At 61.3% G+C, this 82,495-nt stretch carries 68 protein-coding genes and 13 pseudogenes (1 of these 81 cut by a window edge); 27 read left to right on the forward strand and 54 right to left on the reverse strand.

From position 1 onward, the window contains the following. The 9 genes from bpln_RS38540 to bpln_RS33060 form a co-directional block, all read right to left on the reverse strand. Positions 1 to 192 carry the 5' portion of a hypothetical protein gene (locus bpln_RS38540; protein ID WP_148654292.1) on the reverse strand. The gene continues 15 nt to the left of window position 1, outside the view, so the window shows 192 of its 207 coding nt (coding positions 1-192); its start codon is at positions 190 to 192; the stop codon falls past the left edge of the window. Positions 193 to 272: 80 nt separating this feature from the next. Continuing rightward, positions 273 to 482, reverse strand: a complete 210-nt coding sequence (locus bpln_RS33025; protein ID WP_055141382.1) for a hypothetical protein — start codon at positions 480 to 482, stop codon at positions 273 to 275. Positions 483 to 522: 40 nt separating this feature from the next. Beyond that, positions 523 to 2,346 (reverse strand): site-specific integrase, encoded by a 1,824-nt coding sequence (locus bpln_RS33030; protein WP_055141383.1) that lies wholly within the window; start codon positions 2,344 to 2,346, stop codon positions 523 to 525. Continuing rightward, positions 2,343 to 2,723 (reverse strand): hypothetical protein, encoded by a 381-nt coding sequence (locus bpln_RS33035; protein ID WP_082465566.1) that lies wholly within the window; start codon positions 2,721 to 2,723, stop codon positions 2,343 to 2,345. The genes bpln_RS33030 and bpln_RS33035 overlap by 4 nt, the downstream gene beginning before the upstream one ends. A 2-nt stretch (positions 2,724 to 2,725) precedes the next feature. Beyond that, on the reverse strand, positions 2,726 to 3,043 hold the full coding sequence (locus bpln_RS33040) for a hypothetical protein (RefSeq protein ID WP_055141384.1): 318 nt from the start codon (positions 3,041 to 3,043) through the stop codon (positions 2,726 to 2,728). Positions 3,044 to 3,093: 50 nt separating this feature from the next. Beyond that, on the reverse strand, positions 3,094 to 4,182 hold the full coding sequence (locus bpln_RS33045) for a hypothetical protein (RefSeq protein WP_055141385.1): 1,089 nt from the start codon (positions 4,180 to 4,182) through the stop codon (positions 3,094 to 3,096). Between the two features lie 11 nt (positions 4,183 to 4,193). After that, positions 4,194 to 4,856, reverse strand: a complete 663-nt coding sequence (locus tag bpln_RS33050; protein ID WP_055141386.1) for a helix-turn-helix domain-containing protein — start codon at positions 4,854 to 4,856, stop codon at positions 4,194 to 4,196. Positions 4,857 to 5,233: 377 nt separating this feature from the next. Beyond that, positions 5,234 to 5,557 (reverse strand): hypothetical protein, encoded by a 324-nt coding sequence (locus bpln_RS33055; protein ID WP_055141387.1) that lies wholly within the window; start codon positions 5,555 to 5,557, stop codon positions 5,234 to 5,236. Positions 5,558 to 5,570: 13 nt separating this feature from the next. Further along, positions 5,571 to 5,843: a hypothetical protein gene (locus bpln_RS33060; RefSeq protein ID WP_055141388.1), complete on the reverse strand. Its 273-nt coding sequence runs from the start codon at positions 5,841 to 5,843 to the stop codon at positions 5,571 to 5,573. A gap of 330 nt (positions 5,844 to 6,173) precedes the next feature. On the opposite strand from bpln_RS33060, the pseudogene bpln_RS34875 reads away from it, so the two are divergent. Further along, a pseudogene (locus bpln_RS34875) lies at positions 6,174 to 6,483 on the forward strand (IS110 family transposase); the annotation flags it as partial. Positions 6,484 to 6,781: 298 nt separating this feature from the next. Then, a complete protein-coding gene (locus bpln_RS33070; protein WP_055141390.1) occupies positions 6,782 to 7,549 on the forward strand; it encodes a GH12 family glycosyl hydrolase domain-containing protein in 768 nt (255 codons plus the stop codon). Positions 7,550 to 7,920: 371 nt separating this feature from the next. Here the strand turns inward: bpln_RS33070 and bpln_RS34880 are convergent, their stop codons facing one another. Next, positions 7,921 to 8,826, reverse strand: a complete 906-nt coding sequence (locus bpln_RS34880; protein WP_082465567.1) for a LysR family transcriptional regulator — start codon at positions 8,824 to 8,826, stop codon at positions 7,921 to 7,923. 164 nt (positions 8,827 to 8,990) lie between these two features. Between bpln_RS34880 and bpln_RS33075 the strand changes: the two genes are divergently transcribed. The 3 genes and pseudogenes from bpln_RS33075 to bpln_RS34885 form a co-directional block, all read left to right on the forward strand. Then, positions 8,991 to 9,833 (forward strand): NAD(P)H-dependent oxidoreductase, encoded by an 843-nt coding sequence (locus tag bpln_RS33075; protein WP_055141391.1) that lies wholly within the window; start codon positions 8,991 to 8,993, stop codon positions 9,831 to 9,833. A gap of 16 nt (positions 9,834 to 9,849) precedes the next feature. Continuing rightward, positions 9,850 to 10,857 (forward strand): zinc-dependent alcohol dehydrogenase family protein, encoded by a 1,008-nt coding sequence (locus tag bpln_RS33080; RefSeq protein ID WP_055141392.1) that lies wholly within the window; start codon positions 9,850 to 9,852, stop codon positions 10,855 to 10,857. Positions 10,858 to 11,026: 169 nt separating this feature from the next. After that, positions 11,027 to 11,281: pseudogene (locus tag bpln_RS34885) on the forward strand (transposase); the annotation flags it as partial. A 60-nt stretch (positions 11,282 to 11,341) separates the two neighbouring features. Here bpln_RS34885 and bpln_RS33085 read toward each other — a convergent pair. Further along, entirely contained in the window at positions 11,342 to 12,070 is a 729-nt protein-coding gene (locus bpln_RS33085) for an IS6 family transposase (protein WP_055141393.1), read from the reverse strand. A gap of 43 nt (positions 12,071 to 12,113) precedes the next feature. Between bpln_RS33085 and bpln_RS38545 the strand changes: the two are divergent. Next, positions 12,114 to 12,251: pseudogene (locus tag bpln_RS38545) on the forward strand (IS6 family transposase); the annotation flags it as partial. 146 nt (positions 12,252 to 12,397) lie between these two features. Here bpln_RS38545 and bpln_RS33090 read toward each other — a convergent pair. Both bpln_RS33090 and bpln_RS33095 read right to left on the reverse strand, forming a co-directional pair. Next, positions 12,398 to 13,972: a methyl-accepting chemotaxis protein gene (locus bpln_RS33090; protein WP_055141394.1), complete on the reverse strand. Its 1,575-nt coding sequence runs from the start codon at positions 13,970 to 13,972 to the stop codon at positions 12,398 to 12,400. A 161-nt stretch (positions 13,973 to 14,133) separates the two neighbouring features. Then, positions 14,134 to 14,772 (reverse strand): response regulator transcription factor, encoded by a 639-nt coding sequence (locus tag bpln_RS33095; protein WP_055141395.1) that lies wholly within the window; start codon positions 14,770 to 14,772, stop codon positions 14,134 to 14,136. 482 nt (positions 14,773 to 15,254) lie between these two features. Here bpln_RS33095 and bpln_RS33100 point away from each other — a divergent pair, with 482 nt between their 5' ends. The 4 genes from bpln_RS33100 (at position 15,255) to istB (ending at position 20,152) form a co-directional block, all read left to right on the forward strand. Beyond that, positions 15,255 to 16,400, forward strand: a complete 1,146-nt coding sequence (locus bpln_RS33100) for an EAL and HDOD domain-containing protein (RefSeq protein WP_055141440.1) — start codon at positions 15,255 to 15,257, stop codon at positions 16,398 to 16,400. 126 nt (positions 16,401 to 16,526) lie between these two features. Beyond that, entirely contained in the window at positions 16,527 to 17,645 is a 1,119-nt protein-coding gene (locus tag bpln_RS33105; protein WP_055141396.1) for a GAF domain-containing protein, read from the forward strand. A gap of 241 nt (positions 17,646 to 17,886) precedes the next feature. Beyond that, on the forward strand, positions 17,887 to 19,362 hold the full coding sequence (gene istA, locus bpln_RS33110) for an IS21 family transposase (RefSeq protein ID WP_420807395.1): 1,476 nt from the start codon (positions 17,887 to 17,889) through the stop codon (positions 19,360 to 19,362). Next, entirely contained in the window at positions 19,355 to 20,152 is a 798-nt protein-coding gene (istB, locus tag bpln_RS33115; RefSeq protein ID WP_055141397.1) for an IS21-like element helper ATPase IstB, read from the forward strand. Before istA ends, istB begins: the two co-directional genes overlap by 8 nt. Positions 20,153 to 20,199: 47 nt before the next feature. Here istB and bpln_RS34895 read toward each other — a convergent pair. Beyond that, positions 20,200 to 20,958, reverse strand: a pseudogene (locus tag bpln_RS34895) (ISKra4-like element ISBugl3 family transposase); the annotation flags it as partial. A gap of 444 nt (positions 20,959 to 21,402) precedes the next feature. Between bpln_RS34895 and bpln_RS33120 the strand changes: the two are divergent. From bpln_RS33120 to bpln_RS34900, 5 genes and pseudogenes are all read left to right on the forward strand, one after another. Next, the gene (locus bpln_RS33120) at positions 21,403 to 22,290 is read left to right on the forward strand and encodes a manganese catalase family protein (protein WP_055141398.1); all 888 of its coding nucleotides are present in this window, start codon (positions 21,403 to 21,405) and stop codon (positions 22,288 to 22,290) included. Between the two features lie 566 nt (positions 22,291 to 22,856). After that, complete coding sequence (locus tag bpln_RS33125; RefSeq protein WP_055141399.1) at positions 22,857 to 23,759, forward strand: SDR family oxidoreductase; 903 nt, start codon at positions 22,857 to 22,859, stop codon at positions 23,757 to 23,759. Between the two features lie 11 nt (positions 23,760 to 23,770). After that, the gene (locus bpln_RS33130; protein ID WP_244131993.1) at positions 23,771 to 24,550 is read left to right on the forward strand and encodes a PIG-L deacetylase family protein; all 780 of its coding nucleotides are present in this window, start codon (positions 23,771 to 23,773) and stop codon (positions 24,548 to 24,550) included. 14 nt (positions 24,551 to 24,564) lie between these two features. Beyond that, a complete protein-coding gene (locus tag bpln_RS33135) occupies positions 24,565 to 25,548 on the forward strand; it encodes a glycosyltransferase family 2 protein (protein ID WP_055141400.1) in 984 nt (327 codons plus the stop codon). 421 nt (positions 25,549 to 25,969) lie between these two features. Continuing rightward, positions 25,970 to 27,367, forward strand: a pseudogene (locus tag bpln_RS34900) (IS30 family transposase). Positions 27,368 to 27,592: 225 nt separating this feature from the next. Here bpln_RS34900 and bpln_RS38120 read toward each other — a convergent pair. The 5 genes and pseudogenes from bpln_RS38120 to bpln_RS34910 all read right to left on the reverse strand — a co-directional run bounded on the left by bpln_RS38120 (position 27,593) and on the right by bpln_RS34910 (position 31,349). Beyond that, the gene (locus bpln_RS38120) at positions 27,593 to 27,913 is read right to left on the reverse strand and encodes a GNAT family N-acetyltransferase (protein ID WP_257127220.1); all 321 of its coding nucleotides are present in this window, start codon (positions 27,911 to 27,913) and stop codon (positions 27,593 to 27,595) included. Positions 27,914 to 28,007: 94 nt separating this feature from the next. Further along, positions 28,008 to 29,588 carry an IS66 family transposase gene (tnpC, locus tag bpln_RS33140; RefSeq protein ID WP_055141401.1) on the reverse strand — a complete coding sequence of 527 codons (1,581 nt, stop codon included), beginning with the start codon at positions 29,586 to 29,588 and terminating at the stop codon, positions 28,008 to 28,010. A 31-nt stretch (positions 29,589 to 29,619) separates the two neighbouring features. Next, positions 29,620 to 29,970 carry an IS66 family insertion sequence element accessory protein TnpB gene (tnpB, locus tag bpln_RS33145; protein WP_055141402.1) on the reverse strand — a complete coding sequence of 117 codons (351 nt, stop codon included), beginning with the start codon at positions 29,968 to 29,970 and terminating at the stop codon, positions 29,620 to 29,622. Next, positions 29,946 to 30,452: an IS66-like element accessory protein TnpA gene (gene tnpA, locus bpln_RS33150; RefSeq protein ID WP_055141403.1), complete on the reverse strand. Its 507-nt coding sequence runs from the start codon at positions 30,450 to 30,452 to the stop codon at positions 29,946 to 29,948. Before tnpA ends, tnpB begins: the two co-directional genes overlap by 25 nt. A 65-nt stretch (positions 30,453 to 30,517) precedes the next feature. Further along, positions 30,518 to 31,349, reverse strand: a pseudogene (locus tag bpln_RS34910) (IS5 family transposase). A 294-nt stretch (positions 31,350 to 31,643) separates the two neighbouring features. Here bpln_RS34910 and bpln_RS33155 point away from each other — a divergent pair. Together bpln_RS33155 and bpln_RS33160 are read left to right on the forward strand one after the other, a co-directional pair. Further along, a complete protein-coding gene (locus bpln_RS33155) occupies positions 31,644 to 32,729 on the forward strand; it encodes an oxygenase MpaB family protein (RefSeq protein ID WP_208459502.1) in 1,086 nt (361 codons plus the stop codon). A gap of 187 nt (positions 32,730 to 32,916) precedes the next feature. Then, entirely contained in the window at positions 32,917 to 33,942 is a 1,026-nt protein-coding gene (locus bpln_RS33160; protein ID WP_055141405.1) for a PDR/VanB family oxidoreductase, read from the forward strand. A gap of 515 nt (positions 33,943 to 34,457) precedes the next feature. Here the strand turns inward: bpln_RS33160 and bpln_RS38550 are convergent. From bpln_RS38550 to bpln_RS33190, 9 genes and pseudogenes are all read right to left on the reverse strand, one after another. Then, positions 34,458 to 34,547 (reverse strand): annotated as a pseudogene (locus bpln_RS38550) (site-specific integrase); the annotation flags it as partial. Between the two features lie 22 nt (positions 34,548 to 34,569). Next, positions 34,570 to 34,878, reverse strand: a pseudogene (locus bpln_RS34915) (integrase core domain-containing protein); the annotation flags it as partial. A 7-nt stretch (positions 34,879 to 34,885) separates the two neighbouring features. Next, positions 34,886 to 36,283: pseudogene (locus tag bpln_RS34920) on the reverse strand (IS30 family transposase). Positions 36,284 to 36,343: 60 nt separating this feature from the next. Beyond that, a complete protein-coding gene (locus bpln_RS33165) occupies positions 36,344 to 37,546 on the reverse strand; it encodes a porin (protein ID WP_055141406.1) in 1,203 nt (400 codons plus the stop codon). Positions 37,547 to 37,742: 196 nt separating this feature from the next. Next, positions 37,743 to 39,077, reverse strand: a complete 1,335-nt coding sequence (locus bpln_RS33170) for an MFS transporter (protein ID WP_055141407.1) — start codon at positions 39,075 to 39,077, stop codon at positions 37,743 to 37,745. A gap of 80 nt (positions 39,078 to 39,157) precedes the next feature. Continuing rightward, the gene (locus bpln_RS33175; protein ID WP_082465570.1) at positions 39,158 to 40,615 is read right to left on the reverse strand and encodes an aldehyde dehydrogenase family protein; all 1,458 of its coding nucleotides are present in this window, start codon (positions 40,613 to 40,615) and stop codon (positions 39,158 to 39,160) included. Positions 40,616 to 40,643: 28 nt separating this feature from the next. Continuing rightward, entirely contained in the window at positions 40,644 to 41,705 is a 1,062-nt protein-coding gene (locus bpln_RS33180) for an alcohol dehydrogenase (RefSeq protein WP_063891387.1), read from the reverse strand. Positions 41,706 to 41,713: 8 nt separating this feature from the next. Next, on the reverse strand, positions 41,714 to 42,766 hold the full coding sequence (locus tag bpln_RS33185; protein WP_063891388.1) for an aromatic ring-hydroxylating dioxygenase subunit alpha: 1,053 nt from the start codon (positions 42,764 to 42,766) through the stop codon (positions 41,714 to 41,716). Between the two features lie 140 nt (positions 42,767 to 42,906). Further along, a complete protein-coding gene (locus tag bpln_RS33190; protein ID WP_082465571.1) occupies positions 42,907 to 43,719 on the reverse strand; it encodes a helix-turn-helix transcriptional regulator in 813 nt (270 codons plus the stop codon). A 235-nt stretch (positions 43,720 to 43,954) separates the two neighbouring features. Here bpln_RS33190 and bpln_RS33195 point away from each other — a divergent pair. Beyond that, positions 43,955 to 45,187 (forward strand): annotated as a pseudogene (locus tag bpln_RS33195) (porin). A gap of 23 nt (positions 45,188 to 45,210) precedes the next feature. Here bpln_RS33195 and bpln_RS33200 read toward each other — a convergent pair. From bpln_RS33200 to bpln_RS33225, 6 genes are all read right to left on the reverse strand, one after another. Further along, the gene (locus bpln_RS33200) at positions 45,211 to 45,993 is read right to left on the reverse strand and encodes a FadR/GntR family transcriptional regulator (protein ID WP_055141410.1); all 783 of its coding nucleotides are present in this window, start codon (positions 45,991 to 45,993) and stop codon (positions 45,211 to 45,213) included. Positions 45,994 to 46,064: 71 nt separating this feature from the next. After that, positions 46,065 to 46,508 (reverse strand): Zn-ribbon domain-containing OB-fold protein, encoded by a 444-nt coding sequence (locus bpln_RS33205; RefSeq protein ID WP_082465572.1) that lies wholly within the window; start codon positions 46,506 to 46,508, stop codon positions 46,065 to 46,067. Then, positions 46,505 to 47,689, reverse strand: coding sequence for a thiolase C-terminal domain-containing protein (locus bpln_RS33210; protein ID WP_055141411.1), 1,185 nt, complete (start codon positions 47,687 to 47,689; stop codon positions 46,505 to 46,507). The genes bpln_RS33205 and bpln_RS33210 overlap by 4 nt, the downstream gene beginning before the upstream one ends. Further along, positions 47,686 to 48,996, reverse strand: coding sequence for a CaiB/BaiF CoA transferase family protein (locus bpln_RS33215; protein ID WP_055141412.1), 1,311 nt, complete (start codon positions 48,994 to 48,996; stop codon positions 47,686 to 47,688). Before bpln_RS33215 ends, bpln_RS33210 begins: the two co-directional genes overlap by 4 nt. 59 nt (positions 48,997 to 49,055) lie before the next feature. Further along, positions 49,056 to 50,018 carry a PDR/VanB family oxidoreductase gene (locus bpln_RS33220; RefSeq protein ID WP_055141413.1) on the reverse strand — a complete coding sequence of 321 codons (963 nt, stop codon included), beginning with the start codon at positions 50,016 to 50,018 and terminating at the stop codon, positions 49,056 to 49,058. 27 nt (positions 50,019 to 50,045) lie between these two features. Continuing rightward, positions 50,046 to 51,368, reverse strand: coding sequence for a Rieske 2Fe-2S domain-containing protein (locus bpln_RS33225; RefSeq protein WP_055141414.1), 1,323 nt, complete (start codon positions 51,366 to 51,368; stop codon positions 50,046 to 50,048). A 453-nt stretch (positions 51,369 to 51,821) separates the two neighbouring features. Between bpln_RS33225 and bpln_RS38130 the strand changes: the two genes are divergently transcribed. The 3 genes and pseudogenes from bpln_RS38130 to bpln_RS33240 all read left to right on the forward strand — a co-directional run. Further along, complete coding sequence (locus bpln_RS38130; protein ID WP_055141415.1) at positions 51,822 to 52,361, forward strand: MFS transporter; 540 nt, start codon at positions 51,822 to 51,824, stop codon at positions 52,359 to 52,361. 190 nt (positions 52,362 to 52,551) lie between these two features. Continuing rightward, complete coding sequence (locus tag bpln_RS33235; protein ID WP_148654294.1) at positions 52,552 to 53,634, forward strand: CaiB/BaiF CoA transferase family protein; 1,083 nt, start codon at positions 52,552 to 52,554, stop codon at positions 53,632 to 53,634. A gap of 173 nt (positions 53,635 to 53,807) precedes the next feature. After that, a pseudogene (locus bpln_RS33240) lies at positions 53,808 to 53,993 on the forward strand (IS6 family transposase); the annotation flags it as partial. Positions 53,994 to 54,148: 155 nt separating this feature from the next. Here the strand turns inward: bpln_RS33240 and bpln_RS33245 are convergent. From bpln_RS33245 to bpln_RS37555, 7 genes and pseudogenes are all read right to left on the reverse strand, one after another. Then, the gene (locus bpln_RS33245) at positions 54,149 to 55,192 is read right to left on the reverse strand and encodes a DUF2891 domain-containing protein (protein ID WP_055141418.1); all 1,044 of its coding nucleotides are present in this window, start codon (positions 55,190 to 55,192) and stop codon (positions 54,149 to 54,151) included. Between the two features lie 19 nt (positions 55,193 to 55,211). Then, entirely contained in the window at positions 55,212 to 55,676 is a 465-nt protein-coding gene (locus bpln_RS33250) for a hypothetical protein (protein WP_055139847.1), read from the reverse strand. Between the two features lie 2 nt (positions 55,677 to 55,678). Next, positions 55,679 to 56,449 (reverse strand): annotated as a pseudogene (locus tag bpln_RS33255) (TldD/PmbA family protein); the annotation flags it as partial. Positions 56,450 to 56,533: 84 nt separating this feature from the next. Then, positions 56,534 to 57,256 (reverse strand): IS6 family transposase, encoded by a 723-nt coding sequence (locus bpln_RS33260; RefSeq protein WP_055141419.1) that lies wholly within the window; start codon positions 57,254 to 57,256, stop codon positions 56,534 to 56,536. Between the two features lie 25 nt (positions 57,257 to 57,281). Then, complete coding sequence (locus bpln_RS36960) at positions 57,282 to 57,425, reverse strand: hypothetical protein (RefSeq protein WP_158512108.1); 144 nt, start codon at positions 57,423 to 57,425, stop codon at positions 57,282 to 57,284. Between the two features lie 449 nt (positions 57,426 to 57,874). Further along, positions 57,875 to 61,696 carry a hypothetical protein gene (locus tag bpln_RS33265; RefSeq protein WP_063891390.1) on the reverse strand — a complete coding sequence of 1,274 codons (3,822 nt, stop codon included), beginning with the start codon at positions 61,694 to 61,696 and terminating at the stop codon, positions 57,875 to 57,877. A 529-nt stretch (positions 61,697 to 62,225) separates the two neighbouring features. Continuing rightward, on the reverse strand, positions 62,226 to 65,417 hold the full coding sequence (locus bpln_RS37555; protein ID WP_208459469.1) for a hypothetical protein: 3,192 nt from the start codon (positions 65,415 to 65,417) through the stop codon (positions 62,226 to 62,228). Positions 65,418 to 66,089: 672 nt separating this feature from the next. On the opposite strand from bpln_RS37555, the gene bpln_RS34935 reads away from it, so the two are divergent. The 3 genes from bpln_RS34935 to bpln_RS33280 all read left to right on the forward strand — a co-directional run bounded on the left by bpln_RS34935 (position 66,090) and on the right by bpln_RS33280 (position 70,224). Further along, entirely contained in the window at positions 66,090 to 66,404 is a 315-nt protein-coding gene (locus bpln_RS34935) for a helix-turn-helix domain-containing protein (RefSeq protein WP_082465573.1), read from the forward strand. A 121-nt stretch (positions 66,405 to 66,525) separates the two neighbouring features. Next, positions 66,526 to 67,536: an AAA family ATPase gene (locus bpln_RS33275; protein ID WP_055141420.1), complete on the forward strand. Its 1,011-nt coding sequence runs from the start codon at positions 66,526 to 66,528 to the stop codon at positions 67,534 to 67,536. A 3-nt stretch (positions 67,537 to 67,539) separates the two neighbouring features. Further along, positions 67,540 to 70,224 (forward strand): S8 family peptidase, encoded by a 2,685-nt coding sequence (locus bpln_RS33280; RefSeq protein ID WP_063891391.1) that lies wholly within the window; start codon positions 67,540 to 67,542, stop codon positions 70,222 to 70,224. A 70-nt stretch (positions 70,225 to 70,294) separates the two neighbouring features. Here the strand turns inward: bpln_RS33280 and bpln_RS36535 are convergent, their stop codons facing one another. The 11 genes from bpln_RS36535 to bpln_RS38135 form a co-directional block, all read right to left on the reverse strand. After that, positions 70,295 to 71,020 carry a hypothetical protein gene (locus tag bpln_RS36535; protein ID WP_148654295.1) on the reverse strand — a complete coding sequence of 242 codons (726 nt, stop codon included), beginning with the start codon at positions 71,018 to 71,020 and terminating at the stop codon, positions 70,295 to 70,297. 351 nt (positions 71,021 to 71,371) lie between these two features. Then, positions 71,372 to 73,207 (reverse strand): site-specific integrase, encoded by a 1,836-nt coding sequence (locus tag bpln_RS33290; RefSeq protein ID WP_055141422.1) that lies wholly within the window; start codon positions 73,205 to 73,207, stop codon positions 71,372 to 71,374. A 2-nt stretch (positions 73,208 to 73,209) separates the two neighbouring features. After that, positions 73,210 to 73,551 carry a hypothetical protein gene (locus bpln_RS33295; protein WP_055141423.1) on the reverse strand — a complete coding sequence of 114 codons (342 nt, stop codon included), beginning with the start codon at positions 73,549 to 73,551 and terminating at the stop codon, positions 73,210 to 73,212. After that, entirely contained in the window at positions 73,548 to 73,883 is a 336-nt protein-coding gene (locus bpln_RS36540) for a hypothetical protein (protein WP_148654296.1), read from the reverse strand. The genes bpln_RS33295 and bpln_RS36540 overlap by 4 nt, the downstream gene beginning before the upstream one ends. Then, positions 73,880 to 74,077 (reverse strand): hypothetical protein, encoded by a 198-nt coding sequence (locus tag bpln_RS36545; protein WP_148654297.1) that lies wholly within the window; start codon positions 74,075 to 74,077, stop codon positions 73,880 to 73,882. The genes bpln_RS36540 and bpln_RS36545 overlap by 4 nt, the downstream gene beginning before the upstream one ends. A 13-nt stretch (positions 74,078 to 74,090) precedes the next feature. Continuing rightward, complete coding sequence (locus bpln_RS33300; RefSeq protein ID WP_055141424.1) at positions 74,091 to 74,375, reverse strand: hypothetical protein; 285 nt, start codon at positions 74,373 to 74,375, stop codon at positions 74,091 to 74,093. Between the two features lie 278 nt (positions 74,376 to 74,653). Then, on the reverse strand, positions 74,654 to 75,169 hold the full coding sequence (locus bpln_RS34940; RefSeq protein WP_244486993.1) for an RES domain-containing protein: 516 nt from the start codon (positions 75,167 to 75,169) through the stop codon (positions 74,654 to 74,656). A 204-nt stretch (positions 75,170 to 75,373) separates the two neighbouring features. Next, on the reverse strand, positions 75,374 to 76,051 hold the full coding sequence (locus tag bpln_RS33305) for a hypothetical protein (RefSeq protein WP_055141425.1): 678 nt from the start codon (positions 76,049 to 76,051) through the stop codon (positions 75,374 to 75,376). Positions 76,052 to 76,063: 12 nt separating this feature from the next. Then, a complete protein-coding gene (locus bpln_RS34945; protein WP_082465575.1) occupies positions 76,064 to 76,855 on the reverse strand; it encodes a hypothetical protein in 792 nt (263 codons plus the stop codon). Between the two features lie 153 nt (positions 76,856 to 77,008). Beyond that, positions 77,009 to 77,194 carry a hypothetical protein gene (locus bpln_RS33315; protein WP_055141427.1) on the reverse strand — a complete coding sequence of 62 codons (186 nt, stop codon included), beginning with the start codon at positions 77,192 to 77,194 and terminating at the stop codon, positions 77,009 to 77,011. A gap of 529 nt (positions 77,195 to 77,723) precedes the next feature. Then, the gene (locus bpln_RS38135) at positions 77,724 to 77,867 is read right to left on the reverse strand and encodes a hypothetical protein (RefSeq protein WP_244132002.1); all 144 of its coding nucleotides are present in this window, start codon (positions 77,865 to 77,867) and stop codon (positions 77,724 to 77,726) included. 522 nt (positions 77,868 to 78,389) lie between these two features. Between bpln_RS38135 and bpln_RS36550 the strand changes: the two genes are divergently transcribed. Continuing rightward, on the forward strand, positions 78,390 to 79,355 hold the full coding sequence (locus tag bpln_RS36550) for a hypothetical protein (RefSeq protein WP_148654298.1): 966 nt from the start codon (positions 78,390 to 78,392) through the stop codon (positions 79,353 to 79,355). A gap of 809 nt (positions 79,356 to 80,164) precedes the next feature. Here the strand turns inward: bpln_RS36550 and bpln_RS33325 are convergent. Next, a pseudogene (locus bpln_RS33325) lies at positions 80,165 to 80,680 on the reverse strand (RES family NAD+ phosphorylase); the annotation flags it as partial. After that, complete coding sequence (locus bpln_RS33330) at positions 80,677 to 81,108, reverse strand: DUF2384 domain-containing protein (protein WP_420807394.1); 432 nt, start codon at positions 81,106 to 81,108, stop codon at positions 80,677 to 80,679. The pseudogene bpln_RS33325 and the gene bpln_RS33330, both read right to left, overlap by 4 nt. A 486-nt stretch (positions 81,109 to 81,594) precedes the next feature. Here bpln_RS33330 and bpln_RS36555 point away from each other — a divergent pair, with 486 nt between their 5' ends. Further along, complete coding sequence (locus tag bpln_RS36555) at positions 81,595 to 81,888, forward strand: hypothetical protein (protein WP_148654299.1); 294 nt, start codon at positions 81,595 to 81,597, stop codon at positions 81,886 to 81,888. Positions 81,889 to 81,938: 50 nt separating this feature from the next. Next, positions 81,939 to 82,172, forward strand: a complete 234-nt coding sequence (locus tag bpln_RS36560) for a hypothetical protein (protein WP_148654300.1) — start codon at positions 81,939 to 81,941, stop codon at positions 82,170 to 82,172. The last annotated feature ends 323 nt before the right edge of the window (positions 82,173 to 82,495 follow it).

The raw sequence follows: 82,495 nt of genomic DNA on the forward strand, positions 1-82,495 counted from the left end.
CACGACCCCGGTTTGGAGGATTTTCAGTTTGCGCAAACCGCGGCCGGCCAGCACGAGGCTACCGCCATCCAAAAGTTTGAATTCTGGAATGCCGTAGACCGGCGGAGGACCCGGAGATAGCTCTCGTCTTTTCACGATGACATCGTAGGAGTTCCCGGCCGCGTCGACTGCCTTGAAGTGCTCTGTTTTCATGGGCAATTCAGTGGTTGATCAACGGCTGAAAGCATTCAATACATGGATGTCCGAATTAATAGCGTGTCGCTACCCGCACCTCAAGTCGTGACGACGACCCGCATCGGCGGCTCTCCTGGCAGAACGAATTCGTCCTGGCGGCCCAACCGCACATCGCGCAGCATCTGCTCCAGTTCCGCAATACGGACGGTCGGTACCGGCGGCACAGTCTCGCCGTCCGGGGCGAGCGAGTCTAGGCGCTTGAGAATCAAGGCCACGGCGGTTTGACGCGAGAGAAAGTATGTAGCCATAGGCGAGTCAGGAAAAGCCGATCCGTTGCGAGGGAGCCCTCTACCGCTCGCGAGCGATCCCGGCGTGAAACTTCGCCGCCTCGATGCGTTGCCGGCGCTGCTCGGCCGTGACGTAGACGGACGTGGTTTGCAGCGACGCGTGGCCGAGCAGCTGCTGGACGACGTCGAGCGTCATGCCGCTGGCCACCGACTGCGTGCCGAACGTGTGGCGAAGACTATGTGGGCTCGTGCGCGCCAGCTGGCGGCGCTCGGGCTCGCTCAGATCGCCCATCGTCACCTGCAGGCGCTTGAGTACCCACGCGACCAGGGTCGCCGCGCCGCGCACCGAATAGCCTGCCGCGTCGGCGCCCGCCGCGCCAGACTCAAACTTCGTTTGTGCCCGCAGTGTCTGCGGGATCACCAGCGGGGCGAGCAAGGCGCCGGCCGCCTGGTCACTGTCGAACTGGCGGCCACGGTCGACCCAATGCGCGCGCAGCGCGGCCACGCACGCGTCCGAGACCGCGACGAATCGCTCCTTCCTGCCCTTGCCGATCACCTGCAGCCACCACGTCGCCGGCACCTCGCCGTCGCCGGCCAGCCAGGCCAGCTGCCCGCGGCTCGCCGCGGCCGCTTCCGACACGCGCAGGCCGGAGTCGCCCATCAGGAGCAACAGCGCCCGGGCCGCGCGCCAGCGGGCGGCCTCGGGTGACGGGCTCTCGCTCCAGCTGGCGATCTCGGCGCGGACCCGCGTCCACAGGTCGAGCGGCAGCGCGCGGTCGACGCGCAGCAGCGCCGCGCGCTTGACGGGGCGCGGATCGGTCACGGCCGCCCAGGGGTTGCCCGCCAGGTAGCGAATGCGCACCAGCCAGTCGAACGCGGCCCGGATCGTGCGGATCGCGTACCGCTGACTGTCGAGCGACATCGGCTCGTCGCTGAACGGGCGCCAGCGGCGCGAGCCGCGCGCGGCACGTGGCCCGCAGAACGCGGCCGACGGGCTCGCGAGAAACGCCTTGAAGGCATCGCAGTCCTCCACTCTGAGCGACGACAGCGCGGTGCCGCGCTCGACCACGCACCAGAGCAGCAGGCGTTCAAGTTCGCGCCGGTAGCTGCGCAGCGTGTTGGGCGCGTCCGTGTAGCGGTTCAGGTAGGCCGCGATCGCATCCAGATCGTGGTTCGCCCGCACGAACGAAAACTCGGTGTGGCGGTTCAAGCCCCGCTGCCCCGACATCTCGGGCGGGATGGCGATGCGCTCGAGCGGCACCAGCTGCGCGCGCGAGGGCGCCAGCACCTCGGCGGCCGGCGCGAGCGGGTCCGCGGCCTCGACGTCACGGTCAACTGTGGCGCCGATCGTCTCAGCATGGCGGCGCAGCCACGCCACGAGCACGCGGGCGCGCGTGAGACCGATCCGGGGCACCGATCGCCACCAGCTCCCGCCGCGGCGATTGCAGTAGGCGACCAGCTCGGCGAGGGTCCGGATACCCTCCCCTGCCAGGCGCTCGGCCACGAGCGGCCGAAACCAGCGGCCGATCTCGTGCTCGCCGACGGGCTTGGCCGCAGCCCAGGCGCCGGCCGCTTGTTCGATCATGTGCAGCGACACGGGCGTCAGACGCGGCTCGCCGTGCTTGCGGATGCTCTCCTGCAGGTGCTGTTTCAGCACGCTCGAGCCCTCGCGCAGCGCGAGCGAGACCAGGTCGTCGCGCATCGTGCGCAGCAGCGCGTCCAGCTCGTGCGGGGCATCCGCGTAGGGCGTCGTCTCGCGGTCGAAATAGAGCCGCGCGATGGTCGCCGTCGGCACCCCTTTTACACGCGCACGCAGGGCCGTGAACTCGGTTCGGCTGTAGGTGCGGGGCGCCGGCAGCTCGAGTTGCTGAACGCGGTTCGTCATGATCGCTTGGCCATCTCTCGAAACTTGCGCTGCCACTCGGCGGGCGTCAGGCGCCCGAAGGCCTCGAGCGCGACGGCGCGCGCCTGGTCGATCGTCTCGCCGCGAAGCCCGGCAATCGACCAGCCCGTGGCGGCGTCCGCGACGTCGTAGCGCGACGCCTGCATCACGCCGAGCAGCGGCGCGCGGTGGATCGCGAACACGCGGCCGCGAAACTCGAACGGGATACCGATGTGTTCCACGCGATGGCCGCCAGCCAGGCGCAGATGGAAGACGATGCCGCCCGCCTCGATGCGGGGCGCGTACAGGTCCGCTTGCTGGGAATCCGTAGCGCCGACCGGCTGAGCGTTCGCCGGCGACGACAGGCTGCTCGATGTCATGGTCATGCCTCGTGGATGGGTGTGTCGACGAGCAAACTACGGCGTGCCACCGGGCGCCGATGCGCTGCGCTTCGAATTCGTGCTGCCGCGGCTCTGGCCGAGTCGGTCACACTCGACCACTCCTGATGCCACCAGTCGATGACGGCCGCCGCGCTCCCAATGGACGGCGCCACCACGACATCCGCCAGCTCGTCGGCGACACCTGACCACCAGCCGTCGCCTTCAGCGTCCGAGGCGCGCGCGTCGATCGCCGCGCGGTAGATGGCTTTCGCGGCGTCCAGACGCGTCAGCGCTTCATCACTGCTTTGGTCCGGCTTCATGCGCGCTCACTTCGGTTGTTTCGTTGCAATCTCGGTTGCGGCCGGATCGATCAAAATCCATAGCTGTCCTCGGCCCAGCGCTTCAGCACGCGGTAGTCGTGTTCCGGAAGCACGATCTGGCCGTCTTCGGCCGCCTCGAGCACGCGCTCCATTTGCCCACTGAGCACGAGGTTGCCGTGCAGTCCATAGAAGTACCACCCAAAGGGCGTGCCGACCTGCTCATCGAGTTTCGTGAGCTTCCCGTACAGGCCGTAGCAATCGAGCCGATGCGTGTCCCGCAACGCCGCTATTTTCTGCGTATGCGTCCACGCGGGAATGTAGTCCACATCCCGGCGCCCGTTCGGTGCGGTGTAGTCGGACGTCTTGAAGACCCAACGTGTGCAGATCCGCTCGCCTGCCAGGCCGGCGCTCGAGGCGGACCAGTCGTCGAAGAACCGGCGGCCGCGCCATTGCTGACGGTCGTAGCCGGGCGTCATCTCGCGAATGGACTGCACGCGTTCATCGCGTGTCCTCATGTTGGTGGTGCGGACCTGGCGATCGCCCTGCCGGCCGTGGTTCTCACTCCACACTGCCTCGCCTTGCTCGACAAACATCGCGATGTCGATGATCTGATCGAGCCGGTACCGCGGCTCGCCGAGGGGCGCCCGCTCGAATCGGTTGCCCTCCGTGTGGCCATGACGCAGCTCGTGCGCATCGGGCCGATACCACGCGCCGGCGCGCGGAAAAATCTCGCGCTCAACATACTCGTCCTCTTCCCACACCGTGATCTGGATGAAGTCGCTTTGCCGGTCGGTCGAGGTCGGGCTCCTGTCGTACATCAGATAGTGCAGCACGGGTTCCCGCTCGGCCATCCGATACCCGCTCTCCGCGAACTCGTCGCAGACGGCCGCAGCCGTGCCGAACCGATCCAGCTGCAGGTCGATCCACGCTCGATAGTCGGCCGCCACTTCCTGGTTGTGCGCGTCGAGCACGCGACTCGGTTGCGACGAAAACTCGTCGCGCGTCTTGACGTGGCGGACCGAGCGGAACTCGGTTCGCGCCGCAAACATCGCGATCAGCGCGGTGTGCTTCTTCTGTACCTCGGTGCTAGCGACCAAGGTGGCCAGCACGTCGGTCTGCAATTCGTAGTCGTGGCGCATCGTGGTGGCTCTCAGCGCGTGGGGTTGGCCAACGGCGCCGGCGACGGAGCGCGCTGCTCGAGGTGGATCACGTTCGCGCGCCCGAACTGGATGCGCTCGCCGAGGCAGTAGCCGTCGAACTCGTCGCCGACGTCGCCGGCGCGAACGAACTCCGTGACCAGCGCTTGGTAAATGTCGTCGCGCGGCTCCACGTAGCTGACGCTCGCGCGCAGGCGCGGCCCCGTTTTGGGCTGCAGCTCGACCAGGTCGCCGCGCTCGATCGTGTCGCGTTCGGCGTCGCGCAGCGTATCCCAGCCGCGCGTGAGGTGGGCCACGCGCTCCAGGTCCGTCGAGCTGCGGAACCCCCACACGCGACGCAGCAGCTGCCAGGCAGCGGCCGGCATCTTCGCATCGCCGGCCTCCCAGCGCTGCACCTGGCGCGGTTGCACGCCCAGGCGCTCGGCGACGTCAGCCTGCGTGCGACCGTTAATCACGCGCATGTGCTTGATCTCAGCCGGGGTGGGCGCGTGACGTTCGCCGGCGACTTCGAACGTCACGCCCCCGTCCCACTCCAGCGCGACCGGCTCGTAGCACGCCTCGCAGGTGGCCGCGGCGCCGTCGTAGCTGTCATCGGCGTGATGGATCTGACCGCGGTGGCCGCAAGCCCGGCAGCGATACACGTACAAGACCGACATGAAACCTCCTAGACAGAACCCGTCTTAAAGACGTTTATGTCAGCCTAGCACGTCCTAAAGACGTGTCAAGGAATTCCGATCCGGGGCCGCGACTCGTGCCAGGTAACCCGCCACACGCGGCTTAACCACGCGAGGGGTTGTCTCCTGGCCAGCGGCGAACTGGCCCCGGTCGTTCGTCCATCGGCGGCATGTCGCGCTCGGCGCGACTGAGGTTGGTCCACCGAGCATGCCCGCATGCCGCGCAGCGAATCCACGCGCGACGGGGGATGCTATTGGCCGGCCAGCGATGGGGCGGCAGATCTCGCGACGCCTCGTCGCCGGTCGCGGGCGTCGCGACGGCATGGTCGGCGTGCGCCCGGCACCGCGGGCAGTGTCGATCAACTTTCACGCGCGCCTCCGCGCAGATCGGTTCGGGCATCGGGCGGTGCGACGTTCCAGCGCTCGGGTCGCAGCAACTCGAACAGCCGGCGCGAGTCGGCGGCCACCGTCGCGGCCAGTACGGTAACGGCGCCGTCTGGCGACGCGTCGGCGAGGCTCCGCGCAAGCCGGACATAGAGCGCGTAGGCGCCGATGGCTTGCGAGCGCAGGGCTTCGCGCTGTGCCGGCATGACCCCGAGCGCGGCCGTGCGCGCCAGCTCGAGGATGGCCGTCTCGGTGTCCTGAACGAGGTCCGCGTAGGTCAGCGACGTGGCGGGCGTCACGCAGGCTCCCCGTTTAGTCGCGCGGCGGGCGAACGCCAGCGTCGTCGGGATCGCGAACCCGCTCGCGCAGGCGGGCGAGATCCTGGCGGAACGTCGCGCAGGCGGCCGGATCGAGCGCCAAGAAGGCTTCGTCGCCCATTGCTTCGAACAGGGCGATCACGCCGAGCGCCATCGGTTGGCTGGCCTCGCCCGTCGCGAGGGCGGTGCGCCCGCCGAGGATGCCCTGCAGGAGCAGGTCGGTGTTGCGCAGGAGGGTGGCGTAGCTCAGGCAGGGTTGGTCGGTCATGGTCGCCGGCGGGTCGGTTGGACGAGGCGGGGTGGCCGGCGGGCCGCGCCGGGCGAGGTGTAATCGGTACCATAGGCGTTTTTGGGCATTAAACGCAATGCCGATAATACGAGTTATTAGCATCGCGAAACCTTTGTCAATACTTAAATAAAAATGGATTTTAATAAAACTCAACTAATTCGCGATATTCCAGATACGCCAATGGCACTCTTATTTTGCTAAAAAAAACGGAGACATCAATCCGAGGGGTGTTGTCACCGGGCCTGGTGGGTGGCTGGTGATCGCTGATAGGGGTTTGACCGGGATATCCCGACGCCGTCCGTAACGTGGATGCCGAGACTTGCCTCCGTTGTTGCAGGCCAATCCGTTCACTCTGCATAAACTTCGACGCAAGACAACGTGACGCCATCGATGTTTTTGTCGGCGTCGATGTCGGTAAATGCCATCATCACGCGGTGGCACCCGATCGGAACGGTAAGCGCCTTTACAACACGCCTCCACCCAACGACGAGGCCAAGCTGCGCGCCCTCATCGCCGAACTCAAGACTCACGGTCGACTGCTGTTCGCGTCGGTCAGCCGTCCACCATCGGTGCGCTTCCTGTAGCCGTCGCCCGCGCTGAAGGCGTACTCGTGGCCTATTGTGAACACCGATATAGCATCGTATATTTAGCGCGGAAAGCGGATTTTTCATCCATGGCGGTTGCACGTTATTGAATAATCGATAACAAAGAAGACCAAAATAAACTCGACACCTAACGAGGCACACCGCGCCTCGATCGAATCCAATGATGGCGCATGAGATCCAGCACGAACCGGACAGCACGACCCGCCAATGTGACAGCGAACCGGCGCCATCGAATACATTTTTAGGGACGTCTGGTCTGCTTGCCGGCTCGCCAACCGAATCCGCCATAAACCATTCTTGTGGAGATCGTCCATGCTACTGAATCCGTCGCCCCGCATCCTGTGGTTGCTGCCCCTGTCGATCCTGTTCGGCGGCACCGCCTCGGCGCAAAGCTGCATCTCGACGCAATACGGTTCACTCGCACAAGGCAGCTACACGATCCAGAACGACGAATGGGGCCTGGCCAATGACCCCGGCGGTTGGCAGCAGGCCTGCACCGGCAGCGCCGCGAGCAACAGTTGGTCGTCCACCTGGTGGTGGGCCACCGGCAGCGGCGGGATCAAGTCCTACCCGAGCATTTACCGCGGCTGGCAGATGGGGGCCTGGTCGCCCGACACTGGCGGCTTCCCGGTCCAAGTGTCAGCCCAGGCGCCCCTACCCACCCATGTCAGCTACAGCATGAGCGGAAACAACCAGTATGACGCCGCCTACGACCTGTTCTTCTCGCCCTCGAACAACCCCGGCTCGCCCTCGGGCGAGATGATGGTCTGGCTTGCTTACTCGGGCAACCAGCCGGCCGGCAACCGGGTGGCGTCAGGCGTGACGCTAGGCGGCATAGACGGCACCTGGGACGTCTACCAGGGCAGCAACGGCTGGCCGGTATGGAGCTTCGTGCGCACCGCGCAGACCACCGACTTCAGCGGCAACCTCCAGCCCTTTGTCTATTACCTCGCCTATACCAAGGGCTGGCTTAACCCAAACTGGTACACGCTGAACACCCAGTTCGGCGTCGAGGTGATCCAGAGCAACGGCGCAAACGGCTCCGTGAACGTCAGCAGTTTCAGTGCCTCGGCACGCTAGTCGATGCACCGGCGCGCGGCCGGCAGCGTGCGCGAAGTGTCATCGGCTCGGCCAGGAAGTCGGCGCGGTGGCCGCCGACACCGGGCCGCCAGGATGACGACATCCGCACTGACTTTGGCCGCAGCGCCTGCCGTCAGCCCAAACGCCGAGATGGCCGTCCTCAAGCGTGCCGCCTGCTCATCGAGCGAGGCAGCGGCCGCGGAGGACTGCTCTACCAGCGCGGCATTCTGCTGGGTGACCTCGTCCAGTATTGTCAGGTTGTTCGGATGACGGGAGAACCGAGACAGTGGGAGCCGGTTATCGATCGATTTACGCCGCCAAGCGGGCGCAGGACAACGGAACCTTTCTCAGTCGTCACCTCTCCGCACCTGCTAATCGTCCCCCTTAATGCTCGAGCCGATAAGCTCCCGTAACCATTGATGCGAAAGGTCGCGATGTGACCGCTCGTGCCACAGCATTACCATTTCGTACCCGGGAACCTCGACCGGTGGCGCGATCGATCGCAATCTGGATTCGCCGTTGAGCAATCGCGATGGGAGCATCGCAACCAAGTCCGTACGCGACAACACGTCTTGTACGAAGGTGAAATGTGGCACTGAAAGTACAACTCGCCTCTTCAAACCAAGCTGTGCCAAAGTCATATCAGTGATGCCGACAAATCCCCCTCCATCCGGTGACACGATTACATGATCCAGTTTGCAAAACTGCGACACGGTAATTCTCCGCTTGAGACGCGGATGATCAGGCCGTCCGACCAAGACATACTTTTCCTGAAACAAGGTCTTCCGGCGTAACCCCTCAGGCGCTTCGTCCGCAGTATGGAATGCCAGGTCAACTTCACCTATTTCGCACTGTCTGGCGATGAGACGCGACGCTATCTGCGTAACGCTAATGCGGGTATTCGGCGCAAATTTACGCAGCCTTGGAAGCATGGGTAGGAGTACTGTAGTTTCACTATAATCCGTCGCTGCAATCTTCCAAGTTAGGGCTGCGGTGTACGGGTCAAACGGCTGTAACGGTGACATGACTTCGTTCAAGGCCGCCAAGGCCATGGAAAGCGACTCCCGCAGCGAGTCGGCCCTCGCCGTTGGTCGCATACCGCGGGGTCCGGGCAAAAGCAGAGGATCCTTGAAGACTCTTCTAAGCTTCGATAGGTGGACGCTGACAGACGGCTGAGACAGATTGAGACGCTCGGCCGCCCGGCTCACGTTGTGCTCCTCAAGCAATACATTGAGCGTGCGCAAAAGGTTCAGGTCGAGGCTACGCAAATTATCCATGGCAATACCAGGTATCTATGAAATTCATTTCCAATATACCTGATCACCATTTACGCTGCGTGCGTCACCATCAACGAGATGAACGGTGAAAATCCTCAGGGCCGTCTAGCTCTGAGGAGAACGGTCGAAAGCCGCCTCCTCCCTTCATTATTCAGGATCACCACATGAGCAACGTTCTTATCGTCCACGCCCATCCAGAGGCCCAGTCACTGACCGGCTCTTTGAAGAACCTCGCGGTCGAGACGCTGACCGCGCAGGGCCATCAGGTTCAAGTATCCGACCTCTACGCCATGCACTGGAAGGCCGTCGCCGATGCAGCCGACTTTCCGCAGCGTAAGAACGCCGATCGGCTACGCTATGCATCGGAATCGGGCAACGCCTTCGCCACGGGCACCCAACCCGCCGATATCGTGGCCGAGCAGCAAAAGCTGCTGTGGGCCGATGCGGTCATCCTCACCTTCCCGTTGTGGTGGTTCAGCGCACCGGCGATCCTGAAGGGTTGGGTCGAGCGCGTCTACGCGCATGGTTTCGCTTACGGTGTCGGCCTGCATGGTGGTGAACGCTGGGGCGATCGGTATGGTGAAGGAACGCTAGCCGGTCGCCGGGCAATGGTTGTCGTCAGCATCGGCGGCCGCGAGCCGCACTATAGCGAGCGCGGCGTCAATGGGCGACTCGACGAAATCTTGTGGCCCATCCAGCATGGACAACTCTTCTACCCAGGCATGGATGTTATGCCGCCCTTCCCCATCTTCCAGAGCGACCGCCTGTCTGAAGAGCGCTGGGTAGAAGTCGCGGCTGCCTTCAAGGTCCGGATGGAGAATCTCTTCACCGACACGCCAGTCCCGTATCGCACTCAGAATGGCGGACACTATGATGGACAGCAGGTGCTCAAGCCCGGTCTCGGTTCCGGAGAAACCGGCCTCCGCATCCACCTGGCGCAACATGGCGATCCTGTCGAGAAGCTGGGCTCAGCCGAATCACAGTCCGCGGCACTTGCCCGCTCCTGATCAGGATTGCCAAATTATGCGCGCGTTCCGCTCCAATGGTCAGGTCGGCCTCGAAGCCCTCACGATGGTCGACTTGCCCGATCCGGGTATACCGGGCCCGGGAGAAATCCGGGTCCACCTGCATGCGACCTCGCTCAATTATCACGATCTGGGCGTCGTGATGGGGCGCCTTCCAGCCGCTCCGGGACGCATCCCCATGGCGGACGGAGCAGGCGTGGTCGAGGCGGTCGGGCCGGACGTAGAGGCTTTCTCGGTCGGCGACCATGTCGTGTCGACCTTCTTTCCGACGTGGCTTGATGGCGAGCCGCAGATCGCCGATTTCGCGACGACCCCGGGCGACGGTGTCGACGGTTACGCACGCGAAGTGGTTGTGGCGCCAGTACACGCCTTCACACACGCACCGAAGGGTTACACCCATGCCGAAGCAGCAACGCTGACGACGGCAGGGCTAACGGCTTGGCGCGCTCTCGTCGTCGATGGTGGATTGAAGGCCGGTGCAACTGTGCTGGTGCTGGGCACGGGCGGGGTGTCGATCTTCGCGCTTCAATTCGCCAAAGCGATGGGGGCGTCGGTGATCGTGACATCTTCATCCGACGACAAGCTGGAACGTGCCCGCGCGCTCGGCGCCGATCACACCGTCAATTATCGCGAGATCCCAGAATGGGGCAGGCATGTCCGCGATATTACCGGCGGACGCGGCGTCGACCATGTCGTCGAGGTCGGGGGACCCGGCACACTGGCCCAGTCAATCCAGGCTGGGCGGGTCGGCGGGCATCTGGCGCTGATCGGCGTTCTCACTGGACGCGGCGGCGATGTGCCCACGGGTTTGCTGATGGCGCGCCAACAGCGACTCCAGGGCGTCGTGGTCGGTAACCGCCAGCATCAACTCGAAATGGTACGGGCGCTCGTCATCGTCGGCGTCAGGCCCATCATCGACCACGCCTTCACGTTCCCCAAACTGGCCGACGCCTTCCGTCTGCAGCAAACAGCCAGCCACTTCGGCAAGATCGTCGTGGAATATTGAAAGGGACGATGGGGCGCCTCCATCAACTCTACCTCGGCGGAGCCGTCTTGTTACGGGTTTATCCTGTCGAGACGGCGTAGTGTTTGAGGTCTTCGTGAGGAGCCGACGTCCCCCCGCCCTTGAGTAGCACGACGCTTTAGAGTCCAATCACGTAGTCAGGAGATTGGGCATGAAGAAGCGATTCACCGAAGAGCAGATCATTGGTTTCCTGCGCGAGGCGGAGGCCGGCTTGCCGATCAAGGAGCTTTATCGGCAGCATGGCTTTTCCGAAGCAAGCTACTACCTGTGGCGCAGCAAGTTCGGCGGCATGAGCGTGTCCGACGCGAAGCGCCTGAAAGAACTGGCGGCCGAAAACAACCGGCTGAAGAAGTTGCTCGCGGAATCGATGCTGGAGAACGAAGTCACTCGCGAGGCGCGACGAAAAAAGGGCGCTGTCACGTTAGCGGAGTATGTTCACAACGGGCGCAAGCTCGACCCGCATGTTTCATGCGGCAGACGGATTCTGGGTGACCTCGGTCAATTCACGCCACGTCGAGAAGCGTACGGCAAGGTGTTTGCGATAAAGCGAAGCACGCAGCCGATGCCGCTTCAGGGCGAAGTGCCGACGGATCAGCCCGAAGCGCTCGAGGAAAGCCTGAGTGCGTGTCGGGTCGCGAAATCCCCGCATGCGTCGCTCGCGTTCGCGGCTCGGCTGATGACTGTTCTCGGCGCGGTTGTTCACGCGGGCAGCGGCCTTCACGAACACGTGCTTGACGTGGGCGAGTTCGGGAATATCGGCCATGGCCGCCGGGTAACTGCGCAATTGGCCGGTGACGATCTTTCGCGGTACCGGGCAGGTACGCAGCACTCGCTGGAAGAACCGTTTGGCCGCAGCCTTGTCGCGCCGCTTCTGTAACAGCACATCAAGTTCGACACCGTGCTCGTCGACGGCGCGCCACAGCAGATAAGCTTCGCCGCGCAGGGTCACCGCCATTTCGTCGAGATGCCAGGTGCTGCACGGCTTGCGCCGGGCAACCTTGACGCGACAGGCGAAGGCCGGACCGAACTTGTCGCACCAGCGGCGGATCGTTTCATGGCTGACGATCACGCCGCGCTCGAATAGCAGCTCTTCAATGTCGCGTAGGCTCAGCTGGAAGCGGAAATACCAGCGCACCGCCTGGCTGATGATCGCTGCGGGGAATCGATGGCCGTGGTAGAGCGCTTTCGGTTTCATCGCCCCATCTTACGCGACCACAGCCGTCAACGTGACAGCGCCATTCGCGTCCGTGCACGGCCAAGTTTCCAATCTGTTCGTGGGCTGCCGCTATCATCGGGATGCGAAACGCAGGCGCGTAGCCCGAGCCCAAGCGAAGGCGGCTTGGGAACGAGCGTCGTGCGCCCGCTTGGCCACGTAAGCGAATCGCTGGCGGGCTCACCTTGCCCTTCCTCGTACGGCTACCGAACACCCTGATAGTACCGGTGACCGAATTGCAGGCATGCCGTTCTCGCTGCGGTTTGCTTCGGTCCGTCCCCGGGGCCGAGATGATCGTCGCGATGGTTTCTAGGCCGCCGTCACGCGGAAGAACGAAATCGCCTCCGCCAGTTGGCGCCCCTGGCCTTCCAGCGATGCCGACGCGGCCGCCGCTTCCTCCACGAGCGCGGCGTTCTGCTGGGTCACCTCGTCCATCTGCACGATGGCCCTGTTCACTTCCTCGATGCCGCCGCTCTGTTCGCCCGAGGCCGTCGCAATTTCTCCCATGATGCCGGTCACGCGTGCCACCGCCCGCGTGACCTCGGAGATAGTGGTACCCGCCTCCTCGGCCAGTCGCGCGCCCGCCTGAATCTTCTGTACCGATTCGGTGATCAGATCCTTGATGTCTTTCGCCGCACTGGACGAGCGCTGCGCCAGACTGCGCACTTCACTCGCGACCACGGCGAAGCCGCGCCCTTGCTCACCGGCGCGTGCCGCCTCGACTGCAGCGTTCAACGCCAGGATATTGGTCTGGAACGCGATGCCCTCGATGATGCCGGTAATGTCGGCGACCTTCGCCGAGCTCTGATTGATGTCGCTCATCGTCTCCACGACCTGCCCCACGACCGCGCTGCCCTTTTGCGCGATCTCCGATGCCGAGTTCGCAAGCACGCACGCCTGCTGCGCGTTCTGCGCGTTCTGCTTCACCGTGGAGGTCAATTCGTCCATGCTCGAGGCGGTCTGCTGGAGCGCCGATGCCTGCTGCTCGGTACGCGACGACAGATCCTGGTTGCCGGCCGCAATCTGGCTCGTACCGGTGGCGATGTTGTCCACCGATGCCCTCACGCGCTCGATCAATTGCACGAGGCTCGCTTGCATCGTGCCCATCGAGGCCAGCACACTGCCACTCGCGGCCAGTTCCACGCCACGCACCGGACCGATATCGCCGCTCGCCACCCGCGTGGACGCTTCCTTCAGCGCGGCCGGCTCCGCACCGAGCGAGCGGACCAGCCCGCGAGTGATCAGCACGCCGGCCAGTAAGGCCATCGCGATTGCCAACACGCTAAGCCCGACCAGCAAATTGCGCTGGCTGACGAATCTTTCTCGCGACTGCCGGATCATTTCTGCGGAACGCTGGTTACTGTAATCCACGTAATCGTTGACGGCCTTGATCAGGGCGGTGAGCAACGGCCTGCATTTGACGTCGATCTCCGCGATCGCGGCATCGCGCTGATTGGCGAGAGCGAGCCGGTCGATGTCGAGGGCGACCGGACGATACTGCGTCTCGACGCGCGAAATCTCGGCCGCCAGGCTGCGGCCTTGATCGGTCACGTCGCTTGCGCCGGCCACCATTGCATTGAACCGCTCGAGATTGGCTTCTACGCGCCGTTCGGCGTCCTCCACGGCGGCTTTCTCGATCGCGACGTCGGCGGGGGTGGTGACCAGCACCAGATTGCGCACTGCCATGGCACGATCGTCGACGGCGGCCCGGATCGCCTGCGCCAGCTGCGCGCGAGCGGCCACGCCGGCGACGAAGCCTGAGAAGCGCTCGTCGGCCTGGTTCAAGGCGTGCAGCGCAAAGGCGGATACGACCAGCACCAACCCGGCGAGCAGGCCGAAAGTGCCAAGCAGCTTCGACCGTATGGTCAGATGTTCGAAATTCATGCCCTTCCCCGTCTATGGATGGCGATCTGGTGCTGCGTGCATGTATCACGCGCCGACTGCCCATCCGTTGTCATGCGGCCGTTCCCAACCGTTCGCTTCGATGCATCCATTCCAATGGATAACTAAATAATTCATACGAAACTGATGTCGTGCCGGCCTGTTTATCTCGCCACATCGGCAATCAGCTCGTTGGCCACCGCGTAGCGCGTGAGATCTGCGTTGGATTTGAAATCGAGCTTTTCCAGCAATCTCGCGCGGTAGCTGCTGACCGTTTTCACGGACAGACACAGCTCGCTGGCGATGTCCTTCACCCTTTGCCCGTCGGCAAGACGAACCAGCATCTGCAATTCACGATTCGACAGGTCTTCGTGCCTCTGACGCCGCCCCAACAGCAGACGATCCGACAGGCCTGCCGCCACGTCCGCGCCGAGGAACCGTTGCCCGCGACAGGTCGCATCGATCGCGACCAGCATGTCGGCAATATTGGCCGAGAGCCGGACATAGCTAGTAGCGCCGGCCCGCAGCACCCGAATAGCGTTGTCGTCGTCGGCACCCGACGCGAGTACGAGCAGCGGCACGTCCGGCGCATGGCACTTGATTTCCCTCACGCGCCCCGGTGCGCATTGGAGCCGCCCGCTGACGACCAGCACGACGAGCCGAGCTGCGCCGACATTCCGGATACCTTCGCCCGGCTCGATCTCCCCGGTTCTCGCTCCGTTCTTGCTTCGCGCCAGCAACGCGCAGACACCGATCCGAAGAATTGGATCGCCGTCGACGACGATAAAATCGTATGAATTCACGGGTATCCATCCATAAACCGCGAGGTCCGCGCCCGGACGCCGGGCGCCCTCACGCGTTGCGCGCATGATGCAGCTGGCCGCCGTCCGAACAGGTCCGGCGTGCCGAAGTGATGGCGTCCCGCCGTTGGAGGAAGATTACGGCATTGGCATTCCGGCAAGTATCAAATTTTGCAATTTTTTTTGAGAAACACCCTTTTAGTAGGGGAAAACACTGAGCATTTCATGGGGAATATGCGAAAAAATACCAATTAAGTATCAATTTAATCTTTTCCTGATATTCTTTGATCGACCTTTTCGTATGACCCGGGCGGGTTGCCCGGCGCGAGGCCGGGCTTTCCGGCCTTGCCATCGAGACAGGCGGTGTGGGCTCGCGGGTGGCGTGCGCAAATCGTGACCGGACGGGAGACGTTGTCGCCGCACGATGGTGATGCGCAGGCCCGCCCGCCTCGCAAGGCTTACGTTGGGGTAGCACGATGACGCAGATGCAAAGCAGCGATACCTCTCATGGCGATGGTCTAGCCATCTTCGCCAAGCAGTCGATCATCCACCGTGACGGGAAACTGTACGGGCACGAGCTGCTATTCCGTGATCAGACGGGCGTCGTGACCGCCATCACTGACGACGTGAGAGCGACCACATGCGTGCTTGAAGCGGCGGTCGGCCATGTCGGCCTCGATCAAGTATCGCCGGTCGGCGTGTTTTTCCTGAATTGCTCCGACGGTTTCCTGATGTCGCCGACGATCCATGTGTTGCCGGCACATCGCTTCGTGCTGGAGGTACTCGAAACTAGCACGGTGGACCTACGGCTGCTGCGACGTTGCGAGCAGTTGAAGGCCATGGGTTTTCGCATCGCGCTTGACGATGTCCGCGTGGTTTCGCCGAAGATAATGGACGCGTTGCCGCTGATAGACATCGTGAAGGTGGACTGGCCGTTCATTGAAGAGCGCGAGCGCGATCTGCTGGTCGATATCCTGGTGAGCGCCGGCAAGATCGCGCTCGCCGAGAAAATCGAAACCGATGCCGATCGTGACCGCGCGCTGCAGGCCGGCTGCGATTTGATGCAGGGGTTCTTTTTCAGCAAGCCTCGCATCGTCGCGAGCAAGAAGCTACCGCCCGATTTCAAGGTCATCGCGCAGGTGTTGCAGGCAATCCTCGACGAGGAAAACCTCGCGGACCTGTCGATCAAGATCGAGCGGTGTCCGAAGCTTTGCATTCAGCTGCTTCATCTTGCGAACAACTGCGCCGCGACCAAGCAATCTCGGGCGAGGATATCCTCGGTCTCGCAGGCCGCTTCGCTGGCCGGCACTAACATGCTTTTGACCTGGTGCGCACTGCAGATCTACCAAGGCGGAGCGGATGTGCTGACCGATCCGCTCGCGGATCTTGCACGGCTACGCGCCGAGCAGATGAGCGACATGCAAACGGCCGGGGGAGGCACGGCATGCGCAGTCACCAAGGCTCGCCTGGTCGGGCTGCTGTCCCTGCTGCATATCAGCCAGGGCGTGTCGGCTCTGGAGCTTTGGCGGCCGATCGCGCTCGACGCGGAGATCAAGCGTGCGCTGATCCTGCAGGAAGGGCCGCTCGGCGCCGCACTGGCTAAGGTAATCGAGCTTGAACGCGCTTTTTAGAAGCGACGATCCCAGGGCCATGCGAAGGGGACGTTTTATGACGGGTTGCAAAAAAAACCATGTTGCAAGGATTCGATACGTCTGGATAGTATTCCAGCCCGATATCCCATTGTTGAGACTGAGTTCATGAGCATTTCCGAGGAGGATCGTGTACTGACATCGCGGGACGTTGCCCATCGGCTCGGCGTGTCTATCAAGACAGCGCAAGGCTGGATTGAAACCAACGTGCCGCAGTCCTGGAAAACTCCCGGGGGGCATCGCCGTGCCCACGAGCGTGACGTGCTTGCCGCGCAGATGCGCATGGCCTCGTCGCAGGACTACGACCTCGCTCCGGTGCCCGTTGCCTTCCTGACCAGCGAGCCGATCTGGTGTCGCTTTCGCGAACGCCTGGCCGACGTGGATGCCAGGATTGAGCACGTTGCCGACGCCCTGACGGCCTTGTCCACCTTCGGCCGGGTCCAGCCCGCCGTGGTGGTGGTTGATATCTCGGCGACCGACTGGGACCGGGGCCTCGTGGTTAATCACCTTCTGTCCGACTCGCACCTCGCCCACGTGGTCGTGATTGCGCTGTGCGACGAGCGCGGCCGCGCGCATCTTGCGGCGGTCGCCTCGGCGCGTCTCATCGTGCTTGCCCGCGACGCCGAGGCGGCCGCCGTCGAGGCCGTCCGCGCAGCGCTGGCGCCTTTCCTTGATGGTGCTTCCGGCGATGCGGAAGCACCCCAGGCCTTACCCTATCCCGTTGCACGCAATGAGGCCAAACGCTTGCTTGCCTTGCAGCGCTCCGGCTTGGTGGATAGCCCCTATGAAGACATCTTCGACGATACGGCCAGATTGGCGGCCCGCATGTTTTCGGCGCCGATTGCGCTGATCAGCCTCGTGACCGCCGACCGGCAGTGGTTCAAAGCCCACCATGGGCTGGCTGCGAGGGAGACGCCGCGGATCTGGGCGTTCTGCAATTACACCATCTTGGGCGATCCGTTCGTGGTGGAAGATGCCTTGCAGGATTCACGCTTCAAAGACAATGTCCTGGTCACCCGCGCGCCGCAGATACGGTTTTATGCGGGCGCGCCCTTGCGCGATAGCAACGGCTATGCGCTCGGATCGCTCTGCGTCATCGATCAGGTTCCTCGTAAGGCCAGTGACACGGAGATGGATGAGCTCCGGCTACTGGCGGATCTGATCTCGTCTCGTATCTGCCTGGCACAGAAACTCCGGGAACAACTACAGCGCCATACTTCCGCGTAGGGCGGGTTCGGCGGCAAGCACAACGGCACCGGCGGTGCGGACCACACGCTTCGCCCTGAAGCGGCATCTGCTGCGGGCGCTGTCACGTTGACGGCTGTGGTGTTGATGTCCGCACAGAACTGACCCACTAGAGCTGAAAATTTTCATCGAATTTTGACCCACGTGATTGAATGCCCTGCTCATTCTTTGAGCAGGGGATACAAAGGTGATCACGGTGGGCATATTGGCCAAGATCAGGCGGATGTATTTCCGCGAGAAGGTCCCGCTGCGCGAGATTGCGCGGCGTACGGGCCTGTCCCGAAACACGGTGCGCCGCTGGCTGCGGCAGACTGATGCCGTCGAGCCGAAGTATCCGAAGCGCGTCAGCCCGAGCGTCATCGACGACTGGGCCGCACAGCTGACAGGTTGGCTGCGTGCCGACAGTCATCGCCCGAAGCGTGACCGGCGCACCGCCCGGTTCATGTTCGAGGCGATCCGCGCCGAGGGTTACGCCGGCAGCTACGGCCGCGTGAGCGCGTTCGTGAGGCGTTGGCACGAGGAGCAGGCTGAGGCGCCTCGCAGGAAGGCCTTCGTGCCGCTCGCCTTCGAACCCGGCGAAGCCTTCCAGTTTGACCGGAGCTGCGAATACGCGTTTGTTGGCGGGCTACGGCGACGCCTGGAGGTCGCCCACGTCAAACTTAACTCCAGCCGCGCGTTCTGGCTCGTCGCCTATCACACCCAGAGTCACGAGATGCTGTTCGACGCACACGCCCGCGCATTCGCCGCGTTCGGCGGCGTGCCCCGGAGCGGCATCTACGACAACATGAAGACCGCCGTGGACAAGGTCGGCCGCGGCAAGGAGCGCGCGGTCAACGCGCGCTTCGAAGCAGTGTGCAGTCACTACCTGTTCGAGCCAGAGTTCTGCAACCGGGCCGCCGGCTGGGAGAAAGGCATCGTCGAGAAGAACGTTCAGGACCGGCGACGTCAGATCTGGCACGAAGCAGCGCTACGGCGCTGGGAAACGCTGGAGATCCTAAACGAATGGGTCGCTGGTCAGTGTCGTGAGGCCTGGCAGATGCGGCACCCGCAGTGGCCCGAGCTGACAGTCAAGGACGTGCTGCAGGACGAGCGCACCAGGCTGATGCCCAATCCACGGCCGTTCGACGGCTACATCGAGCAGACCCTGCGAGTCTCGTCGACCAGCCTGATTCACTTCCAACGCAACCGCTACAGCGTGCCCACCGAGTACACGAACCAGTTGGTGAGCGTGCGCTGCTATCCGGCATATCTCAGCGTCGTCGCCAACGCCCAGGAGATCGCACGCCACGAACGCAGCTTCGAGCGGCACATGACCTTCTACGATTGGCGCCACTACGTCACGCTGGTCGAGCGCCAACCCGCACTGCGCAACGGCGCACCGTTCATCACGATGCCGCAGCCGCTGCAACTGCTGCAGCGGCATCTGCTGAAACACCCGGGCGGCGATCGCGTCATGACGCAGGTGCTCGCTGCGGTGCGCGAACACGGGCTCGATGCGGTGCTGCTCGCCGTACAGGCTGCGCTGGATTCAGGACGCCCCAGCGCAGAGCACGTCCTGAACGTGCTGAGCCGGCTGAAGGCGCCTGTCACGAATGGCAGCCTCGCCACGACGAAACTCCAGCTCACGGAAGAGCCCGCGGCCGACGTGAGCCGTTACGAGACGCTGCGCGTCAACCCACCGGAGGACCGTCATGTCTAACGACATCGCCGCCCAACTCAAGGGGCTCAAACTGCATGGCATGGCGAGCACGTGGCCGGAGCTGCTCGCACAGTCGCGTCACACTGACTTCGAGCCGGAGCGCTTCATGAAGCAGCTGCTGATGGCTGAAACCGCCGAACGGCAGGTGCGCTCGATCGCCTACCAGATGACCGCCGCTCGCTTCCCGGCACACCGCGACCTGAAGGGCTTCGACTTCGCGCAGGCACACGTCGACGAAGCGCTGGTGCGCGAACTGAGCGAGCTGTCGTTCCTCGCAAGCGCGCACAACGTCGTGTTCATCGGTGGTCCGGGCACCGGCAAGACGCACCTCGCCTCAGCGATCGGAATCGAAGCCGTACAGCGCCACGGCAAGCGCGTGCGCTACTTCTCGACTGTCGAGCTGACCAACGCCCTGGAGCAGGAGAAGTCCATCGGCAAACAAGGCCAGATCGCCCACAAGCTGATGTACGTCGACCTGGTGATCCTCGACGAACTGGGCTATCTGCCGTTCAGCCAGACCGGCGGTGCATTGCTGTTCCATCTGCTCTCAAAGCTATACGAGCACACGAGCGTCGCGATCACGACCAATCTCAGCTTCGGCGAGTGGGCGAGCGTGTTCGGGGACGCAAAGATGACGACGGCGCTGCTGGACCGCGTCACCCATCACTGCCACATCGTCGAAACGGGCAATGAATCGTGGCGCTTCAGGACCAGTTCTGCCAAGGCAAAGACAACAAGAAAAAGAGCGGCAAAACCAGCGGGTAACGAAGAGTTATCCACACCGGAATAGATGTACTACGCTGTCTCGGGGTGGGTCAGATTTAGATGAAATCGGTGGGTTAAGACTCGGTGGAAATCAACACGTCGACCGCAGTGTCCGTCTCGAATGATGCGCCCGGCAACGACTTCGATCTTGGTGGTTTCCTCGAACGCATTGCCTGTCACGACCGTCCTGTCTATCGCCAACCCCAATCGGTCGGCTCTGCGAGAGGTATGGGTGGCCGCAAGCCACCCTGCTTCGACCTCCCGGTCTTCGATATCCTGACCCACACCAATCGTCTGCCGCCGAACGCACATGTGCGACAGCTTGGGTATGCCACACAACTCGCCAATGTGCTTTGCAGCTGAACGATAGGGCATCTGGGCGCCATCACGCGCGCACAGGTACGAGACCTCAGGCGTAACCCGCGCCGGCAAAGATTTTGCGATCGGGCGGACCGACTCGCGGAATGGCGCGATATCGCCGTTTTCGTCCAGAGGCTCTGGCAAGCACATGCAAGCGACTACGCGCGGAACTCGTACGTGGACCACGCCCAATGCTGTAGCAAACATGCGGGAACGCCAGTCCTTGATTCGGCGAAAACGTCCGCAGTGAGGGCACCTGCGTTTGGCTGCGTCATACGCGAGAACCTGCTGTTGAGTCACCGCCTGCTGCAGCACACCCAGCAATGCGCGGGCCTCTGCAAGCGAGATACCAAAGTCGGAGACTGTCGCGCGGGACGCGTCAGGCCGCCTCAACCTGCCGAGGCTAACGACCTGGCATTCGCCGCCGCCATCAACTCTGCGTAGCTCAACCTCCCATTGAATAGGCGACATTCTTGCCCCCAATTTGTTGCTTCGACGAGGCCAGCGTATCAGACTGCAGAGCACTCCCCCAGTGTTGTTCCACTCCCAGAATTAACGGACTTCAACAGACGGCGCATCGTGCGCTCGTACGGCGGCGCCGCCCCCTTGCCCATGCATCGGGCATGCCCGGACGATGACAGCGAAAAGTGACTACCGGGATCGACCCGGCTCCATCGCTAGGGACTCGCGCCGGCAGACGCGGCCCGGCCCGGGGGACAACATCGACGCGCACGAGGCACGCAGCGTGCTCGATAGGTCGGTCGGCTATGGCACTTCCGCGCCGTATCGCTCCCAACCACGGGAGGCCCATGCCTCGGCGCACCGGGCGGCCTGCATTGGTGCATGCGGTGGCGAAGCCGGACATTTCGACAATCTTTGCAAAAACTACGTGCAACCCGTCATTAAGGAGCGCTCATGTTTTCCCATAATTCAAGACTGCAATACACCGTGCGCGTGGCGACGCCGAACCCCGGCCTCGCCAACCTTTTGCTCGAGCAGTTCGGCGGACCGCAGGGCGAGCTTGCCGCGGCGATGCGTTACTTCACGCAGGCAATCACCGAGGAGGATCCGGGCCGCAAGGACATGCTGCTCGACATCGCCACCGAGGAACTGAGCCACTTGGAGGTGATTGGTTCGCTGGTCGCGATGCTTAACCGAGGCGCCAAGGGCGAACTGGCCGAAGCGGTCGACGGCCAGGCCGAGCTGTACCGCAAGCTGCAGAGTGCGGGCAACGACAGCCATGTCACGCAGGTGCTGTACGGCGCCGGCACGCCGCTGATCAATTCGGGCGCGGTGCCATGGAGCGCCGCCTACATCGACACGATTGGCGAACCGACCGCCGACTTGCGCTCGAACATCGCCGCGGAAGCGCGCGCGAAGATCATCTACGAGCGTCTGATCAACGTCTGCGACGATCCCGGGGTGCGCGACGCGCTCGGCTTCCTGATGACGCGCGAGGTCTCGCATCAGATCTCGTTCGAGAAGGCGCTGTACGCGATTACGGCGAACTTCCCGCCGGGCAAGCTGCCGCCTGTGCCGCCGTTCGACCGGGTGTACTTCGACATGTCGCCCGACTCAGAGCCGATCCCGGGGCCGTGGAACCACGGCGACGGCTTGCAGGTGCGCACCGGCGAGGCGGCCGTGGACGGCGGCGACGGCATGGCCGACGTGACGCTCGACGACGAGCAGGCGGCCGCCGTCGAGGCGATGGCCAAGCGGCTCGAATCAGACCCGGCCGTTGACCCGACCACCGGCACGGATCTCGGTCGCGGTGCGCCAGTGCCGCGCGACGATGTGCTATGAGACAGGCCGCGCGCCGCAAGTAGCTGCCGGCGAGTCCTCAGGGCGGCCCGCCGGCAGCCGATGCCAGTCGGCGGGCAGGGACACGTAGCCTGCCGGACCCTCCTCCCCGGCTTTTGGCACGACTGCGCGCAGCGCGTGGCGCGGGCGCGGCCCGGTCGGCCTCGGGGCAGTAACGCGAGAAGGGAGCGGACGAGTTCGGGATCTCGGCACCCGAGCCACCCGTCGTACTACTCCGGAAGGACGATCACGACACCGCACTTCCGCTGGAGCGCCCCTCAAGGGCTACCAGCACTTCGACCCTCGTGACGACGGCTGGACCAAAATAGGTCGAAGGCGCCGCCTAGCGGTTTAGGGACGCGCGGTGCCGTCCGTCCGCTCGCGTGACCTCGTGAACGATCGCGCCGCAAGCACGACACCGCCGGAATGTCTCGGGAGGAGCCGGTTGCCGGGCGCGGCACTGGTTATGCAGACGCGCCCCGCCGGCCGATGCGCGGCACGGTCATTGCGGCTGATGGATATTAGCCGGCCTCCGATGCCGGTAATCTCGTTCCTCTAGGAGTCTGTTCATGGCCGATGCGCCCGATCAAACCACGATGCGTGATCCGCTCACGCAATACCCGCGTCCCGACTTCGAGAAGCAGCCGCAGCCCGCGCCGGGCCTCGCCCGCGAGATGCACCCGAAGCCCGACCACGGCGAAACCAGCTATCGCGGCATGGGTCGCCTGAAGGGCCGCCGCGCGCTGATTACCGGCGCCGATAGCGGCATCGGCCGCGCCGTCGCGATCGCCTTCGCGCGCGAAGGCGCCAACCTCGCCCTGAACTATTTACACAGCGAGGAAGCCGATGCCCGCGAGGTCGTGAAGCTCGTCGAGGACGCCGGCCGTCAGGCGCTCGCGCTGCCCGGCGACATCGCCGACGAGGCCTTCTGCCGGCAACTCGTGACCGACGCGGTCAACGGCCTCGGCGGCCTCGACATCCTCGTCAACGTGGCCGGCAAGCAGGTCTACGTCGAGCAGATCGCCGATCTCTCCACCGAGCAGCTGGAGGCGACGTTCCGCACCAACGTGTTCGCGATGTTCTGGCTCTGCAAGGCGGCGCTGCCGCACCTGCCGCCCGGCGCGAGCATCATCAACACCACCTCGATCCAGAGCTACCAGCCCAGCCCCGGCCTGCTCGACTATGCCTCCACCAAGGCCGCCATCACCGCGTTCACGCATGCGTTCGCCAAGCAGGTGGTCGGGCGCGGCGTGCGCGTGAACGCCGTGGCGCCGGGGCCGATCTGGACGCCGCTGCAGCCGAGCGGCGGCCAGCCTCAGGAAAAGGTCCAGGTGTTCGGCTCCGAGGCGCCGATGAAGCGCCCCGGCCAGCCGGCCGAACTCGCCCCCGTCTACGTGCTGCTCGCCTCGCAGGAGTCGAGCTACGTGACGGGCGAGATCTACGGCGTGACGGGCGGCCATCACCTACCATGAGCCGAATCCCGATGGCAGGCCGCCTGCTCGTCGTCTCCCCGCATCTCGACGACGCGGTGCTCAGTTGCGGCCACGTCCTGGCGCGGCATCCCGGGGCTGTCGTCTGCACGGTACTGAGCGCGCCGCCGGAACGGAACATGTCGACGGCATGGGACCGGGCGTCGGGATTCGCCGACGCGTTCGAGGCGATGCGCGCGCGCAGGGAAGAGGACCGGCAGGCGCTCGCGCTGCTGGGCGCGTCGGCCGTGCATCTGCCGTTTTGCGACGCCCAGTACGAGTCGCCGCCGGCGCCCGACCGGCTGCAGACGGTGCTGCGCCACGCTCTCGCCACCGTCCGCCCTGACTCGCTGCTGACGCCGCTCGGACTGTTCCATTCGGATCACACGCTGGTGGCTGACGCGGTGCTCGCCTGCCTCGCCGCGCTGCGACAGGCAGCACCCGGCGAGACGCCGCCGGCCTCGCCGGCCATTTACGCCTACGAGGACGTGCCGTACCGGATGATGGACGGCCGCGTCGAGGCGCGCCAGCGCCTGCTTGCGGCGAACGGCTGGTCGATGGAGCGGGTCGAGCTCGCGAGCGCCAGCGACGACACCCGGCTCGGCAGACTGAAACCGGCCGCCATCGCGGCCTATCGCAGCCAGTTACGCGCGTTCGGCCCCGACGGACAGGCCAACCTGCATATCGCGGAGCGCCATTGGCACGTGCGCGGGACGGCCGGCGCCGCCACGAACGGCGATTTAGGTGCCTCGCGCCGCGAATCGGAAGCCCGCGCGCCATCCTCATTACGCTAGGGAAGATCGAACGGATGGAACACGCATCGATTTCGCAGCGCATCTCCGTGGTGGTGTTGACTTGGAACCGCGTCGACGAACTGGCGGCCACGCTCGGCCATCTGCTCGCGCTGCCCGAGAGCCCGCCGCTCTTCGTGGCGGACAACGGCTCCGATGACAATACGGTCGCGCTCGTGAAGGCGCGTTTTCCGACCGTATGCGTGGTGGAATGCGGCGAGAACCGCGGCGCCGCCGGACGCAATCTCGCGGCGGCCTGCGTGGCGACCGACTATGTCGCGTTCTGCGACGACGACACCTGGTGGGAGCCGGGCGCGCTCGCGCGCGCGGTGCAGGTACTCGACGCCTGGCCGAACGTCGGCGTGTTGAGCGCGCGCGTGGTGGTAGGCGAGGACGCCGCCACCGATCCAACCTGCGCGGCGATGAGCCTGAGCCCGCTCGGCAGCGAAGGCCTGCCCGGCCCGGCGCTGGTGGGCTACATGGCCGGCGCCTGCGTGTTCCGCACCGCGCTGTTCCGCGACGTCGGCGGCTACGAGCCGAGGCTGTTCATCGGCGGCGAAGAGGAACTGGTCGCGCTCGACGTGCTCGCCCTCGGCCACTCGATCGTCTACTGCGACCAGCTGACGGTGCATCATCATCCGTCGGTGCAGCGCGACAGCGGCCTGCGCCGGCGGATGCTGGCGCGCAACGCCGCCTGGGTCGGCTGGCTGCGCCTGCCCTGGCCCGAAGCGGGGCGCGCCACGCTGCGCGCACTCGGCACGTTCGCGCGGGAGGGCCACCTGCTGCGCGACGGGCTCGCGCTGCTGCGCGGGCTCGCGTGGATCCTGCCGCGCCGCAGGGTGGTGCCGCCGAACCTGACGGCCATGCGCCGGCGCGTGGCGCTCGCCGGGCGACGCCCCCAGGCGCCCGCGCCCGCCACGGCGGTGGCCATGGCGAAGGCCGCGGTCGAGGCCGAAGCCGCTGCGCGGCATCCGGCCGGCAAGGTGGACGTCAGTTCCTGAGACGATCATCGCCGGCGCCTGTGAGCTTGGCCCGGCAAGCGGGCTGGCTCCGGAGCGCCCCGACGACGACGTCGGGCCGCTGATGTGGGCCGGGTTTGCAGGCGGCATGCGCGGGTGGCCGGTGCAGGCTTGGTTCGCCGACGGCGACCGTTCGGCCCGACGCGGCGTCCCGCCGCCGGCCGCGCACGCCGGCCGGCACGCCTCTCATGAAGCCCGCGCATCCCGGCCACGGGCGGGCGCGCATCAGCCGCCCGCAGCCGCCTCGCCACCTTGCGCGAGCGCCCCGATTTCCGTGATCAGGCGCCCCGGCTCGACCGGCTTGCTCAAGTGGACGTCGAACCCCGCCTGTTGCGAGCGTGCGCGGCTTTCCTCATGGCGGATTCAATCGGTCGTTGCAACATCTCCATATAGGAGGTGTTAAATGGGACGACCATTGGGATGGGGCTCGGAACAAACGGGAAGACCAGTAATGCGATCACCTGGCAGACCGGGTGTCAATCAACTGGATTCCAAGCGGGCATTCTGGAGGTGTATCGCACAAGGAATGGAGACGGAGGCCGCAGCGCATGCGTGTAACGTGTCGCAACCTTTGGGGCCGCGATGGTTTCGTGAGGCGGGCGGCATGCCGCCAATCGACCTCGCGCCGCATTCTGGACGTTACCTGTCATTGCCGGAGCGCGAGGAGATCGCGTTGCTGTGGGCACAGGAGTGCAGCGTTCGTGAGATTTCGCGAAGGCTGCAGCGATCGCCGTCAACGATTTCACGCGAGCTACGTCGTAACGCGGCGACCCGCGGTGGTACTCTGGCGTATCGGGCAACGGTCGCCCAGTGGAAGGCTGAACGCGCGGCACAACGTCCGAAGCCCTCGAAACTGGCAGCGAACGACCAGTTGAAGACGTACGTGCAGGATCGTCTGGCTGGAAAAGATCACCGACTTTCGAGGCAAGCCGATTCCCGGGCCTAACGTTCCGTGGAAGGGACGAAGACAAGGACGCCGCGCGGACCGTCGCTGGGGCACCTGCTGGAGTCCGGAACAAATCAGTCGGCGACTTCAGATTGACTATCCCGATGATCAATCTATGCGGATCTCTCACGAAGCCATCTATCAGGCGCTCTATATTCAAGGCCGGGGCGCTTTGCGGTGAGAACTTACTGCTTGCCTTCGCTCGGGCCGTGCGCTGCGCGTACCTCGGGCCAGGACGCAACAGCGTGGAAAGCACTTCGTCACTGCGGAGGTTATGATCAGTGAACGCCCGGCTGAAATTGCTGAGCGTGCCGTTCCAGGACATTGGGAAGGCGACCTGATCATTGGCCTTAACCGATCGGCGATTGGCACTCTGGTTGAACGCACTACACGGTTCACGATGCTACTGCATCTTCCGCCAATGGAGGGTCATGGAGTCGGGGCGCGCCTCAAGAACGGCCCCGCACTGGCAGGTCACGGGGCAGAGGCGGTTCGCAATGCTATCGCAGCAAAGATCGCTCTATTACCCGAGCATTTGCGGCGGTCGCTGACATGGGATCAAGGCGCAGAGATGGCCCAGCATGTGCAGCTACGACTCGATACGGCTCTGGATATCTACTTCTGTGATCCTCAAAGTCCATGGCAACGCGGGACGAATGAAAACACGAACGGCCTGCTACGGCAGTACTTTCCGAAAGGCACAGATATGAGTCGATACACCGAGCGTGAACTCGACGCAGTCGCAAACACACTGAACTGTCGACCACGTAAAACCCTTGGGTGGAAGACACCAACGGAAGTACTCCAGGAACTACTATCTGCAACATAATGATTGGTGTTGCGACGACTCCTTGAACCTAAGGTCTCTACAGTGCTCCGTGTGATGCAGGGCGCTTTCAGCAGGCAACCAGGGGGACGGTACCGTGCTCTGCGCCGTCTCCTGGTTGTTCGATTTGGCTAGGGGTACCTCTTTGATCGGCAAGCCGGCCTCCGCCTCGCGCAGTAAACCGATGATCCGCGCTTCGGTGAATCGTTTCTTCATGCCCAATCTCGGTAAGCGGTCAGGTAATGACACCCCTCCTATGAATGGGGCTTCTTGGAGAGTCGCTGGCCGTCCCTCAGGAAACCATGGCGCTCGTAGAAGTGGTGAGCAGCCTGTCGGTGGTCTCCGCTCGTCACTTCCAACTTTACACATCCGACCTGCCTAAACCAGTGTTCTGCAGCGTCAATCAGCGCGCTACCAACTCTGTTTCCCCGATATCGCTCGTCGACGACCATGCTAGTTATGCGTCCGAGACTGCCCGCCACGTGGAACAACGGTAGGGCGTGAAGGCTGATACTCCCGATGACTTGTTCTCGCATGGATGCAACAATGATTTTGTCCATCGGGCTCGGACGCATCGCTCCAATCTTCTCGAGGATTAACGCCGAAGTTGTCTGGTAGCCGAGTTGCTGCAGCAAGAGCGCGATTGTTGCGTGATCCGATGATCGCGCTTCACGGATGAGAATGTCCGATGACTTCAGCACGTACAGTCCTCCAAGGTAAAAGATCTTCGTAGTCGCTGAGAGTCGCGGCTTCCGGTAATGCCCTAAACAGCGAGACCAGATAGCGATACGGATCGATGCCGTTCGCCTTGCACGTTTCGACGAGGGAGTACAGGTTGGCACTGGCCTGCGCGCCCGCGACAGTGTCGGAGAACAACCAGCCCTTGCGGCCGACGACGAACGGCCGGATCGCGTTCTCGCACAGGTTGTTCGAGATCGGCCAGTTGCCGTTATCGACGTAGCGGACCAGCTTGGGCCACTGTCCGCTCATGTACTGCAATGCCTTGCCGAGCAGACTCGACGGCACGATGTCCGGCAGATGCTCGACCAGCATGCGCTCGATGAAGGCGATCACGCGGGCGCTGTATCGGGCGCGCAGTCGCTGTCGGCGTTCGGGCGCCCACTTCGCACTGCGCGCCTCGGCCGCGAACAGCTTGCCAATCAGCACGACGAAGCGCGTGGTTAGCAGATCCGCAGAGCGTGCGGCCTTCGGCACCGACTCCTCAGCCTTGATAAAGCCGCGGCGCACGTGTGCCCAGCACCCGAGATGCACGAGTTGGTGATCGTGGGCGATGCCGTTGTAGAGTTCATATCCATCTGTCATCAGCACTGTGCCAGGCTGCACGCCGGCATAGAGCTTCTGCGCATGTTGGGCACCGCGCCCTGGCGAGTACGAGAACATCCGCACTGGCGACCCCGAACCATTGACCTGCGCCCATAGGTAACTCTTCGCCTGTGGCCTTCGTCCTGGTTCCTTCAGCACCTGGAACGTTGTTTCGTCGCCGTAGATCAGGTCCGATTCGAGCAGCGTGTCGCGCATCAGGTTGATCACCGGCTGCGTGGCCAGTCCCACCCGCACGACGCTGGCGGCCAGCGTGTTCGACGAGATGTCGCCGCCGAAGCGACGCAGCATCGTGGCCTGGCGATACAGCGGCATGCCGTATTGATACTTGCCGGTGATGATCCACGCCAGCGCGGATTCCGTGAGCAGCCCGCGCGGAATGATGCGTGCCGGCGCTGGCGTGACCTTGATGCCGAGGTCGCAGCACGGGCACGCGTACTTGACCCGCTGGTGCTGAACGACGCGCACCTGCTCGGGAATCACGTCGAGCTGCTCGCTCGTCTCGACGCCGATCTCCACGAGGGCATGGCCGTCGTGCGCGCAGAATCGTTCAGACTCGGGTAGTTCGTGCCGCACGACCTCGCGTGGCAAGTTCGGATCGAGCGGTTTGCGCCCACGCTTGCCGCGCGCGTGAGCGGCGACCGATTTGCCGGGCACGTCCTCGCGCGCGGGTGCATCGGTAGCCGTCGCAAGTGCCTCGGCTTCGTTGAACAGGCCGAGCTGGTCGGCATGGCGCGCTTCGCTCGAGGCGCCGAACAGTTCGTGCGTGTAGGCCCGCAGTTTCTCTTCGGCCAGATCGCGCTGAGCCGTCACGAGCCGAAGCTCACCGCGCAGTGCATCGCGTTCGGCGCTCGCGGCAATCAGCGCCTCGTAATGCTCGGCGCTCAACATGACGGGATTGTTCGGCATGGCCGATTAGACCATATAGTCCTCGTCGTGTTCAGCTCATCCGCGAGTAATGTCGCTGGGGATGCTTCTGGATCACGGCCAGGTCGATTCCGTCGAGCAGCCAATGCAACTGCTCGGTGCTGAGCGTGATCGTGTCACCGCCGGTCGGCCAGACGAAGCGGTCGGCTTCGAGTCGCTTGAGCAGCAACCAGAAGCCGTTGCCGCCCCAGCCGAGAATCTTGATGCGATCGTGACGGCGGTTGCCGAAGACAAATAGCGCCGAGGTCATCGGGTTCAGGCGCATCGCCTGTTCGACCAGGATCGACAGGCCGTTGATGCCCATGCGGAAGTCGACCGGATCGCGATGCAGGTAGACCTTCAGCCCTTCGTCGAACCGGAACACGGCAGCCTCCCGAGCATCTGGATCACCGTGGCCAACTCATCGGCACTCGCTTCGCCGAGATCGAATTCGACTCCATTGGGCAAGCGCACATGGAGCGCAACTGCCATCGTCATAGCAGGCCGAGCTTCGTTCTGTACGCTCATAGTCACCGGCGTCTTTGATGCGGCCACGACTGGAATGAACGCCGGCTCGGGCGGCACCACCTGATTACGCGCTGGCATGTCTATCGACACGCCTTCGATCATATCGATCGTACGCACTTCCTGCGGAACCACTGCCGGAGCTTCGCGCTGCATCAGATGCTTTGTAATCCACTTGCGCAACAGGTTGGCGTTGACCCCATGCTCTTGCGCCAGTCTCGCTACCGATACGCCCGGACTCAACGCTCGCTCGACCAGCGCGCGCTTCGCGCCCTCGTCGTACCGGCGACGACCATCCCGCGTCAGCCTCACTACTCCTAACTCTGAGTTTTTCTCTGCCATAGGTGTCCACCAATAGTAGGTGGACACCTTTTCCCATATTCACGATATCTATGGCAGGGCGTGGTTTATTGAGCGCTTACCAATCTCGTGACTACGTGATTGGACTCTAAGAACCGCCAACACAAGTCATCCACAAATCTCGAGCAGATGATGGCGGCAGCCAGGGCGAGCAAAGCGGTATGAATATCGAAGCGGCGCTCGAAGCAAATCCGGAGCTTTCCGAATCCGGCGAACCAGGCAAGCGTGCGTTCGACCACCCAACGATGCCGCCCAAGGCGATCGCGACTTTCGACGCCACGACGCGCGATATGGGCCTTGATGCCGCGCTGTCTCAGATAACGTCGACAGCGTGCAGTTTGGTCGGCCGCTTGCGGGGCTGACCAGTCAGGCCAGCCACGGCAGGGATGGCATCAAGCATGAACTCGAATGCCATCGAATCGTGCCGGTTGGCTCCTGTGATCGTGACAGCCAGCGGGATGCCACGTGCATCTACGACGATGTGTCGTTTCGATCCGAGCTTGCCGCGGTCCGTCGGGTTGGGGCCGGTTTCCTGGCCCCCCGGGGGCTGGAGACGCTGGCTCCATCGAGGCTGGCGCGCTCCCAATCGATCTGGTCGTGCTCACGCAGCCGACGCAGCATCGCCAGATGCAGCCGATGCCATACACCGGCCGCTTGCCAGTCTCGCAGACGCCGCCAGCACGTCATGCCGCTGCCAAAACCCAGCCCCTGCGGAAGGTCTTCCCACGGGATGCCTGCTTGCAGCACATACAGGATGCCGTTGAGCGCAGTTCGGTCGTCGATCGTGCGCCGCCGTCCGCCCTTGGGCGATGGGGTGAATTCCGGAATCAGAGGTTCCAGCACCACCCACAACTCGTTGCCGATTTTGCGTCTTGCCATGTCGCAGACGATACGAATTCTGCTACGTCATGTCTAGGTTGCGTTAGCGATTCTCAAGCGTCCTGCTACTCAAGGGTGGGGGACGTCGAGCGAAAGCGAGCCGCGCTCCGTTGCGCGCTTGACGACATGCACCATCTATGCGACATTCCCGATCGGGAATATTGCGGCTCAAGGGGGGCTGTCATGATCGGACGATGACCTCGGCGGGGCAAGATCGGTCGAGCTAGGCTTCGTCGGGGGACCGCGCGCCCGCGTGCGTTCGATTTGTAGATACTCTGGTCAAAGGATCGTGAAATGTCCGAACAAGTTGCAGTGAGTTCATCGGAAGACTTTGCCCTTTCCGTCGAAAAACTGATGGGAAGTCCGGCCCGATGGCGGCGGCTAGGGGTGCCGGTGGCAGCCGGGCGGTCCCGCCATGACGATGGCACGACGGACTTCGGCATCTTCGGCCCATCCAGTGTTGTGTGGAAGGTCCTTTTGCATCCCGCCTCGGTCACCTACCAGACGGTGGCGCAATTCAGTATGCAACTGATGTACAAGCCGGTGGTAGCAGGCGTCCGCGATGCGGATCCGCTTGCTACGAAGGTTCGCGCCGGCACGTTGACCGCGTTTGACTTCTTCGAGCGCTTTCAGCGCAATTCGGGCCTCCACGCGCCGATGTGGTTCGGTGATACGCGCACTGCCGAAACCATGTGGGCGCACCTGCATGCTCTTCATGCCCATGTGAAAGGCGGCATCATCGATGTCGGACATCCGGAACTGGGCGAGTACCACGCCGATGGCCCTCGTGACGTGATGTGGGCTGCCCTTACCGAGATGATGGGTATGCTTTGGGTGTACGAACATTTCGCCTGGCATGGCGATTCCCCCCCGCAGCGGCTGCCGGATCATGAACGCGACCAGTATGTTGCGGAGTCAGCGGCATATCTGCGTCTCGTGGGCGCGCGGGAAGAGGAAATCCCTCAAACGATCGCGGAGGTTGATGCCCTCTTCGATCGATATCAGGAGCTATTCAAGAAGAGCGAAACGGTGGCTGTCATGCCTGAATCCGGCAAGGACTTCAACGTACTCGCTCAGGAGCAGATCAAGAAGAACTGGCATCCCACCCAACAGATGGCCGTTGATGTCCTGGACGAGTTCTTCTACAAGCCGACGAACCTGGTCATCGCCTCTTACCCGACCTATCTTCAGATATGGGGAGCTGGCTGGGACGAAGCGAAAAGAGCCGAGGAAGCAGAGAATTTGAAGGCGGCGCTGCCAGAAATCCGGACCCGGCAGGAATCGGCGGATGTCGAGCGGCGAGCGATAGATTTTTTCTGGGGACCAGATGGTCATGCGCTGATTTCGTCAGCTCGTGCGCTCATGAAGGGATTGGGCTGATTACCCAAATCAGTAGCATGAAGATCAGGCAGCATCGGCTACGGCGATAGATCGTTCCACGGCGTTATCGCCCATCTTTCATGAAAACGAGCGTTTGACGTGCTGACTTTTTTCCATAGTTGGTCGCAAATGACAATTGCGAGTGGTGAATCGAAGTGCTCCTCGGGCACGGCATAGGAAAATCACGATGTCTGAAATGACAATGTCCAGCAGAAACATGGCGCTCACCCGTATCCCAGCAAAGATAACAAGGCGCGACGAAATCGCCAACGACATCCTCCTGATCGAGTTCAGCGCCGAGTATCTTCCCTCCTGGACTGCCGGATCGCATATCGACGTGAATATTCCCGACTACGGATTACGATCGTATTCGTTGGTGGATGGGGATTACCAGAAGAAATACCGGATCGCGGTAAAGATCATCCAGCATCCGGGATCGGCCTCCTTATACATTCGCGACCATTTCCATGTAGGCACCGACGTCGTCATCTATCCGGCGATCAACAGGTTTCCGATCAAGCAAGCGTCACGGTATACCTTCTTGGCAGCCGGTATTGGCGTTACGCCGATCATCTCGATGCTTCGCCAACTCGATGGCAGCGACGCTGTCTGGAAATGCCACTATTTCGTCAGAAACAGGGATCGGATACCCTTCATCGATGATTTGCGGGCCTTGGCAGTCAGGGCAAATGCTGAGTTGAACGTATATGTCAGCGCAGAAAGTGGCCGCCAGCCACTTGCCGAGCTTTTCGCGCATGAAGAGAATTTGGATGCCGTATATGCATGCGGTCCCACCGGCTTCATGAAAGAGGCCGAGGTCATCGTCTCGACGCGAGGGGGAGCTCGGTTCTACATGGAGGATTTCGATGAGCAGAGGACGGAGGTCATCGGAGAGCATCCTGCACCCATCTGTCAGGGCAAAACCGCGGAAAGAATCAGTTCGAATTCGCCTTTTGAAGTCGAATGTCGCGCCAGTGGGCGTAGCTTCACCGTGGCGCCGCATGAGACGATCCTGGACTATGTGAAGCAAATCCTTCCCGATCAACCCTATTCCTGCGAGGAGGGCGTGTGCGGAACCTGCGAGGTGTCGGTCCTTGAGGGAATAGCTGCACATCGTGATCAATGGTACAGCGATGAAGCGCGTGCAAATGGCGGACGGATGATGATCTGCGTGAGCCGGTCGAAAACTAAGAAGATCGTTCTCGATCTTTGACTGCCACGTGAGCCGCTCCATTTGTGCGTGGCCATCGATTGACGAAGGGCGGGATCGCTTGTGGCGCCGCCTCAAGTAACGGCGGTTGCGTTGATGGTGACGTGTGGTGGTGACCTGCCCCCGGTTTTAGTCCGAACTGCAGTTAGAGCCCGAGGTTAAAAGCTGCTGTTGTTGCGTCGTGCGCCCGAGCGAACTGAGCAGGCGTCAGATAGCGGCTTATCCACCGCCGTCATTTTTATTGAACCATCAATACGACAAGGATATCGAAATGAGCACGAATCTGTACGACATTCCGGTTAACCATGCGGCAGACGAATGCTGTCCAACGAACTAAAGTTGGTACGAATTTGCTACTAAAGTTGAGACTTTTTCGATTCTGGAGGGAAGTCGCAATGGTCGACCTTAAGGGGCAAGGGTTTGCGCTCGATTGACGAAAAGTTGCAACCCCTACGTGAATTGCAAAATCGTCTGTCCGGCTGACAACACCGCACTAACACACGCCACGCCCGGGTGTATCAGTCAGCGAAGGCGTCACGGATTTGCCTGGCCCGCTTCACGTCATCGCTGTGCAGATAGATCGATGTCGTTGCAATTGAACCGCACCGGGAATCGTGGAGGCTGGTTGGTTTAAGTTAATGCGGACACGTCAGCGGCATTTCTGAGTTGCCTGTAGTAGTTTGCCTCAGTTTCAGCAGGCGGGATATAGCCGAGCGGTTCCATCAGCCGATGACGGTTGTACCAGGCGACCCATTCCAGCGTTGCCAGTTCGACGGATTCCCTCGTTTTCCAAGGGGCGCGCCGATGAATCAGTTCCGTCTTGTACAGGCCGTTGATCGTCTCGGCCAGCGCATTGTCGTAGCTGTCGCCCCGGCTGCCGACCGACGGCTCGATGCCGGCCTCAGCCAGCCGTTCGCTGTAGCGGATGCTGACGTATTGCTTAGGTTCAAGGAGTCGTCGCAACACCAATCATTATGTTGCAGATAGTAGTTCCTGGAGTACTTCCGTTGGTGTCTTCCACCCAAGGGTTTTACGTGGTCGACAGTTCAGTGTGTTTGCGACTGCGTCGAGTTCACGCTCGGTGTATCGACTCATATCTGTGCCTTTCGGAAAGTACTGCCGTAGCAGGCCGTTCGTGTTTTCATTCGTCCCGCGTTGCCATGGACTTTGAGGATCACAGAAGTAGATATCCAGAGCCGTATCGAGTCGTAGCTGCACATGCTGGGCCATCTCTGCGCCTTGATCCCATGTCAGCGACCGCCGCAAATGCTCGGGTAATAGAGCGATCTTTGCTGCGATAGCATTGCGAACCGCCTCTGCCCCGTGACCTGCCAGTGCGGGGCCGTTCTTGAGGCGCGCCCCGACTCCATGACCCTCCATTGGCGGAAGATGCAGTAGCATCGTGAACCGTGTAGTGCGTTCAACCAGAGTGCCAATCGCCGATCGGTTAAGGCCAATGATCAGGTCGCCTTCCCAATGTCCTGGAACGGCACGCTCAGCAATTTCAGCCGGGCGTTCACTGATCATAACCTCCGCAGTGACGAAGTGCTTTCCACGCTGTTGCGTCCTGGCCCGAGGTACGCGCAGCGCACGGCCCGAGCGAAGGCAAGCAGTAAGTTCTCACCGCAAAGCGCCCCGGCCTTGAATATAGAGCGCCTGATAGATGGCTTCGTGAGAGATCCGCATAGATTGATCATCGGGATAGTCAATCTGAAGTCGCCGACTGATTTGTTCCGGACTCCAGCAGGTGCCCCAGCGACGGTCCGCGCGGCGTCCTTGTCTTCGTCCCTTCCACGGAACGTTAGGCCCGGGAATCGGCTTGCCTCGAAAGTCGGTGATCTTTTCCAGCCAGACGATCCTGCACGTACGTCTTCAACTGGTCGTTCGCTGCCAGTTTCGAGGGCTTCGGACGTTGTGCCGCGCGTTCAGCCTTCCACTGGGCGACCGTTGCCCGATACGCCAGAGTACCACCGCGGGTCGCCGCGTTACGACGTAGCTCGCGTGAAATCGTTGACGGCGATCGCTGCAGCCTTCGCGAAATCTCACGAACGCTGCACTCCTGTGCCCACAGCAACGCGATCTCCTCGCGCTCCGGCAATGACAGGTAACGTCCAGAATGCGGCGCGAGGTCGATTGGCGGCATGCCGCCCGCCTCACGAAACCATCGCGGCCCCAAAGGTTGCGACACGTTACACGCATGCGCTGCGGCCTCCGTCTCCATTCCTTGTGCGATACACCTCCAGAATGCCCGCTTGGAATCCAGTTGATTGACACCCGGTCTGCCAGGTGATCGCATTACTGGTCTTCCCGTTTGTTCCGAGCCCCATCCCAATGGTCGTCCCATTTAACACCTCCTATATGGAGATGTTGCAACGACCGATTGAATCCGCCGACAGTTGGCCGCTCAGAATTTGTGGCGGATACCGACACGTAGTGTCGTCTGGCGATCACTCGTCGACCGCGCGAGATTGGTGATGTCCGCGACAGCCGAAGCGCCAGTGGAATCCGTCCCTGATGCTTTCTGGTAAACACCGATGAAATACAAGTCTGTGCGCTTGGACAGGAAGTAATCAACACCGAGCGAGCCTTGATAGTATTTCGCGCGGCCGCTGGTCCCACTCGCAGTCGACGCGCCATTTCCTTGGGTGTAGTCGAAAGCCACGCCTGCCACCAAAAATGGCGTGAACTGATACTTGAAGTTCGCTTCCGCGCTGTTGAACGTCGCGTTTCCACGGTATCCGACGGGATTCGGTCCGGAAGTAGTGGTGTCTCCCAGCCCCCTGAATTGAATGTTCGAATAGGTTAGTCCGACCGTCGCCGCACCGATGGCATACGCGGCTCCCCCGCCGATGACCTGATAAGTGTGCGCGGACACGTAGCCGCTGTAGACGGGAGAGATTGCGTAATTGCTACTGGGCGATGCCGCCGTGCTCGCTCCGTTGTCGCCGAAGAAACCGGCGTTTGGATTGCGAGCATTCAGGTAGGCCGCGCCGAACGACAGGGACCCGTTCACATAGTTGGCGCCGACCGACCAAAACTGGTTGCGCGTGGTGTCGCCTGCGACGCCACCGAGGCTGTAGACGGCACCGAATCGCAGGCCACCGTAGTTGATGCTGGTGAACTTGATTGCGTTGTTGACGCGGTAGGCATCGTTGAAGTTGTCGAGGTCGCCCGGGTGCGACGCGACATACCCACCCCATTGCGTGCCGGCCTCGAACTGCCCGATGTAGTCGACTACCGAATCATATTGACGGCCGAAGGTCACCGTGCCGAAATCGCTCGATAGACCCACATACGCTTGGCGGCCAAATAGAAGGCCTTGAGTGCTCCCGATGTTTTTCTGGTTCAGCGAGCCGCTGTTGATGTCGAATCCGTTCTCGAGAACGAAAATCGCCTTGAAGCTGCCACCGAGGTCTTCGGTACCCCTCAACCCCCAACGGCTGCCCTGCATGACGCCGCTCGACAGGTTGTACAGGCCTCTGCCTCCGGCATTCGACGTCCAGTTGAAGCCGTCGTCGACAAGTCCGTATAAGGTGACGCTGCTTTGAGCCTGTGCAGTTGCCGTGAACGTGACAAAACAACCAAGCGCGATTGCTGCTTTCTTCATGACTTCTCGTCTCCAATATATTTTTTGATTCTTATGGCAGCTCTTGGCTGCGTGGTATTTAGGTGCGATGTCCAGGCGTGCGACCTCCTCCTCGTAGTGAGGAAACAGAAAAACCAAGGATATGCGGCGCCGACTGCTCGTATCGTCGGCGTGCTGCGAACGCCGAGCCGTTCCCGGCTCGACGCATCTCCGTCACCTAGGTGATTTGAGTCCGCTTGACGACAATCTTGCCGACCACGACAGTCATCAGGGCAGACACTACAAAGAGGCCGGCAACGACCAGAAGGCCAAGCGCTAGGTTGCCCGTCGACATCTGAATTCGACCGATTCCCATTGGCGCCAGCCAGCCACCCAGCAATGCCCCGAACGACGCGATGAAAGCGATGGCCACAGGCTTCACCTGCTCAGCAAGGAACGTCTGGGGGATCGACCAGAAGATTGCCAGCGACGAAAACACGCCAATCGTCGCGACGACGAAGCCTGCGATCGCAATCAATGCGTTGCTCGACACGGCAACGGTCCCGTAGCCCAACGCGGCAAGCAGGCATGCACATGCTCCATGCACCACGCGCTCATCGCGGCGGTCCGAGGACCGGCAGATGAACGTCATGCCGATGACACCCAAGAGCGGCGGAATCGCGGCAATCCAGCCAATCCGGTTCATCGGGATGCCGTTCGCGTGAAGAATCTGGGGTTGCCATGCAGTGAGGCACGCATTGCCGCAGAAGATGCCCACGTACACAAGACACATGAGCCACAGCGCCGGCGTGCGCAACACGGTGCCGAACGTACGGGCCGATGCAGAATGAGACGACGTATGGTCCTCAGCGATCTCCGCTTCGATCCATTTGCGCTCGTGCGTCTCTAGCCATTTCGCCTGATGCGGTCGGTCCGTGAGGTAGAAGATGCCGACGAGGCCCAGCATGACCGCCGGCAGGCCCTCGAGAATGAACATCCACTTCCACCCTGGCAGCCCGAAGGTGCCGTCGAGCTTGAGGATGCTGCTGGAGACGAGGGAGACAAGAATGTACGCCAGCGCGATGGAATACGTGAACATCGCGTTGTATCGTGCGCGGTGTGAACGCGGAATCCAGAAGCTCAGGAATAGGAACACACCAGGCGTCAAACCGGCCTCGGCGATACCCAGCAGTCCGCGGACGACGTAGAAGCTGGTCGGTCCCTTCACGAATGCCATGGCCATCGTCACTAGACCAAACGCTATCGCGATTCTGGTTAGAGTGACCCGTGCGCCGAATCTCGCGAGGATGAGGTTGCTCGGCACCTCGAACAGCGAGTATCCCAGGAACAAGACGCCCAGGCCGACGCTGTACATCTGGGCGGTCAGGCCGAGCTCACGGTTCATGGAGAACGATGCGAACCCAATGTTTGCGCGGTCAATCACGGATATGACGTACAGCGCGATGAGGAACCACATCAGGCGGCGTCCCACCTTCCGCACGATTGCGTCGCCGTCGAGCGTCGTTGCGCCGGGGGCGGCCGACTCGTGCGCCGGGCCAGTTACTGAGTTCATCTTCAAGTCTCCAATTTATTGTGTTCTCGTTCCAGACGCGACCGCGTCCCCTCCCGCGGAGGACTGCGGCTTAGGTGGCGCTATGCACTCGAGGGCAAATACAAGGCGCGCGTCTCGGTGAAAGACAGCAGCCCCTCCTTGCCAAACTGCCTGCCAAGGCCGGACTCTTTCACGCCACCGAAAGGCACGAGAGGATCCACGCCGACGTGACGATTTACCCAGACCGTCCCGGCAATCAGGTCAGATGCAACCTTCTGCGCTTCAGCGACGCTCGCGCTCCAAACGGACGCGCAGAGGCCGTACTCGCCGGCGTTGGCTAGTGCGATGGCTTCCTCGTCATCTTCAAAGCGCATGACGGGCAGCACCGGCCCGAACGTCTCTTCATCGACGAGACGAGTTCCCTGGGTCAGCCCCGTGACAATGGTCGGTTCGATGAAATAGCCAGGCCTATCGAGCGCATTCCCCCCCACCGCGACACGGGCGTGTGGGTTCGCCTTCGTATCCTTGAGCACGGAAAGAATCGAATCGAACTGGGCCCGATTTTGAACGGGGCCGAGCTTCATATTTGGGGTGAAGCCGCCGCCTACGGACGTCTCAAGTGCGATCGCAACCATTCGCTCAACCAGTTCGTCGTGTATCGAACCATGCACGTACAGCCGCTTGATGGCCATGCAAACTTGGCCGCTATTGACGAATGCGGCGCCGAAGAGCGCGGGGGCGACCAGGTCGAGATCCACGTCCTTGCGGACGATCGCCGCATCGTTTCCACCCAGTTCGAGGGTGAGCCGCTTCAACGTGTCCGCCGAGCTGGCGGCGACGCGCTTCCCGGTCGCGATGGAGCCGGTCAACGTAATCTTCGCGACGTCAGCATGGCTGCTCATCAGCGCACCCACGTCGTTACCGCCGTTGATGACGTTGAAGACGCCTCGCGGGAACACATCCTTCGCCAGTTCCGCAAGCTTGAGCGTGGCGAGCGGTGTGTACGGCGAAGGCTTCAGGACGATGGTGTTGCCGGTGTAAAGCGCGTGCGTAATCTTCGGCACCGCGAGACCGATAGGAACATTCCATGGAGCAATGGCACCCACGACGCCAAGCGGTCGATGCTGCAGCACGACGCGACCCGAGTCGTCGTCCCGGAGTACCTCGTCTCCGATGTCGATGGTCAGCATGGTTCGCAGCAGCATCGCGGCTCGTTCGATTTCAGCGCGCGCTAGGGCCAGCGGCCGGCCTTGTTCCAGAGTCAGGATTGCCGCGAGTTCGGCCACGTTCGATTCGAGCACCTCGGCGAACTGGCTCAAGCGGTGCCGCCGCTCCTCGATGGAAGTCGACGCCCACGAGCGAAATGCAACCTTGGCCGCGCCTACCGCCTGCTCCAGCTGTCGATGAGTGGCCAGCGGCGCAACCGCGCATTCCGACGCCGTCGCGGGATCAATCACGGCTGCATGCTGGCTACCATCTATAAGCTCGCCACCGATAAGCATGCGCGCAGGATTGAAGCGCAGGTGCGTCATCACCGCGCTAGAATTGTCCAAAACCATCTCTATTTCCTGGTTGATTTGAATGTCGCTATGCTTCGTTCACCGCGATGACGCGACCGAGGATTCGACCTTCGGAGAGCTCACTGAGGGCGTCGTTGATAGACGACATCGGACGAGCGTGCAGCCGAACTGGCAGAAATGGGGGCTTACTCTTTTGCATGAGCTTGAGCAAAGATTCCATCTCGTCGAGCGAGCCGACATACGACCCGCGCAACGTGACGTTGCGCATCGGGAGAAGGGCTGTCGAGATGGTGAATGCGCCGCCGAACAATCCGACGACGATGACCGTGCCGCCACGCGAGACAGCCTTCATGGCCATCTCGGTCGTCGTTCCGCTTCCGACGAAATCGACGACAGCACGAACCCCGTTCGGGGCCAGCTTTCTTAGCTCGATGAGGGCCTCGGGCGAGCGCGTGTTCAGGACCGCATCGGCCCCTGCCTGCTTTGCTTCCTCGAGCTTCGCGTCGTCGATATCCGCGACAATGATTTTCGCTTCGGTCAGCATCCCTGCGATCGCGACGGCAGCCAGGCCAAGGCCGCCCGCCCCCACTAGAACGAGAGCATCGTCTTCAAGCAAGGTCGGGAGCTTCAGCAGCGCGCTGAACGCAGTAAGCCCCGAGCATGCGCAAGTCGCGGCGAACAAGGGGTTGAGCGTCCCGTAGTCCAACAGGTAGCACGAGTGCGGGACCATCACATAGTCCGCATACCCGCCAGGCTTCCGAGTGCCCAAAGCTCGACCGCTCTCGCAATCGACCTCTCGTCGGTTGCGACAGTTGAAGCACTCGCCGCAGCCATGCCACGGGTAGACAACGCATTTCGTTCCCACTGCGATGGTCGCATCGGTGCCGACCGCGTCGACTACGCCGACGATTTCATGCCCCATCGTGAAAGGTAGATGAACACCGACGCTTTCGAAGGAGACGCTCTGCCCGTTACCCAGATCGAGCGCGCCGTGCTGGATGTGGAGGTCGCTGTGGCAGACGCCGCATGCTTGCACCTTCACGCGGACTTGCGTTCCTCTCGGCGCCGGCGTGTCGCGCAGTACGACCTGGAGCGGACGGCCCCATTCGGTGATGTCGTAGCTTCGCATGGCTCTTCTCAGTGGGCGACGTGGGCGGCGATGTGCGACGACTGCTCATCGGCAAGCATGGCATCGAGCATTCGGCGTACCTTCAGCAGGGTCGCATCGGCTGCGATCGCAATCATTGGAGCATCGGGCGAGGTGGCGATGACCTTTTGCTGAGCTTCGATGATTCGACGGTCTTCGTCGAATGCGTTCTCGACTTGGGCGGTCAGCTTGCTGGTCAAGTCCGTGACGCTGGCCTGGAAGTTGTTGTGGGCCGTCGCCCAGAAGTAATGCGCCGTGTTCTCGGTTTCCGGCGTTACGGCGATGAAGGTGTGCAGCTTCATCGTCTCGGGCGCGAGGCTGTCGTAGCCGCCCCCTACGGGTGCAATCACCGAATCCTGCACGAACAGGTTGCCGCGAATGTGCCAGACGTAGTAGTTGAATCGGTCGACCGTCTCCGGCAGGTTGCCGAGCTCGCGCGCGAATGCAGGGGCGCTGCTGTTCAGCGTGGTGAAGCGGACCTGTACCGCATCGTCGGTGAATTCGGTCTCCGGTCGGATGCTTCCTTGCTTGCGGGTGCCGATGGACTTCCCGTGGACGAAACCGAGATGGGAGAAGTCGAGCAGGTTGTCGGTGATGAGCTGAGCGCTCGATGCGTAATGCATGTAGCGCCCCTCCTCGACCGACCAGCCTTCTTTCCCTGCCCAATGCACGCGCTGGATTTCATCGGCCCTGGCTGCCGCCGGCTCGCCCATCCAAATCCACGCGAGATTGTCGCGTACCTCGACAGGGAAGGCACGGACACGCATCTTGTCGGAAACACGTTCCTGCCCGGGCACTTCAATGCAGCGCCCCTGACAGTCGAATAGCAGGCCGTGATACATGCATCGGACCGCGTCGCCTTCCTGCTCGCCCTTCGACAGCGGCGCCGCGCGATGGCAGCATCGGTCTTCCAGCGCAGCGAGCGTTCCATCGGTGCGCCGATAAAATACGAGGTCTTCGCCCAACAGCTTGCGAGCGGTCAAGGCACCGGGTTTGAATTCACCATTCCAGCCTGCTACGTACCAGGCATTCCGTAGATACATCGTGCGTCTCCTGTTCTTGATAGCGCGCATCTACGGCGTGGGGCTGCCGCGAAATAATGCGCACGTGGTTTTCAGGTCGACACACTGTATCTGCCGGAATATGGAGCGTCTGCCACCTCCTCGGGGGACAACCGACCAAGTTATCGCTCCGGATTTACCCTTCCTCTTTGAGTCCACGCATACCAGTGGCGAAGGTATGCAATCACCAGTTCACGCTGAGACGTGACTTGCAATCGTTGGTAGGCGCGCTTGACGTAGCTACGCACCGTCTCTGTTCCGATTTGCAGCTTCTGGGCTGTTTCGCCGACGGTATCGCCCATGAGCAAATGAGCACAGACCTCTCGCTCGCGTGGCGGCATACCAACGCTTTCGAGAAGGCACTGCTGAATCAGATTGATGGAGCTGAGACAATCCGCCGGCGGAAGCGCTGCCGCGCTGGTGACTTGGTGGCGGTCGATGAGCGCGAAGATGACAGGGCTGGCCTCTATCAAACGCTCAATCTGCTGCTGCTCGAAGGGGGGGCTGACATTCCAGCGCAGCGCGCTGAGCGCATAGGTTCTCTCCCGACCCTGTTGACATACAAGCATGCGGTCAACGAGCTGCGGGTACACCTCCGCGCGCAACTGGCCGTGCGGAAGGTCGGCCTTCTTCAGCCTCGAATGTGCGAAGTCACTGCGACGGAGCTGCGATGTTGCCTGGTGCAACGCCGGGTCAACCGCCCAGAGGGAATCGCGCGTGTAGAGCGTTATCCTGGCTGCCGAACCGAATCGGGTCGGGTCGCTCGACGTGATGGGCGTCACCGCATCGGGTGTGACGCGGTAACAGGCAAAGAAGTCGATGCCACAAACGCTTATCAGGTACCGCTCGAGTTGGCTCCCAAATGCTTCGGTACCAATTGCTGCGATGGCGTTCGCGGTCCAGGCCTCCGATGGGATTCTTGCTGACGTATTCATTGCATTCTCCGTGGCCGCCGCTGCACCGAAGATACGCTCGCCGACGCCGCCACTTCACAACTGAATGGTACGTCTGAAAGGCTTCCGGCATCGTCCGCGCTCGCTAGGGTTCTCCACAGTTTGACTGTGAATCTTTTCGCACCTACGATTGTCTCGCCGCTTTTGGTGGGCCAATTTGGTTGGGCCAGTTTACCCTAACTGCGCGATCAGATTTATAAATTAGATGGAGGAGACGTTGAAGAAACTCACGCTTGCGGCGAGCGCGCTCGACGGCATTGTTGCGGCACCAGCACATGCGCAGTCGTCAGTTGTGCTCTATGGGCTTATCGATGAGGGCTTCAACTACACCAGCAACGTGCAGACGGGGCGATCGGGAGGGGCGCCCACGGGAAAGCAGCAGTACGCGCTCGTGGACGGCGCAACGGGGATTGGCGGGAGTCGCCGGGGGCTTAAAGGGACGGAAGACCTTGGACATGGCTACAAAGCCATCTTCGTGCTGGAAAACGGGCTCAACATCAACACGGGCGGCCTCGCCTAAGGCGGTTTGATGTTTGGCCGGCAGGCGTTTGTAGGATTGGCTGCGTCGGTCGGCAAACTGACGTTTGGGCGTCAATACAGCATCGTCAGCGACATGCTGGCGACTTTTTCGGAAGCGGGCGAGATTCCGGTTCACATGGGGGCCAACCCAAGCGACTTCGACGACTTGGGCCATTCGTTCCGAATCAACAATACCGTCAAGTTCCGCTCGGAAGCGTACCGTGGCATCACCGTCGGGGCGATGTATTCGGTTGGCGGACTGGCTGGCTCGCCCGGCCTGAATCAAATCTGGTCGTTGTCTGCGACGTACGCCATGGGAGCGTTCTCAGCCGGCGTCGGGTACACGAACGCGCGCGACCCGAACCTCTCCTACTTCGGCACGAACGGGACCGCGGGCGGGAGCAACACGGACAACATGGGGACCATCGGGACCACCTCCACGTCCGTGCAAACCAATCCCATCTATGCCGGCTTTGCCTCGGCCAGTACGATGCAGCTCTACATCGCGGGCACGAAGTATCGGATGGGGCCGCTGTCCGTCGGGGGCACATTCACTCATGCCAGCTACGATGGCCTTGGGGACACGACTGCTGGCCCCAACCCCGCTCGATACACGGGCACTGGCGTCATCAACAATGGCGAAGTAAACGTCAGCTACATGTTCACGCCAGCGTTCAGCGTCAATGCCTCGTACGGATACACGCGTAAAGCGAGCATTGGCTCGTTCGGCGAAGCAGCCTATAACCAAGGCACGCTGGCCGCGTCCTACCTGCTGTCCAAGCGCACCGAGCTCTATGCGTTCGCTATCTATCAGAAAGCGTCGGGAACGGATTCGTTGGGCCAGCCCGCGGTCGCATCAATCACGCAGTTGACCGCGTCGTCCACCAACCAGCAACTGCTCGTCCGGGTAGGTATCGTTCACACCTTCTAAGCGAGACCACATGCAGCGGTAGCTCAATCAGCCTGACGTGCCACACGCTTCGCGCGGGACTTGGCTGGTTTGGCGGCAGCCGGCCCTTCCTCATCGCCGAGAATCTCGTTCCATGCGTCGACTGCACTGGAGAAGTGCTTTTCCATCAGGGTGACAGCCTTTTTGGCATCGCGCTTCTTCACGGCCTCATAGAGCTTTGCATGATGTCCAGCGGACACTTCGCCGCGCGTCGTATCGGCGAAGAGCGCGAAGCGGCGGCTCTCGGAAATACGGTAGAACGAGTTCAGCAACCGCACGAGCACTTCATTGTGCGTGCAGCGAGCCAACGCCATGTGAAAGGCCGTGTCCTGGACCGAGATGTTGCCTTCGTTGGCCAGTACGGCATTCGTTGCGTCAATGATGGCCATCAATCCATCGAGGTCCGCCTCGGTGCGGCGCTCACATGCCAACTGCACGGCGCGCAGCTCGAGGGCCCAGCGGACTTCCAGCGTTTCCTTGACCTCTCTCATCGAGGGCTCGGAGCCCATCTCGGTCAGGAGCACAATCGTTTCGAAGCTGCTGTCAGTCGACATCCGGCGCAGATAGATACCGGAATTCGGGCGTGATTCGATGACGCGCAGCGCACTCAATGTGGACAGCGCCTCGCGCAGCGCGTTGCGGCCGACGCCAAATCGCTCGGCTAGGGCACGCTCGGATGGCAAACGCTCGCCGCTCTCAAAGCCACGCTCCTTGAAGAAGGCCAGCATCTTGCCCACGAGCTCGGAGCGCGGAGTTGCTTCGCGTGTTGCGGCGGACGTCAGTTCCATATTGCTTACCGATGCAGGTGCCATGAATGTTGAGAATTATACAGGCCACCCCATCCGGATCGGACGCTCCGTCAGGGTTGCAGCTTCCAGTTCAGGAGGGTAAATGGGGTCTCCGAATCAGGGTGATGTTCGAATACGCCCAAGACCGGCGCACCGATCGTCACGGTCTGGGCAGGGTCACCTAGTAGATTCCCTAGCATCCGGATATTGCCGGCTTGCGGCAGCTCGACGAGCACCACGAGATACGGCAAAGTGTTCGCGAGCGCCGGATGAGACGGATGCCACACGCGCTCCCAACTGAAGATGTTCGCTTGGGGAGCAACCTCTTCCCAGGCTGGGTCGAACTCGCGGCAAGCATGACAAATCCACTCGGGCCCGAACTGCCAGGTCCGGCAATGCGCGCAACGTTGCACGAGCAGCTTCTCCTGGCGCAGGCCTTCCCAGTACGGTGCCGAGATACCGTCGACCTCTGGAACTGGCACCGGCAAGCCGGTCGGAAGATGGAACTCGCTCATAGGGCCGCCTCCGAACCAAAAATCAGACTGCTTGCGGGCGACACCATCGGACCACCGATGACCAGTGCGATGTCTTTGTTTCGCGCTTGGCTGGTCGATTCGCCACGCACCTGCCTGACTGCCTCGATGACGAGCTCGAAGCCTTGCAGATAGACCTCACCGAGATTACCGCCACTGGTGTTCAACGGAAGCTTGCCAGCCGGCGCGCTGAGATTTTCTAGCGTCATGAAGTCGTTGATTTCGTCCGGCTTGAATAATCCGTGCTCGCACAGGGACATCACGACGCCCCCCGTAAAGTTCTCGTACGCCTGTACCGAACCGACATCCGAAGGCCCGACTTTGGCCATCGCGAAAAGGTCGCTGGCGACTGACCGATAGTTTGCGGACGCGTAGACGGGGGCATTGTGCGGAACAGCGCCAGCACGCCACTCGGCACCGCTCGCTGCGCCCAGGAGGTAGACCGGCGGCCGGGCGAAATCCCGGGCATTGTCGGCCGCAACCAGAATCAGGGCTGCAGCGCCGTCGTTCTCCATGCAGCAGTCGAAGAGACGGAACGGCTCGACGATCCACCGCGAGTCGTCGTACGCATCGGAGGTCAGCGGCCTCCCGTACATGACCGCACGAGGATTCGCTTGGGCGTGGAAGTTCGAGGCGAGTGCCACTGCACGCATCGCGTCGCGTTCGACGCGATGCTCATGCATGAAGCGCTGAACGCGAAGTGCGAACTTCTGGGGTGGCGCCAGGACCCCGTAGGGCATCTGATAGGCCATGTCGCCAGCGACCGTTGTGCGTGGGGCTGCCTTCCCGAAGCGACCAAACTGACCTTGAGCGAGTCCCCGGTACACCACCACGCAATTCGCCATCCCCGCGTTGATAGCGGCCGCCCCGTTCGCCACGGCGGCGGCGCAGCCCCCCCCGCCGCCCCCCCACTGCAAGGTGGTGGCCCGCATGCGCTTGACGCCCAGCGCGGTGGCCAGCCGAACCGCATCGTTTCGGTCTTCACCAAAGGAGGCGAACCCATCGATGTCGGAAGGGTCGATGCCAGCGTCACGACAGGCAGCCAGGACGGCTTGCAAGACGAGCTTGAACTCGGGGTGCGGCGAGCGGCCGAACTTGAAGTATTCGCTCTCTCCAACCCCGACTACCGCGCCCCGGCCACGAAGTGTTCGCTCATCGCTCATGTTGCTGCCTCGGCGCGATGCGCCGACGCAGCAGCGTCCTTGCCCGCGAAACTGTAGACCGCGCCCCGGTCGAGCAAGTCGAATGCCGCATCGACGTCATACCCCAGGACCTCGGTCAACACATTGAAGCTGTGCTCACCGATTCGAGGTGCCGGTCGCGGGTCATCGACAGGCGTTTCGCTGAAGCGGAACGGCAGCGAAACGTTCGGCAACCAGCCGAGGTCAGGATGCGCTACCCGGGTTACCAGCTTGCGCTCCTGGGCCTCGGCCGACCGGATAGCCTCTCCGACAGAGCGCACTTCACCGCAAGGAATCGACGCCGCGCGCATACGTTGCTGCCAGTGCGACCACGTGAACTTCGCGAAAGCCTCGTCGAGCACCTTGAACAGTTCCGCCCGGCGGGCGATGCGGCCGTTGCGGTCCGCGAGCACCGGGTCATTGGCGAGTTCGGGCATTTCCAGCACCTGGTTCGCCAGACGGTGGAAAATCTTGTTGTTGCCGCAGTTGATGTAGAACGACTTGTCGGCGGCCTTGAATACGCCGGACGGACACGTATCGGGACTCGTGTTGCCGTGGCGCTGAGGCTCGACGCCGGTGAACACATGCTGCAGCGTTGCATACCCGGTCATCAGCACCGCATTGTCAAACAGCGAGACCTCGACGGCCTGGCCTTTGCCCGTGCGCTCACGAGCGACGAGCGCGGCGAGCATCGCATTGCTGGCCATCATGGCCGTGCTGATGTCCATGACGGGCGAAAGCGCGCGGACGCCCTGGCGGTCGGGGTAGCCATTCATCGAAACGAAGCCGCTTTCTGCCTGGGCGATGGGGTCGAAGCCGAGACGGTCTGCGAAGGCGCCTTCACGACCATACGCCGACACCGAGCAGTAGATGACCTCGAGGTTGGTCTCGCGAATTGTCTTGTAGTCCAACCCCAGACGCTCCATCACGCCGGTCGAGAAGTTCTCCGCGACGACGTCGGCAGATGCAATGAGCTCCCGAGCGATCCGGCGCCCATCCTCCGACTTCAGGTCGAGCGCGATGCTTCGCTTGTTCCGATTCGACCAGAGATACGGCGCGCCGATGCTTTCGTCTTCTGGGTGAGCCGGCGGGTAGTATCTGAATTCGTCACCACGCACGGGTGCCTCGATTTTGATGACGTCGGCCCCCATGTCGGCAAGCATCATCGTGGCAAACGGCCCGGCGATGAAGTGCGTGAAATCCACCACTCGAATCCCGGCCAGCGCTTTGGGAGCATCCTTGGGCCGCGGTTGGTGTAGAGGGAACTCTTCGGCGAACGTCGAGGACATGAAATCTCCTATATTCCAGTTCGCGTTCATCCGAACGCGCGGCTTCTCAGCCGTTTTATTTACAGGTCCAGCACCAGCGTCTTCGACGTCGCGCCCGAGCAGCACACCATGACCGCCGTATTGCTCGCCTTCTCTTGGTCGGTCAGGAAGTCGTCGCGGTGATCCGGGACGCCGTCGATGACGCCAGTTCGGCAAGTCCCGCACACACCCGAGCAGCAGGCGTACTGGACGTCCACACCCTGGTCGAGCAGTGCCTCGAGGATGGTCTTGCCAGGTTGGACCGGGATACGCTTCCCGCTCTTCTGCAGAACGACGTCAAACCCACCTCCGGTAGCCGAGTCGCTGGCCGCGGCGAATCGCTCGAAGTGCACCTGCTCCTGCGGCAGGTCCGCACACGAGGCGATGAAGTCATCGACCATGCCGCGAGGGCCGCAGCAGTAGAAGTGCGTTCCGGTAGGCGCGTCCGCCACGAGGCGTCGAATGTCCACGCGGCCGCCATCGCTTTCGAGATGCAACTTGACCCGGCTGTCGGATTCGGGGAGGCGCGCGAGCTCATCGACGTATGCGGCGCGCGCGCGGTGGCGGGCCGCGAGGTGCAACTGCCACTTTGCACCCAGGCGCTCGAGTCGACGAATCATCGACACCACCGGCGTGATGCCGATACCACCGCAAATGAACACCGAGTTCTCTGCCTGCTCGTTCAGCGGAAAGTCGTTGAGCGGAGCGGAGATGGTGAAGCGGTCTCCTACGCGGGGAGTCTTGTGCATCCACGCGGAACCACCACGTCCCGAAGCCTCACGCTGAACCGCGACGACGTATCGATGACGCTCGTGCGGGTCGTTGAGGAGCGAATAGCTCCGTACCCGATTCTCGGGAAGGTGCAGGTCGATGTGCGCGCCGGCCTCGAATGCCGGCAGCATGGGCATATCGATCGGGCGGAACTCAAAGGATGCGACGTCATCCGCTTCGAGACGGATTTGAACGAGACGGACGTCGATTCGCTCGGCGTTAGGCTGGGACATGGTGATTTTGCTGTATGCGTTCGACGATCAGGGCGTGTATCCGAAGTCGGTACCGAGCCGAGCCTTCATGAATTCCGCGCCGTCCGTGGTCCACGAAGAGCCGGCTGGCATCGTGAGCGAGACAGCACGAACCATCCACAGCTGCGGGTTGTCGAGGGCGACGGGTGACCTCCGGTCGGCTGCGAGCTTGCGGACGTTCTCGAGCAGCAGGCGGCGAGTCATTGCGATACCGGTATCGCTGATGCCCAGGTTTTCCTTGCGCCGGTCGTAGATGGGCGAGACGCCAGACTGGCATGCTGCGTCTTGAACCCAGAGGCCGGGGAGGCCCGAGAACCACGTCTTGGTCTGAGCGTCGTAGTTGAACAGGAAGCCCGATGCGAGATTGAACTTCGTCCAATACTTGGCATACGGCTGCGAAACCGGGCGCGGCTCGAAGGCGTCCTTGCTGGCGTGACCCGTTTCGCGACCACCGTAGCCTTCCTCGAACACCTTGCGCGACTTCTCGTACAGCGGCGCCGCCGGCGTGTAGGAGAACATCAGGCAGAGTGTGTTCTCGTCGTCGATGGGCACCCATGCGTGGCCGCTGAGCTCGGGGTACTTCGACTGCGGCGGAACCAGCGTGTAGAACGGGAACAGGAACTGGTTCACACGCCAGTAGTGGTTCTTCTCGTCGAGAACACGACGCGACGCGATGCTGATGCCGAAATCCCGCCGCTGACATTCGAACACCGGCCGCAGGTCTCTCTTCGACGTCCAGTCATTGATGGAGCCCTGCGAATCGATACGGCCGTGAAGAATCGCGGCGTGCGCCGAGTCGATTTCGCCTTCGACGGCCTGCAGCCAGTTGCACTCCTGGACGCGGAAGCTGAAATGCACGTTCTCCAGCGGGACCATGTTCCACTCAAGGTCCGGCAGCGGCGGCAGCGCATCACGCGGCTCTTCGCCCATGTATGCCCAGACGATGCCGTTACGTTCCTGGCACGGATAGTTCTTGATGCGGACTTTTTCCTTCAGGCGGCTCTCTTCGGGCTCGGCCGGCGTATCGAGCACCTTCCCATCCACGGCGAACTGCCAGCCGTGGTACACGCAGCGCAAACCGCACTTTTCATTGCGACCGAAGACAAGCGGCGCGCCGCGGTGCGGGCACACATGGTCGATAAGCCCCACGCGGCCTTCGCTGTCGCGAAACGCCAGCAAATCCTCCCCGAGCAACCGCACGCGCTGCGGCTCGCCGTCAACGGCCAGGTCCGACGAGGGCAAGAACGGCAGCCAGAAGAGGCGCATGAACTGACCGGTGGGAGTACCTGCGCCGACGCGAACCAGCGCTTCGTTATCTTCATGAGAAAGCACTATGGGGCTCCATATTCATAAATTGGTGGGGCCAATTTATAGCAATCAACTTGCAAAGGTCAACAGCTTTCAGGTGATGAAGCTCAGCTTTGGCCTAGGCAGGCATCTCCGGCATGATGCTTAAAAACATCCATATACACCTGATTTAAAAGGAAATATCGTTTTTACCGAACCACGTTCTCGGCCGTCGCTAGGGATTTCCCGAACTTGGTTGGGTTTCCGAAAAAAACTATATTTGCACCTACCAGATTGGTCCAACCACGTAAAAATCCCTCCTTGAGAACACGTGTCCCTGCCACCGCGAACAACCATCGACGCGGCTATCGAAGACAGCCGTCCCTCGCTGCATACGTTTCGGCACCGTTGGTATCGGATGCCATCCTGCGACTCGATGGAGCACTCGGTCTTCCCGGGTGGAAGTGGCCGTTTCTGTTGGAGGGCTTTCCAGCAGTGATGCTCGGCGTGTTCGGGATTTTCCATCTCACCGACCGGCCAGAGCAGGCAAAGTGGCTCTCGCGGGATGAGAAGGCGTGGCTCGCTAACGAGCTCGAAATCTCGCGCACGAAGAAGTCACCGACCAAGAAGTTGAATACGCTAGAGGCGCTGCGCCAGCCTGTCCTTTGGGAGCTCATCCAGGGTTACGTGGGTATCTTCTGCGGTAATGAAACAGTCGGAGGCTGCTTAGCGCAAATCCTGCACGTCTACGGCGTGCCGCTCATTCTTATCAACCTGGTAGCGGAGGTCTCGCCACTTGCCGGCATGATGGGTATGGCGATTCTGTTGCGCCGTTCCGACCGTCGGAAGGAGCGAATATGGCACACCGTCGGATGCACGCTTATTGCGGCGCTCGGGTATGGGACTGTCGCCGCATCCGGCAGCCTGTCGACGGCGCTCATCGGCTTCGTGCTCGCCAACATCGGCGTCTATGCATCGTTGGCCATCTTCTGGTCGATTCGCAGACCTACCTTCCACAGCAGATTCGACCCGCCGTGATTGCTGTCATCAGTTCGTTCGGGGCAATCTTCGAGAGGTGGGGAGCGCCTTTGTTTATAGGACGTGTACAGCGACAAACCCACCGCCTGTCCCCCAGCATGATCGTCGTTGCGGTGCTTTTCCTTCTATCTTCCGTCTGCGTTTTATTCGCTGGATAACGACTCGCCAGACAAGCTGGCAAGGAGGCTCAATGAGTCAAGCAGGACCTCTGAATGGATTGAAGGTTGTCGAGTTTGGCGCAATTGGCCCGGTGCCGTTCTGCGCGATGCTTCTCGCTGACATGGGTGCCGATGTGGTTCAAATCACCCGCCCGAATGTGACTGCCTCCGAAAGCGATTTCATCCAACGCGGCCGCCGGTTCGTTTCGCTCGACCTCAAGAGTCCCGAGAGCAGAGACGAAGCGCTGCGCTTGGTATCGGTCGCTGACGTCGTGCTTGAGGGCAATCGTCCTGGGGTGATGGAGAAGCTCGGCCTGGGGCCAGACACGTGCCTCGCGCGCAATCCGCGCCTCGTTTATGGCCGAATGACGGGATGGGGTCAGCAAGGCCCGTTCGCGGCCAGCGCGGGGCACGACATCAACTACATCGCAGTCACTGGTGCCCTCGACGCGATTGGTACGCAAGGGCGCCCGATCGTACCGCTGAATCTCGTGGGTGACTACGGTGGCGGCTCGATGTTTCTCGCGTTCGGCATCCTGGCAGCATTGCTCGCTGCTCAAGATAGCGGCCAAGGTCAGGTGATTGATGCCGCCATGGTCGATGGTGCGAGCTACCTCATGTCTCTCTTCTACCGCCTCCGGGCGCAGGGGAAGTGGCGAGGCCCGCGCGCAACGAACGAGCTGGATGGCGGTGCGCCTTGGTACGACACTTACAAAACGCTCGACGAAAAGTGGGTTGCGGTTGGGGCCATTGAAGAACCGTTTTGGCAGTTGATGCTCACGAAGTTGGGAATCGCTCCAGAAGGTTTCCTCTCGAGAAAGGACAGATCCAACTGGCCCGCCATCCGGGTGACGCTGGAGAGGTTGTTCGGCGAGAAAACGCGCGACGAATGGAGCGCAATTTTCGACGGAACCGATGCATGCGTGAGCCCGGTCTTGACTATGGACGAAGCGCACGAGAACGAACACCTAAAGGCGAGACACACATTCGTCAAGATCGATGGGATCGTCCGACCCGCGCCAGCTCCTCGTTTCAGCAGTTGTCACCTGGCGCATCTCAGGACCAGCCCGGGCAAAGTTGAGATTAAATCGTTAATTGGTTCGTGGGGCGATTAGTATTATTGTTTCAAAAATGTAATACATCACTGGCACGTCCGCAGCATGGACACTGACCAAGCCGCGCAAGCAAATGGTAGCTCCGGCTATGACGTAGGCTCGTGATCGATGTGGGAACGTGACGCTGCGCTGGCGCTGTCACGTTGACGGTGGTGGTCGCGTAAGATGGGCCGATGAAACCAAAATCGCTCTACCACGGCCATCGATTCGCCGCAGCGATCATCAGCCAGGCGGTGCGCTGGTATTTCCGCTTCCAGCTGAGCCTACGCGACATTGAGGAATTGCTGTTCGAGCGCGGCGTGAGCGTCAGCCACGAGACGATCCGCCGGTGGTGCGACACATTCGGTGCGACCTTCGCTTTGTCGCAAACACCTCGCCGCACGCTTCTCGACATGGTGTGAATTGGCCGAGGTCACCCGGAATCCCTCTGCCGCATGATACAGGCAGGTCACGCTCGCCCCCTTGTGAACATACTCCGCTAACGTGACTGTGCCGCGGGCTCCTGTACGCTAGGTCAATGCCGCGAATTTTCCTGCCGGGCGCCGGCCCCCCCATCGACGGTCAGCATCAACACCGCGTAGGTGGCGAGCCAATGCTCCGCCATGTAGTTGCCGCTGACGTGCGGCAACGCGGCAGCCCCATGCCGGCTCGCCGCTTCGCGCATCAGCCGCGCGCGCGCGTCGTCCGGGGGCAGCGCGCTCGCGAGCGATCGAAAGCACCAGGCCCGGCTCAGGTTCAGTCCGTTGAGATGGGTGATGCGGCCATCGGCGTGGTCGCTCACGACGGCAGGGGTGAACAGGCACGATGGCTGGCTTGCCGCCAGACGTGGCAGGAACCGCTCGAACCAGGCGGCGAATTCTCCGGCGTCCAGGGTGCGCCGCATGCATTCGGCCTCCATCAGGCAGGGGGAAAGGAAATCGTCGAGGCTCGGCTCGCCCCATGCCGGACAGTCCGCATCGTCGCCATACCACCGCTTCGCCGCCGCAGCCAGCTGGGTCCTGAACGCGGCATCGCCGACGGCGTCCGCATAATCGAGCGCGAGCCGGACGGCGAACGCCGTGTTGTGATGCGTTCCGGCCCGGTTCGGGTAGGTGGCCTTGGCCAGGAACTCCTCGAAACGCTCCCGGATCAACCGCGCCAACGGCGCCAGCGCCTGCGCCCAGCCGGAATCGTGGTGCGCGCCGAGTGCCGCGGAAAGCTTGAGCAACCACGCCCAGCCATAAGGCCGCTCGAAGTTTTGCCTCAGCGGGTCGCCGAAGTACTCGCATTCCCGTGCGACCTTCGGGGCCGTCAGCGAGGCATCGAACAGCTCACGAATGCGCGGCCCGGCATCAAGGTCGGGAAACTCGCACAGCAGCCGGGCAAGCAGCCAGTAGCCATGCACGCACGAGTGCCAGTCGAAGCTGCCGAAGAACACCGGATGAAGCTGCCGCGGCGTACCGCTGTCGTCCGGCCCCGACCATACGTGGCCCGGACTGCAAGGGTATTCGCGCGTGACGTGGCCAAGCGTCAGGCGGGAGAATTGATCGGCAAGCTCACGGGTCAAACTGGAAGACATGGGTGTGGTTCCAATCGAATCAGGCGGACCTGGCGTATCGTTCCAAACGCTTCGCGACTTCGTCGACCACCTTGACGGGAGCAACTTCCAGCTGCAGGTCATGCGTCGTCAAAACCTTGGAGAACAGACGAACCGCGTCGTGGTTGAAATGAAAATGCCCTTGAATGCCCGAGGAAAACGCTTGGTTCGCGATCGCTTCCAGGTCCTTGTACGACGCGCCCTCGACATCCCCGTAACCGAATTCGCACAGGATGCCGGTGGCAATCACCACCCGCATCAGGATCTGCAGCGCGACCAGCGATCCGACGCCGGCGTGCAGCGCCTCGAGCTGAAGGTGGTATTCCAGCGACAATGCATCGCGTATCGGCCTCGGCAACGGCAGCAACTCCGTCTTGGCCTCCCGCTGCCGGTAACTGGACTGATGCAGACGATAGGCCCACTGGTTGGCCGGCGGTCGCGCCGGTGTCGCACGCCTCGAAACCATGACTACGCCGTCCCTCCGACGATCATCTCGTCCACCCTCACGGTCGGTTGGCCGACGCCCACCGGAATCACTTGCCCCGCCTTGCTGCAGGACGCCTTCCCGGGATCGCACGCGAGGTCGTTGCCGACCATGCTGATGTGGCGGATCGTGTCCGGACCGCGCCCCGTGATCGTCGCGCCCTTGACGGGCGCGGTGATCCTGCCGTTCTCGATCAGGTAGGCTTCCGATGCCTCGAACACGAACTGGCCGCTCGTAATGTCGACCTGGCCACCCTCGAGGCCCGAGACGTAGATGCCGTGCCGCACCGACGCGACGATTTCCTCGGGATCACGATCGCCGTTGAGCATGAACGTGTTCGTCATGCGCGGCATCGGCGGCGAGGCATAGCCCGCGCGCCGGCCGTTCCCGGTCGGCGCCATCCCCATCAGGCGCGCGCTGAGCCGGTCGTGCATGTATCCGCGCAGCACGCCGTTCTCGATCAGGGTCGTGCGCCGCGTCTCGCACCCTTCGTCGTCGATATGCAGCGAACCGCGCCCGCCCTGCAGCGTGCCATCGTCGACGATGGTCACGTTCGGCGAGGCGACCTGCTCCCCCAGGCGTCCCGCGAAGGCCGAGGTCCCGCGCCGCACGCCATCCGCCTCCAGTCCGTGGCCGACCGCCTCGTGCAGCAGCACGCCGTTCCAGCCCGGCCCGACCACCACCGTCATTTTCCCGGCCGGCGCCGGCCGCGACTGCAGTTTGGTGAGCGCGGCCGCCACCCGCTCGTGCGCGAACGCGCGAAGCTCGCCCTCGGACCGGCTTTGTCAAGTTCAGTGCTGGAGGCTGTTCGAATTGATGATGCAAAGGAGTCCTGCTGATTATCGAGCGAAACCTGCGTCGCTCCAGCGGTACCAGCTGGCAATGCGTTCCTTCAGCCGGGCGCGGTGATCCGCAGCCCTCATGCAGTGACGGGGTAACGCGAAGTGTTGCCGGATCGGACCGAAACGTAAAAGGAAAGCCTGGGTGCGCAGCGCATCGCGAAATCCCTGCATCTGGCGCTCACGCCGGCGCGTGGGCTGGTGACTGTTTTCTGCCCGGTTGTTCACCCGGGCACAGGCCTTCACAAACACGTGCTTCACCCCGTCCAGTTCGGGCACCTCTGCCTTTGCCGCCGGGTAGCTGCGCAACTGGTCGGTGACGATCTTCCGGGGTACCGGGTTTGCGCGCAGGATGCGTCTGAAGAAGCGCTTCGCGGCCGCCTTGTCGCGGCGCTTCTGCAGCAGCACGTCCAGTTCGGTCCCATGTTCGTCCACCGCGCGCCACAGCACGTACGGCTCGCCGCGCAGCTTCACGAACAATTCATCGAGATGCCAGGTCGTGCCCGACCTACCACGCACGGCTTTCGTGCAATGGGCAAACTGTGCGCCGAACCGGTCACACCAGTTGCGTACTGATTCGTAGGTCACAGTCACACCGCGCTCAAGCAGCAGCTCCTCGATGTCGCGCAGGCTCAGATTGAAGCGGTGGTACCAGCGTACCGCGCAGCTGATGATCGAGGCCGGGAAGCGGTAGCCGTGAAACGGGTTGCGGGTCTTTGGCATTTCCCCATTCTATCCGCTGGGCGCTTCAAGTTGACATTGCCACGCCGAGCGCCATCGGTTGGCTGGCCTCGTCCGTCGCGAGGACGGTGCGCCCGCCGAGGATGCGCTGCAGGAGCAGGTCGGTGTTGCGCAGGAGGGTGGCGTAGCTCAGGCAGGGTTGGTCGGTCATGGTCGCCGGCGGGTTGGGCGAGGCGAGGTGGCCGGCTCGCCGCGGCGGGCGAGGTGTAATCGGTACTATAGGCGTTTTGGGGCATTAAACGCAATGCCGATAATACGAATTATCGGCATGGCCACACGCCGCGAAAAAGCCGGCCGACGCCGGCGGTTGACATTCAAGCACTTGCGGCTTATTTCAGCTGGAATAACCTCCTTGAAAGAAGCCGTCTTATCTCAATAGCTTGATTAGACCTCGAAACTAGTTCTGAGAAACTAGAGGCCATGCCCAGTGTCGTCGGGAAGAATCCTAGCCGACACGGCAATTGGCGAACATCTCTTCAGCGCCAAGCGTAGTGTGGGATAGAAGTTTTAGGCGCGGTTGTAATCAGTTGATCGCCCACCGCTCGATCGCGAGGTCCAGGAACAAACTGGCAGGCCCCTCCAAATGCAGCGCAAATTTGCTCATTCGAAGCGCTGCTCACGCAATTTGTCTCTTGTCGCTTCATATTCCCGCTCCATCCGAATATCTTGATCTATCTGCTCAAGCTCGGTAACGACCGCTGCCCGAACCTCTGGCGATGGATGCTCCTTAAGCACGTCGAACGCCTGGGCCCGAGTTTCCATAAGTTGAGCTCGAGAGCCGGACCAACTGCTAGGGGTAATCTTAGCGGCCATCGCACGGAGAACGCTCTGCTTGTCAGGCGCCGCGTCCAACAACCCCTTGATCTGCTCGCTGAGGACCACGCTCGCCGACTGTGCCAGTGGCACACTACCCTCGGCCACGTGCGTAAACACGCTCATGGCCGTTGCGACACGCGCGAACCGATCCGGCTGCACCTGGCACCACGCAATCAGGCGATCTAACGGTGCGCTGTTGAGGAATGGTATTTTGCGGCGTACGCCATCTTTGGAAAAAATACGGATCAGCCGGCGCTCTCTCTCGTCTCCGGTAAACACTTCGTCGAGGAGAAGCTCGGGGAAATTGCTGGCGAGGGTGCTGACAATGGGATCCAGCTCGAAACTGTATAGGCGGTAGTCTGCCGATCTAGCACACAGCAGCGTCACAAGACCTTGAACTTCATCGATCGGAGCAGACGCCACGAGGCATCGACCGGCGACGGATTCCATCCCATGGATGCGGTTCTGCGCGAAGCTACCCCTTTTAACAGAGACAAGCGCATGAATGACATCCCGTCCAATCGACAACAATTCATCGCCGGGCAGGTAGCTACTGTCTTTCCCGATATGAAATCGCATCGTCAGTATGTCAAGGCTGACGTAGATACCCTCTTCTCGATCGATCAACTCAGCCAACAACAAGGCCAAGTAGGCGTCGGAGAGCGCTTCATGCATTCGGCCGTAGGCGAGTCGCCTGAATCGCGACACGTCGTACTCTTTGCTACGTGCCAACTCGAGCAGCACCTCAATTCCCCATGGTTCAATGCGACTAACGCCAAGCAAGTAAATAAAATGTGGTCGCAGCACCGAATGGTTCAGTATTCGCTCTTGCATCGCCCTACCCATACCACTGTCCGCGTCATGGGCAGCCTGGATGAAGCCACCTAAAAATATCGGGTGGCGACTCGCAGTAGCTTGTTCATAAGCCATCTCCAATAGACGCTCGAACGTCGCCATCTGATCAGCACTTCCCCGTGCTATCCCGACTCCGAATGAATGCAGTGCGTCGAACTCGCCCGCCCATAGCCTCTCCCCAAGCCGGTCCAACACGCCAAGGTTAGAGGCAGCGCTCTTGCCCAGCGAGATGATCTTCGCTACGACAATGTCGTTACTGGCGGCGGTGACCTCCCCGGCACTCTCGATATGCTCATGAATATGGACCAACACATATGCCTGGATCTCCGAAGCAAGATCCGACGGTGCAGTGAGGCGCTCTAGATCCATCAACCGAGTCACTAGCTCCGGGCGAGCATCGTCACAATCGAAGTGAAGAGTTTGCTTGATCGCAAGCCAGAGCTTGGGCCAACCGCCATGGGCATGGCTACGGACGATATCTTCGAGTACTTCGGGGCAAAAGGCACGCGTCCATAAGCTCCGAAAATGCCCTGCAAACAAAGCACGCGCCCATTCAGAACGCACTGGTTCACTCGAGGCAATCTCCAGCTCCAGCAAATGTAAAAAACCGATATACCAATCGGCCACCTCAGCTGACGTGCGAGGACTCCAGCCGGTATCACGCCGTCGCGCTCCGAAATCAAACATGGAATAGGAAATCCAATGCCTCGCCTCGAGCGCAGCGTGGAAAAGCGCCTGAGCGATCTCCAGGTTTCTGATCGTACCCGATGCGAGCAATTTCGCAATGACCTCCCGCCTCCTCGACGGAGGTGCTTGCGTCCCAGAAAGATGCAGCGACAGCAGTTGCTGAAGTTGGCCAACAAACCCGTTGTTCGCTTCTTCTGCCTTCTCGGACTCAGCAAATTTCAACAGTACAGTTGTCGCGCGATCAAACTTATCATCGTCATAGGCGAGCTGCGCGAGCAAGCGAGCGAAGAAGCCGGCGTTCGGATTCTGTGTCGATGCGAACTCGGGATCACTGGCAGCCGCTTCGATTAGCCGCAACGCAATATCTGGAAACACCGGTGCGATGAAGTGAAATGCCGACAGCATTTTCTCATCAAGCGTACGAATGTCGTGCATCGGCCCGCCCGGGGCCACCCAGCTGTCGGCAAGGCGACGCACCGGTTCGACATCGTGCAGATATCCCAACCGATGGGCGCACGAATAGAACAGTCTCCGATTCTCAAGTTTCAGGATTTCGGCGTTGATCTCATCAGGCGATATGCTCTCGAGAGCGCGTTTGGCCAATCGGTTGGCGAGGGCATGCGGCAGAACCGCACGCCAATTGCCGCGGCTTTGCGTCAGTTGACGACGGAGCAGCTCGGCCAGCCCTCGACTCAAGGTTCGCCGACTGAGCCCGGAAACGGTCGCCAGCACACCCATTTCGTCATTTGATTCTGATAACGAGACATTGAACGAATAGACCAGAGAAAGCACTTCGGCAACCTCCAGAACCTGATCGTCGGGGCTATTGCGCTGCCTGAACAGCCGCTGAAATAAGGCTCCGTCCGAGAAATTAGTGAGTGTCTCGTCCGCGTCGACCCGACCCGCCAGTGCTATAGCGACTCGGGCATTGCCACCTGAAAACTCGGCGATCTTGTCCGCATTAATTTGTCCCAAATCTGGAAAGCGTCGCTGTATTAACAAGGAGACCGTTTTCTCACCGCTAGGCTCGATGTAGATCACCTCCGTTTCTTCTGGGCGATCCTCAGAGACGTCGTATTCAATTGTCAGCAGGCTAAGCTTCGCGTTGCTCTCAGACACCTGCTTTTGCAACTGACGATGGACGTCTGGCGGACAATTGTCGAGCACCAAGTAGACCATGTGGCCGTTAGCGATCAGATATGAGACCAGCTCCGACGCTGTCGGCACCAAAGTCTCCCCCAGATCAGCATAGATCGTGCTGGCCGACGACAACGCCCCTTTGCCAACATCTGTCTCAAATAGCGCTTGCGCGAATCGCGTCTTACCGACCCCGGACAAGCCGGTGATGCGGACCGCCTTGCCGCCGGTCCGCAACCGGTCTCGGACCAGATCGACGCCTTCGAGAGCCGGAACGGGATTTTTCTGCGTCGAGTTCACGTCGATAACGCATGGATGATCGTCCGCCAAGTACGCATCATCTTGCCTTGGTGGAGTCGCCGCCCACCGCCCGAACGACTTCCATCCCGACAAGGGTTTTCCACGCCGAGTGCGGGCCCATAGACTGACACTCGGATGTCGCCGCAGCCAATTGGACAACCGGTCCCGACCGTAGAAATCGAGGAATAAGTCCGCCTTGTTTGGCAGCTGCTCGACGACCGATTTCATCCCACGCAATCGGCTCGCCAGCATGCTGTCCGAGCAGTCGTCTTTTCCGCTGACGATGATGTAAGCACCATGCTGGTCAGCAAGCTCGGCGATGACCGCCTTCAGCGTCCCGCTATCCAACATCTCCTTCCTACAAGCGGCCTCGCCCATTCCGTGCTTCTTGACCTGGATGCCGCAGCTTCCTCGTGGCACGAAGCCGTTGCCGGCCGCCAGCCCGGCGTCCGCGATACGCACATCCAGTCCACCGTCAGGAGCCTCCTGAGCACCGCCCCACGTTACGCAGGTTGACGGCCTCCCCTGCTGAAGCAGCTCGGCTTCGCACAACCGCGCGACCAGTTCACGCAGATCACCGGCATCGAGATCCGAGATGTCCGAAGGTTCCAGTTCAAAGAAAACCATAAGTCATTACCCGTAGCATCAACGTCAATCTCGCTGCTGAGTTCCACGACCGTAAGTGGATGTTCGTAGCGCGATACGAGAGTCAGAATCTCCAGCAACCCGTCCGGATCCGTCTGGGTCAGACCAGCCACATAGTCTTCGCGTGTGCCGAAAAATCCCGCGCATTCCCCACATAGCAAATACTTTGTCACTTGGCGGCTGGTGTACAAGGTCGATCCATTCTTGACCTCTATCGGGTCTTCTCGGCTCCCATGGACCGTCTGCAAGCGCTTGTACGCCCACTTAGGCATCAGGTGACTTTTCCGGAGAAGCTTCTGCTCTTTGCAGAGGGCGCATTCGCCCGTATTGTCAAACACCTCATGCTCGGTTTTCATACTCACCCCGATCGATCTATTTAGATTTCTCCCGTTCCGAGATAGCACGCAGAATAGAGTCCGCCTGCGTAACTACGGACATGGCACACACTTACGCCTCGTAGGCGAGAAGAACATTCCTATGGCAGGAAAAACGAAACATGAAACATGAAGGATCACATCCGGCCGCCCTGAAGACCGCGAGGCGCTAGGAAAAAATTTTCCGGATCGTTTGGCCCAACGTCGGCAGCGATCTTCACGTGCAAGGTGCGCTTCAGGATGCTGAGTCCGTCGATGGCCTGGAGCGTCTGATCAGGCGCGAGCAGCATCGGCATCAAGCGGTAGGCGCCAGCTTTCTTGTACAGATCCAAGAAGGCGCTCAGATTAACGTCGTTGGAAGGCTCCATCGTGAGTGTTCGTGATGCCATCATGGCGACTCTTGAATCACGCAAATCTCTCGGAGGCTCCGACGTGATAACCATACCGTAGTGAGTCGGATGCTTGTCGGAAAAACGACGCACGATGCCGATGTGAATCTCCTCCTCTACATCGGCCAATCCAAATCGCTCCCGCCAGCGTTCAAATATCTTGGAGGCCGCCTCCCGATTTCTGAACACTAACGCCATGAAGGGTGGCGCCTGCGGATACGTCACTCCGTAAGCTGCGCCCCTCCACTCAGCGCGGTTCCATAAGTGTACGTCAACGACCGAGTGAACTTTCACGTCGCGATGATCGGTCATCTTTGAAAAATGGAAGTCCTCAGAGGCCACATCCTCCTTTTTCCCTTCTTTAAGAGTGGAACGTTCACGAACGATGAGAGGGCGGTTGGGTCGAGCTTCGAACTTTTTGGAAGAATGTGTATCCCTTGCCGCGAATCGTGCTACGCCTTTGAAAATGCGCTGTCGACTAATGCAAAGGGAGCCGATCATTGCCGCGCGGTCCATGGCCCCATCAACTCGAAACAACTGGTACACAGCGTCCTTGAGGTTCTTCGCATGACACGTCGCGGAAAAAATCGTGGCTGCCACTTCCAGCAGCATGTTGAGGAAGTCGCCGTATACCGACGGCGAGCCAGGAAAAACCCCTTGCGGCCACCTCATGGTGATCTTCATACGGTCGATGTCTGTCCTAACCTCGAAGCGCGTGATATTTGCTTCGACGACATAGACGTCGAAGCACTCAGCATGAGCAAAGGCATTCACTTCAAACGCTGTCGCGAAGAACGCCTCCACCGTACCAACAATTGCCTCGGCAACACTGATGGCAGTATCACTCGGCTGGTGCGTGACAGTAATCCTTACGCCAAGCACCGAGGTGACGAACATTTGCTGGTCCTTACCATTGAAAATGGCGGGTCGCCACATCGCATCGCCAGCGGGCTGGCCGGCCAGTCGGTTGAAGAACGTCACGACGTCTTGAGCGGACTCGGCATCAGGAATCCAACCCTCTTCCCTCAGAACATCCTCGTAGCCGAGCACATAAAGCAATGTGGCTCGGCTCTGAAACAGGCCGAGTGCTCCCAGAGTGTCTGGGATCATATCCAGCCGTGGCACGTCCACTGTAGAGAGGTTAGCCAACTGGCACGCAAGAATTAAATCAAAGTCATGCAATTGCTCGCCGGCCCGCTTAATAGAAGCCTCGTCATAGGGCAAAGAGCTCAGGCAACCGCGTGCGATCTGAATGATTTGAAGCACCTCGGGCAGGTGCTTCAACTCCACCGCCTGCCAGGCAGCGTTCATCAGCAAAGGAAAGATCGTCGAAGAGAGCTCACCCTCCTCCTCACCTTCGATGAACAACGTAGTAGCGGCTGCTGTGCAACTCGCTCGTGCCGCCCACAACAAACCGGCACTGCGGTATGCAAGAGAGAGTTGCGCGTGCGCACTGACCAAATCATCTGCATGCTCCTTCTTTGTGAGCAAGCGGGCAGCCTTGCCCAGAAGGCGGATCATTTCCATGTTTTCGTCGAAATCAAGCTGATGCGCACGTTTGAGCAAGACCCGCGCACCCTCACTTTCACCGGTCCGTTTGGCGACGAACTCGGACACTTGATCAACGAGGTCGCGATACCCGTGACTCTTCCCTGCCGCCACACCGAGTACCTCGACTAGTTTGGTCAGACGGTTGACGTCAAACTCGCCCATACCTTCGGCTTTGACAAGGACATCCGAGAACTGGGGCCATAGAGATGCGAGTCGCTCTGAATCGCCATCTCGCATAGCTTCGTTAGCCTCAATAGTCAAAAGCGAGGTCCGTGCCTCCAAGGCATTGTTTGGACGACTGGGATCGCTTGCCAGATCGGACAGCCTCGACGAGAGGCGCGCGATTCGGGGCCTAAGCCCGACTTGCGCCTCTGACAAATGCCCATGGACAACGATATTGAAAAGTAGCTGCATCAGGTTGCACAGCATTTCCAGGTTTTTTGCGTGGGCGTCATCGATGACCAATGCTTCGAACGCCTCATAACCGTCAACAACGGCCTTGATATCGTCAAACCACCAAAAGGCGGTCCACTGAGCCTCGTAGCGGGCTGTGAACTGCTGGCGCTGCGTTCCACCATCATCCGCTAGACGGATCGCCCGGCTGAATTTTCCGTCGACGTCAGTTCTGGGTAGTTCCAGTTCGCGGGCGAGTTTGGCGGCCACCAACGCCTCAGCCGCGCGTTGCATCTTCATGCCGGCGAAGGCCGTGGGATCGGTCAGTTCCTTCTCTATGTCCTCTAGTTGCTGCTTGCGCGAGTAGTCGGACGGCCCAAGTTCGCGCTCGCTAACCTTGTCGCCGATGCCTAGGTAGTTATACGCGAGATCGCGCCGATTGTTGTTGATGACCTCGTCGACAATCCAACTGCGATCATGGATCGTCACTGTGACGCCATACTTTTCGCTCAGTTCCTGCTCGACGCGAGCTCGGTCTTTTGCCCGCGCTGCTCTCGATGTGACAAAGAAAACTTTCTTGTAACCGCGCTTCGTATCGACGATGCCAGCCACATCGGATCGCGCCTTGTCAGCCCACGTCTTCTTCGCACTGAAAGCAAATGCCCACCGCTCGCTACCGCTATTGGCCAAGCCACAATAGAGCTTGCCGATCTCGTCGGCGACTGGAGTCGTTTCGGTGTCCGCCTTGCTGTCGCCACCGCCCTCCGGCCCCGTGGCAGCCCTCAAGTTTGGACAGATGGTGCGCTCGCAAAGCTTGCGACAAAACAACTCGAAGTCGTGCGTCTCATTGCGCTCGGTGATACTGTCCAGGTGATATGAAAGGATTTCAGGCTTCAGTCGGTACAGATCGCGAGTGGTCGAATCCGAATAGCGTTCTGGCCGCAATTGACGCATGAACTCAGACGGTGAAACGAGCTTTTCTTGAGCCTTCTTCATCTGAATATGCCCTTATTTTTGCAGTACGTACCGAATAGACCGGCTATGTCAACATGAGTGAGCAAGTACAACCCATGACGATATGTGGCTTCAGACAAAGATGACTTCCTCATTGGTCATTCCCTCCCTGGTTCGTCCCGCGAGATATGCTCGTGTCTTCGGATTATCGATCCGGTTAGGCCAGCGTTGTTCTATCTCTCATCGCGTAGTAAGCGCAAGGCATCTACGGCAGCGTGTTCACGTCTCCAAGCCAAGTCCCGGCTGTCCTCGCACGATACACGATGATGGTAGCAAGATGCGGCATCGTGGTTCGGCGTAGCTCGCCGACTTCATTCGCCTGAAGTCCGAACACCATAGCCTCAACTGTGTCCTCATATTCCTGCTAGCGGAACGCGTTGCGGCGCGTCGCAAGGACGCTCCGGCTGCCCCCGCATGAGGCGCAAATCGATCGAGCCAAAGCTGCACGCACTTTCTAACGTTAGCTATTCATTGCTGTTATTTTCTACCTTGTTTGATCAGGCATACGGTCCGGGGCTTGGATGCGCAAAACGCGTAGCACCTTCCCGCCCATGATGGCACTGCCACATCAAGGAACTCAGTTTTCTTGTCTATAGCACCAAGTGCTATAATACCGGGGGCATTTTTAACGGATTCCGGCAAGAGTGGATTGCAATGCGCAAGACGAGATCACCCATCATTGAAGCCGTCCGCGCCACGGCCGAAGGGCTTCACGGGGTCGGCCCGGTCGATCAGGTTACGCTACGCGAAATTGACCCACTGTGGTTGCCACCGGTGGAGCCGTTGGAACCCGCCGATATCAGGCGCATCCGCGAAAGCACGCATGTAAGCCAAGCAGTTTTTGCGCGCCTATTGAACACGAGTCTTTCGACTGTTCAGAAATGGGAGATTGGTCAGAAGAAGCCTGCGGGCACAGCACTTAAGTTGCTGCATCTGGTTCAGAAGCGCGGCCTGGAAGCCGTCGCATGACTGCGATGCTCAGGCAGCACTTGACCCGGCCGCCAACGCGCTGCCCAGCCGTTGGCAATGGAATCCAACCCGTCGGCGTACTACCTTTTTCCCGATGGCTCCCAAGTAAAGGTGATGTCGCATGAATGCAGATATTCTCAAAAGAGTTGTACGCGCCATTGCCGATGGTTCGCAGTCTGACTTAGATCGGCTTGCCGACAAAATCGTCGAAGCAGAACGCAAGACCGGCCACGTTAGGTTGGCTGAGCAGCTCGAGGCCATCCTCAAGCAGCCTAAGACGAGGCGTGCCCCGCCATCGCCGACGTCGCCAGCCGACGTTGAGCGCACGCTCAAAGAGTTGCCCATGAGTCGGCGTCACGGAGAAACGCTGGCCACGCTCATCCCGCACGATCAACTGGAGCACCACATGGTGCTGCCCGAAGCTGTCGAGCAACGCTTCGCCCGCATCGAAGCCGAGTACGCAGCACGCGACCGGCTGCGTACCTTCGGGCTCAAGCCCCGCAAAACCGTGCTGGTCTACGGCCCGCCTGGTTGCGGCAAGTCGCTGGGCGCCAAACGGCTCGCTTGGAATACGGGCTTGCCGCTAATGAAGGTGCGCTTTGATGTGCTGATCTCCTCGTTCTTTGGCGAGTCGGCCCAGAACCTACGATCTATCTTCAGCAGTGCCCGCGAAAAGCCATGCGTGCTTCTGCTTGACGAATGCGACTTCATTGCGCGATCGCGCACGGCTTCCAAGGACATCGGCGAAGTGTCGCGCATCGTCAATTCGCTGCTGCAACTCATGGAAGAGTACGACGCGCCAGGCCTGCTTGTCGCGACGACGAATCTGGAGTCCGCGTTGGACCCGGCGCTGTTCAGGCGCTTCGACGACGTGTTCGCCATCCCGCTGCCGGGGAAAGCCGAGATCGAAAAATTGCTGAAAATGACGCTGTCCAGTGTGCGGATGGACAGGCCCATCGCCTGGGAACCTCTGGTCGCCAAACTCGAGGGTTCATCGGCCGCAATGGTCGTGAAGGCCGCCCAGGACGCCGCCAAGGCTACCGTGCTAGCCGGTCACCCGTCCTTGTCGCAAGACAAGCTACTCAAGGCCGTCGAAGAACTGCAGCGGCACGACGCCGCACAACGGGCGTAAGTCATGCCGGAAGCGCACAACTTCGAGCATCTGCCGCTTTTGCTCCGCTACAAGGGACATGCACGCCTTCCGAGCGGAGGAAAAACCAACCCGCAGACGCTGGCGAACAGAAACGCCCGGCAAGCGCACAGCACGGCCCTGCAAGGTGCTGTGCAAGCGCTCTCGGGCAACTGGAAACAGCGGCAGGCGCAACGGCAAGGCCAAGCACTGCCGGTCATACCGAACGGCATCCCCATCCTGCTCAAGGTTGACACGGGGCTGGACCTAGATGTTCTAAGAGACCGCTTCGATTTCGAGATTGTGGCCGAGCAAGAAGAAGGCTACGTTATTGTCGCATCAGAAGACATCGACGTTGCGTCGTTCCTCGCAATGGTCGATGGCTTTGCCGTGAATGTTCATGGCTCGGCAACCATCGCTAGTGTCCATCGGTTGTTCGACGACCCCGACCAGACCGACCGGCTGGGCCGCATCCTGTCGGAACGGCTCTTCGCTGATTGGGGAAACATCGCGGACGATCAAGACTTCATTGTCGATATTGGGATCGCCTGCGCCGGTACACAGGAAATCCCATCGGTACCGAAGCGCGGCAAGCGCGACACCGACGCCACATGGGCCGCAAAAGAACTAGCCTGGTCCCAAGCGCGGAACGACGCCTACGATGCGTGGGAAGCGCTGAAGATCGAGCGCGAAAATCAGATCGAGAGTTTCCGCGCCTTCTATCAGGCTGAGGTCCTTCACAACATTGAGGGGGCACCCTTCGACGCGGGTGTGCTACCCGACAGCTTCACGGTTCGACTCGAGATATCGGGAAAAGGGCTCAAAGACTTCGTCCTGAACTACCAGTATATCTTCGAGGTCGTTGAGCCAGAGGACATCGCGCTCCCCCAAGCTGTCGCAGGCCAAGTAGGTCAAGTTGGTCAGCAGGTCACTCCGACCCCTCCGAATGCTGACGCGCCGACGGTCTGCGTGGTCGACAGCGGCATTCAAGAGGAACATGCCCTGCTGCAGCCGGCCGTAGATCAAGCCGCGTCATACTGCTTCCTGCCAGAGATGGCCGCCACTGCCGTCGCCGACGAAGTCGCACCAGGGGGACATGGTACAAGAGTGGCGGGCGCCGTGCTCTACGGCGAGGAAGTCCCGAAGATAGGTGCACCTAAGCTGACCTTCTGGATTCAAAACGCACGCGTGCTCAATGCGCAAAACCTCATGCCCATCACGCTCTTCCCGCCAGAAGCGATACGTCGGGCTGTTGAGCGTTTCAACGATGGACCGCGGCAGACGCGTATCTTCAATCACTCTATCAACGCACGTGGCTACTGCCGCACGCGCTACATGTCGTCGTGGGCCGCAGAGATCGATCAGCTTTGCAACGAACGGGACGTGCTCATCGTGCAGAGCGCGGGCAACCTTCCGCTTGATGGAGCCGCCCCCTTCATTGGCATCCGCGAACACCTTGCCGCCGGCCGGGACTACCCTGCCTACCTGTCGGAAAATTCCGTCCGAATCGCCAATCCGGGGCAAAGCCTCCAAGCCTTGACCGTTGGCTCTATCGCCTACGACGTCGCGGAAGTCGGCCTATGGCGTAGCTTCGCGATCCAGCCCGACGGGCCTTCGGCCTTCTCGCGGACGGGACCAGGCATCTGGAACGTCATCAAGCCGGAAGTGGTCGCCTATGGCGGTGACGCGGTCCGCACCACCGGCAACCCGCCTGACATCCAAGGCGGTGGCCGCATTCCGGCCGCTTGCCCGGAGCTGGTGCGGTCAACACTGCACGCGCCTGGACCTGCATCCGATCGGGACGATGCAGGTACCTCCTATGCAGCGCCCAAGGTAGCTCGTATCGCGGCACAAGTGCAGCGGGTTCTGCCCGATGAACCTGCACTGCTCTACCGCGCACTCATCGTGCAGTCCGCGCAGTGGCCGGCTTGGGCGGAAGATCTACTGACGCGCCTGCGCAATCCGCCCGATAACCTGATGCAAGCAGAGAAGCAGGCCCTGCTCAACGCAGCGTCGCATGCGCTGCGCTGCCTGGGGTACGGCATCCCTGACCAGGAACGCGCAACCGTAAACACCGATCACCGCACAACCTTCATCACCAGCGGCGACACCGAGATTCACGCAGCCGAATGCCACGTCTTTCAGGTACCGATCCCGGCAGAGCTTCGCCAGCAGGCGGACGAATTCGACGTGCGAATTGACGTCACGCTGTCCTATGTGGCCCAGCCTCGTCGCACACGTCGGAACTTGCGGCGATACCTTTCGACATGGGTTGACTGGAAGGCCAGCAATCTTGGCGAGGGGCTGAACGACTTCCGGGTACGCGCCCTGAAGAACGCCGCGAACGATGACGAACCTCTACGCGGATCGGCTTTGCCGTGGACGTTGCACGAAAAGCCGCAATGGGGAGTTATCCGCGATCACAAGCGTAACAGCGGTACGGTGCAAAAGGACTGGGCAGTCGTGCGGTCGAACGCGCTGCCTGACCACTTCTGCATCGCTGTCGTCGGACACCAAGGCTGGAGCCATGACCCAGATTCGGCTGCGCGCTATGCCCTTGCTGTGACGTTTGAAGTCTTGGGCCAAGAGATCGCGATCTATGAGCCGCTACGCTCGGCCGTCGCCGAGTTGCAAGCAGAGGCGGGCGAGATTGAGGCTGAAGCCGAAGTAGAGGTTGAGGTCGATGAGTAACCGGACCTCAGAGGCCGCAAGCGTCACCGCTTCAAGCTGAGCGTGAAGACAACCGTCTCTCGCATTTCTGCTACTCACCCTGCCCTAACGAAGGCCATGCAATATTGTCTAACGCATTGATTTCTTGCCGCGCAGCGTTCCCATATCTCCGAACGATTTTCAGTCGCTCTTCATTCGCGGCAAGGGATCGGACGAGCTGTTGGATTTCCTGTTCGCTCACACCGGCTTGCTTCAAGAGCGCGATCTGCGGCATCACCAGTGTCCCCAACTCGATGGGGCCAACAGGGTCATGACCGGGGTTGATTTGTGCCACTTGGAACCGCGCTCGCAAACGAGCATCCTCGATCGTTCTCGCCGCTCGATTGATCGCTTCATCGAGCGCCGCGCGATCTGCAGGGCGCAACTCCTCAAGATCGGCGACAGACAACAGTTGCTCATGCAGACATTGGGGCACCTCGATGGCTAACGTCTGCTCGGTGACGTCCGGAGCAGGACCGTTTGCGGTGGCGGGTAAGACGGGCACCATTAGTCCAGTGCATTGCGCATCCGCATTAAAAATATATCGATGCACTGCGTCCCGCCGAATCTTCCTATAGCTGCTCTCGACTCGTTGCTCTAGCTTCGCGAGTTCTTGCTGCTGCTTTGCGACCTGCTCGTCCACTGCAGCTTTTTGGTATAAGGGGATGACCGTAAAAAATAATCCCCCAGCCGTCAATACCGTGGTTAGAACCTGCGCGATGTGACTTGCAATCGGCACGTACCGCTCAACAGTTTCAAACCAGTTTTTCTTTGTCATGTCTTTCCTCAACGAGCACCACCCTCGCGTGCCCAGTAGGTTCAGCCATACTGCAAGAAGTTGATAGGAAACGGCTGATAGAAGCCTTTGTGGCGTTGATGCGGGCGAAGCTCCCCGCACGTAGGTCGACCGGTTCTACTGGCTTGCGCAGGCAACAACGACGGTCAAACCATGAATGTCGGCAAAGGTTTTCTCTGTGACGGCCAGGGGCGCACCTAGATCGGCGACAAGCCGCAAGACTAGATGGGCTTGTCGGCCGCTTCCCGATCAGCGTCAATGTTGACGGGCGTCGCCCGGGCCCGCCCTGGCTCTGATGATTGCGTTCACCTCGATCCTCAGTCCCAACTCAGACTACTCGCCGCGACCCGCGGCGAGCCGCGCATGGTACTTCGCGCTTTCCTGGCGCATGCGCTGCTGCTCCGCATTGACGTAGATGGTGGTGGTCTGCAGCGAGCCATGGCCCAGCACCTGTTGCAGGACCTCGATCGCCATGCCGGCCGCGACCGACTGCGTCCCGAACGTGTGCCGAAACGCGTGCGGCGAGGTGGCCGCCAGTTGCCGGCGAGCGGACTCGTCGAGATCCGGCAGCTGCTCGAGCAGGCGCTCGAGCGCGCGCGTCACCACCCGACGTGCCGCGCGCGGCGTGTAGCCGGCCACACGCGTCACCTGGCCGGTGTCCGTCACCCCAAATTTATCCCGACTGGCGGGGGTGGGCGGCACCACGGTCGGCGCCACCAGCGGCACGCCGTCGGCATTGCCGCCAGGCGCATCCAGATCCAGGCCACGATCCTGCCAGTGCTCGCGCAAGGCCTCCACGGCGTCCTCGGTCAGCGGCACGATGCGCTCTTTGTTGCCCTTGCCGACCAGGCGCAGCATCCAGGTCGCCGGAATCTCGTCCTCGGCCGGCCACCACTGCAGCCCGCCTCGCTCCGCCGTCACGGCTTCCTCAATGCGCAGGCCGGCATCGCCCATCAGCAGCACCAGGGCCCGAGCCACGCGCCAGTCCGGCCCCTGCGGGCCGAATCCTTCGGAGCGATCGGCGAGCTCCGCGCGCACCCGGCTCCACACGTCGATTGGCAGCGCCCGCTGCACCTGCAGCTTAGTCGCCCGCTTGACCGGCTTCGGGTCGGTCACGGCCACCCACGGGTTGCCGGCCAGGTAGCGGACCTTCACCAGCCAGTCGAACGCCGCGCGCAGCGTGCGCACCGCGTAGCGCTGGCTGTCGAGCGACAGCGGCGTCAGCGCGAATGGTCGCCAGCGGCCCGAGGCACGCGAGGCCGGCGGCCCGCGGAACGCCTCCGACGGGTTCGCCAAGAAAGCCTTGTAGGCCTCGCAGTCGTCGACGAGGATCGAGGACATCGGGCGGCCGCGCTCGAGCACGCACCACAGCACGAAGCGCTCAAGTTCGCGCCAGTAGGCGCGCTGAGTGGCCACCTGCCCATCGTAGCGGTGCAGGTAGGCGAACACCGCGTCCAGATCGTGCGCGGCCGAGATGTAGGGAAACGCCGGCGCGCGGTTCGCGCCGCGGGCGCCGGCGAGCTCGTGCGGCACCACCAGGCGGTGGATCGGCACCAGCTGGTCCCGACGCAGCGCGACGCGCGTCTCGGGTGCGGCCAGCAGCGGATCAACCCCATCGACGTCGGCATCCACCGTCTGGCCGATCGTCTCGGCGTGGCGGCGCAGCCAGGCCACCACGGTGCGGGCTCGGCCGACGCCGATGCGCGGCACCGAGCGCCACCAAGCTCCGCCTCGGCGGTTGCAGTACGCGACGAGCTCGCCGACCGTACGCACGTCGACCTCGGCCAGACGCTGCGCAACCAGCGGCCGGAACCAGCGCGCGACGGCGTGAGCCGCCGCTGGCGCGGCCTTGGCCCAACTGCCGGCCGCCAGCTCGATCATCTGCAGCGACACGGGGGTCAGGCGCGGCTCACCGTACTTGCGAATGGACGCCTGCAGATGCTCGACCAGAACGGGCGAGCCCTCGCGCAGCGCGATCGACACCAGGTCGTCGCGCATGGTGCGCAGCAGGCGCTCGACGTCCAGCACATCGTGCTCCTCCGGGTCGAAGTACAGCCGTGCGATGGTGGCGATCGGCAACCCTTTGACACGCGCGCGCAGCGCCGTGAATTCGGTGCGCGAATAGGTCCGGGGCGGCGGCAGCTCGAGCTGCTGCGGGCGATTGGCCATCGTCAGGCCCGGGCCGTCTTGCGACGGGCAGGCGCGGCGAACTGCTTGCGCCAGTCGGCCTCCGGTACCGCGTCGAGCGCGAGGATCGCGGCCTCGCGCGCCTCGTCGATGGTGGCTGCAGTCACACGTGCAATGCGTCGACCTGTCTCGACGTCCGACACCGAGTATTCGACACTTGTGATCGAGCGCAAGCGGCTGGATCGGTGGACAGCGAACGTGCGATCGCGGTACGTGAACGGCACGCCGATCACCTCGATGCGCAATCCGATGGCCAGTGCGATCTCGAACACGATACCGTCGACGCGGCGGGCCGAGGTGCTGGAGGTGATGGTAGGACGAGTCATAGGTCGTTGTCTGTGGGGGCTCGCGGGGCTCGCACGCCAAACAAGGATCTAGTCGGCTGGCGCAATACCGATCGCGTCGTGGTGCCGTCAAACGCCTGCCTCACGACGACGGGATCGTGCGCGGCGAGCAGTACCCGGCAAGCGTTGCTGCGCCGCTCGGCGAGCCGTTTCTCGACCGAAGACGCAGGCGTTGACGACACCGTACAGCCGCTGATCAACAGCAACAGCATCACCAGGATTTGCCGCTTGAAACGGCGCAGGAGCGACGCGACCGCGCGCAGTTCGATAGACCGTCTGCGGCTTCGACGTTGACCCAGAGGCGCAGCGCTCATCGCTTGCCTCCCCGCACGCCACGTGGCCGAGCCTCCTCGCCGTGCCCGTGCCATGGCTCGACGACGTCGCGCGCACTGACCTGCGCGAGCTGGGCCGCATTGGCATCCACGTGCGCCGGCTCGGCGAGGCGGGTAAGCCTCGCGTGGGTTGCGTGGTAAATGGCCTGCGCGTAGGCGTGTCCGTTGGTGGTCACGATGCTTCCTCAATCAATCCAGTGACGACGCCGAGTCACGCGGCGGTGTGGCGTCGCCGATCAAAGCGTTCAACCGTGCCTGATCGGCTTCGAACTCCTCGACGGCCAACGGATCAGCGGGATCGGTCAAATCCTGCATCAGGCGCTTCCAGAGCACGAACGCCCCGTTGGCGAAGTCTTGATATATCTGCTTGCGATTCGGATGGGGACTGCGCTCGGCGTCGGCCAGGCATTCAGGGATGCACGATTCGGTGCGATCCGTCAGGTGGCGCGCCGTCATCATCTGGCGATGCGGCATCGCAAACCTCGAGTCAGGACAACACACTGGGTACGACACGGGTTGGCGTCCCAAGATTCCGGCCGAGGCGGCCCCTGCCCGGGCTCGGCACTCACGGTCGATGCCATCGGGCGAAATCAAGGGTTTACCCTATATTCAGCGAGGCACAATCCGGCGCCAGGCCATTCTAGACCATTAAATGCAAGTCTGCTAATGGTGCTTAGCGGACTTGACGACGCCCACAAAAAACCCGGCCAAAGCCGGGTTCGATCTCGCAACGCGCCGTCGCGCGCGTCGCTCTATTCGGCCGCACCGCCAGTCCGCTCGGGCGGATCGCGTCGTAGCGGATGCCCCTGCAGCCATTCATACGTCGGATGCTGAGCAAAAGGCATCGACGTGTAGGTAATGCCATCACGGAGCGGTGCCAGCGCCTCAAAGGACAAGATAATCGCGTCTTGACCACGGAATCGGCGTGACGGATAGAGGGCTCCATCGGGGCGCTGGTCCGGGCGGACTCGTTGCATCGCCTCATGCAGCCGAACGCCGAACCATTGTGTCCAATCATAGTCGGGAGCCGACAACTGATCATAGATGCCCAACAGGCTCGACGCCGGAGCACCGAGATCCCACACGCGCAGCTGCCGCGGAAAAGTCAACGTCGCGATCAATCCCGTTCGTTCGGCCTCAGCGTCCAGATAGAACGTGCCAGGTCGACGTGCATCGTTCCGCGCAAACCTCGCCTCCCAAACCGCAGTGTCGGGCATGAGGCTCAAATAAAGCCACCCAAAAGGCGCCGAACCGAGTGCTGCGATCAATGCCTCCGGCGGACCGAACCGATACGGCCGCCAAACCCGATCGGGCAGGATCCCCGCAGGGGAGGAGGCGGCCCGGTGAAGTACCGGGCCGACGACACGAGTGCTCCGCGCCAATGCGTCGACGAGCTGTTCCACCGAAGGTATTGCCTCAGCAATATCCTGCGGTGGTCCTACAAGTTTATGTTTTCCCATTTCATGGCCGTTTCAAAAGGCCACGCTCTCTCCCGGTTGCGGAATCAACGCGATCACGCGGCGTTGCCGTTCGATCGCGGGCAAATTTAGCAGCCGACGCTGGCTAGCGTGCGGCGCACCCCGCCCTTCGAAGAGCTTCCCGGCCAATACCTCCGCCGGCGCGAGCTCGTTGAGTTCATCCCGTTCGGTTACAAAGAAAGCGTGGACCTCGGTTTCCAAGGCGCCACGAAGCTTATCGAGAACTTGGGGCAGCAATTCCGGCACGGGCTCAGCAAATTGCCATGCCGGAAAAGCTCGTCCATTGGCCTGGCCTCGCGGCCGAACGCAGTAGAACCGGCCAGCCTCCACCGATCGGTAAAGGCTCGCTATCGACAGCGCCACCAACTGTTGTTCGATAACCTCCGAAGGCTTCAAGTTGGCGACAGGCAATGTATCGGGTGCTGCCTCGACCACCCTATCCGAAATCAACATCGACGCCAGTCGGCGCTCCAACGTGTCGCGAATGATCGAGTGAACCGTTTCTCGAACGTCCGGCGACACTTGGTTACGAAGGGACACTTCGATATCCGACGTGAACAGTTCCGCGACATCTCGCGCGATGTGGTTCGGGTTGAGATACTGCCCCTCACGGATCACCGGGCGAATCTTAATGTCGATGATCGGGCGGTCTTCCTTGATTGCCTGTGCCATGCTTAGAACTCCTTAGGCCGATTTGGGAGGCGCGCCAAGCGGGTGCATCCGCCGGGCAATGGCAGCAGCGCTGCCGGTCTCGAACGTACGCTCACGCGACCACCGATCCACCAGTTGGCGAACCGTAGCGGCAGCGAGAGAGCGCCTTTCGAGGAAGTTTTGGACGAACGGCCCGGCGATCTCTTCAAAAAAGAAATCGCGCATCATCCGACTGAGACCACCGCCCAGCGTATAGTCGAAAGTGCCCGCTATGAACGCATCTTGCGCATCGAAGAGTAGCCCGAGCTCGGCCAGTTCCTCAGCCAGCGCCAGCTGGGTGGGACCGTCGAGCATCTCCGGACGCGTCTCGTTCAGAAGGCTCTGCCAGACACCCATCGCCGGGCTCGCCAAGCCCGCCGCTTGCCACGACAACATCGCTCGATTGTCGTGCTGCTGCTCCTGCAATGCCTCGAGACGGCGCATCCGGAGCAAAACCATGGTTTCCTTCAGGTACGCAGAATCCAGACGCAGTTTCAACCACATGCGGCGGTTGCAAACCGATATCGCCTGAGAGGGTCGCTGGGTCACCTCTCCATCTAGGGCTTCCAATTCCGCAACAACGTCAGCGATTTGGCGCTGCACGCGTGCCAAGTCCTCGCGCGCTCGATCCAGTGCTTCGGTCCAATCCCTGACATATGCTTCAGCTTGAGCAAAACGTCCCGGGGCAAGCATGTCGGCAGACGACTGAGCGTGGTACGACGCCCCGTTTGGCCATGATGGGCAAACGGAAGACTGGTAGTCGGCAGGGGCATCTGTCGTCGTCATGGCGAATCCTCAAAAGTTAGAGGCAGTTTATCATAGTTCTCATAGTTCGCAAGTGACGCATTCTTATCATCTCGATCGTGCCCCGACAAGGATAGTTATCACCTGTGCGATTTCCAGCGGCAGCACCCGCCGCGCCCCTCCTCCCCTGCCCGCCTAGCCGGCCACCAGCGTGAGGCAGACCCGCACCAGCTCGAGCGCGGCGAGGAGCACGGCCAGGCCAACACCGCCGCAGCCGAGCCGGGCCAGCTGGACCACGCGGCGCGCGCCGGCCGGATGACGATCGGCCGTCACGATCAGACGATCGACGGCGGTGAGCAGACGAAGATGAAATTTGAGCATGGTGGTGGGGATCAGAGCGCCGATGGGCCGGCAACGGAAGCATTGTTCCGGAGCCGGCGCCGCGATTCCTCTTGTGGGTTCTTCGCGGCAGTCACGGGCGTTCGTGCGGGTCGGCAGGCGGGATCTCGACGCGGGATCGAACTCGAAGGGCGCCTTGACGGTGCGACTCCCGCCACATATCCGTAAGGATTTTGACAGTTTCGTCACACTTCAACTTACCATTTTGTTACGATTGTTTTACGGGGAACCGCTTTGAGCCTCGTGCCTTGCACTGCCCCTGGTGCTCGCCGATGAATCATCTCAGACGATTCATCGGCGCTTTTTTTGGGGGCCGCAAAAAGGGCCACGGCGCGGCAGCAGTCGCTGACCAGAAACATCGGACGCACCGGTGCCGGTCGCGCCCCTCAAAGCTCATCAAGCACGGCTCGCAGTCGATGTCTTCCCTCACGGTCAATGCCGACGGTACGAGTTATCGGCATTGACGGCGCACCAGAAAAGCCCGGCCGAAGCCGGGTTGCCAACGCCTAACTCACCTGCGAAGTACCAGGTACACCGCCAGTAACGGCATGGCCGTGACGGTGATCGCTGCCAGTGGTTGATACTGGCCGTAGGTGGCCGGCCATAGCGCCGACAGCCCTCGGTCAATTGCCGCCAGCGCGATCAGCAGCGCCATGGCCACCAGCCCCCTGCCCCTGCGACGGCGAGCTTCCTTGGCCACGAGCGAAACAGAATCCCCTCCGCGTCCGGGCGATGGCGTCATCGCCCGGCACCTGGCTGGGCGTCTCGACGCACGCACTGACCGGATCGCCGCGCCCGTCGCCGGAGAACAACTCCCCGGAGATCAGCACGATAGGCTTCGCTGAAAACAACGGTCGGCGTGGTGGTGCCCCCTTAGCTCATTAGGGCATCGAGCGTCAACGCAGCGAAGGTCGCTAGTCAACGGCCACCGTGATTACAACGGCGATCGCCAGACACGTCCACGCAGCACATATCGCCGAGGCGGCCCGTGTACGCATCGCTGGAATCGGTACTGCTTTCTCTTTTCCGTCGATTTTTACGAGTCATCAGAAATGACGTTGCGTAGACTGGGTCGGGCGGCTGCATTCGGAGTATTAATGTCCATTGCCAACCAAACTTTGAAGACAAAATTGAAAGGTGTTTCGTCGAAGCACCAAACCAAATAAGGATTTTTGGTATGCCTAAACTTGTCCAATCCGCCAATTCTCTCTACATGGCTGAAGTAACCGCTAGAATGGTAGACACCAATATTGACGCTGCCAAAATCCTTGCGGGCGCGACACACATGCGCCACAAAGTTGCTAAAAGTAAGATCCTCCCGATGTACGAGGACGCGGAGCATGCCAAAGCCGGTAGTTGGCTGCGCGTACTTATGGTTGGCAGACTTATTACATGCGCACAAGGAGCCTACCGCTCAATTGAACCATTGGTCTCGACGAACACAGCCGATTTCCGGAAAATCAAGTTACCCACCTATTACTCCGACGGCAAGCACATTCTCTTCTCGAAACAAATACTTCAAGAGCCCCTAAATTTATTTCCTGGACTCTCAACTCAAAATCTAGGAAATAGTAAAGAAGCGTTCGATGCACACTTCATATGGGTCCATCCAGAAGGGAAAATCAGTGACGCAGGGTTTTCCGATATCTCAGAAAAGGATATGATTACCCATACTCCGGAAAAAGTTCACCCCAAAACTTTCGCGGTACACACGCCATTAACACGCGCGATACTTACAGAGGAGTACAACCGGTCCATGCTATATGACTGGCGCGCATCGGACCTCGAAGTAGTCTGCACGAAACTTGATAAAAAATTACCGCTCGTCGGCATGGAAGTGGAAGTTTCCAATAGCAACGAATTCACTATTAAAGTCGATTTTCAAACAGCCTTAGTTCAGGCCATCAATTTTCTCAATATAATAATTGAATACGAGAGCAAATTCCGAGAAGGTGGTTGCGAACATTACAACCAACTTATTGATAACATGAAATTTATAAACGCCAATGATGAGATCGCTTCGGTTTCAAAGATCCTGGTAGATGCAAAAGAAAACTGGAAGTCGCACCGAAAGTCATTCGCCGGCGAGCTTACAGCATACAGAGAGATATTGATGAACGCGCGAAAGACCATCAGAGAATAAGTATAGTTATCACCTGTGCGATTTCAGTGAACGCGACGCCGACGTCCACGCGCCCTGCCCCGTCGAGGCCGGCCCGACTGGATCATCTGGAGCACGCGGGACAGCACCACCAGGGCGCCACCGCAACAGGCGAGCACGGCCAGTTGCAGCACCCACTGCGCACCGGCCCGGTGGAGATCGGCCGTCAGGATCAGGTGATCCACGGCCGTCAAGAGAAGACGGATTTCTCGCACGGGGGGTGGGCGCGAGCGCCGGGTTGATGGCAACACCGGCAGTGTCCCTGCGCCAGCGTCGCGATTCCTCCTGTGGGATCTTCGCGGTGGCCGTTCAGGCGTGGCCAACCCAGGCCTCGGGCAGCCGTCACGAGCGCACCGGCCAAGAAAAACCCGGCCGCGGCGGGCTATACCTTGCAGGGGTGTTTGAAATCAGCGATTGTCGACGAACTCCACGGGGCTCCGCCGTTCATCGCGAAGCATTCGGTGCGTTACCAACTCCATGTCGTATGAGCTCCAGCGCAGCTCGAAGACAGAGTCGAATTTTGCGTCCTCCAATGTCACCCAGAGCTCCGGCCCCGCTCCGCCTCGCAGAAGACGAACGGCAACCAAGGCATGCGGCTCCCGAACACCGAAGATGTTCCACGGGGACACCGCCAGCACTTGCACCATCTGGTCGGGCCTTTCGGTCTCCAGCCGCCTGACATGCGCCTCGAGCTCGTGAAAAGACTTGACGTCCAGTTCCGGCTCGGCCGGCTGCACCGCATCGCGAATCCCCGAAAAGCTCTCCATAGCTGGAACGTTCACGCTCCCGTCCCATGAGGCTTGGTTGCGCGGCAAGGCGCCGGCCGGATCGTTCACGTCCAGTCGATCGCCTTCATCTAATTGGTCGACGAATAGCACCAGGTTCGTGCCACCAGTGTGCTGCGTCGATCGGAACAGAATTCCTTTAGCACCGGCGGCGATTACCTCGTCGCCGAGCACCCAGCTGGGCGGCTCAATGCGTGCATTGAACCAGTCGCGGCGCCAATCGCAGAAAAACGACTCCCACAGGGGTGGCCAGCGATCCGCGTGATAGCCGCCAGTGAAGTCGACGATCGGTGCTGTCGTGACGCGGTAGCTCACCAGCGTACCGGGCGGCATCAAGGGCGACAGCTGTTGGTACTCGGCCACCGCGGTGGTGACCTCGAGCGCCAGGTACAGGGCGGGCACGCCGATTCGGTTGGCGCGGCCGCCCGCCCTGGCGGCGCCAGCACCGCTGGTAGGCGCCACGGCCCATTTGGGCACGTGCATCCGGTAGGCCGTGAGGTTCTCCAGTGAAGTGAGGATCATCCGGCGGCGCCGGCATCCAGCGCCGCCACATAACGCACCACGTCATCCGCACGACCGGCTGAGACCAGCGTTTCGGCTGTCTGGTAGTCGAACACGGCCAGTGGCTCGTTGCGGTACCAGAAAAGCGCGCGGTGGACGTCACCCGAAAGGTCCGTAGCAGCGCGTATCACGCGCAGAGCCTCACGCAGGAATTGCTGAACGCCGGCCGATTGAGGCGCACGCGCGACGGTATTGCGATGGACATGGGCTTGGTCAGCGAGCGTCTGCAGGTCGATGTTGAGAGCCGCCACGTAGCGCCGGGCCGATAGCACGGGAGCGACCGTGTCCGGCTCGCGCAAGCCGCTAAGAAATGCGTCGAAACTGGCGGACGCGGGTCCTCCGGCCGACGCGTCAGCATCGAGTTCGGGGGCCATGCCAAAGTTATGCATGTTTTGGCGCTCCTTTTATGCACAAATCATGAACAGTTATAGCACAAGTCACTGATCGTAGTACCGGATAAAGGTGCCCGTCCATGCCATCAGGAGGTTAGCCGACGACGCCTAACCGACAAGCTTGCCGCCACGACTCTCGGATTTCACACCTCACATCTCACACCTGACGCATTCGCTAGCACTCTCCATAGTTCGATCGGCCGCCCCACCCTACTGCCCTACGATACCTATTCGCGTAACGGATGTGGAGGACGGACGCGGTCGATGAGGTCGGAAATCACCCAGGCCTTGAGACGCCGCCAGGCGCAAACCTACGGCGAACGGGTGTAGGCAAAGGCTCCAGGAAACTGTGACGCCACCGAGGTTCATTTGTCTGATTATTGCTTTTGCCAATTGGGCCTATCGAGCGAGAGATCGAAAGGCAAAATCGATTGACCTCTTGGTCAATCGCGATCGTAGTTGTCAACAATAGCGGAGCGAGCAATGTTCGGGAAACTCAAAAGTCTGAGCAAATTCAGTCCATTCATCAAAAATAGCTCACAGAAATTTCCTGCCATCGTGAATCCCCCTACCCGGGAGGGGAGGCAACATGCTTTCCCCAACTTCGGATCTTCGACTGCCAATATACCGAAGCGCGGCATAGTGTGGACCAAAGGCAGCGAGGGATTAAAAGATATAAAAGATCCCACGTTGCAACAAAACATTAAAGACATCGAAAGAATAGAGAGGTTCGAGGCCGCGATGGCTGAAAAAATGGAACGAAGGCAAGGGAGCTAAGAGTCATTCACGGCGGGACATTCAATCACTACGACCATCGGGAGCGTCAGATGTTCTTGACAAATGGCGATAAAAATCCCGTTGAAGCCTCGCACGAGTTTCAGCATGCGGCCGATTTCATTCTGGAGCGAGAGATTGTTTCGGGCGAAGCGTATGAACGGCGCGCGTTCGAGGCACAAGACGAAACGGCAAAAAACCTGAACCTACCCAATCAACTTGGCGGCGAATCCCCGGGGAATCGGGCCAAGCTGCATAGTCAGATTCGTGGAGGGCGCCCTCGATAACGGGGTACCGTGCGAGCGGGGCACGCCGACAAGAAACACCATCGGTGGCCCACCCTGCACTACACCGATGCGTTACGACGAGGGCTCGGCGGAGGCTCTGACCCGGCCGCTTGCGCGCTCTTTCGTTAATTACGATAGGCATCGTCCGTTCCGAGTTGTGGCAGTAACTTAGCCCATCGGCGCGCCGTGAGTGGAACCGAATTCTCCACGTGGAGAATTCGGTTCGACACAGCCCGACGCGGCGCGGGATTCTCCACGTGGAGATTGCATGGGCGAGACATGATCGACCTGACGTTCAGTGGTCGATATTTTTAAGATGAAAT

This window comes from Burkholderia plantarii, assembly GCF_001411805.1.
Taxonomy (GTDB): Bacteria; Pseudomonadota; Gammaproteobacteria; order Burkholderiales; family Burkholderiaceae; genus Burkholderia; species Burkholderia plantarii.

Coding starts and splice junctions, on each gene's coding strand:
- bpln_RS33025 (WP_055141382.1), bottom strand. CDS start 482: ATGGCTACATACTTTCTCTCGCGTCAAACCGCCGTGGCCTTGATTCTC.
- bpln_RS33030 (WP_055141383.1), bottom strand. CDS start 2,346: ATGACGAACCGCGTTCAGCAACTCGAGCTGCCGGCGCCCCGCACCTAC.
- bpln_RS33035 (WP_082465566.1), bottom strand. CDS start 2,723: ATGACATCGAGCAGCCTGTCGTCGCCGGCGAACGCTCAGCCGGTCGGC.
- bpln_RS33040 (WP_055141384.1), bottom strand. CDS start 3,043: ATGAAGCCGGACCAAAGCAGTGATGAAGCGCTGACGCGTCTGGACGCC.
- bpln_RS33045 (WP_055141385.1), bottom strand. CDS start 4,182: ATGCGCCACGACTACGAATTGCAGACCGACGTGCTGGCCACCTTGGTC.
- bpln_RS33050 (WP_055141386.1), bottom strand. CDS start 4,856: ATGTCGGTCTTGTACGTGTATCGCTGCCGGGCTTGCGGCCACCGCGGT.
- bpln_RS33060 (WP_055141388.1), bottom strand. CDS start 5,843: ATGACCGACCAACCCTGCCTGAGCTACGCCACCCTCCTGCGCAACACC.
- bpln_RS33070 (WP_055141390.1), top strand. CDS start 6,782: ATGCTACTGAATCCGTCGCCCCGCATCCTGTGGTTGCTGCCCCTGTCG.
- bpln_RS34880 (WP_082465567.1), bottom strand. CDS start 8,826: ATGGATAATTTGCGTAGCCTCGACCTGAACCTTTTGCGCACGCTCAAT.
- bpln_RS33075 (WP_055141391.1), top strand. CDS start 8,991: ATGAGCAACGTTCTTATCGTCCACGCCCATCCAGAGGCCCAGTCACTG.
- bpln_RS33080 (WP_055141392.1), top strand. CDS start 9,850: ATGCGCGCGTTCCGCTCCAATGGTCAGGTCGGCCTCGAAGCCCTCACG.
- bpln_RS33085 (WP_055141393.1), bottom strand. CDS start 12,070: ATGAAACCGAAAGCGCTCTACCACGGCCATCGATTCCCCGCAGCGATC.
- bpln_RS33090 (WP_055141394.1), bottom strand. CDS start 13,972: ATGAATTTCGAACATCTGACCATACGGTCGAAGCTGCTTGGCACTTTC.
- bpln_RS33100 (WP_055141440.1), top strand. CDS start 15,255: ATGCAAAGCAGCGATACCTCTCATGGCGATGGTCTAGCCATCTTCGCC.
- bpln_RS33105 (WP_055141396.1), top strand. CDS start 16,527: ATGAGCATTTCCGAGGAGGATCGTGTACTGACATCGCGGGACGTTGCC.
- istA (WP_420807395.1), top strand. CDS start 17,887: ATGTATTTCCGCGAGAAGGTCCCGCTGCGCGAGATTGCGCGGCGTACG.
- istB (WP_055141397.1), top strand. CDS start 19,355: ATGTCTAACGACATCGCCGCCCAACTCAAGGGGCTCAAACTGCATGGC.
- bpln_RS33120 (WP_055141398.1), top strand. CDS start 21,403: ATGTTTTCCCATAATTCAAGACTGCAATACACCGTGCGCGTGGCGACG.
- bpln_RS33125 (WP_055141399.1), top strand. CDS start 22,857: ATGGCCGATGCGCCCGATCAAACCACGATGCGTGATCCGCTCACGCAA.
- bpln_RS33130 (WP_244131993.1), top strand. CDS start 23,771: ATGGCAGGCCGCCTGCTCGTCGTCTCCCCGCATCTCGACGACGCGGTG.
- bpln_RS33135 (WP_055141400.1), top strand. CDS start 24,565: ATGGAACACGCATCGATTTCGCAGCGCATCTCCGTGGTGGTGTTGACT.
- bpln_RS38120 (WP_257127220.1), bottom strand. CDS start 27,913: ATGCGTCCGAGCCCGATGGACAAAATCATTGTTGCATCCATGCGAGAA.
- tnpC (WP_055141401.1), bottom strand. CDS start 29,588: ATGCCGAACAATCCCGTCATGTTGAGCGCCGAGCATTACGAGGCGCTG.
- tnpA (WP_055141403.1), bottom strand. CDS start 30,452: ATGGCAGAGAAAAACTCAGAGTTAGGAGTAGTGAGGCTGACGCGGGAT.
- bpln_RS33155 (WP_208459502.1), top strand. CDS start 31,644: ATGTCCGAACAAGTTGCAGTGAGTTCATCGGAAGACTTTGCCCTTTCC.
- bpln_RS33160 (WP_055141405.1), top strand. CDS start 32,917: ATGTCTGAAATGACAATGTCCAGCAGAAACATGGCGCTCACCCGTATC.
- bpln_RS33165 (WP_055141406.1), bottom strand. CDS start 37,546: ATGAAGAAAGCAGCAATCGCGCTTGGTTGTTTTGTCACGTTCACGGCA.
- bpln_RS33170 (WP_055141407.1), bottom strand. CDS start 39,077: ATGAACTCAGTAACTGGCCCGGCGCACGAGTCGGCCGCCCCCGGCGCA.
- bpln_RS33175 (WP_082465570.1), bottom strand. CDS start 40,615: ATGGTTTTGGACAATTCTAGCGCGGTGATGACGCACCTGCGCTTCAAT.
- bpln_RS33180 (WP_063891387.1), bottom strand. CDS start 41,705: ATGCGAAGCTACGACATCACCGAATGGGGCCGTCCGCTCCAGGTCGTA.
- bpln_RS33185 (WP_063891388.1), bottom strand. CDS start 42,766: ATGTATCTACGGAATGCCTGGTACGTAGCAGGCTGGAATGGTGAATTC.
- bpln_RS33190 (WP_082465571.1), bottom strand. CDS start 43,719: ATGAATACGTCAGCAAGAATCCCATCGGAGGCCTGGACCGCGAACGCC.
- bpln_RS33200 (WP_055141410.1), bottom strand. CDS start 45,993: ATGGAACTGACGTCCGCCGCAACACGCGAAGCAACTCCGCGCTCCGAG.
- bpln_RS33205 (WP_082465572.1), bottom strand. CDS start 46,508: ATGAGCGAGTTCCATCTTCCGACCGGCTTGCCGGTGCCAGTTCCAGAG.
- bpln_RS33210 (WP_055141411.1), bottom strand. CDS start 47,689: ATGAGCGATGAGCGAACACTTCGTGGCCGGGGCGCGGTAGTCGGGGTT.
- bpln_RS33215 (WP_055141412.1), bottom strand. CDS start 48,996: ATGTCCTCGACGTTCGCCGAAGAGTTCCCTCTACACCAACCGCGGCCC.
- bpln_RS33220 (WP_055141413.1), bottom strand. CDS start 50,018: ATGTCCCAGCCTAACGCCGAGCGAATCGACGTCCGTCTCGTTCAAATC.
- bpln_RS38130 (WP_055141415.1), top strand. CDS start 51,822: ATGCTCGGCGTGTTCGGGATTTTCCATCTCACCGACCGGCCAGAGCAG.
- bpln_RS33235 (WP_148654294.1), top strand. CDS start 52,552: ATGAGTCAAGCAGGACCTCTGAATGGATTGAAGGTTGTCGAGTTTGGC.
- bpln_RS33245 (WP_055141418.1), bottom strand. CDS start 55,192: ATGTCTTCCAGTTTGACCCGTGAGCTTGCCGATCAATTCTCCCGCCTG.
- bpln_RS33250 (WP_055139847.1), bottom strand. CDS start 55,676: ATGGTTTCGAGGCGTGCGACACCGGCGCGACCGCCGGCCAACCAGTGG.
- bpln_RS33260 (WP_055141419.1), bottom strand. CDS start 57,256: ATGCCAAAGACCCGCAACCCGTTTCACGGCTACCGCTTCCCGGCCTCG.
- bpln_RS36960 (WP_158512108.1), bottom strand. CDS start 57,425: ATGACCGACCAACCCTGCCTGAGCTACGCCACCCTCCTGCGCAACACC.
- bpln_RS33265 (WP_063891390.1), bottom strand. CDS start 61,696: ATGGTTTTCTTTGAACTGGAACCTTCGGACATCTCGGATCTCGATGCC.
- bpln_RS37555 (WP_208459469.1), bottom strand. CDS start 65,417: ATGAAGAAGGCTCAAGAAAAGCTCGTTTCACCGTCTGAGTTCATGCGT.
- bpln_RS34935 (WP_082465573.1), top strand. CDS start 66,090: ATGCGCAAGACGAGATCACCCATCATTGAAGCCGTCCGCGCCACGGCC.
- bpln_RS33275 (WP_055141420.1), top strand. CDS start 66,526: ATGAATGCAGATATTCTCAAAAGAGTTGTACGCGCCATTGCCGATGGT.
- bpln_RS33280 (WP_063891391.1), top strand. CDS start 67,540: ATGCCGGAAGCGCACAACTTCGAGCATCTGCCGCTTTTGCTCCGCTAC.
- bpln_RS36535 (WP_148654295.1), bottom strand. CDS start 71,020: ATGACAAAGAAAAACTGGTTTGAAACTGTTGAGCGGTACGTGCCGATT.
- bpln_RS33290 (WP_055141422.1), bottom strand. CDS start 73,207: ATGGCCAATCGCCCGCAGCAGCTCGAGCTGCCGCCGCCCCGGACCTAT.
- bpln_RS33295 (WP_055141423.1), bottom strand. CDS start 73,551: ATGACTCGTCCTACCATCACCTCCAGCACCTCGGCCCGCCGCGTCGAC.
- bpln_RS36540 (WP_148654296.1), bottom strand. CDS start 73,883: ATGAGCGCTGCGCCTCTGGGTCAACGTCGAAGCCGCAGACGGTCTATC.
- bpln_RS33300 (WP_055141424.1), bottom strand. CDS start 74,375: ATGCCGCATCGCCAGATGATGACGGCGCGCCACCTGACGGATCGCACC.
- bpln_RS33305 (WP_055141425.1), bottom strand. CDS start 76,051: ATGGCACAGGCAATCAAGGAAGACCGCCCGATCATCGACATTAAGATT.
- bpln_RS34945 (WP_082465575.1), bottom strand. CDS start 76,855: ATGACGACGACAGATGCCCCTGCCGACTACCAGTCTTCCGTTTGCCCA.
- bpln_RS33315 (WP_055141427.1), bottom strand. CDS start 77,194: ATGCTCAAATTTCATCTTCGTCTGCTCACCGCCGTCGATCGTCTGATC.
- bpln_RS38135 (WP_244132002.1), bottom strand. CDS start 77,867: ATGGCGCTGCTGATCGCGCTGGCGGCAATTGACCGAGGGCTGTCGGCG.
- bpln_RS36550 (WP_148654298.1), top strand. CDS start 78,390: ATGCCTAAACTTGTCCAATCCGCCAATTCTCTCTACATGGCTGAAGTA.
- bpln_RS33330 (WP_420807394.1), bottom strand. CDS start 81,108: ATGCATAACTTTGGCATGGCCCCCGAACTCGATGCTGACGCGTCGGCC.
- bpln_RS36555 (WP_148654299.1), top strand. CDS start 81,595: ATGTTCGGGAAACTCAAAAGTCTGAGCAAATTCAGTCCATTCATCAAA.
- bpln_RS36560 (WP_148654300.1), top strand. CDS start 81,939: ATGTTCTTGACAAATGGCGATAAAAATCCCGTTGAAGCCTCGCACGAG.